Raw genomic sequence first — 115343 nt, 5'->3', positions numbered from 1 at the left:
AGGGCCCTGGGCCTGTCCCCCGCCGAGGCACTGGCGCTGGTGCACCGCGTCCTCGGCTGAGACAGGGCCCAGGGCCCCGGCAGGGTCTCAGCCCTTGCGCTTGGTGATCTCCTCCGTGGCGGCCGGCAGCACGGTGTGCAGGTCGCCGACCACGCCGAAGTCGACGAGCTCGAAGATCGGCGCCTCGTCGTCCTTGTTGACCGCGACGATCGTCTTGGAGGTCTGCATGCCGGCGCGGTGCTGGATCGCGCCGGAGATGCCGTTGGCGACGTAGAGCTGCGGGCTCACGACCTTGCCGGTCTGGCCGACCTGGAAGGCGTGGGGCTTCCAGCCGGAGTCGACCGCGGCGCGCGAGGCGCCCACAGCGGCACCCAGCGAGTCGGCGAAGCCCTCGACCTCGTCGAAGTTGCCGCCGGTGCCACGACCGCCGGAGACCACGATGGCGGCCTCGGTCAGCTCGGGGCGGCCCGAGGCCTTGCGGGCCTGGGAGGCGACGATCTTGGCCTTCTTGGCCGAGTCGGAGATGGCGGCGGCGAACTGCTCGACGGCGCCGGCGCCCGCGGACTCCTCGGGGGCGGCCGAGTTGGGCTTCACCGTGATGATCGGCGTGCCCGTGGTGACCTTGGCCTGCACGGTGTAGTTGCCCGCGAAGACCGACTGCGTGGTCACCGGACCACCGTCGCCGGCCTGCACGTCGACCGCGTCGGTGATCAGGCCCGACTTGATCTTGACCGCGAGGCGGGCGCCGATCTCCTTGCCCTCCGCGGAGGACGGGATCAGCACGGCGGCGGCACCGGTCTTCTCGACCAGCTGCTGCAGCACCTCGGCCTTGGGGGCCACGAGGTAGCCCTTGATCTCGGCGTCGTCGACGACGTAGACCTTCTCGGCGCCGAACTTCCTGACCGCCTCGGCGACCCCGTCGGCCGCACCGGCGTCGCCGATGAAGACCGCGGAGGGCTCACCGAGGCGTCGCGCGATGGTGAGCAGCTCGAGCGTGGGCTTGCGGACGTGGGCGTCGACGTGGTCGACGAGCACCAGAACTTCAGACATGTCGGTCTCTCCTGCCGTCTCGGGGCTCAGATGAACTTCTTGGAGGCGAGGAAGTCGACCAGCGCCCTGGCGCCGGTGCCGTCCTCGTCGGCGACGATCTCGCCGGCGGTGCGCGGCGGGCGCTCCTCGGTGCTCTCGACGAGCGTCCAGGAGGCCTCGATGCCGACCTCGCTGGCGTCGACGCCGATGTCGGAGAGCGACCAGCTCTCCAGCGGCTTCTTCTTCGCGGCCATGATCCCCTTGAACGAGGGGTAGCGCGCCTCGCCGGACTGGTCGGTGACCGACAGCACGAGCGGGGTGGTGGCGCCGATGACCTCGGTGGAGGTGTCGCCGTCGCGCTTGATGCGGACCTGGTCGCCCTGGCGCTCGATGACCGAGCCGAGCGTGACCTGCGGGAGGTCGAGGTGCTCGGCGATCATCGCGGGCACCACCGAGCCGGAGGCGTCGGTCGAGGCCATGCCGCACATGACGAGGTCGACCGTGGCCTCGGCGCCGAGCTTCTCCACGGCCTTGGCGAGCACGAGCGAGGTCGAGACGTAGTCGGAGCCGGCGATGGCGTCGTCGACGACGTGCACGCCCTTGTCGGCGCCCATCTGCAGGGCCTTCTTGATGGCGTCGGCGGCCTCGGGCGGGCCGACGGTCAGCGCGGTGATGGTGACCTCCTCGCCACCGTCACCTGCCGCGGCCTTCTCCTTGAGCTGCAGCGCCTGCTCGACGGCGTACTCGTCGAGCTCGGAGAGCAGACCGGGGACGCCCGTGCGGTCGACCGTGTGGTCGGACTCGAAGTGGCGGTCGGCGGTCGCGTCGGGGACGTACTTCACACAGACGACAATGTTCATGTTCGTATCGGCCCCGGAGGGCCCCTCCTCGGATGGACGTTAGGGCGATGTTACTGCCGGGTTCGGGGGCGTAACAGGGCTCGGGGGTGTGCGCAGTCACACACGCGACGGATGCGTCGCGCGGAGGCTCAGCGCTTGCCCCTGGGCCCCACGACGCCCGCGATCACCCGGCCCAGGACCAGGTAGACGATCGCGGCGATGCCCCAGTTGAGCAGGGCGTTCTTGGCGACGGCGTTCTTGCCGGAGAAGCTGAAGATGCCGTCGTCGCGGCTGAACGGACCCGAGACCGCGTCGGCGATGTCGGTGATCAGCTTCACGATGGAGTTCTGCTCGTTGACGCTGTCGCGCAGCACCACGAGCAGGGCGCCGATGGCGAGGATCGCGGCCAGGACGCCGAACACGATCCGGACGACGCGGGCCACCTGGCCGCGGATGGCGTCCTGGTCGACCCGGGGGCTGCGCTTGCTGGCGGACTCGTCGGTGCTGGTCTTGGGGGCCACGGGATCTCCTGCGGTGCGGGCGGATGGGGAGGTCAGGGTCGCGAGACGCGTCAGCGTCCCACGAACCGGGCCTTGCCCGGCCCGTTCTCAACGAACGACCCCATGCCGATGGCACGGTCCTCGGTGGCGAAGAGCGCGGCGAACTGCTGGCGCTCGATCTCCAGGCCGGTCTCGAGGTCGACCTCGAGACCCCGGTCGATGGCCTCCTTGGCCGCGCGGACGGCGTACGACGCGGCGTGGCTGAACTGCGACGCCCACGCCACCGCCTCGCGGTAGACCTCGTCCCGCGGGAAGAGCCGGTCGACCAGGCCGATGGCCAGCGCCTCGTCGGCCTTGACGAAGCGGCCGGTGAAGATGAGGTCCTTGGCCCGGCTGGGGCCCACCAGGCGGCTCAGGCGCTGGGTGCCGCCGGCGCCCGGGATGATGCCGAGCAGCACCTCGGGCTGGCCCAGCGTGGCGTCGTCGGCGGCGAACCGGACGTCGGCGCACAGCGCCAGCTCGCAGCCGCCGCCCAGGGCGTAGCCCGTGATCGCGGCGACCACCGGCTTGGGGATGCGGGCCACCGCGGACAGCGCCGAGATCAGGTCGCCGGAGCGCTTGACCATGTCGGTGTGCGACATGTCGGCCATCTCCTTGACGTCCGCGCCCGCGGCGAACAGCCGCTCCCCGCCGTAGAGCACCACGGCCCTGACGTCGTCGCGGTCGGTGGCCTCGCGGGCCGCGGCCCGGATCTCCTCCTGCACCTGCACGTCGAGGGCGTTCATCTTGGGGCGGTCCAGCCGCAGCGTGGCGACCCCGTCCTCGACCTCGAGCCGCACGAACTCCGACATCCTCGCTCCTCTGCTGTGGGGGTGGGACCTGTGGCGCCCGCCACGTCGGGCGGGGTACCCGCGGACTGTAGCCCGGCTCCCGGACGGCCCTCCTGGGCCATCGCGGCCCACCGGACCGCCGGAGCGGACATAATCGGCCGGTGACTCCAGGACAGTGGTCGGCGACCGGCGAGAGCGTGGCCGTGTGGCCCGGTCACAACTGGCCGCTGGGGGCCACCTGGAGCGAGGAGTCGACCAACTTCGCGGTGCACGCGCCGGAGGCGACCGCCGTGTGGCTGTGCCTGTTCGACGACGCTCACGAGGGGACCGCGGCCGCGACGGCGTCCGACCCGCCCGGTGACGGGCCCGGCGACGTCGAGACCCGGCACCGGCTCACCGAGGCGAGCCTGGGCATCTGGCACGGCGCCCTGCCCGGGATCCGCCCGGGCCAGCGCTACGGCTTCCGCGCCGAGGGCCCGTGGGCGCCCGAGCAGGGCCTGCGGTTCAACCCGGCCAAGCTGCTGCTCGACCCCTACGCCCGCGCCGTCAGCGGGGGCTACACCACCCACCCGGCCGTCTTCGGCCACGAGGTGCGCGACGACCTGCGGCCCGTGCCGGGCCCGCACCGGCCCGACGGCCGCGACTCCGCGGCGTACGTCGGGAAGAGCGTGGTGGTCCGCGACGACGACTTCGACTGGTCCGGCGACCGCCCGATCCGGGCCCGGTGGCGCGACACCGCGATCTACGAGCTGCACGTCAAGGGCTTCACCGCGCTGCACGACCGGATCCCCGAAGAGCTGCGCGGCACGTACGCCGGGCTCGGCCACCACGTCGTGACGGACTACCTCGGCGACCTCGGCGTCACCGCGGTGGAGCTGCTGCCCGTCCACCAGTTCGCCCACGAGCCGCACCTGCACCCGCTCGGGCTGACCAACTACTGGGGCTACAACTCGATCGGCTTCTTCGCCCCGCACGCGGCGTACTCCGCCTCGGGCGACCGCGGCCAGCAGGTCGCGGAGTTCAAGCAGATGGTGAAGAACTTCCACTCGCGCGGCATCGAGGTGATCCTCGACGTGGTCTACAACCACACCGCCGAGGCCGGCGCCGACGGGCCGACGCTGTGCTTCCGGGGGCTCGACGACCTCGGCGCCTACCGCCGGGTCTCGCCGCGGCCCGAGGACAACCGCGAGCCCGACACCTACTGGGACGTCACCGGCTGCGGCAACACGGTCAACACCGACAACCCCGCGATGCTGCGGCTGGTCCTGGACTCGCTGCGCTACTGGGTGACCGAGATGCACGTCGACGGGTTCCGCTTCGACCTGATGTCGGCGCTGACCCGCACGGGACACCAGGTCGACACCTCGTGCGCGCTGCTCACCTGCATCGCGCAGGACCCCGTGCTGCGCCACGTGAAGCTGATCGCCGAGCCGTGGGACGTCTCGATGGACGGCTACCGCGTCGGGGAGTTCCCGCCGCCCTTCACCGAGTGGAACGACCAGTACCGCGACACGATGCGCGACTTCTGGCGCTCGAGCACCGACGGCGTGCGCAGCGTGGCGACCCGGCTGGCCGGCTCCTCCGACCTCTACCTCGACGACGGCCGGTCGCCGTACGCCTCGATCAACTTCGTCACCGCGCACGACGGCTTCACGCTGCGCGACCTGGTCTCCTACGACCGCAAGCACAACGAGGCCAACGGCGAGCTCAACCGCGACGGCAGCGACGACAACCGGTCGTGGAACTGCGGGGTCGAGGGCGAGACCGACGACCCCGACGTGGTCGCGCTGCGGCACCGCCAGGCGGCCAACATCATGGCCACGCTGTGCCTGTCGGCCGGCGTCCCGATGATCACCGCCGGCGACGAGCGCGGGCGCACGCAGGGGGGCAGCAACAACCCCTACTGCCAGGACAACGAGACCTCGTGGGTCGACTGGCGGGCCGACGACGCGTGGCTCGACCTGTTCGACGTCACCCGCACGGCACTGCGGCTGCGGCGCGAGCACCCGGCGCTGCGCCAGCGGCACTGGTTCGAGGGCCGGCCCACGATCCGCGGCGGGCCCAAGGACCTGGCCTGGATCCACCCGCAGGGCCGCGAGATGACGGCCGACGACTGGCTGGACCCGCTGCTGCACTCCTTCGGGATGTTCGTCTCCGGCGACCCGCTGCGCTCCCCCGGCCCGCGCGGCGAGCAGCAGCGCGACACCAGCTTCATGATCTGGCTCAACGCCTCGCCGCAGGACTGCGAGGTGGTGCTCCCGGTGCAGGACTGGGTGAAGTCGGGGTGCGTCGTGATCTCGACCGACCCGCAGCACCCCGTCGGCACCCGGGTCGCCGCCGGGGAGACGATGCTGGTCGCCGCCCGCTCCCTGGTGCTGCTCCAGCAGGACGACCCCCGCCCGTAGGCTCGCCGGGTGATCGAGCTGCGCACCCCCACCGAGATCGAGCAGATGCGCCCCGCCGGGCGCTTCGTCGCCGACGTCCTGACCCGGCTGGTCGAGCGGGTCGACGTCGGGGTCAACCTGCTGGAGCTGGACGCCCTGGCCCACCAGATGATCCGCGAGCGGGGCGCCGAGTCGTGCTACGTCGACTACCACCCCTCCTTCGGGGCGATGCCGTTCGGCAAGGTGCTGTGCACCTCGGTCAACGACGCCGTGCTCCACGGCCTGCCGCACGACTACACGCTGGTCGACGGCGACCTGGTGAGCCTCGACTTCGCGGCGTCGGTCGACGGCTGGGTGGCCGACTCGGCGGTCAGCGTCGTGGTCGGCACGCCCGCCCCCGCCGACCTGGCGCTCATCGACACCACCCAGCGGGCGCTGGCGGCGGCCATCGAGCAGGCACGCCCCGGCCGTCGGATCGGCGACATCTCCGCCGCCATCGCCGAGGTCGCCCGCGCCGAGGGCCTCTCGATCAACACCCAGTTCGGCGGCCACGGGGTCGGCCGGACCATGCACGGCGACCCGCACATCCCCAACGACGGGCGGGCGGGCCGCGGCTTCAAGCTCCGCCCGGGCTTGGTGATCGCCATCGAGCCGTGGTTCCTCGCCACCACCGACCGGCTGCACACCGACGCCGACGGCTGGACGCTGCGCAGCGGCGACGGCTCGCGCGGCGCCCACTCCGAGCACACCGTGGCCATCACCGACGGCGACCCGCTGGTGCTGACCGCGCGGGGCTGAGACCAGCAGGGCCCTCCGGGCCCCGCCGGTCCCGCCGGGCCCCGCTAGGCGAGGGCGACCAGCCCGAGCTCGGCCGGCGAGGCCAGGTCGGCGTGGTGCGGCAGCACCCGGACGGTGTAGCCGAACGAGCCCGCCCGCGAGAGCGGCACGTGGCCGTCGAAGCGGTGCCGACCGCCCTCGTAGGACTCCCCCAGCACCAGCGGCGTCGTGGTGGCGTCGGTGAGCGAGTCGTCGGCACCCACGCGGCCGTGGACCACCTGGACCTGCACGTCGGCGGGGTCGAGCCCCCCGAGGGACACGAACGCGTGGACCTCGAGCGAGGCACCGATCTCCGGCACGTCGGGCAGGCCGCCGCTCTCGACGTGGTCGACGCGGACCTCGCCCCAGCCGTGGCGCACCCGCGACTTCCACCCGGCGAGCTCGCGGGCACCGTCGAAGGAGTCGTTGAGGGCGCGGGAGGCCACGGCCGACGGCGAGTAGAGCTTCTCGACGTACTCCTGCAGCATCCGCGTCGAGAGCACCTTGGGGCCGAGCGACTTCAGGGTGTGGCGAACCATCTCGATCCAGCGCAGGGGCACCCCGTCGGCGTCGACGTCGTAGAAGCGCGGGGCGACGTCCTTCTCGAGCAGGTCGTAGAGCGCGCCGGCCTCGAGGTCGTCACGCCGGCCGTTGTCCAGCTCGGCGCCCGCACCGCTGCCGTCGTCGGCCGAGGGGATCGCCCAGCCGTTGCTGCCGTCGTACCACTCGTCCCACCAGCCGTCGAGGATCGACAGGTTGAGGCCGCCGTTGAGGGCGGCCTTCATGCCGGAGGTGCCGCAGGCCTCGTAGGGACGCAGCGGGTTGTTGAGCCACACGTCGCAGCCGGGGTAGAGCGGCTGCGCCATCGCGATGTCGTAGTTGGGCAGGAACGCGATCCGGTGGCGCACCTCCGGGTCGTCGGCGAAGCGCACGATCTGCTGGATCAGCTGCTTGCCGCCGTCGTCGGCGGGGTGGCTCTTGCCGGCGATGACCAGCTGGACCGGGCGCTCGGGGTCGAGCAGCAGCCGCTTGAGGCGGGCGGGGTCGCGCAGCATCAGCGTGAGCCGCTTGTACGACGGCACCCGGCGCGCGAACCCGATGGTCAGGACGTCGGGGTCGAGCGCACCGTCGATCCAGCCCAGCTCGGCCGGCGCGGCACCCCGCTCCAGCCACGAGGCGCGGAGCCGGCGGCGGGCGTCGTCGATGAGCTGGTCGCGCAGCACGCGCTTGGTGGCCCACAGGTCCTTGCCGGAGACCTTGTCGACCGCGGCCCAGACGTCGTCGCCGTGCTGGTCGGCGAGCTCGAAGACCTCGCGCCCGACCCAGGTGGGGGCGTGGACGCCGTTGGTGATCGAGGTGATCGGCACCTCGGCCTCGTCGAAGGCGGGCCACAGGCCGTTGAACATGCCGCGGCTGACCTCGCCGTGCAGCTGCGAGACGCCGTTGGCGCGCTGCGCGAGCCGGAAGCCCATGACCGCCATGTTGAACACGCCGGGGTCGCCGCCCTGGTAGTCCTCGGCCCCCAGGGCCAGGATCCGGTCGACGGGCACGCCGGGGGCGGCGCCCTGGCCGCCGAAGTACTGCTCCACCAGCTGCCGCGGGAAGCGGTCGATGCCGGCCGGCACCGGGGTGTGGGTGGTGAACACGCTGCCCGCGCGGGTGACCTCGAGCGCGGTGTCGAGGTCGAGCCCCGGCCCGCCCTCGGCCACGGTGAGCTCGCGGATCCGCTCGACGCCGAGGAAGCCGGCGTGGCCCTCGTTGCAGTGGAAGACCTCGGGCGCGGGGTGGTCGGTGAGGCGGCAGTAGGCGCGGACCGCGCGGACGCCCCCGATGCCGAGCAGCAGCTCCTGCTGCAGCCGGTGCTCGGTGGTGCCGCCGTAGAGGCGGTCGGTGACCTCGCGCAGGTGCTGGGGGTTCTCCTCGGTGTCGGTGTCGAGCAGCAGCAGCGGCACCCGGCCGACGTGGGCGATCCAGACGCGGGCCACCATCGGGTGGTCGCCGGGGACCGCGATCTCGACCGTCGCCTGGGCGCCGTCGGCCTCGCGCAGCGGCACGATGGGCAGGCCGTCGGGGTCCAGGACGGGGTAGCTCTCCTGCTGCCATCCCTCGCGCGAGAGCGACTGGCGGAAGTAGCCCATCTGGTAGAGCAGGCCGACGCCGATCAGCGGGATGCCGAGGTCGCTGGCGGTCTTGAGGTGGTCGCCGGCCAGGATGCCGAGCCCGCCGGAGTACTGCGGGAGCACCGAGGTGATGCCGTACTCCGAGCTGAAGTAGGCGATGGCGCGGGGCAGGTCCTGGTCGCCGCCCTGGCGGCCGCGGCCCTTGACCTGCTTCTGGAACCAGCGGTCGGAGCCGAGGTAGTCCTCGAGGTCGGCGTGCGCGAGCTGCAGCCGCTTGACGAAGCGCTTGTCGCGGGCGAGCTCGTCGAGGCGGGCCGGGGACACCGCCCCCAGCGTCTTGACCGGGTCGTGGCCGCTGGCGCGCCAGACCTCGGGGTCCAGCGCCGCGAAGACGTCCTGCGTCTCGGGGCTCCACGACCAGCGCAGGTTGAGCGCGAGGTCGCTGAGCTGGCTCAGCTTCTCGGGCAGGACGGGACGCACGGTGAATCGACGGATGGCTCGCACGGGGAGCACCGTAACCGAATGCTTGGATCGATCCAACGATTCTCGCGAATCCCGTCCGCGCGACCGGGAATGGTTTGCGCGCGGCCCTCCGCTCCGCGAGGGTGGAGCCATGGTCGGACGAATCCCCGTGATGGACGTGACCCCCGTGGTCAACCTCGGACGCAACCCCGCCAAGGGCACCGTCGGCGAGTGGTTCGACGTCACCGCCCTGGTCTTCCGCGAGGGCCACGACCAGCTGGGCGCCGAGGTGGTGCTCACCGACCCCGAGGGCACCCGCCGCCCGCCGGTGCGCATGGTCGAGGTGCCCGACCAGGTCTCCCGGATGCGGGCGCCGGTGCGCCCCGACACCGAGGGCCCGTGGACCTTCGAGGTGCAGGCCTGGGGCGACCCGCTCGGCACCTGGCTGCACGACGGCCCCCTCAAGATCACCGCCGGCGTCGACGTCGAGGTGATGTTCGCCGAGCTGGTGCTGCTGCTGGACCGGGTCGCCGCCGAGCCGGGCGTCGACCGGGCCGAGGCCCGCGTCCTCGCGGACACCAGGACGGCGGTCCGGGACGAGTCCCGGCCGGTGCCCGCGCGGCTCGCCGCGGCGGAGTCGCCCGAGCTCGCCGAGGTCTTCGCCGCCCACCCGCTGCGCGAGCTGCTCAGCGTCGAGGGGCCCTACCCGTTCTTCGCCGACCGCGAGCGCGCGCTCTACTCCAGCTGGTACGAGTTCTTCCCGCGCTCCGAGGGCGCCCACGTCGACGAGGCCACCGGGAAGCTCGTCAGCGGCACCTTCCGCACCGCGACCAAGCGGCTGCGCTCGATCGCGGACATGGGCTTCCACGTGCTCTACCTGCCTCCGATCCACCCGATCGGCGAGGTCAACCGCAAGGGCGCCAACAACACCCTCACGCCCACGCCGGACGACGTCGGTTCCCCCTGGGCGATCGGCAGCAAGGACGGCGGCCACGACGCCGTCCACCCCGACCTCGGCACGCTGGAGGACTTCGACGCCTTCCTCGCCGAGGCCCGCAGCGTGGGCCTGGAGGTCGCGCTCGACTACGCGCTCCAGGCCGCTCCCGACCACCCGTGGGCGAAGGAGCACCCCGAGTGGTTCACCGTCCGCGTCGACGGCACCATCGCGTACGCCGAGAACCCGCCGAAGAAGTACCAGGACATCTACCCGATCAACTTCGACCGCGACCCCGAGGGCATCTACGCCGAGTGCGAGCGGGTGCTGCGGTTCTGGATGGACCGGGGCGTGCGGATCTTCCGCGTCGACAACCCCCACACCAAGCCGGTCGCCTTCTGGGAGTGGCTGCTCGGGCGGGTCCGGGCCACCGACCCCGACGTGCTGTTCCTCTCCGAGGCCTTCACCAAGCCGCCGATGATGCAGGCGCTGGCCACCGTGGGCTACCACCAGAGCTACACCTACTTCACCTGGCGCAACGCCCGGTTGGAGATCGCGGAGTACCTCCAGGAGGTCTCCCACGAGACCTCGGCGGTGCTGCGCCCCAACTTCTTCGTCAACACCCCCGACATCCTCCCGGCCTTCCTCCAGCACGGCGGCCCGCCGGCGTTCCGGATCCGCGCGGCGCTGGCGGCCACCAGCTCGCCCAGCTGGGGGGTGTACGCCGGGTACGAGCTCTACGAGCACGTCGCGCTGCGCCCCGGCACCGAGGACTACCTCGACTCGGAGAAGTTCCAGCTCAAGGTGCGCGACTGGGACGGCGCCGCCGAGCGCGGCGAGACCCTGGCGCCTTACCTCACCCGGCTCAACGAGGTCCGCGCCGCCCACCCGGCGCTGCAGCAGCTGCGCAACCTGACCGTGCACAGCTCCGACGACGACTCGGTGCTGGTGTTCTCCAAGTCGACCCCCACCGACGACGGCGGCACCGACACGGTCGTGGTGGTCCTCAACGTCGACCCGTGGTCCCCGCACACCACCACCGTCCACCTCGACATGCCGGAGCTCGGCCTGGAGTGGCACGACACCGTGGTGGTCCACGACGAGATCACCGGCCAGGACTGGACCTGGGGCGCGCACAACTACGTCCACCTCGACCCCCACGTCGAGCCCGCCCACGTCCTGGCGCTGCGCTACCCGCCCCAGGCGGAGGGGTGACCTCGGCCGACCCGCAGGTGGTCGGCGAGGAGCCCGACTGGTTCAAGACGGCCGTCTTCTACGAGGTGCTGGTCCGCTCCTTCAAGGACTCCGACGGGGACGGCGTCGGTGACTTCCGCGGCCTCACCGAGAAGCTCGACTACCTCGCGTGGCTCGGCGTCGACTGCCTGTGGGTGCCGCCGTTCTTCACCTCGCCGCTGCGCGACGGCGGGTACGACGTCGCCGACTACACCGGCCTGCAGCCCGAGGTCGGCACGGTCGAGGACTTCCAGCACTTCCTCGACGAGGCCCACCAGCGCGGCATCCGCGTGATCATCGACTTCGTCATGAACCACACCAGCGACCAGCACCCGTGGTTCCAGGCCAGCCGCAGCGACCCCGAGGGCCCCTACGGCGACTTCTACGTCTGGTCCGACGACGACGACCTGTACGCCGACGCACGCATCATCTTCGTCGACACCGAGCCCTCCAACTGGACCTGGGACCCGGTGCGCGAGCAGTACTTCTGGCACCGGTTCTTCCACCACCAGCCCGACCTCAACTTCGACCACCCGGCCGTGCTCGAGGCGATGCTCGAGGCGATGGCGTTCTGGCTCGACATGGGCCTCGACGGCTTCCGGCTCGACGCCGTGCCGTACCTGTTCGAGCGGCCCGGCACCAACGGCGAGAACCTGCCCGAGACCCACGCCGCGCTCAAGGCGGTGCGCCGCTTCGTGGACGAGCACTACCCGGGCCGGGTGCTGCTGTGCGAGGCCAACCAGTGGCCCACCGACGTCGTGGAGTACTTCGGTGACGCGTCCGTCGGCGGCGACGAGTGCCACATGGCCTTCCACTTCCCGGTGATGCCGCGCATCTTCATGGCCGTGCGCCGGGAGAACCGGTTCCCGATCTCGGAGATCCTCGAGGAGACGCCGGCCATCCCCGCCGGCTGCCAGTGGGGCATCTTCCTGCGCAACCACGACGAGCTGACGCTGGAGATGGTCACCGACGAGGACCGCGACTACATGTGGTCGGAGTACGCCGGCGACCCCCGGATGAAGGCCAACATCGGCATCCGCCGGCGCCTGGCCCCGCTGCTGGACAACGACGTCAACCGGATGGAGCTGTTCACCGCCCTGCTGCTCTCCCTCCCGGGCTCGCCGGTGCTCTACTACGGCGACGAGATCGGGATGGGCGACAACATCTGGCTGGGCGACCGCGACGGCGTCCGGACCCCGATGCAGTGGACCCCCGACCGCAACGCCGGATTCTCCTCGGCCAACCCCGGGCGGTTGCACCTGCCGACGGTCCAGGACCCGGTTTTCGGGTACCAACGCGTCAATGTCGAGACCGAGCTGGACGACCAGTCCTCCCTGCTGCACTGGACGCGGCGCATGATCGCGGCCCGCAAGCAGCACCCCTGCTTCGGCCTCGGCGGGTTCAGCGACCTCGGCGGCTCCAACCCCTCGGTGCTGTCGTACGTGCGCGAGCACCACGACCCGGCGACGGGCCTGACCGACACGGTGCTGTGCGTCAACAACCTCTCCCGGTTCCCCCAGCCGGTCGAGCTCGACCTGCGAAGGTGGGAGGGCCTGACCCCCGTCGAGATGCTCGGCGGGGTGCGCTTCCCCCGGGTGGGCGAGCTGCCCTACCTGCTCACCCTCGGCGGCTACGGCTTCTACTGGATGCGGCTGCCCGCCGTGGGGTCCGACGACACGACAGGAGTCCCGCGATGAGCCACCCGCAGATGACGGCCTACCTGGCGCAGGCGCGCTGGTTCGCCGGCAAGGGCCGCGACCACGAGGTCACCGACGTGGTCCGGGTCGCGACCCTGCCCGGCCCCCCGCTGGTCACCATCGACCTGCTGACCGTCACCTACCCCGACGGCACCACCGAGCGCTACCAGATGCCGCTGGTCCACCACCTCGAGGAGCAGCACCGCATCGGCCACGCGCTCGTCGGCACCGGGACCGACCCCCAGGCCCCCGAGCTGGGCCGGCGCTGGACCTACGACGCCGTGCACGACCGCGAGGCGATGGCGGTCTACCTGGCCACCTTCTGCTCCACCCCCGCCAGCGGCGAGCAGGCGTACGGCGGCACCACCTTCCACCGGATCGGCGAGCACGAGCTGGCCACCGACGTGCACTCGACGCTGTTCAGCGGCGAGCAGAGCAACTCCTCGGTCGCCTTCGGCGACGACAGCCTGCTCAAGGTCTTCCGCAAGGTGACCAGCGGCCGCAACCCCGACATCGAGATCCACCGGGTCCTCACCGAGGCCGCCAACCCCAACGTGGCCGCGCTCTACGGCTGGGTCCAGGCGGGCGAGGACGACCTGGCGATGCTGCAGCAGTTCCTGCGCACCGCGGTCGACGGCTGGGACCTGGCGCTGTCGAGCGTGCGCAACCTGTTCAGCGAGGCCGACCTGCACGCCGAGGAGGTCGGCGGCGACTTCGCCGGCGACGCCGAGCGCCTCGGCGCCGCGGTGGCCGACGTCCACCTCGTGCTGCAGGAGCACTTCGGGGTCGAGACCGTCGACGGCTCCGGCCTGGCCGACGCCATGCGGGTGCGCCTGGAGGCGCAGCTGGCCGGCGTCCCCGAGCTCGCGCCGCACGCCGAGGCGCTGCGCCGCGTCTTCGCCGACCTCGGGGACCTCGGGCGCCAGGAGGTGCAGCGGGTCCACGGCGACCTCCACCTCGGCCAGACCCTGCGCACCGCCCGTGGCTGGAAGCTGGTCGACTTCGAGGGCGAGCCCGCCAAGCCGCTGGAGGAGCGCCGCCTGCCCGACTCGCCCTGGCGCGACGTCGCCGGCATGCTGCGGTCCTTCGACTACGCCGCCCAGTCGGTCGTCAAGGACCTGCACCAGCTCGGGGACCCCGGGCCGCAGATCGTCTACCGTGCCCAGGAGTGGCGCCAGCGCAACCGCGAGGCCTTCCTGCACGGGTACGTCGAGCGCCGCGTCGCCGGTGGCGGCACCCCTCTCGGGGAGGTCGAGCAGGCGCTCGTCGACGCCTACGAGGCCGACAAGGCCGTCTACGAGGTGGGCTACGAAGCCCGCAACCGACCCGGCTGGGTCGACATCCCGCTCGCCGCCATCTCACGCATCGGAGCCCCCTCATGACCGACACCACCATCGGCGAGATCGACGTCCACCTGATCAACGAGGGCCGCCACGAGCGGCTCTGGGAGGCGCTCGGCGCCCACGTCGTCGACGGCGGCACCACCTTCCGCGTCTGGGCGCCCCGCGCCCACGAGGTGCAGGTGCGTGGCGGCTTCAACGACTGGGACGGCAGCCGCAGCCCGATGGCCGCGGTCGGCACCTCCGGCATCTGGGAGTGCTTCGTGCCCGGCGTCGGCTCCGGCGCGGCCTACAAGTTCCACGTCCGCGGCGCCGACGGCCAGTGGCGCGACAAGGCCGACCCGATGGCGTTCCACACCGAGGTCCCCCCGCTGACCGCCTCGGTCGTCTTCGACTCCACCCACACCTGGACCGACGACGAGTGGATGACCGCCCGCGCGGAGTCCACGCGCCACGACCAGCAGCCGATGTCGGTCTACGAGGTCCACCTGGGCTCCTGGCGCCAGCACCCCGGCGGCGGGCAGTACACCTACGACGAGCTGGCCGAGCACCTCGTGCCCTACGTGCAGGAGATGGGCTTCACCCACGTGGAGTTCCTGCCCGTCATGGAGCACCCCTTCGGCGGCTCGTGGGGCTACCAGGTCACCTCCTACTACGCCCCCACCGCGCGCTTCGGCGACCCCGACGGCTTCCGCCGCCTGGTGCAGGCGCTGCACCTCGCCGGCATCGGCGTCATCGTCGACTGGGTGCCCGCGCACTTCCCCAAGGACGAGTTCGCGCTGGCCCGGTTCGACGGCTCGCCGCTCTACGAGGACCCCAACCCCAGCCGTGGCGAGCACCCCGACTGGGGCACCTACGTCTTCGACTTCGGCCGCCGCGAGATCCGCAACTTCCTGGTCGCCAACGCGCTCTACTGGCTCCAGGAGTTCCACGTCGACGGCATCCGCGTCGACGCCGTGGCCTCGATGCTCTACCTCGACTACTCCCGCGAGGCCGGCCAGTGGGAGCCCAACGTGCACGGCGGGCGGGAGAACCTCGAGGCCGTGCAGTTCCTCCAGGAGCTCAACGCCACCGTCTACAAGAACGTGCCGGGTGCCGTGACCATCGCCGAGGAGTCCACCTCCTGGCCGGGCGTCACCAAGCCCACCGACGCCGGGGGCCTGGGCTTCGGGCTGAAGTGGAACATGGGCTGGATGCACGACTCGCTGGCCTACATCGCCCGCGACCCGATCCACCGCGGCTTCCACCACCACGAGGTCACCTTCTCGATGGTCTACGCCTACTCCGAGAACTTCGTGCTGCCGATCAGCCACGACGAGGTCGTGCACGGCAAGGGCTCGCTGCTGCGCAAGATGCCCGGCGACCGCTGGCAGAAGTTCGCGAACCTGCGGGCCTACCTGTCGTGGCAGTGGGCCCACCCGGGCAAGCAGCTGCTCTTCATGGGCACCGAGTTCGGCCAGGACCAGGAGTGGGCCGAGCAGCGCGAGCTCGACTGGTGGCTGCTCCAGGACCAGGACCACGAGGGCGTGCGACGCCTCGTGGCCGACCTCAACGGCATCTACCTCGACAGCCCCGCGCTGTGGTCGCAGGACTCCGACCCCGCCGGCTTCCAGTGGCTGGAGGCCGACGACGCCGGCGGCAACACCGTGGCCTTCGTGCGCTGGGGCGACGACGGCAGCGCCCTGGTCTCGGTCACCAACTTCTCGGGCGGTCCCCGCGAGAACTACCGGCTCGGGCTGCCCTTCGCCGGTGAGTGGAGCGAGGTCCTCAACAGCGACGCCGAGGTCTACGGCGGCTCCGGCGTCGGCAACCTCGGCACGGTCACGGCCCACGCGGAGCCCCACCAGGGCCAGCCCGCCTCGGCGAGCCTGCGGGTGCCCCCGCTGGGCACCGTCTGGCTGCACGCCCGCCGGTGAGCGGGGGGCTCGACGCGGTCGTCTCCTCCCTGGCCGGGGTCGCCGACCGCGTCTGGCCGGTACTGCTGTTCCTGGTGCTGATCCAGGTCGTGGCCGACCTGTGCGACGACGCAGGCCTGTTCGACGTGGGCGCGCACCTGGCGGCACGCTTCGGCCGGGGCAGCCGGTTGCTGCTGTTCGTGCTGTTCTGCTCCCTGGCGACCGCGTGCACCTGGGTGCTGAGCATCGACACCACGGCCGTGCTGCTGGCCCCCATCGGGCTGGCCCTGGCCTCCGAGCTGGGGCTGAGCCCGCTGCCCTTCGCCTTCGCCTCGATCTGGCTGGCCAACACCGCCTCGCTGCTGCTCCCGGTCTCCAACCTGACCAACCTGCTCGCCCAGGAGCGGCTGCGGCTGGACCCGGTCGCCTTCGTGCAGGCCACCTGGGTGCCGCAGCTGGCCGTGCTCGCCGCCGTGCTGCTGGTGCTGCTGGTGCGCCACCGAGCGGCGCTGCGCGGGCGCTACGACGTGCCCCGGGAGCTGCCCGAGGTCGACCGGGTGCTGGTGCGCCTCGCGGCGGTGGTGGTGCTGCTCATCGGCCCGGCCGTCGTGCTCGGCGTCCCCGCCTGGCTGACCTCGCTGGTCGCGGTGGTGGCCCTGGTCGCCGGCTTCGCCGTGCGCCGCCCGGCCGCGGTCGCGCCGCGGCGGCTGCTCTCCCTGGTGCCGTGGTCGGTGCTGGTGTTCGCCGTGGTGCTCTTCGTGGTGGTCGACCTGCTCGTCACCGAGGCCCGGCCGCTGCTGACCGCGACCTTCGGGTCGGGGGGCTCGCTGGCCGACCTGGGACAGCTGGCGGGGGTGACGGTCGTGCTGGCCAACGTGGTCAACAACCTTCCGGCGTACCTCGTCGTGGAGCCGTTCGCCGGCACCACCGAGCGCCTGGTGACCGCGCTCGTGGCCGTCAACGTCGGGCCGCTGCTGCTGGCCTGGGGGTCGCTGGCCAACCTGCTGTGGCTGCGCAGCTGCCGCCGCCGGGGCCTGGAGGTCTCGGCCCTCGGGTTCGGGCTGGAGGGCCTGCTCGTGGTGCCGCTGGCCGTCGCGGCGGGGGTGCTGGCCGTCCGGTTCGGCTAGCCGGGGCGTCGGGGCGCCTCACTAGGCTGGGCCCGTGCCCGCCCACCTGACCTCCGTCGCCCCCGGCGTCGTGCGCGTCTCCTGGACGCCCGACCTGCAGGAGCAGGGGGTCCGCGCCTCCGCCGCGGAGGTCCGGCGCGTGGTGGAGTCGGCCTTCAAGGGCGGGTCGACCCGGGTCGAGACCCACGTCGACCCCGACGACGAGCAGGCGCAGCGGGTGGCCACCTTCGCCGGGCTGATGCGCGAGGGCGTGGCCCGGGGCGTGGCCGGAGCGGTCTCCGGGGGCGTGGCGGGCGGGACCGACGCCGGCGATCGCGGCCGCGGCACGGACCGGGTCGTCTACGCCCGGCTCGTCGACGACACCCCGCTGGAGGACCCCGCGGGGTTCCGGACGCTGCTCAACTCGTTCCTGCCGCGCAAGCGCGCGATCAGCCAGCTGCTGGTGCGCGACCCCGACGGCCGCGTGCTGCTGTGCCGGCTGACCTACAAGCGCGACCACGACCTGCCCGGCGGGGTGGTCGAGGTCGGCGAGTCGCCCCAGGTCGCCGTGGCCCGCGAGGTGGAGGAGGAGCTGGCCCTCGACCTCGCCCCGGGCCGGCTGCTGCTGACCGACTGGCTGCCGCCGTGGGGCGGCTGGGACGACGCGCTGTGCCTGGTCTTCGACGGCGGCGTCCACGACCCCTCCCTGCTCGACGCCGTGGTGCGCCAGGAGCGCGAGATCCGCTCGGTGGCCTTCCACACCCCCGCGGAGGTGCGCGAGCTGTGCGCCGACTTCACGGCGCGGCGCATCGAGGCCGCGCTGGCGGCGCTGGACGAACCGGGCGGGGCGGCGTACACCGAGAGCGGGCGCTGAGCCCCGCTCGCCGGCTCACCAGACGTCGGGGTCGTCGTCCTCGACGCGCTGGCGCGGTCCGACCCGCAGGGCGTCCCAGCCGTGGCGTAGCAGCTTCTCGACCAGCCGGGCGTTGACCCACGCGGTCGCGGTCCACACCGCGACCCACACCAGGGCGACCGGCCACGAGAGCTGGTCGGTCGCGTGGCCCAGGACGAAGCCGACGGCCAGGGTGGCGTAGAAGCCGACCCACATCGCGACCAGGCTCAGCGGCAGCGCCAGCACGACGAGCAGCACCCACGCGACCGGGGTGTCGAGCAGCAGCGAGACACCGGCGGCGACCGCGACCGCCGCGACGTACGTCTGGCCGACCGGCGTCAGCCGGACCGGGCCCGCCGGGGCGTGTGCGGTGCTCACGGGGAGGTCAGCCGCGGCCGAGCAGCTGGGTGTCGAGGTCGTCCGGGTCGTCGGCGCCGGGGACCGGCACCACGACCACGGGGCAGTGGGCGTGGCGCATCACCTGGTCGGCGGTGGAGCCCATCCGCAGGCCCAGGAAGCCGCCCGCGCCCCGGGTGCCGACGACCAGCATCTCGGCGTGCTCCGAGGCCTCGACCAAGCGGCGCCCCGCGGGGCCGTGGAGGACGTGGAGCTGCAGGTCGGTGCCCTCGGGCAGCTCGAGCGAGTCCACGTCGGCGCGGAGCCGGTCGAGCACCGCCTGCTCGAAGTCGGTCAGCGGCGGGACGTAGCCCCCCGTGGCCGTGGCCGGCCGCGGCGCCGAGGAGATGGCCCAGCTGCGGACGACGTGGAGCGGGGCCCCCAGCCGGCCGGCGAGCCCCGCTGCCCAGCGGACGGCCTGGCGCGAGGCGGGCGACCCGTCGTCGCCGACCAGGATCCCGCCGTGGATGTCGATCGACGTGACGACCTCGACCGTGCTCATGGGCGTTCTCCCTCGCGGCCCACGGGCGGGGCCAGGCCCACCACCCTAGGGTCCCGGCTCAGAAGAGCGCGCTGGCGAGGTCGCGACGCGCCCGCTGGACCCGCGGGTCGTCGTTGCCGACGGCCCCGAACAGCGCGATCAGGTGGGTGCGGGCCCGGTCGCGCTCGGGGCCGGCGGTGCGCCTGACCAGCTCGACCAGGCGGGCGAAGGCGTCGTCGACGTGGCCGCCGAGGAGGTCGAGGTCGGCCACCAGGGTCTGGGCGTCGACGTCGTCGGGCGCGGCGGCGGCCGCGCTGCGCGCCTGCTGCAGGTCGACGCCGTCGGTGCGCTGCAGCACCTTCGCCATGGCCAGGCCGGCGGCGGCCTCGGCGTCGGCGGGGTTGGCGTCGACCAGCTTCTGGTACTCCGCCACGGCCGCGGCCACGTCACCGCGCTCCAGCGCGTCCTGGGCCGGGAGGTAGCGCGGGTCGAGCTGCTCCTCGCCGGTCTCCTCGTCGACCTCACCGGTGCCGCTGCGGGGCTGGTGGCGCCCGGTGATGCCGCTGGCGGTCAGCTGCTGCAGCACCTGGGTCAGGGCGGCGCGGAGGTCGTCGATCGGGGCGGCGTCCTGGAACAGCGGCATCGGGCGGCCCTGCGCCACGAGCACCACGAGCGGGACCGAGGGGATCTGCATCGCCTGGGCGATCTGCGGCACCCGGTCGATGTCGACGCGACCCAGCAGGAAGCGGCCCTCGAGCTCCGTGGAGAGGGTCTGCACGTCGTCGGCCAGGCGGGTGCTCTCGGGCGAGCGCTCGGGGCTCTCGAACGCCAGCAGCACCGGGGCGTTGCGCGAGCTCTCCAGGACGTCCTGGAAGTTCTGCTCGGTCACCGTCACGACGTACGCCGCGCTCGGCGCGCCGCCGGGGGCGCCCGCTCCAGCCGGTCCACCCGGTCCGCCAGGACCCGCGGGGGCCTGGAGGCCGGACAGGTCGATCGCACCGGGTCGTGAGAAGGGTTGCTGCGTCATGGGCCCATCGTCCCATCCGCGCGGGCGCGCGCGGCGAACCCCTCGCATGACTCCGGACCGGCGTGCCTGGCTGATGCAGGTGCTCGCCCCGCTGACCGTCCGCTACGGCCGGGAGCTGCTCCTGCCGGGCACGCGCGCGCCGGCCCCGCGGCGGGTGCGGGTGCCGACCCGGCACGGCGAGGTCGGCGGCCTGCTCTACCGCCCCGCGGGCAGCACCCGGCCGCCCCTGCACGTGCACCTGCACGGCGGTGCCTTCGTGATGCGCCACCCCCGGATGGACGCGTTCCTCGCCCACTTCCTCGTGGCCCGCGCAGGGATCGCGGTGCTGCTGCTCGACCACGACGCGGCCCCGCAGGTGCGCTACCCGGTCGCGCACGAGCAGGCCGCCGACGCCCTGGTGCACGTGGCCGCCCGGGGCGCGGCGCTGGGCGTGGACCCCCACCGGTGGTCGGTGGGCGGGTTCAGCTCGGGCGGCAACCTCGCCGCGTCGGCGTGCCTCCAGGTCCGCGACGCGGGCGGCCCGGCGCCGCGCTGCTGCGTGCTCGGCGTCCCGTCGCTGGACGTGGCCGAGGACCACGCCGCGAAGCGGCCGGTGGGCACGCCCATGCTGGGGCCGGAGGTCCTCGACCTGGTGCGGGCGACGTACTTCCGCGACGCGACGCGCCGGACCGAGCCCCGCGCCTCGCCGCTCCGCGCCCCCTCGCTGGCCGGGCTGCCGCCCACGCTGGTCGTCACGGCCGAGCGCGACCTGCTGCGGCGCGAGGGCGACGCCTACGCCCACCGGCTGGCCCAGGAGGGCACCGAGGTCGTCCACCACGTCGTGCGGGGCCGGGACCACTACTTCCTCGGGCCGGACAACGTCGAGGCCGAGCTCGGTCGCGTGGCCGCGTTCCTGTCGCACCACCTGGGGTGACGACGCCGGGAGTTCCCGGTTTCCCCTGCCCACGGGGCCCGCGAGCGGAGATACTCCTCCCATGGCGTCGGCGGTCTCCACGGGCAGCGGCATGCCCGCAGGCCTCACGGGGCGCGGGCAGGCGGTCCGGTGGGTGCTGCTCGTCGCCGCCACCTGGCTCGCGGCCGACCTGGGGTACGCCACCTTCCGCGAGGAGTTCGCCACCAGCCTGGTCTGGCCGCTGTCCGGCGTGGCGCTCGTCTGGGCCGCCACCGGCTCGCGGACCACCTGGCCGGTGGACGCCGTGCTGCTCGTGGCCGCCACCTCGCTGGCCCTCGAGGCCGCCGGCGCCACCACCGGCCGCGCCGCCATGGGCGCCCTGCAGGTCGTGGTGCAGGCCCTGGTCTACCAGCTGCTGATGCTCCGCTGGGCCCCCTCGGTCTGGGGCTCGGGCGGCACCCGGCGCCTGTCCCGGCTGCCCGACCTCGGTGCCTTCCTCGGGGCCGTGCTGCTGAGCTCGCTGGCCGCCTCGGCCGTCCGGGTGCTGGGGCTGGGGCTGATCCCGACCCCCGACCTGGCCGACGCCCTGCTGGTGACGGTGCGCAGCACCTGCTGGTCGGTGGCGATCGCCGCCGTCGTCCTCCAGGCGGGGCCGGGCGTCGCGGCCGCGCTCCGCGACCACGACGTCGCGACGACGGTGGCCTCCTGGGCCCCCCGCTCGGGCCGCCACCTGGTCGAGGTCGTGCTGCTCGTGGTCATCACGGTCGCGGTGTACGCCGTGGTGTTCAGCCGGCGCCAGCCGCTGCCGGTGACCTTCCTGCTCACGCTGCCGACCGTGTGGGCCGGCCTGCGGCTGCACCCGGTCACGGCCGTGGTGCACGCAGCCGCCTCGGGGGTCGGGGCGGTCACCTTCACGCTCCTCGGCTCCGGGGTCTTCGCCCGCCTGGACGACCCGCGCTTCGGCGCCGCCCTGTCCCAGGCCCTGCTGGTCGCGCTGGTGGTGACGGCGCTGAGCCTGTCCTGCGTGATGTCCGAGCGCACCGAGGCCCTGGAGCGGGCACAGCGCTCCGAGGCCTTCTCCGCCCAGCGCGCCACGCTGCTGGCCGCCATCCTCGAGCAGATCCGCGAGGGCATCGTGGTGGTCCAGGAGGACCGCACGGTGGTCATCCGCAACCCCGCCGGCATGCACCTGCTCGGTCTCGACGGGCCGCAGGAGGACGCCGCGGAGGACATCGGCGGGGTGCTCTACGACCTCCACGGCGAGGCGGTCCCCCGCGACCGGCGCCCGATCGCGCGTGCCCTGGCCGGGAGCGAGGTGGTCGGCGAGAACTACGTCGTCCGCGGCCCCACGCTGTCCGGCGCCCGGGTCATGGAGATCTCCGCCAGCCCGCTGCCCGGGGCCGAGGGCCAGCGCCAGGCCCTGGTCACCTTCCGCGACGTCACGCTGGTCCGCGAGCGCGAGGACAACCTCGCCTCCTTCGCGGGGGTGGTGGCCCACGACCTCAACAACCCGCTCACCGTCGTCAGCGGCTGGGCGGAGTCGCTGGCGGAGTCCTTCGGCGAGGGCCCGGTCGGCCCCGAGGACGGTCGCGCGATGACCTCGCGGATCCTCGGCGCCGCCGCGCACATGCGCCGCTTCATCGACGACCTGCTCAGCTACACCGTGGCGCGCGACCAGTCGCTGACACCGCAGGACCTCGACCTGTCCGAGGTGGCCGAGGAGGTCGCCCGGCTGCGGCGCGACGGCGCGGCGCGGCCCCGCATCGAGGTGCAGCCCGGCATCCGGGTCCGCGCCGACGTCGTGCTGGTGCGCCAGCTGGTCGACAACCTCATGGGCAACGCGGTCAAGTACGTCGCGCCGCAGACCCGGCCGCGGATCTCGCTGAGCGCCCGCACGGTCGGCGAGATGGTCGAGGTGTGCGTGGAGGACAACGGGATCGGCGTGCCGGTCAACCTCCGCGAGCGGATCTTCGAGACCTTCGTGCGGGCCCACGGCGACGCCTACGGCGGCACCGGCCTGGGCCTGGGCATCTGCCGCCGGGTCGTGCAGCGCCACGGCGGGGAGATCCACGTCGAGGAGGGCCCCGACGGCGTCGGCAGCCGCTTCGTGTTCACGCTCCCCCGGAGCGCGTCCCCCGGCGCGTCCCCCGGCGTGGCGCAGCCCACGTCCGCGCCCTGAGCGGTGGCCCTAGACTCCCGCGAGGACCCCCTGCCCCCTGCTCCGAGGAGAACCGTGCCCGACGTGAAGCCGCTGCAGAAGGTGCTCGTCGCCAACCGTGGCGAGATCGCCGTCCGCGTCATCCGGGCCTGCCGGGACGCCGGCATCGGCAGCGTGGCGGTCTACGCCGATCCCGACCGCGACGCGCTGTTCGTGCGCCTGGCCGACGAGGCCCACTCGCTCGAGGGCAGCACGCCGGCCGAGTCCTACCTCGACATCGCCAAGATCGTCGCCGTGGCGCAGCGCTCCGGCGCCGACTCCGTGCACCCCGGCTACGGCTTCCTCGCCGAGAACGCCGACTTCGCCCAGGCCGTGATCGACGCCGGCCTGGTCTGGATCGGCCCGACGCCGGCCGCCATCGACGCGCTGGGCGACAAGGCCAAGGCCAAGCACATCGCCGAGCGCGCCCACGCCCCGCTCGCGCCGGGCACCAAGGACCCGGTCGAGAGTGCCGAGGAGATCGTCGCCTTCGCCGAGGAGCACGGCCTGCCGGTGGCCATCAAGGCCGTCTACGGCGGCGGCGGCCGCGGCCTCAAGGTCGCCCGCACCCTCGAGGAGATCCCCGACGCCTTCGAGGCCGCGACCCGCGAGGCCGTCGGCGCCTTCGGCCGCGGCGAGTGCCTGGTCGAGAAGTTCCTCGACAAGCCGCGCCACGTCGAGACCCAGTGCCTGGCCGACCAGCACGGCAACGTCGTGGTGGTCTCGACCCGCGACTGCTCGCTGCAGCGGCGCAACCAGAAGCTCGTCGAGGAGGCGCCCGCGCCGTTCCTCACCGAGGCCCAGGTCACCGAGCTCTACGAGTCCTCCAAGGCGATCCTGCGCGAGGCGGAGTACGTCGGCGCCGGCACCTGCGAGTTCCTCGTCGCCGCCGACGGCACCATCTCCTTCCTCGAGGTCAACACCCGCCTCCAGGTCGAGCACTGCGTCTCCGAGGAGGTCACCGGCCTCGACCTGGTGCGCGAGATGTTCCGGATCGCGGCCGGCGAGGAGCTGGGGTACGACGACCCCGAGGTCCGCGGCCACTCCATCGAGTTCCGCATCAACGCCGAGGACGGCGGGGCCGGCTTCATGCCCGCGCCCGGCACGCTGACCCGCTGGTCGCCCCCGAGCGGCCCGGGCGTGCGCCTCGACGGCGGCTACGAGGAGGGCGAGACCATCCCCGGCGCCTTCGACTCCCTGGTCGCCAAGCTGATCGTCTCCGGGCGCGACCGCACCCAGGCGCTGGAGCGCTCGCGCCGCGCGCTGGCCGAGTTCCACGTCGACGGGATGCCGACCGTGATCCCCTTCCACGCCGCGGTCGTCTCCGACCCGGCGTACGTCGGCGACGGCGAGACCTTCAGCGTCTACACGCAGTGGATCGAGACCGACTTCGACAACCAGATCACGCCGTACGCCGGCCCGAGCGCCGGGGCGGACGAGCCCGATGAGCGCCACAAGGTGACCGTCGAGGTCGGCGGCCGCCGGCTCGAGGTCGTGCTCCCCGGCGGCCTCGCGGCCGTCGGCGGCGGTGCCGGCGGGGCGGGCGGCGCCCGCAAGCCCGCGCGCCGGACCGGCGCCAAGGCCGGTGCCGCGGTCTCCGGCGACGCCGTCGCCTCCCCCATGCAGGGCACCATCGTCAAGGTCTCGGTCGCCGAGGGCGACGAGGTGGCCGAGGGCGACGCCATCGTGGTCCTGGAGGCCATGAAGATGGAGCAGCCGCTCAAGGCCCACAAGGCGGGCGTGGTCACCGGCCTGAGCGCCGAGGTCGGCGCGACCGTCACCAACGGCGCGGTGATCTGCGAGATCAAGGACGCCTGAGCCGGTCCCCGCGTTTGGTAGTCTAACCAGAGTCGATTACTTGACTTTGATGACGGGGGTGAGCCATGCGCGGTGGCGAGGGTGACTGCACGGTCGTGGTCGTGGGGGCCGGCGCGGCCGGCACGCTGACGGCCTCCCACCTGGTGACGGGGCTGTCCCAGCGCTACCGGGTGGTGCTGGTCGACCCTGAGGAGACGACCGGCCGCGGCACGGCGTACCGCACGACCGACCCGCGCCACCTGCTCAACGTGCCCGCCAGCGGCATGAGCGCCTTCGTGCGCGACCCCGAGCACTTCTTCCGGTGGGTGCGCCGCCACCACGACGCCTCGACCCAGCCGCAGGACTTCGTGCCGCGCCACGTCTACGGCAGCTACGTGGAGTCCCTGCTCGAGACCGCCTCGGAGTACCCCGGCAACGCCCGCCTCGAGCGCCGCCACCAGGTGGTGGAGACCGTCGACCGGCGCGGGGACCGCTTCGTGGTGCGCCTGCGCGGCGGCGAGTCGGTCGTGGCCCGCGCCGTCGTGCTGGCCACGGGCTCGCGCCCGGGCACCGACTGGGCGCCCGAGGGCCTCGCCGGCACGACCGGCCTGGTGGCCGACCCCTGGCGCGAGCCGCTGCCCGAGGGCGACCTGCTGCTCGTCGGCACCGGCCTGACGATGGTCGACGTCGCGCTCTCGGCCGCCGGCTCGGGCCGCGAGGGCCGCACCCTGCACGCCGTGTCGCGCCACGGCGAGCTCCCCCGCACCCACCGGCTGCCCACGACCCCCGCCGTGCCACCGCCCCCCGGCATCACCCGGGTCACCACCCTCGACGAGCTCAGCCGGGTCGTGGCCGACCACGTGGGGGCCACCGTCGCCGAGACCGGCGACTGGCGGGCCGCGCTCGACGGCCTCCGACCGGTCACCGCCCAGCTGTGGCAGGGCCTGTGCGACGAGGGCAAGCGCGGCTTCCTGCGCCAGCACGCCCGCACCTGGGACGTGCACCGCCACCGGATGCCCCCGGTGACGGCCGCCCGGCTGGCCGAGCTCGACGGGTCCGGACGCCTGGTGCACCACACCGGCACCCTGGAGGCGGCACGCCGCACCGGCGGCGCCTGGGAGGTGACGCTCACCGGCGGCGAGGTGCTGCACGTCGACGCCGTGGTCAACTGCACCGGCCCCGTCGGCTCGATCGCCTCCGACCCGCTGCTCTCGCGCCTGGCCCGCACCGGCCTCGTCCGCCCCGGGCCGGCCGGCCTCGGCATCGACACCGCCGACGACGGTCGGGTCACCGGCGTGCTGCCGGGCTCGATGCCCTTCTTCGCGCTCGGCGCGCTGCGGCGCGGCAACCTGTGGGAGTCCACGGCGATGCCCGAGATCCGCGAGCAGACCTACGCCGTGGCCCAGGGCGTGGTGCGCGCGCTGCACGGCGAGACCCGCCGCCGCCCGACCGACACCTACGGGCTGACGCTCACCACGGGCCGGGCCGCCGCCCGGGCCTACGACGACGCGCTCGGCCGGCTGCTCCGGCTCCAGGACGGCGTCGAGGACGGCCTGCGGCACGCCGTCGAGCTCGACCCGGGGTTCGCCCAGGCCCACGCCGCGCTCGCGCTGCTCGGCCACGAGTGGGGCGCGGCCGGCTCCTGGCGGCGCTCGCTCGCCGCCGCCCACGAGGCCGCGGCCGACCACCACCTCGACGACCGCGAGGTCAGCTTCCTCGACGCCGTCACCACCCGGCTGCGCACCGACGAGCCGACCGGTGCGGCCGCGCTGCTGCGCCACATCCGGCTCTTCCCCCGCGACGCGCTGGCCGTCAGCGTCGCCGTGCCCACGGTCGCCTTCGGCGGGCTCACCTCGGGCCGCCAGACCGCCGACCTGGTCGAGGGCCTGGGCAAGACCTACGGCGACGACTGGTGGTACGCCGGACAGCTGGCCTTCGTCCGCCAGGACCAGGAGCGCTGGTCCGAGGCCGAGGCACTGTCCGCCTACGCCCTGTCGGTCGAGCCCGCCTCGGGCCACGCCGTCCACGCCCGCGCCCACGTCTTCTACGAGACCGGCCGCCACGCCGAGGGCCTGGCCTGGCTCGACGGGTGGATCCGCACCTGCGGCCGCCAGGCCCAGCACCGCTCCCACTTCTCGTGGCACGCGGCGCTCCACGAGCTGGTGCAGGGCGACCTCGACGCCGTGCACCGCCGCTACGAGCGCGAGCTCGCCCCGCCGGTGGTGACGGGGTCGCGGGCCCTGGTCGACAGCGGCTCGCTGCTGTGGCGCTGCCACGTGACCGGCACCTGGTCGGGGCCGCTCCCCGCCGAGGCGGTCACCGCGGCGGCCCCGGACGGCTGGCTGATCACCCCGCCCACGGCCTTCGCCGCGATGCACGCCGCGCTGGGCCTGGCCGCCCGTGGCGACGCCGTCGGCCTGGCCGCGCTGCGGACCACCTCCCTGGCCCACGCCGACGCGACCTTCCGCGACGTGGTCGCGCCGCTGGCCCGGGCGCTGCAGCTCGTGGTCGAGGGCGACCTGGCGACCGCGGCGGACCACCTCGAGGCGCTGCTCCCCCGCCTGACCGCGCTGGGCGGCAGCGCGGCCCAGCGCGAGGTCGTCGAGGACACCCTGGTCCACGCCCTGGCCGGCTCCGGGGCCACCGAGCGGGCCGCGGCCGTGCTCGACGGCCGGCTGGCGCGGCGTACCTCCCCGCTGGACGCACGCCGCCTCGCCGACCTCCGCACGGCCTCACCCCGCCCCTGAGCCGGGACTCCCGGGCGTGTGGGATGGCGCACACCCCGGCTCCGCGAAACGGGCCGCAAACCGACCTTCGGGGCGCTACTCCCGGGTGTACCGACGGGTACGCCGGAATCCGACGACAGCCTCGCAAAAAACGTGAGGAGAATTTCGGGTTCAGGCGCCGAACATGACACACTCCTCACATGACTCAGCTTCCTCCGAGCACGCTGACCCACGACCACGCCACCCCCGAGCGGGGCGACAGCCTGGCTGACCGGCTGCACGACGGCGAGGAGTTCGCCGTCACGTTCGGAGGCCAGGGGACCGACTGGTTCGGCACCCTGCGCGAGCTCTTCGGCGAGGACCCCGACCTGGCGCGCCTGACCGCGCTGGTCGAGGAGTCGGAGCGCCTGGTGGCCCCCGTGGCCGGTCGGCTCGCGCCGGCCCTGCCCCGCCCCTTCGAGCCGCAGCGCTGGCTGCAGGCCGAGGAGGTGCCGGCCGCCGACGCGACCGCGGCCCCCGGCCTCGGCCTGCCCGGCGTGCTGCTGACCCAGCTCGCCACGCTCGACCTGCTGGCCGCCGAGGGCCTCGACCTGACGCGCGTCGCGCCGGTCGCGTCCATCGGCCACTCGCAGGGCATCCTCGGCGTCGCTGCCTTCGCCGGCCGCCGCGAGGGCGACGCCCGCAGCGACGTCGAGCTGCTCGCCATCGCGCGCCTCATCGGTGCCGCCGCCGGCATCGTCGGCCGCCGCGCCGGCCTGGTCGCCCACGGCGAGGACTCCCCCATGCTCGCCGTCTCGGGCGCCGCCGTCAGCGAGATCGAGGCACTGCTCGCCGAGGTCTCCGACGAGCGCGACCCCGCCGTCGTCGCGGCCGTCAACGGCCCCCGCCGCCTGGTCGTCAGCGGTTCCAGCGCCGCCCTGCGGACCCTGCGCACCGCCATCGAGGCCCGCGCCGCCCGCGAGGCCTCCGAGATCGAGCAGAAGACCCGCGGCGGTCGCGCCTTCGCGCCGACGCTGGAGTCGGTCCCGGTCGCCCTCGGCTTCCACCACCCCGCGCTCGCCCCGGCCGTCGCGCTGGTCCGCGAGTGGGCCGAGCTGTGCGGCCTCGACGCCGCCCTGGCCGAGCACCTCGCGCAGGCGATCTGCGTCGAGACCGTCGACTGGCCCCGCGAGCTCGTCGACGCCATCGGCGCCCAGACCGACTGGGTCGTCGACCTCGGCCCGGCCGACCTGTCGGCCAACATGACCGGCCGCGCGCTGCGCGGTCGCGGCGTCACCGTCGTCGCGGCGGCCACCACGGCCGGTCGCGACCTGCTCTTCACGCCGGGCGCCCGCGTGCCCCGGGCGGCCGACTGGGCGGCGTACGCCCCCCGCCTGATCGACCGCGGCGACGGCCGTCCCGTCGTCGACACCGCCTTCACCCGCCTGACGGGCAAGTCCCCGATCCTGCTCGCCGGCATGACGCCGACCACCGTCGACCCCGCGATCGTCGCCGCGGCCGCCAACCGCGGCCACTGGGCCGAGCTCGCCGGTGGCGGCCAGGTCAGCGAGGCGATCTTCGCCAGCAACGTCGCGCGGCTGACCGACCTGCTCGACGAGGGCGCCACCGCGCAGTTCAACACCCTGTTCCTCGACCCGTACCTGTGGAAGATGCAGGTCGGTGGCCAGCGCCTGGTCCAGAAGGCCCGCCTCGCCGGCGCCCCCCTCGACGGCCTGGTCATCAGCGCCGGCGTCCCCGAGACCGAGGACGCCGTCGGCATCATCGAGGACCTGCACGCGGCCGGCATCGGCTACGTGGTGTTCAAGCCCGGCACGGTCAAGCAGATCCGCCAGGTCCTGGCCATCGCCCGCGCCGTGGACACCACCGTCATCGCCCACATCGAGGGCGGCGTCGCCGGCGGCCACCACTCGTGGGAGGACCTCGACGAGCTGCTGCTCGCGACGTACCCCGAGCTGCGCGCCACCCCCAACCTCGTCGTCTGCGTCGGCGGCGGCATCGGCACCCCGGACCGCGCGGTCGACTACCTTCGCGGCACCTGGTCCACCGCCCACGGCGAGGCCGCGATGCCGGTCGACGGCGTGCTCATCGGCACGGCCGCGATGGCCACCCTCGAGGCCACCACGTCCGACTCCGTCAAGGACCTCCTGGTCGCGACGCCGGGCCTCACCCCCGACCAGAACGGCGGCTGGGTCGGCGTCAACCAGGCCGCGGGAGACGTCACCTCCGGTCGCAGCCAGCTCGGCGCCGACATCCACGAGATCGACAACGCCGCCTCGCGCTGCGGTGCCCTGCTCGACCAGGTCGCCGGCGACGCCGAGGCCGCCACCGCCCGCAAGGACGAGCTGGTCGCCGCCATGGCCGCCACCTGCAAGCCCTACTTCGGCGACGTCGCCGCGATGACCTACGAGCAGGTGCTGCGCCGCTACCTCGAGCTCGCCGGCCCCCGCGTCGCCGAGTCCGTCGAGGGCGGCCCCAACACCGCCGGCGACTGGCTCGACGTCACGCTGCGCACCCGCTTCGAGGAGCTGCTCGACCGCACCCTGGCCCGGGTCAGCCCCGAGACCACCGGCGAGGTCGAGCGCCCCTACGACCTCGCCGCCCTGGCCACCGACCCCGCCGCCGCGGCCGCCGCCGTCGACACCCTGGTCGCCGCCCACCCGCAGGCGCTCGACTGCGTGCTGCACCCCGCCGACCTGCACTTCTTCGTCGAGGTGTGCCGCCGTCCCGGCAAGCCGGTCCCGTTCGTGCCCGTCATCGACGCCGACGTGCGTCGCTGGTGGCGCTCGGACTCGCTGTGGCAGGCCCACGACGAGGCGTACGACGCCGACGGCGTCATCGTCATCCCCGGCCCGGTCGCCGTCGCCGGCATCACCGTCAAGGACGAGCCGGTCGCCGACCTGCTCGACCGCTTCGAGGCGGCCGTCGTGGCCGACCTGACCGCCGCCGACGCCCCGGTCCTGCCCGCCGCGGGCCGCACCACCGTCGGTGACGACGTGACGCTGCTCGACGCCGCCCGCGACGCCCACGACGTCGTCTGGGCCGGCCGCGTGGTCACCAACCCGCTGCACCGCCTCACCGGCACCGACGCCACCCTCGAGCCCGTCGGCGACGTGGCCACCAGCCGCGCCGCGGTGCTGCGGGTGCCGCTGCTCAACGGCGAGCTCGCGCTCACCGTCGACCTCTCTGCGGTCCCGGCCGGCGGCCTGCCCGTCATCTCCGAGGACGCCGTCACCACCGCCATGGGCAACCTGCTCGCCGTCACCGCCGGCGGCTCGCTGCCCGTGGTGACCGACGGCGCGCAGGGCGCGACCGCGAGCCTGACCGCCTCCTGGACCGCCGACCTGGTCGCCGACCACGTGGGCGTCACCGACCCGACCCGCCGCCGCCGCGGCGACGCCGTGGCCGACCCCCAGCAGGGCGCCGTCCCCGACACCCTGGTGGGCCTGGCGTGGCCGGCCGTCTTCGCCTGCATCGGCCCGGTCGAGGGCCTGCTCGACCTGGTCCACCTCGACCACCGGATCGTGCTCGCGGAGACCCTCGGCTCGCTCGCGGAGGGCACCGAGCTCACCCTCACCGCCACCCGCACCGGCGTCGTCGACGCCACCGCCGGCCAGGTGATCTCGGTCGAGGTGGCCGTCACCGCCGGTGACCGACCCGTCGCCGACCTCACCGAGCGCTTCATGGTCCGCGGCCGCACGGGCGAGGCCGCCCTGGCCGCACCCGCGCCGGTCGTCACCGACGCCGAGGACAAGCCCCGCGCCCGGCTGGACCGCTTCACCGTCACCGCGCCCCACCACATGGGCGCCTTCGCGGCGGTCAGCGGCGACCACAACCCGCTGCACACCGACGTCCCCGCGGCCCGCCTGGCCGGGTTCGAGGGCCCGATCGTGCACGGCATGTGGACCTCCGCGGTCGCCCAGCGCGCCGCGGCCACCGTCGGCGCCACGCAGCACCCCCGCCAGATCCGCAGCTGGCTGACCCGCTGGGTCGCCCCGGTCGCGCCCGGCGCGAGCGTCGAGGTCACCGTCGAGCGCACCGGCGTCCAGGCCGGTGACCTCGTCCTCGAGGTCAGCGTCAAGGCCGACGGCGAGCTGGCCATGGTCGCGGAGGCCGTCGTGGCCGCCCCGCGCACGGCGTACGCCTTCCCGGGCCAGGGCATCCAGAGCCAGGGCATGGGCCTCGACGCCCGCTCGCGCTCGGCCGCCGCCCGCCAGGTCTGGGACCGCGCCGACGCCCACACCCGGGAGGCCCTCGGCTTCTCGATCCTGGCCGTCGTCCGCGACAACCCCACCACCGTGTGGGCCGACGGGGAGCGCCACGTGCACCCCGACGGCGTGCTGTTCCTGACGCAGTTCACCCAGGTCGCCATGGCCACGCTCGCGGTCGCCCAGGTGGCCGAGATGCGCGAGGCCGGCGTCTTCGTCGAGGGCGCGATCACCTGCGGCCACTCGGTGGGCGAGTACAACGCGCTCGCCGCCGTCACCGGCATCCTCCCGCTCGAGGCCCTGCTGGAGATCGTCTTCCGCCGCGGCATGGCCATGCACCACCTGGTCCCCCGCGACGGCCAGGGCCGCTCCAACTACCGCCTCGCCGCGATCCGCCCCTCGCAGATCCGGCTCGCCGACGACGACGTCGCCGACTTCGTGGCCGAGATCGCCCGCGAGTCCGGCGAGTTCATCCAGATCGTCAACTACAACCTGCGCGGCTCGCAGTACGCCATCGCCGGCACGGTCCGCGGCCTGGAGCAGCTCCAGGACGTCATCGAGGAGCGCCGGGCGCGCCTCGGCGGCAAGCCGGCCTTCATCCTGGTGCCCGGCATCGACGTGCCCTTCCACTCCTCGGAGCTGCACGCCGGCGTCGACGACTTCCGGGCCAAGCTCGACGAGCTGCTGCCCGCGACGATCGACCCGACGCTGCTGATCGGGCGCTACATCCCCAACCTGGTGCCGCGCCTGTTCAGCCTCGACCGGTCCTACGTCGAGGAGGTGGCGGCGTACGTCGACTCGCCGCTGCTCACCCCGGCCCTGGCCGACTGGGACACCTGGTCGGCCGACCCCTCGCGCCTTGGCCGGGCGCTGCTGATCGAGCTGCTGGCCTGGCAGTTCGCCAGCCCGGTGCGCTGGATCGAGACCCAGGACCTGCTGTTCGGCTCGCCCGAGCAGGAGTTCCCCCTCGGCCACGGGATCGGCATCGAGCAGTTCGTCGAGGTCGGCGTGGCCAACGCGCCCACCATCGCCAACCTCGCCACGCAGACCACCAAGCTGGCCTCCTACACCGGCACCGCCCCGCGGATCGTCAACTCCTCGCGCGACGCCGCCGTCGTGTTCGCCACCGACACCCCCGTGGTGGAGGACGACGAGTCCGAGGAGGCACCGAGCGAGCCCGCCGCCACGACGGCCACCGCCGACGCCCCCGCCGAGGCCAAGCCGCAGGCCGCTGCTGCCCCCGTGGCGGCCGCGGGTGCCGACCGCCCCGCCGACCTGACGTACGACGCCGCTGCCGCGACCACCACCCTGGCCGCGCTGCGCACCAAGGTCCGGCCCGACCAGATCGGCAGCGCCGACACCATCGAGGCGCTGTGCGACGGGGTCTCCTCGCGCCGCAACCAGCTCCTCGTCGACCTCGGCGCCGAGCTCGGCCTCGGGGCGATCGACGGCGCGGCCGAGGCCGACTGGAAGGCGCTCGGCGTCACGGTCACCAAGCTGGCCCGCGCCTACTCCGCCTTCGGCCCGGTCCTCACCGAGGCCGTCAGCGAGCAGCTGCGCAAGTTCGCCGGCTCCGTGGGCGCCAAGCCCGCCGCCATCACCGACCGCGTCAAGGACAGCTGGCAGCTCGGCCCCGGCTGGGTCAGCCACGTCCAGGCCACGCTGGCCCTCGGCCTGCGCGACGGCTCCTCGACCCGCGGTGGGTCGCTGGGCTTCGACGTCGACACCTCCGACCTCGCGTCGGCCGTCGACCACGCCATCGCCCAGGTCGCCTCCGCCCACGGCGTCACGGTGGGCCTGCCCGCCGGTGGCTCCGGCGGCGAGGGCGCCACCGTCGACGCCGCCGCGCTCGGCGAGATCACGGCCTCCATCACGGGTCCCGACGGGGTGCTCGCCTCCACGGCGCGCCACCTGCTCGGACAGCTCGGACTGGGCGAGCCCGGTCTCGAGGAGTCCGGCCCCGACCTGGACGCCGAGCTGGTGGCCCTGGTCGAGCGCGAGCTCGGCTCCGACTGGGCCCGCAAGGTCGCCCCGTCCTTCGACGCGAAGCGCGCCGTGCTGCTCGACGACCGCTGGGCCTCGGTCCGCGAGGACCTCGCCCGGATCTGGACCGGTGACGACGCCGTGCGCGGCCGCAGCTTCGCCGGCCTCGACGCCGCCGCCCTCGCCCAGGCGCAGTGGTGGCTCGACCGCGCCCGCCGCGAGCAGCGCACCGACCTCGTGGACTTCTACGAGCACGCGGTGTCCGGCGCCGAGCAGGGGGGCGAGTGGTCCGACGACGTCGCCGTCGTGACGGGTGCCGCCCCCGGCTCCATCGCGGCCGCCGTGGTCGCCGACCTGCTGCGCGGAGGAGCGACCGTCGTCGCCACCACCTCGCGGCTCGACCAGGGTCGCCAGGAGTTCTTCAAGGGCCTCTACCGCGACCACGCCTCCGACGGCGCCGCTCTGTGGGTGCTGCCGGCCAACCTGGCGTCGTACGCCGACGTCGACGCGCTCGTCGAGTGGATCTCCTCCCCCGTGGTGGAGGAGGCCGGCGGCCAGCGCACCGAGCTGCGCCCCGCGCTCTCGCCGACGCTGGTCTTCCCCTTCGCCGCCCCGTCGGTCCAGGGCACGGCGGCCGACGCCGGCCCGCGGGCCGAGGTCGAGTTCCGCGTCCTCGTGTGGGGCGTGGAGCGGCTGGTCACCGGCCTGGCCGCCCAGGGCGCCGACCACCAGGTCGGCCGCCGCGTCCACGTCGTGCTCCCGGGCTCGCCCAACCGTGGTCGCTTCGGCGGCGACGGGGCGTACGGCGAGGCCAAGGCCGCCTTCGACGCCTTCGTCCAGCGCTGGCACGCCGAGTCCGACTGGGCCGCCCGCGTCTCCTTCGCCCACGCCCACATCGGCTGGGTCCGCGGCACCGGCCTGATGGGCGGCAACGACCCGCTGGTCGGCGCCGTCGAGGCGGCCGGCGTCCGGACCTGGTCGCCGACCGAGATGGCCTCCGAGCTGCTCGCGCTGTGCACCTCCGCCTCCCGCGAGGCGGCCGCCACCGAGCCGGTGGTGGTCGACCTGACCGGAGGCCTCGGCGAGGCCGACCTCGACCTCGCCTCCCTGGGCCGCCAGGCCCGGGAGCAGGCGGCCGCAGCCGAGCGGCGCACGTCCGCCGACGGCGAGGCCAGCACGACCGTCCGGGCGCTGACCCACCCCGCCGGGTGGGGCACCGCGCAGGCCACGATGGACTGGGCCCCGATCGACGCGGACCCCGCGGACCTCGTGGTCATCGTCGGCGCCGGCGAGGTCGGCCCCGTGGGATCGGCCCGCACCCGCTTCGAGCTCGAGGTCGAGGACTCCCTGTCCCCGGCCGGCGTCCTCGAGCTGGCGTGGACGACCGGCAAGATCGTCTGGGAGACCTCCCCCGTCGCCGGCTGGCACGACGCGAAGAGCGGCGAGCACCTCACCGAGGCCGACGTCGTGGAGCGCTTCGGCGAGGAGATCGAGGCCGGGGTCGGGGTGCGCCGCTACCGCGACGACAACCAGATGATCGACAACACCGCCCCGCTGATGGTGTCGGTGTTCCTCGAGCAGGACACCTCCTTCGTGGTCCGCACCCGCGACGAGGCCGACGCGTTCGCGCAGGCCGACCCCGCCCGCACCCGGATCACCGCGACCGAGGACGGCGACTGGCTGGTCACCCGACTGGCCGGCAGCGAGATGCGCGTCCCGCGCCGCTTCAAGCTGAGCCGCTTCGTGGGCGCGCAGGTGCCCGACGGGTTCGACCCCGCCGTGTGGGGCCTGGGCTCGATGGTGGAGTCCGCCGACCGGCTGGCCGCGTGGAACCTCGTGGCCACCGTGGACGCGTTCGTCTCCAGCGGCTTCACGCCCGCCGAGCTGCTGCGCTGGGTCCACCCGACGCAGTTCGCCAACACCCAGGGCACCGGCATCGGCGGCATGCAGTCCACCCGCCGGATGTACGTCGACGCGCTGCTCGGCGAGCAGCCCCCGAACGACGTGCTGCAGGAGGCGCTGCCGAACGTCGTGGCCGCGCACACCGTGCAGTCCTACCTCGGTGGGTACGGCTCGATGGTCCACCCCGTCGCTGCCTGCGCCACCGCGGCCGTCTCGGTCGAGGAGGGCGTGGACAAGATCAAGCTGGGCAAGGCCAGCGTGGTCGTCGCCGGCGGCTTCGACGACCTCGGCATCGAGGGCATCCTCGGCTTCGGCAACATGAGCGCCACCGCCGACACCGCCTCGATGCTCGACAAGGGCATCGACGAGCGCTACGTCTCGCGGCCCAACGACCGCCGTCGCGGCGGCTTCGTCGAGGGCCAGGGCGGCGGCACCGCGGTGCTGGCGCGCGGCGACGTCGCGCTCGAGATGGGCCTCCCGGTCCTCGGGGTGGTGGCGTACGCCGGGTCCTTCGCCGACGGCATCCACACCTCGATCCCGGCTCCCGGCATCGGTGCGCTGGGCGCCGGCGTCGGCGGGACCAGCTCGCCGCTGGCCAAGGGCCTGGGCGCCCTGGGCCTCGGTGCGGACGACCTGGGCGTGGTCTACAAGCACGACACCTCGACCGCGGCCAACGACCCCAACGAGTCGCAGCTGCACGAGAAGCTGGCCGCCGCGCTGGGCCGCACCACCGGCTCGCCGCTGTTCGTCGTGAGCCAGAAGTCGCTCACCGGTCACGCCAAGGGCGGTGCCGCGGCCTTCCAGCTCAACGGCCTGTGCCAGACGCTGGCCGCCGGCACCATCGCGCCCAACCGCGCGCTGGACTGCGTCGACGAGGCGCTGTCGGAGAACGAGCACCTGGTCTGGCTCCGGCAGGCGCTGCACACCGGCCCGCTCAAGGCCGGCGTGCTGACCAGCCTGGGCTTCGGCCACGTGTCGGCCATGATCGTGGTGGCGCACCCCGGTGCGTTCGTCGCGGCGCTGCCGGCCGAGCGCCGCGAGGCCTGGCTGGCCCAGGCCAGCGCCCGGCTCGTCGCCGGCGAGGCCCGTCGCCTGGACGCCATGCACGGCGGCGACCCGCTGTTCGTCAAGGCCGAGCAGCGCCGGTTCGCCGACGCCGACCTCAAGGCGACCAAGGCCGACGAGAGCGCCATGCTCGTCGACCCGCAGGCGCGACTGGGCGAGGACGGGGTGTATGCCCGAGCCGGTCGCTGACCCGGACCCGGGCCGGTCGGGGGGCGGCCCGGACTCCACGCCCCTCGAGCGGGCGGCGGGGGTGGGCGTCGACGTCGTCGGCGTCTCCGCCTTCGCCGCCCAGCTCGCGGAGCCGGGCACCCGCTTCGCCCGGGTGTTCACGCCCGGCGAGCGGCGCGCCGCACGCCGCGGCGGCCGCTCGGCCTCCCAGGAGGCGCAGGGCCTGGCCGCCCGCTGGGCGGCCAAGGAGGCGGTGCTGAAGGCCTGGTCGAGCACCCGCTACGGGCACCCCGAGGACGTCGATCCCGCGGCGGTCGACCTCCGGGAGATCGAGGTCGTCAGCGACGCCTGGGGCCGGCCGGCGGTGCGGCTCCATGGCGCCGTCGCCGCCGCCCTGGTGGGCCGGCAGGTGCTGCTGTCGCTCTCCCACGACCCCGACGCCGACGTCGCGCTCGCGTTCGTGGTGCTGCAGGAGGCCTGAGCCCTGGTTCGGGTCCACACCGTCACCACCTCCCTGGACCCTGTCAGAGCCCAGGTCTAAGATCGAACACGTGTTCGATCCATGTGTCCTCGGTTCGCCGGCCCCCACCGCCGTCGACCTCGACCGCGCGCGCGAACGGCTCGCCGGTCTCGACGGTGCCGGGGGGACGGAGGTCGACCACGTGGCCCTGCTGACCGCCCTGGAGTGCCTCAAGGGTGCGATCGCCGCGGCCCAGGCCCGGGTGACCGACCAGCTGGCCCGCGACCGGACCACCCGGGAGGCCGCCCGTGGCGTCCCCGCCGCCCAGCGGTGCCGGGGACTGGCCGCGGAGGTCGCCCTCGCCCGACGCAGCAGCCCCCACCGTGGCGCCCGCGACCTCGGGCTCGCGAAGGCGCTGGTCCGCGAGATGCCCCGCACCCTCGACCTGCTCGCGCGCGGCGAGATCAGCGAGTGGCGCGCCACCGTGGTGGTGCGCGAGACCGCCGTGCTGTCGGCCGAGCACCGCGGCCAGGTCGACGCGGAGCTGGCCGACCGGCTCGGCGGCCTCGGCGACCGGGGGGCGGCTGCCCAGGCGCGGGCGATCGGCTACCGGCTCGACCCCGGGTCGGCGATCCGTCGCACGCGCGGAGCCCGGGCCGACCGCCACGTCAGCCTGCGTCCCGCCCCCGACACGATGAGCTACCTGACCGCGTTCCTGCCCGTCGAGCAGGGCGTCGCCTGCCTGGCCGCGCTGCGCCGTGCCGCCGACACCACCGCATGCGGCAGCGGCTCACCCGGGTCGGACGCGAGCGAGCCGCCCCGCACCCGCGGCCAGGTCATGGCCGACACCCTCGTCAAGCGCCTCACCGGGCAGGAGCACGCGTCCGACGTCGACGTCGAGGTGCAGCTCGTGATGACCGACGGCACCCTGCTGACCGACGACCACGCCCCCGCCCGGGTGGTGGGCTACGGCCCGATCCACGCCGCGCTGGCCCGCCAGGTCGTGCGCGACGCTCCCCGCGCCTGGCTGCGTCGCCTCTACACCCGCCCCGGCACCGGCGACCTCGTCGCCATGGACTCGCGGCGCCGCACCTTCACCGGCGAGCTGCGCAAGTTCCTCCTCGCCCGCGACCAGGTCTGCCGCACCCCCTGGTGCGACGCCCCCGTCCGCCACGCCGACCACGTCGTCCCGGCCGCCGACGACGGCGACACGAGCGCTGCCAACGGACAGGGCCTGTGCGAGGCCTGCAACTACGCCAAGCAGGCCCACGGCTGGCAGGCGATGCCCCTGCCCGGCGACCGCCACCAGGTGCTCACCACGACCCCCACCGGCCACACCCACGTCTCGACCGCCCCCGACCCACCCGGGTGGGTGGCACCCCCTGACGACCTGGGCGACGGCGGCGACCTGGTCCGGTTCTGGTCCTCGTGGCACACGCCCGAGGAGGAGCTGCTGCTGCTGGCATGACAGCGGCCCCGGCTCGGTCCGACGGTGCGGTGCCCGCGCGCCCCTCATGCGTCCTCGCCTGCGCCCGTGGCAGGTCCACCCCGGGGGTCGACCGGCTAGCGTCGAGCAGGTGGCACTGAATCACGTGGTCCGAGGCAGCGGTCGCCCGCTGCTGCTCGTGCACGGCCTGGGCGCCGGGTGGAGGTCGTGGGACCCGGTCCTCGACGAGCTGGCCGCGAGTCGCGAGGTCATCGCGATCGACCTGCCCGGGTTCGGCGACACACCCCCGCTGGACGGCGAGGTCTCGGTCGCCACCTTGACCGACTCCGTCGCGGACTTCGTCCACCAGCAGGGCCTGGACGGCGTCTCGACGGTCGGCCAGTCGATGGGAGGGCGGATCGTGCTGGAGCTCGCGCGCCGGGGCGTCGGCGGCGACACCGTGGCGCTGGACCCGGGCGGCTTCTGGAGCCCCCGCGAGCTCGCGGTCTTCGGGGCGACGCTGCGACCGTCCATCGCGCTGGTGCGGGTGCTGCGGGACAGGCTGCCAGCCCTGCTGGGCAGCCCCGTGGGCCGGACCCTGCTGCTGGCGCAGCTCTCGGCCCGGCCGTGGGCACTGTCCGGCGAGACCGTGCTGCCCGACGTGCGTGGGCTGGCCGACTCTCCGTCGACCGGGGCTGCCCTGGACGCCTTGACCAAGGGCCCGACGCAGCAGGGAGCCCCTGCTGGCACGGCGCCCGGCCGGGTCACGATCGGGTGGGGTCGTCGCGACCTGGTGACCGTCCCCCGACAGGCCGCCCGCGCGAAGGAGCTCTTCCCCGACGCCGAGCTGCACTGGTTCGAGCGCTGCGGCCACTTTCCGCAGTGGGACGCACCCGACGAAGCCGTCCGTCTGGTCCTCGACCGCACCAGCTGACGGCGACGCGACGTGGCGGCCGACCGCGGCCGCTACCCGACGCCCGGCGCCTCGACGTTGACCGTCGGCACCCCGCCGCCCACCCGGGCGATCACGGCGAGCGACGGCTCCCGGGACGGGTTCGACTCCCGGTGGACGGTCCAGGCCGGGACGTGGACGAAGTCACCGGGACCGGCGTCGAGGTAGCCCTCGTGTCCCTCGAACTCCAGGCGCAGCACGCCCCGGACGACGTAGAGGCTCGACTCGTTGCGCTCGTGGTGGTGCCAGCCGGAGACCGCGCCCGGCTCGGTCTCGACCTGGCCCGCCCACAGCAGCGGGAGCTCGAAGGCGCGGGCACGGTGCATGCCCGAGGTGGGGTCGGCGACGACCAGGTCGTCGGGTGTGACGACCCGCACCGGACGCGGCAGCTCGCGGCTCATGTCGCGAGCCTGCGCACCTCGCGCGTGACCGTGCCCCCCACCCGCTCGAGGAACACGATCTCGCCGAACTCCAGGGGCAGCCAGTCATCGGCCTCCTCGGTCAGCGGCTCGGAGGCGAAGATCACCGAGGTCGCCTCCTCCTCGCTGCAGTCGTCGAAGCCGTACGCCGCGTCGTCGTGCGTGAAGTCGCGTCCCATGAGCAGGTACATCGGCTCCAGCAGCATCGACAGCGCGTAGTCGTCCGTGCCGGGACCCGACTTGCGCAGCTCGCGCCAGTCCCCCTCCGGATCGGTCTCGCCATGGTGGCCCGTGCCGACATTGACGCCGATGATCCGGCCGGGCCGCACGAGCGCCATCTTCAGCTTGGCCAGCCCGCCGAGGTCGAGGGTCGCCATCGCGGCGACGACGAGCTCGACCAGCCTCTCGAAGCCGCGCTGGACGTCCTCGTTGCTGTCGCCCTCGAGCAGGGAGAGCAGCAGCACGTAGAGGAACTCGGTGTCGGTGGTGCCCGTCATCTGCTCCAAGAACTCGTCCCGGCAGTGCTGGAGCAGCTCGCGCTGCAGCAGCTTCCAGTGAGGCAGGTCGCCGTTCTGGGCCACGATCCAGGGCGTCCCGGTGTAGCAGAACGGATGGCAGTTCTCGTCCGCCAGCACCGCACCGGCGTCGTAGTCGGCAGCCCGCACGTGGGACAGCAGGGTGCTGACCTGGAGGTGCGGGACGATCCCCTCGACGTTGTCGTCGTAGAACGCCGCGACCGGCCGGCGGTAGATCAGCGGCACGTCCGGCTTGAGCAGGTGCTCGCTCCAGATCCCGAAGCCCCACCCGGCCAGCTGCAGCTGGGGGTGTCGCTCCGGGTCCAGCGTCTGGTTGACCAGGCTGTTGCGGGGCTTGAGGAGCAGGTCCTCGAGCGGGATCTCGGGCCCGAGGTAGGCGAGAACGCGGCACATGCGCTGCAGGCTACGCGCGCACCGCCTCAGCCGCGGGCGGCGTACCCCTCGATCGCCGCCACGATCTCGGGCCGCAGCCGCGCCGCGGGGATGACCGCGTCGACCGACCCGACCTCGACGGCCCGGTGGATGTCGTGGATGCCGTCGAACTCGGCCGCCACCTCGCTGATCTTCTCGGCCCGGACCGCGGTGCGGAGCTGGGCGCGCTCGACCTGCAGGCCGATGCGCTCGGCGCCGCGGGCCGAGGCGATCCGCTCGTCGAGCGACCGGATGGCCGGCGTGGCCGCGGTGCGCTTCTCGACCTCGCCGGTGAAGACGACGGCCGCGGCGGGAGCACCGCCGATGACCGAGGCGAACGACCCCTCGACGGCCAGCACCGTCATGTTCGGGTTCAGCGCCTTCGAGAAGACCACGAACGCCCCGCCGTGGTAGCGGGAGATGACGCAGAACACGATCGGGCCGCGGAAGTTGACGATCGCGCGGCCGATCTCGGCGCCGTACTCCAACTGCAGGTTGCGCATCGACTCCGGCGAGCCGTCGAAGCCCGACAGGTTCGCCAGCACCACGAGCGGCCGGTTGCCGCTGGCGGAGTTGATCGCCCGGGCCGCCTTCTTCGACGACTTCGGGAACAGCGTGCCGGCGGTGTAGGTGTTCGGGCCGTCGGTGGGAGGGAAGCCCGAGCGGCGCACCGACTGGCTCTCGATGCCCAGCAGGCACACCGGGTAGCCGCCGACGTGGGCGTCCTGGACGACGGCGGTGTCGGCGTCGGCCATGCCGGCCCAGCGCTCGAGGACGCCGTGGTCCTGGTCGGCCACCGCACGCATCACCGTGCGGATGTCGAAGGCCTTCTTGCGGTCCGGGTTGGCCGTGGCCGAGAAGATCTCGCCGACCGAGGTGAAGTCGCTGCCCTCCACCGCGTGCGGGAAGGAGGAGATGTCGCGGTCCACCGGGTCGACGGAGGGCGTACGCCGCGGGCCGGTCTCGCCGGGCGCGACGTAGGTGTGCTCGTAGTGGGCCATCAGCACGCCGAACGCGCCGGCGAGGTCGGGCGCCCAGTACTGCGCCTGGCCGTTGGGGCCCATCACGCGGTCGTAGCCGCCGATGCCGTAGTTGTCCTCGGCCGAGACGCCGCCGGAGAAGTCCAGCGACTGCTTGCCCGTCAGCACCATGGCGCTCTCGGGGGTCATGACGAGGATGCCCTTGGTGTGCATCAGCATCGTCGCCTCGGCGTTCCAGTAGGGCTGGGCGCCGACGTTGATGCCGGCGACCACGACGTTGATCTCGCCGCCGTCCTGGGTGAACTCCACGATCCGGCGCAGCGCCTTGGCCACCCAGTCCATGTTCTCGGTGCCGGAGTCCATCGAGATCCGGGCGCCGGCGGAGAGCGCGAACCACTCCACCGGGACCTGCATCTCCTCGGCCAGGTCGAGCGCGGCGATGACGCGCAGGCACTCCTGCTCGGCGACCGAGCCCAGCGACTTCGTCGGGTCGCCGCACAGCACCACTCGGGTGACGCCCTGCGGGTGCAGCGGGGTCGGGGTGGTGACGACGGCGGCGAGGATCCCGGACTTGTTGAGGCCGTAGGGCCGGTCGACGGGGACCAGCCGGCCGGTGTCGTCGAGGTCGTGCTCGACCAGGGAGCCGCCGGGGCCGGCGAGCACGCCGCTGAGCTCGTAGGGGTAGACCAGGCCGCGACGCCGCGACCGGACCACCTTGGAGGTGTAGTCGTCCAGCGGCTGCAGCAGCTCGGTCGGCGGGTCCTCGACGGTCGTGGTGACGCCGGAGCCGGGGCGGGCGCTGAAGCGCACGGCCATGGCGACCGGGTCGGCGCCCGGGACGGCCAGGCGGCCCTGGGCCACGACCTCCTCGACGCCGGCGCCGTCGGTCAGCGGGCTGATCTTCGAGCCGAGCGCGCCCAGCGCGTCGAGGTCGAGGTCGACGACCGGCCACACGTGCACCCAGACGTGGTTGAGGTCGAGCTTCGCGCCGTCGCGGCCGCGGGCCACGCGCTCGCGCCGGATCGACTCCAGGCAGCTCTCCACCGCGCGCTCGGCGTGCGGCAGGGCCGTGATGGTGCCGTCGTCGTCGCGCACGACCGACATCTGCCGGACCTGCGCCAGCGCCACGAGGCGGCGGTCGGAGGGGTTCTCCCGGGCCACGCACTCGTAGAGCAGCACGTCCTCGGGGGCGTCGATGCGGGTGACGTGGAAGCGGCGCAGCCGCCACAGGTCGAGGCGGCGACCGACCATCGGGTGCACCCCGCGGGTCAGGTCGTCCTCGACGATCGCCTGGCCGGAGGACGCGGCGCCCTCGTCGTCGGCGGGACGGAAGGTGAAGTAGCCGACGTGGCGGTCGCCGCCGCCGGCGCAGATGGCGACGCAGACGCGGCGCACGTCACGGGTCAGCGGCAGCGCGTCGAGCAGCGCGTGCAGCTGCGCGCTCGCCTCGTCCGGGGCCGAGGGCGCCTCGGGCCAGGACAGGTAGAGGTCGACGACGGCGTCCTCGCCGGTCGCGCGCTCGGCGACGTGGGAGGCGACGGCGGCGACCAGCTCGGAGCCGTCGACCAGCTCGGCGACGCTGCCGATCGAGGAGACCAGCCGCGTGGGCCGCTCGTCGAGGACGTAGTCGGCGACCACGACGGGCCGGGGCTCGTCGAGGGAGCGCACGTCGTGCAGGTCGTACTCGCGGTAGTGGCGCCGCGCGAGCACCTCGAGCATCGGCTCGCGCTCGGGCACGCCGCGGACCAGGCGGTCGCACAGGAACCCGACGGTCTGCTCGGGGATCGCGGCCAGCGCCTCGATCCGGCGGGCGCGGTCGGGGGCGTCGGCCGACGCCGCGAGCGCCTCCACCTCGTCGCGCATGCCGAGCAGCACGCCCGTGCGCTCGGCGTCGACGGCCGGCTGGTCGAACCACCGGAACCGCACGCTGCGGGCCAGGTCGCCCACCGCGGGGTAGCGCGACTGCGGCACGCGGCCCAGGCGCTCGAGCACCTCGCGGGCCCGGCCGGCGAGGTCGCCGACGGGCGGCGCCTCGCGGCTCCACGCCCCGAGCAGGGCGGCCACCAGCGCCACCTCGGGGGTGGTGCGCTGCTGGGCCAGGAAGATCCGGAAGACCGCCGCCTCGAGCTCGGGGGTGCGGTCGGGCGAGGTGAGCCCGTAGTGGCGCAGCACCCGCTGCAGCCGCTCGCGGAACTGCTCGGGCAGGCCGCCGCGGTCGGCGTCGAGGCTCTGCAGGTAGGTGTGGAAGTGCTCGCGCGAGCTGTGCACCCGCAGCTCGCTCTGGCGGTCCTCGTCGGCCGGGCGGTTGCGGCTCAGCTCGGCGAGGTCGACGAAGGTCTCCAGCAGGGTGACCTCGTCGGACAGCACGGAGCCGGCCCCGACCTGGTCGTCCTGGACGGTGTCGCGCACGGCGAGGTACTCCGAGAGCGCGGCGTCCTGGTCCTCCGGCGGCACGTCGTAGCCGAGGACGACGGCGCTGAGCGCGGCGCGGGCGCGCTCGCGCTGGGTCGCGGGGTCGACGCCCGCGTCGGCCGGCAGGTCGACGCCGGGGCCGGCGTCGGCGACCTCCTCGGTCCCCTCCCCCAGCTGCTCCAGCTTGATGAGCGCGGCACCGGTCTCGACCTGGCTGCCGGTGATGACGTGCAGCTCCTTGACCCGGGCCGGGAAGGGCGCGTGCAGCGCGGTCTCCATCTTCATCGACTCCAGCACGACCACGGTCGCGCCGGCCTCGACCTCGTCGCCGACGGTGACCGGGGTGGCCACGACCAGGGCCGGGGCGGGCGAGCGCAGCACGCCACCCTCGTCGCGGCTGACGCGGTGGGCGACGCCGTCGACCTCGACCAGCGTGGTGGGGCCGTGGGTGGCGGTGACGACGCTGTAGCGCCGGCCGCCGACGACCAGGCGGCGGCGCACGTCGTCGACGTGGGCCATGGCGACGTCGACGGTCTGGGAGCTGGACCCCGAGGAGACGCTGACCCGGAAGCGGCCGGGGCCGGTGTTGATCGTGGCGACCTGGTACGGCACGCCGCGCAGCTTGAGCTCGACCGGACGGCCCACCTCGTGGGAGGCCGAGGGTCGGCCGCCGTGGGCGGTCTCGATCAGCCGGGCGGTCTCGATCCGGACGCCCTCGAGGTAGGCCTCGATGCCGGCGGCGACCACCGCGACGCCCGCGTGGGCGTGGGAGGCGAGCCTGCCCTCGGCGCGGACGCGGTCGATCCAGCCGGTGTCGGCCCACGCGACTCCCCCGGCCGGGTCGCCGCTGACGACCTCGGGCTGGGCGAGCAGGTCGAGCACGAAGCTCTTGTTGCAGGCGCCACCCTCGATGACCACGGTGGTCGAGGTCATCGCGCGGCGCAGCCGGGCCAGCGCCTCGTCGCGGGTGCGGCCGTAGGCGATGATCTTGGCGATCATCGAGTCGAAGTCGGGCGGGATGGTGTCGCCCTCGGCGACGCCGGTGTCGACGCGGATGCCGGGGCCCGAGGGCAGCTCGAGGTGCTCGATGCGGCCCGGGGCGGGGGCGAAGTCGCGGTCGGGGTCCTCGGCGTTGAGCCGGGCCTCGACGGCGTGGCCGACCTCGGCCGGCTTCTCGCCCTCGAGCCGGCCGCCCTGCGCGACGTGGATCTGCGCGCGGACCAGGTCGATGCCGGTGGTGGCCTCGGTGATCGAGTGCTCGACCTGCAGGCGGGTGTTGACCTCGAGGAAGGCGAAGGTGCGCTCGCCGGGGTGGTAGAGGAACTCGACGGTGCCCGCACCGACGTAGCCCACGGCCAGCGCGAGCTGCTCGGCGGCGGTCTTGAGCTCCTCGACCTGCTCGGGGGCGAGCAGCGGCGAGGCCGACTCCTCGATCACCTTCTGGTTGCGGCGCTGGATGGAGCAGTCGCGCACGCCCAGCGCCCACGCGGTGCCGTGGCTGTCCGCGATCAGCTGGACCTCGACGTGGCGGGCGCCGGTGACCAGGCGCTCCAGGAAGACGGTGCCGTTGCCGAAGGCGCGCAGCGCCTCGTCGCTGGTGCGCTGGTAGGCGTCCTCGAGGTCGGCCGGCGAGGCCACCATGCGGATGCCGCGACCACCACCGCCGGCGGTGGCCTTGAGCATCAGCGGGTAGCCCACTTGCTCGGCGGCGGCGAGGGCCTCCTCCAGGGTGTCGACGGCGCCACGGCTCCACGGCGCGACCGGGACGCCGACCTCCTCGGCGATCAGCTTCGAGCCGATCTTGTCCCCCAGCCGGCGCATCGCCTCGGCGCTGGGGCCGATGAAGGTGACGCCGTGCTTGTCGCACAGGTCCACGAACGACGGGTCCTCGGCGACGAAGCCCCAGCCGGGCCACACCGCGTCGGCGCCGGTCTCCAGCAGGGCGCGCTCGAGGACGGCCAGGTCGACGTACGGCCGCGCGGACGCGGGCCCCAGGTCGTGGGCCAGGTCCGCCTGCCGCACGAACATCGCGTCCGCCTCGCCCGAGGTGTGCAGGGCGACGGTCTGCACGTGGTCCTCGACCGGGTTCGCGGCGTTCAGCTCGCTCACGGCGTGCAGCAGCCGCATGGCGGACTCGCCACGGTTGACGATCGCGATTCGACGGAAAGACACGATGGACCCCTCGGGTTGAACGCTGGAAACGCGAGGCTCGTCTCGCATTGGGTCCACCGTCCCACGACTTCGGGGTTACGGGCCAGTCACAAGGCCCGCGCGGGGCGTGTCTCAGGCGCCGGAGCGCTGCTGCGCGGCCTCGGTCTCGGCGGCGATGAGGTAGCCGGTGAGCAGCGTCTTGAGCTGGACCACGGCGTCGGGGTGGGACTGGCCGTCGCGGATGGAGAAGTTGAGCATCGAGTACGTCACATACACCAGCACCTCGGCCAGCGACTGCCGGTGGGTGATCTTGGAGCCGGGGGTCAGCGGAGCCAGCAGCCGGGTGACCTGCGCCGCGAGCTCGCGCTCGTGGGTCGCGGCCAGCGCCCGGGTGGGCGGCGTGGCCTGCATCGCCAGCCACACCGCCCGCCGCGACGGGTCGGTGCGCCACAGGGCGGCGAGGTGGTCGAGCAGCTTCTCGAGCAGGTCGCCCCAGGCGAGGGTGGGGATCTCGGCGGCGAACTCGGCGAGCGCGGTCTGCACGTTGGCGGTGTCGAGGCGGTCGAGCTCGCAGATGATGGCGTACTTGTTGCCGAAGAACTGGTAGAGCGAGCCGATCGGCACGCCCGCGCGCAGCGCCACCTGCTCGGAGGTGAACGACTCGAAGCCCACCTCGACGAGCAGCGCCCGGGCGGCGCGCAGGATGTCGTCGAAACGACGCCGGCTGCGCTCCTGGGAGGGCCGGCGGCGCGGGAGGAACTCCGCGGGGTCGGCGATCTGCGTCGTCATGGGGCCAGCGTACGTGAGGAAAGCCTCCGATCTGGGCCGATCGCCCCCGGCGCTCAGCTGCCGAACCTGATCCAGTCCGAGCGCAGCCCGAACCGCGAGCGGAACGTCGAGCCGCTGACGGTGACCTCGCCCTTGGAGCCGCGGAGCAGCACCGCGGTGGCGCGCCCGCCCCAGTCGCCGTTGCCGTCGCGGCGGGTGACGCGCAGCGACTGCAGCGTCCCGATCGAGGGGTACGCCGACTGCACGGTCGTGCGCTTGAGGGTGGTCGACCAGGTGTTCATCGGGTTGCTGGCGTTGGCGTCGTACGGGTCCGCCTTGGCCACCAGGTAGGGCATGCTGCCGGCGCGCGTCCAGCCGCCGCTGCTGGAGGAGAACTGCGTGAACGCGGGCTCGCCCTTCCAGCGCAGCACCTGGCCGGCGGTCGCCTTGACGGCGGCGTCGCCCAGCGGGTGCTCCGAGCCGACCCCGCCGTAGACCTGGCAGGAGGTGGTGTCGCAGGTGTGCCACGAGCGGCCCAGGTGGTCGGCGCGCTCCCACGCGGCGTAGGTCCGTGCCGCGACGGCCTGGGTGCGCACCGCGGCGCCCTCCCAGGAGACGGGCATCTCGCGGGGCACGACGCCGCGCACGTAGTCGTCGAGGCGCAGCACGTTGACGGTGGCGCCGGCGACGTAGCGCAGCGAGCCGCGGTAGGTCCGGTCGGAGCTCCCGACCCGCAGGGTGACCGTGCCGCCGGGGCGGTAGAAGGCCGCGGCGCCGGACAGCGTCACGTCCTTCGGCGCGTGCGCGCGCCAGCTGCTGCCGGCGAGGTACTCCAGGACGATCCGGCCCGAGACCGTGCGCAGCCGCCACGAGGTCGGGGTGGCGCTCCCCACCGAGGTCGGCAGCACGTACGACGACCCGCTGCCCACCTGGCGCACCCGCAGCCCGGTCGCCGGGAGCACCTGGAGGGTGCCGTCGGTGTCGGCCGTCAGGTGGACCCAGATGTTGCCCGAGGTCGTCCCCAGGGTCGTCCCGGGGTAGTAGAAGGCCAGGATCTGCTGGTGCGTCAGGCCCTTCTGGGCCGCCCCGCGGGCGCCGTACTGCGACATCCCGTGGCCGTGGCCGTAGCCGTGGCCGCGCAGCCTCACCACCCCGTCGGAGGGCACGGCCCAGCCGGCGTCGGCGGCCTGAACGTCGGGGGCGGCCGCACCGACGGGGGACCCCGCGGCGGTGGCCGCCGGTGGGCTCGCGAGCCCGGTCGCGAGCAGGAGTGCAGCGGCGCCGACGACGCCGAGACCGCGTCGGATGCGTGACATGGGGACCTCGGTGACCGGTGGGGTGGGAGACGGACCGGACTCGAGTATGTCTGCCCCTAATAGGACCCGGGACGAATTCCAGAATGCATTTCCATGACGCCCATAAATGACATCGTTGTATTTATCGGGTCGTGAAGTGGTGCATGCGACGGGCCGCCTCGGCGATGGAGCCGCTCATGGAGGGGTAGACCGTGAACACGTGGGCCAGCTGGTCGACGGTCAGCGACTCGGCCACCGCGATCGAGATCGGGTGGATCAGCTCGCTGGCCCGGGGCCCGACCACGACGCCGCCGATGACGATGCCGGTGCCGCGACGGGCGAAGAGCTTGACGAAGCCGTCGCGCACGCCCTGCATCTTGGCGCGTGGGTTGCCGGCCAGCTCGAGGCGCACGGTCTCGGCCGGCACCTCCCCCGCGTCGACGGCCCGCTGCGAGCAGCCGACGGTGGCGATCTCGGGCGCGGTGAAGACGTTGGAGGACACCTGGCCCAGGTCGAGCGGGGTCACGGCGTCGCCGAGGAAGTGCCACATCGCGATCCGGCCCTGCATGGCGGCCACGCTGGCCAGCATCAGCACGCCGGTGCAGTCGCCCGCGGCGTACACCCCGCGGGCGGAGGTGCGCGAGACCCGGTCGACCTTGACGAAACCGCCGCCGTCGAGCTCGACGCCCGCCTCCTCGAGCCCGATGCCGGCGGTCTTGGGGATGGAGCCGAGCGCCAGCAGGCAGTGCGAGCCGGTCACGGTGCGGCCGTCGGTGAGGCGCACGGTGACCTGGTCGCCCTCCCGGGTGACCGACTCCATCCGCGACTTCGACAGCACCTGCATGCCGCGCCGGGTCAGCACCTCCTCCAGCACCTCGGCGGCGTCGGCGTCCTCGCCGGGCAGCACCCGGTCGCGCGAGGAGACCAGCGTGACCTCGATGCCCAGCGCCATGTAGGCGCTGGCGAACTCCGCCCCGGTGACGCCGGAGCCGACCACGACCATGTGGGACGGCGTCTCGGTCAGGTCGTAGACCTGCTCCCAGGTGAGGATCCGCTCCCCGTCGGGCTCGGCGGTGGGCAACGTGCGGGGAGCCGCACCGGTGGCGAGCAGCACGGCGTCGGCCTCGAGCCGCTCCGAGCCGCCGTCGGCGAGGTCGACCACGACCACCCCGGCGCCCTCGAGCCGGCCGCGGCCGTGGCGGACCTCGACGCCCTCGTCCGCGAGGCGGCGACCGATGTCGTCGGACTGGTCGTGGGCCAGCCGCTTCACCCGGGCGTTGACGGTCGCCAGGTCGACGGTGAGCTGGTGGGCGGGGTCGCCCTCGTGGTCCTCGAACTGGACGCCGAGCTCGGGCGCCCCCGAGAACTCCGTCATCAGCTCCGCGGTGGCGATCAGGGTCTTGCTGGGCACGCAGTCGGTGACCACCGCCGAGCCGCCGAGCCCGTCGCTGTCCACGACCGTGACCCGGGCCCCGAGCTGCTGGGCGACCAGTGCCGCCTCGTAGCCCCCCGGCCCGCCGCCGATGATCACGACCCGCTGGCCCTGCCCGAAGTCTGGTGTCGTCACGCGCACATTGTGTCGCATGCGAGGAGCGTCCGATGCGCCCCTTAGGCTGGCGCGGTGACGCTGTACGCCGCCTACGGGACCAACCTCGATCCCGCCCGGATGGGCGAGCGCTGCCCCCACTCCCCGCTGCGCGGCACCGGCTGGCTCGAGGGCTGGCGCCTCACCTTCGGCGGCGAGGAGCACGGCTGGGACGGCGCGCTGGCCACGATCGTCCAGGACCCGTTCGAGCAGGTCTTCGTCGGCATCTACGACATCACCGACGAGGACGTCTCGGCCCTCGACGGCTGGGAGTCGGCCGACACCGGGCTGTTCCGCAAGGTCAAGGTGCGGGTCTCGCTGCTCGACTCCGAGGTCGTGGCGTGGGCCTACGTGCTCGACGCCTTCGAGGGCGGCCTGCCGTCGGCGACCTACCTCGGCACCCTGGCCGACGCCGCCGAGGCCGCCGACGCCCCGGCCGACTACGTCGAGGCGCTGCGCTCGCGGCCCTGCCGCTCCAACTTCGGCGGCTGAGCGACCGGCGTCGGTGGCCGACTAGAGTCCGGCCCGTGACCCCACCGACGACGTACGCCGCCGCTGCGACCGAGGCCGCCGCCGTGCTGGCCGAGAGGACCGGCGTCGAGCGCCACGACGTGGCCCTGGTCCTGGGGTCGGGCTGGCTGCCGGCCGTCGACGCCCTGGGCGAGGTGACCGCCGAGCTCAGCTCGACCGACCTGCCGGGCTTCGCGCCGCCGGCCGTCGAGGGCCACGCGGGCCGGATCCGCTCGGTGCGCGCCGGCGACCGGCAGCTGCTGGTCTTCCTCGGCCGTACCCACCTCTACGAGGGCCTCGGCGTGCGCCCGGTCGTGCACGGCGTGCGCACCGCTGCTGCCGCGGGCTGCCGCACGGTGGTGCTGACCAACGGCTGCGGCGGGCTCGACGAGTCGTGGTCCCCCGGCACCCCGGTGCTGATCAGCGACCACGTGAACCTGACCGCCACCTCCCCGATCGAGGGCGCGAGGTTCGTCGACCTCACCGATCTCTACAGCCCGCGGCTGCGCGCGCTGTGCCGCGAGGCCGACCCGAGCCTCGACGAGGGCGTCTACGTGCAGCTGCCCGGCCCGCACTACGAGACCCCCGCCGAGATCGGGATGATCCGCGCCATCGGCGGCACCCTGGTCGGGATGAGCACCACCCTCGAGGCGATCGCCGCCCGCGAGGCCGGCATGGAGGTGCTCGGCATCAGCCTGGTCACCAACCTCGCCGCCGGGATCACCGGCGAGCCGCTCAACCACGAGGAGGTCCTCGAGGCGGGCCGTGCGGCGGCCAGCCGGATGGGCGAGCTGCTCGGCGGGATCGTGCCCCGCATCTGAGCCGGCCGGACCGCGACCTGTCCGCCGCGGCGGACGGTGCGTTGACACGTGTGCACCGACACCGATAGCCAGGACCGCGTGAGCGACGACGAGCAGGACCAGCAGGACGGGACCATCCTCGACGACGGTGGCATCGACACCGACGAGCGCGCGGGCCGCAGCCAGGGCATCGACCCCGACGCCGAGCCCGACGAGGACACCAAGCACGAGATGGAGGAGGAGCGCGAGCGTCGCCTCGACCCGGACAACCGGCCCGACACCGCCGAGGTCGACAACACCCAGCGCGACTTCGACGTCGAGCGCGGCATGTTCACCGATGCCGAGGAGTACGACGAGAGCCAGCCCCCGCCGTACCCGAAGGACACCGACGACGCCGAGGGCTGACGCCGCTTGGCGCGAGGTGTTGGCTGGGGGCATGACGATCCAGACCCGCACCCTCGGCCGCGACGCCTCCCTCACCGTGTCCACCCTCGGGCTCGGCTGCATGGGGATGTCGGAGTTCTACGGCACCCCCGACGAGCAGGGCGGCCTCGAGACCATCCACCGCGCCCTCGACCTGGGCGTGACGTTCCTCGACACGGCCGACATGTACGGCCCCTTCACCAACGAGCGCCTCGTCGGCCGCGCCCTGCAGGGCCGCCGCGACGGGGTGCAGCTGGCCACCAAGTTCGGCAACAAGCGCGGCGAGGACGGTGCGCGGCTCGGCATCGACGGCTCCCCGGAGTACGTCCGTGCCGCCTGCGACGCCTCGCTGCAGCGCCTCAGCGTGGACCACATCGACCTCTACTACCAGCACCGCGTCGACCAGTCGGTCCCCATCGAGGAGACCGTCGGGGCCATGAAGGAGCTGGTCGAGGCCGGCAAGGTGACCCACCTCGGGCTCTCCGAGGCCGGGCCGGAGACGATCCGACGCGCCCACGCGGTGCACCCCATCACGGCCCTGCAGACCGAGTGGTCGCTGTTCACCCGCGACCTCGAGGACGAGATCCTGCCCGTGGTGCGCGAGCTCGGCATCGGCGTGGTGCCCTACTCCCCGCTCGGGCGCGGCCTGCTGACCGGCACGATGCTCTCGGAGCCGGCCGAGGGCGACAGCCGCGCCACGGCGTACTTCCCCCGCTTCCAGGGCGAGGCGCTGCAGGCCAACCTCGAGCTGGTGCGCCGCATCAAGGACCTCGCCGCCAGCAAGGGCGCGACGCCGGGCCAGCTGGCCCTGGCCTGGGTGCTCGCGCAGGGCGACGACGTGGTCCCGATCCCGGGCACCAAGCGGGTCAGCTACCTGGAGGAGAACGTCGCGGCCGCCGACGTCGAGCTGACCGCCGACGACCTCGAGGCGCTCGACCAGGCGGTGCCGCGCGACGCCGTCGTGGGTGACCGGTACGGCGACATGTCCAGCATCGACGCCTGACCTACCGACCGGTAACCTGCCGGTCATGGCCGCCTCCCCCGCTGCTCCGCCCACCGCTGCGCCCGTGGGCCCCCTGGTCGCGTGCACCGTCGCCGACGGGATCGCCCACGTGCGACTGGACCGGCCGGAGAAGCTCAACGCCCTCACGCTGCAGACGCTCCACGAGCTGGTCGCGGTCGCGCACCGGCTGCGGCGCGACCGCACGCTGCGGGCGGTGGTGCTCTCCGGGGAGGGCAGCTCGTTCTGCGCCGGCCTGGACTTCGGCGCCGTGCTGAGGAGGCCGGCGGGGATCGTCGCGGCGTTCGTGCCGCGACCGTGGCGCGGCACCAACGTCTTCCAGGAGGCGTGCTGGGCCTGGCGCCGGCTGCCCGTGCCGGTCGTGGCGGCGGTCGAGGGCTATTGCTACGGCGGCGGCCTCCAGCTGGCGCTGGCCGCCGACTTCCGGATCGCCTCGCCCGACTCGGAGTGGTCGGTGCTGGAGGGCCGCTGGGGGATCGTCCCCGACATGAGCGGCGTCGTCACCCTCAAGGAGCTGGTCGGCATCGACACCGCCAAGCTGCTGACGATGACCGCCCGCAAGGTCTCCGGCCAGCAGGCCCACGACCTGGGTCTGGTCACCGAGCTGTCCGCCGACCCCGTGGCGGCGGCCCACGACCTGGCCCGCGAGCTGGCCCACCGCTCCCCCGACGCACTGGCCGCGGGCAAGCGGCTCTTCGACCGGACGTGGACGGCGTCGCCGCGCCGCACCTTCGCGCGCGAGCGCGCCGAGCAGCTGGTGCTGCTGCTCGGCGCCAACGCGAGGGCGGCGCGCGCCGCGGCCTTCGCCCGGGACGGCGCCGAGCAGCGCCCGGTGTTCGCACCGCGGACGCGCCGCTGACCCACCGGGTCTAGATTGGCGGGCATGGCTACCACCGCACTCGGCCCCGACCCCGCCCAGACCTCCGGCGACCTGCCCGCCCCCGGCTCGAAGGCCCCCGACTTCACCCTGGTCGACACCGACCTGGCGGAGTTCTCGCTCTCCGACCTCCCGGGCCGCACGGTCATCAGCATCTTCCCCAGCATCGGCACCGGCGTCTGCCAGGCCAGCGTCCGGAAGTTCAACGAGCTGGCCTCCGGCCTCGAGGACACCACCGTCCTCAACGTCTCGGTCGACCTGCCCTTCGCCCTGACCGGCTTCTGCGCCGCGGAGGGCCTCGAGGACGTCAAGGTCGCCTCGGCCTTCCGGTCCGGCTTCGGCGACGACTACGGCGTGCGCCTGCTCGACACCAAGTTCGAGGGCCTGCTGGCCCGCGCGGTCGTGGTCGTCGACACCGACGGCACCGTCCTGCACTCCGAGCTGGTCCCGCAGATCGGCCAGGAGCCCGACTACGACGCCGCCGTCGCGGCGCTCGGCTGACGGGACCGGACGATGAAGCTCGCCGTCCACGCCGCTGACCTGACCTGGCCCGGTGGGGCCGGCGAGCTGGCCACCACCCTGGCCGGGGTCGCCCGTGCCGCCGACGAGGGCGGCGTCACGACCCTGACGATGATGGACCACTGGTTCCAGATGGAGCAGATGGGCGGCCCGGCCCAGCCGATGCTCGAGGGCTACACCTCCCTCGGCTTCCTCGCGGGCGTGACCACCCGCGTCGAGCTCGGCCTGCTCGTCACCGGCGTGACCTACCGCCACCCCGGGCTGCTGGCCAAGACCGTGGCCACCCTCGACGTGCTCTCGGGCGGTCGGGCGCTGTTCGGCATCGGTGCGGCGTGGTACGACCGCGAGCACCACGGCCTCGGCGTCCCCTTCCCCTCGATGAAGGAGCGCTTCGAGCGGCTCGAGGAGGCGATCCAGGTGTGCGAGCAGATGTGGGGCCCCGACGAGGGCGCCTACGACGGCACCCACTACCAGCTCGCCGAGACCGTGTGCCGGCCGATGCCGCTGCGCGAGGGCGGCCCGCGGGTCCTGGTGGGCGGCTCGGGCGAGCGCAAGACGCTGCGGATGGTCGCGCAGTACGCCGACGCCTGCAACCTGTTCGCCACCGACCGCGACGAGCTGGCCCACAAGCTCGAGGTGCTCGACCGCCACTGCGCCGACCTCGGCCGCGACCCGGCCGAGATCCAGCGCACCAACATCTACGGCGGTGACGTGCTCGGCGACGTCGACGGCTTCCTGCGCCAGGCCGAGACCTGGGCCTCGCTCGGGCTCGACATGGTGTGGGTCGGCCCCTCCTCCGACGACCCGGTCGGCAGCGTCGAGCGGCTGTGCACCGAGGTGCTGCCCCGGCTGGAGCAGCTGGGCTGAGCCTCGCCTAGGTTGGCCGTCATGAGCACCGCTCCCGACGCCGACCTGCTCGACCGCGCCCGCGCCTGGCTCGCCGAGGACCCCGACCCCCGCACCCGCGAGGAGCTCCAGGCGCTGGTCGACGCCGAGGACCTCGACGCCCTGGCCGACCGGTTCTCGGGGTTCCTCGAGTTCGGCACGGCCGGGCTGCGGGGCGCCCTGGGCGCCGGTCCGATGCGGATGAACCGCGTCGTGGTGCTGCGCGCGGCGGCCGGCCTCGCGGCGTACCTCCTCGACCAGGGGGCGCGCCCCGGCGACCCCGTCGTCATCGGGTACGACGCCCGCCACCTCTCCGACGTGTTCGCCCGCGACACCGCGGAGGTGATGGCCGGGGCCGGGCTGGCGCCGCGCGTGCTGCCGCGACCGCTGCCGACCCCCGTGCTGGCCCACGCCATCCGCGACCAGGGCGCCGTCGCCGGCGTGATGGTGACCGCGAGCCACAACCCGCCCCAGGACAACGGCTACAAGGTCTACCTGGGCGACGGCAGCCAGATCGTGCCGCCGGCCGACGCCGGGATCGCCGCCCGCATCGAGGCCGTCGGCCCGCTGGCGTCGGTCCCGCGGGGGGATGCGATCGAGGTGCTGGGCGAGGAGCTGCTCGACCGCTACCTCGCGGGCGTGGTGCGCCTGGCCGAGGGCAGCCCCCGCGACCTGCGCCTCGTCTACACCCCGCTGCACGGGGTCGGCGGCGCCACCGTGCTGGCCGCCCTGCAGCGGGCCGGGTTCCCCGAGCCCCACGTGGTCGAGGCGCAGGCCGAGCCCGACCCCGACTTCCCGACCGTCGCCTTCCCCAACCCCGAGGAGCCCGGCGCGATGGACCTCGCGCTGGCCCGCGCCGAGGAGGTGGGGGCCGACCTGGTCGTGGCCAACGACCCCGACGCCGACCGCTGCGCCGTCGCGCTGCCCGGCCCCCACGGCTGGCAGGCGCTGCGCGGCGACGAGCTCGGCGTGCTGCTGGGCGCCCACCTGCTCGACCGCGGCGTGCAGGGCACCTACGCGACCTCGATCGTGTCGTCCTCGATGCTGGGCCGGCTCGCCGCCGCGGCGGGCCAGCCGTACGCCGAGACGCTCACCGGCTTCAAGTGGATCGGCCGGGTCCCCGACCTGGCGTTCGGCTACGAGGAGGCGCTGGGCTACTGCGTCGACCCGCAGCAGGTCCGCGACAAGGACGGCGTCTCGGCGCTGCTGCTCGTGTGCGACCTGGCCGCCCGCCTCAAGGCCGAGGGCCGCACCCTGCGCGACCGGCTCGACGAGCTCGCGACCACCCACGGCCTGCACGCCACCGACCAGCTCTCGGTGCGGATGGACGACCTCGCCGCCATCCCCGCCGTCGTCGACCGGCTGCTCTCGGCCCCGCCCACCTCGCTGGGCGGCCTGGCCGTCGAGCGGGTCGACGACCTCAACCAGGGCGCCGGGCCCGGGCTGCCGCCCACCAACGGGCTGCGGCTCGTGCTGGCCGACGACGGCCGGGTCGTGGTGCGCCCGTCGGGCACCGAGCCGAAGCTCAAGTGCTACCTCGAGGTGGTCGTGCCCGTCGGCGAGGGCGGCGTCGACGCCGCCCGGATCGCCGCGGTCGGGCGTCTCGACGCGATCCGCTCGGACCTGGTGGCCGCCGCGGGGCTGTGAGGCCCGGGGGGTCGTGGAGCCGCACCCTCAGCGGTCGGCGGTGGGCAGCCGCTTGCTGCGCAGGCCGGCCTTCTTCTGGACCCGCTGGATGGTGAGGTTGCGCTCGTCGATGCGCGGCACGAAGCGGATCTCGCGCAGCCCCTGCTCCTGGGCGGCCGACTCGAAGGTGAAGTGGCCGAAGCCGAGGACCCGGCCGTGCAGCGGCTTCTCGACCGAGATGTCGAGGATGCGACCCAGCGGCATCGAGGCCTCCTTGCGGTTGAGCAGGCCGTGCACGCGGAACACCTTGTCGCTGGTCACCACGAAGCGGTCGATGTTGCGCTGCATCGCCATCACCGCGCCCCACCCCATGACGGCCAGGCCGGCGAGGAAGGGGAACCACGCGCCGTCGGGGCGGCTGAAGAGGAACAGCACCCACACCGCGAGCCCGAGCAGCCCGACCAGGGCCGGCACGACGTAGACCACCCAGTGCTTGGTGACCTCGTCGGCGATGACCTCGTCGTCGACGCCGTCCTTGAGCAGGCGGTCGCCGATGTCGGGGTCGGTCAGCCAGTGCCAGAGCCTGCCCACGGCGGGCCTAGCTGGTGACGGTGGACAGGAAGCGGCTCAACGCGTCGAAGAGCTGCATCAGGAGGTCCCAGATGGCCGTCCCGATCTCGCGGACCATCGAACCGGCGCCGTTGGGGTCGGTGAACAGGAACCACAGCAGGAAGAGCACGACCACCAGGCCGACGCCCTTCTTCAGCACGCCTGTCATCAGCTGCTCCTCACACCCCCGCGGAAACGCCCGCGCGAGCACGCGGGACGACTCTTTCTACCAACCCCGGGCGCCCCTGCCCGGCAGGCGCGCACGGCCGGGCATGATCGGGGCATGACCTCCTCCCCCGTCGCCGCTCCCACGCCGGTCCCCGTCGAGGTCGAGGGCGGGACCCTGGCGACCTTCCGCTACGGCGCCCCCGAGGCGCCGCCCGAGCGGACGGTGCTCGCCGTCCACGGCATCACCGCCTCCTCGCGCGCCTGGCCGGCCGTGGCCCGGGCGCTGCCCGACGACTGGTCGCTCGTGGCCGTCGACCTGCGCGGCCGCGGCGCCTCGCGCGACCTGCCCGGCCCCACCGGCCTGGCCCGCCACGCCGACGACCTGTCCCACGTCGCGGCCCACCTCGACCCCGAGGAGACCGGCGGGCTGGTGCTGCTCGGCCACTCCATGGGCGCCTACGCCGCGCTGCTGCTGGTGGACGACGACGCCACGCCGTACCGCCGGCTGGTGCTCGTGGACGGCGGCGTCCCGCTGCCCGTGCCCGACGGCGTCGACCACGACGAGCTGCTCCAGGCCACCCTGGGCCCGGCGCTGGCCCGGCTGAGCCAGACCTACGAGGACGCCGAGGCCTACGTCGACTTCTTCCGCGCCCACCCCGCGCTGGGGCCGCACTGGAGCGCCGACGTCGAGACCTACGTGCGCTACGACGCCCTGGAGACGGCCGACGGGGTCCGCTCGCGCGCCGTCGAGGAGGCGGTGCGCGCCGACGGGCGCGACCTGCTGGTCCTGGGCGAGGAGCTCGACGAGGCCATGGGCCGGCTCTCGGTGCCGACCACGCTGCTGGTGGCGCCGCTGGGCATGTTCGGCGAGGCGCCCGGGCTGCTGCCCCCGGCCGCCGTCGAGCTGTACGACGAGGCGCTGGACGTGCTCACCGTCGAGACGGTCGAGGACGCCAACCACTACACGATCCTGTTCGACCCGGCCGCCGTCGCGCGGGTCGCGGCCGCGGTGAGCGCCGACTAGCGGGGGGCCTCCAGGCTGGCCAGCAGCCGGTCGGCCGCGGCGTACGGGTCGCTGCGGCCGTGGACGACCTCGTCGGCGAGGTCGTCGAGGGCGGCGTGCTCGTGGACGCCGCGCCACTGCTGGCGCAGGGTGGTGAGGGCGAGGTTCTCGATCTCGTCGCGGGCCCGCCGCCGGCGGCGGCGCTCCAGCTCCCCCGAGGCGACCAGGTGCTCGTGGTGGGACCCGATCGCGGCCGCCACCTCCTCGACGCCCTCGCCGCGGTCGGCCGAGGTCATCACGATCGGCGGCGTCCACGCCCCGGCGGCGCGCTCGGACAGGGCGACCACCGAGCGCAGCTCGCGCCGGACCTGGGCCGCGCCGTCGCGGTCGGACTTGTTGACGACGAAGACGTCGCCCACCTCGAGGATGCCGGCCTTGGCCGCCTGGATGCCGTCGCCCATGCCGGGCGCGAGCAGCACCAGGGTCGTGTCGGCCATCGCGGCCACCTCGACCTCGCTCTGCCCGACCCCGACCGTCTCGACGAGGACGACGTCGCAGCCCGCGGCGTCGAGCACGCGCAGCGCCTGGGGCGTGGCCCACGAGAGCCCGCCGAGGTGGCCGCGCGAGGCCATCGAGCGGATGTAGACGCCCGGGTCCAGCGCGTGCTCCTGCATCCGCACCCGGTCGCCGAGCAGCGCCCCGCCCGAGAAGGGCGAGGAGGGGTCGACGGCCAGCACCCCGACGCGCCGGCCCTGCCGGCGCAGCACCCCCACCAGGGCCGAGGTCGAGGTCGACTTGCCCACGCCCGGCGGGCCGGTGATGCCGACGACCTGGGCGTGCCCGGCGTGGGCGACGAGCCCGGCCATCACCTCGCGCAGCAGCGGGGAGGCGTCCTCGACCAGCGAGATCAGGCGGGCGACCGACCGGGGGTCGCCCTGCCGCGCGCGCTCGACCAGCGCGGGGACGTCCCCCGTCGACCGTCTCCCCATCAGGACGAGGCGGGCACCTTGATGACCAGCGCGTCGCCCTGGCCACCGCCGCCGCACAGCGCGGCCACGCCGGTGCCGCCGCCGCGCCGCTTCAGCTCGTGGGCGAGGTGGAGCACGATCCGGGCACCGGACATGCCGACCGGGTGGCCGAGCGCGATCGCACCGCCGTTGACGTTGACCTTCTCGTCGGGGATGCCGAGCTCGCGGGCCGAGGCGATCCCGACGGCGGCGAAGGCCTCGTTGAACTCCACCAGGTCGACGTCGGCGGCCGTGAGGCCCTCCTTGGCCAGCGCCTTGGCGGTGGCGTTGGCGGGCTGCAGCTGCAGGGTGGAGTCGGGGCCGGCGACCTCGCCGTGGGCGCCGATCTCGGCGATCCAGCTCAGGCCCAGCTCCTCGGCCTTGGCCTTGCTCATCACCACGACCGCGCAGGCGCCGTCGGAGATCTGCGAGGCCGAGCCGGCGGTGATGGTGCCGTCCTTGCGGAAGGCGGGGCGCAGCTTGCCGAGCGACTCCGCGGTGGTGTCGCCGCGCACGCCCTCGTCCTGGCTGACCACGACCGGGTCGCCCTTGCGCTGCGGGATCTCGACGGGCACGACCTCGTCGTCGAAGAGGCCGTTCTTCCACGCCGCGGCGGCCTTCTGGTGGCTCTGCGCGGCGAACTCGTCCTGCTCCTCGCGGGTCAGGTTGGCGTCGGCGCCGTTGCACTCCTCGGTCAGCAGGCCCATCGCCTGCTGCGTGGTCTGGTCGAACAGCGCGTCGTAGGCCATCGAGTCGACGAGCGCGACGTCGCCGTACTTGAAGCCCTCACGGGACTTGGGCAGCAGGTGGGGGGCGTTGGTCATCGACTCCATGCCGCCGGCCACGACGATCTCGTGCTGGCCCGCGGCGATGAGGGCGTCCGCCATCGCGATGGCGTTGACGCCCGAGAGGCACACCTTGTTGATGGTGATCGAGGGCAGCGACATCGGCAGCCCGGCCGCGACACCGGCGGTGCGGGCGGCGTTCTGGCCGGCACCGGCCTGGATGACCTGGCCCATGATGAGGTAGTCGACCTGGTCGCCCGAGACGCCGGCCTTCTCCAGGGCGCCCTTGATGGCGACGCCGCCGAGCTCCGCGGCGGTGAGGCTCTTCAGCCCGCCGAGCAGACGTCCGATCGGGGTGCGGGCACCGGCGACGATGACGGATCCGGACATGGGGACCTCCTGGCGGTACGGGGACGAGGAACGCGGGCGGCACGGCCGTGCCGGGGGCGTCATCGCACAGTAACCGCGATCGGCGCGCCGCAGCAGGGGTGGTTCACCCCGGTCGGTGTCGGACACGTCACACCCGGTTGAGCCTCCCCGACCCCCGCCCCAGACTGACCCGCATGAGCGCCAGCGACCTGCCGACCCACCTGTTCACCGCCATCGACCACGTGGGGATCGCGGTGCCCGACCTCGACGTCGCCATCGCGGAGTACCGCGACAAGTTCGGCATGCAGGTGCTCCACGAGGAGACCAACGAGGAGCAGGGCGTGCGCGAGGCGATGGTCGGGGTCGGTGACTCCGGCTCCTGCATCCAGCTGCTCGCCCCGCTGAGCGCCGAGTCGACGATCGCCAAGTTCCTCGACCGCAGCGGCCCCGGCCTGCAGCAGCTCGCCTACCGCGTCGAGGACGTCGAGCAGGTCAGCGCGGTGCTGCGCGAGCGCGGCCTGCGGCTGCTGTACGACGCCCCGCGCCGCGGCACGGCCGGCTCGCGGATCAACTTCGTCCACCCCAAGGACGCCGGCGGCGTGCTCGTCGAGCTGGTGGAGCCGGCCGCCTCCCACTGATCCCTTCACCGGGCTCCGCGCTCACCGCGGGCGAGCCATGATGACTGCGTGAGCGACGAGCCCCGCAGCACCGCGACCGACTCCGCCCTCCTCGAGCGAGCCCTGTTCGAGGTCAAGCGGGTGATGGTCGGCCAGGACGCGCTCGTCGAGCGGCTGCTGGTCGGCCTGCTGGCCCGCGGCCACCTGCTGCTCGAGGGCGTGCCCGGCGTGGCCAAGACCCTCGCGGTCCGCACGCTCGCCGACGTCATCGGCGGCGACTTCCACCGGCTGCAGTTCACGCCCGACCTGATGCCCGGCGACATCGTCGGCACCCGGGTGTGGCGACCGTCCTCGGAGAGCTTCGACGTCGAGCTCGGCCCGGTGTTCGCCCACCTCGTGCTGGCCGACGAGATCAACCGGGCGCCCGCCAAGGTGCAGTCCGCCCTGCTGGAGGCGATGGCCGAGGGCCAGGTGAGCATCGGCGCGACGTCGTACGCCCTGCCGCGGCCGTTCCTCGTGCTGGCCACCCAGAACCCCATCGAGTCCGAGGGCGTCTACCAGCTGCCCGAGGCGCAGCGCGACCGGTTCCTCATGAAGGTCGTCGTCGACTACCCCGACGAGGCCGAGGAGCTCACCATCCTGCAGCGGATGAGCGTCGACCCGCCGCGCTCGCGCGAGGTGCTCACCGTCGAGGACGTGCTCGCGCTCCAGGACGCCGCCGACCGGGTCTTCGTGCACCACGCCGTCGCGCAGTACGTCGTGCGCCTGGTCGTCGCGACCCGCGAGCCCGAGCGCCACGGCCTGGGCATGATCAAGCCCCACGTCGAGTTCGGGGTCAGCCCGCGCGCCACCCTCGGGCTGGTGGCCGCGGCCCGTGCCCTGGCCCTGATGCGCGGGCGCGACTACGTGCTGCCCCACGACGTCACCGACCTCGCCGCCGACGTCCTGGCCCACCGCCTGGTGCTCAGCTTCGAGGCCGTCGCCGAGGGCGTCGACCCGCGCCACGTCGTGGAGCAGGTGCTGCGGGTGGTGCCCGCGCCGCAGGTCGCCCCCCACGACACCCACGGCGACGTCCACGGGACCGCGCAGGGGACCGCGACCCCGGGGGCCGGTGTGGCATGAGCGACCACGCCCGCACCGCGCGCGCCTTCGCGGCGCTGGACCTGCGGGTCCGCAAGCGCGTGGCGGGCCTGCTGCACGGCGAGGAGACCGGCCTGCGCCTGGGCCCGGGCAGCCAGCCGGAGGAGGTGGTGCGCTACCGCCCCGGCGAGGACGACGTGCGCCGCATCGACTGGAACGTCACCGCCCGCAGCACCGAGCCCCACGTCTGGCGCACGCTGGCCGAGCACGAGCGCGAGACCTGGGTGCTGGTCGACGAGACGGCCAGCATGGACTTCGGCACCGTCGACCTCGAGAAGGGCGACCTCGCCGCCTGGGTCACCGGCGCGGTCGGGATCCTCAGCGAGGGCCCCGGCAACCGGATGGGCGTGGCCCACCTGCGCCCCGAGGGCCTCACCTGGACCGCCCCGCTGCCGCCGCGCGCCGCCGCGATGCGGGCGCTCTCGCGGCTCCCGGCCTCCCCCGCGGAGGCCGGATCGGCCAACGGCTCGCGCCCCACCGCGGTGGCCCACCCCGCCACCCTCGACCTCGCGGGCGCGATCGAGGCGCTCGGTGCCCGCCACCGCCGGGCCGGGGTCCGGGTGGTGGTGAGCGACTTCGTCGAGCCCGACGGTCGCGCCGAGCGGCCCTTCGCCTGGGAGCGGTCGCTGCGCCGGCTGGCGCTGCGCCACGAGGTGCTGGTCGTCGAGGTGGTCGACCCGCGCGAGCTGGAGCTGCCCGACGTCGGCCCGGTCGTGCTCGTCGACCCCGAGACCGGCCACCGCTGCGAGGTGTGGACCTCGTCGGTCCGCCTGCGCCAGCAGTACGCCGAGCTGGCCGCCGCCCACCGCGCCGCCGTCGCCGCGGCGGTGCGCCACGCCGGGGCCTCCCACCTGGTGCTGCGCACCGACGGCGACTGGGTCGCCGACCTGGCCCGCCACGTCGGCCGCCGCAGGGTGGTCCGCCGATGAGCTTCCTGTCCCCCTGGTGGCTGCTGCTGCTCCTGCCGGTCGCGGCGCTGGCCGTGCTCTACGTCGTCCAGCAGCGCCGCCGCAGCGCGTACGCCGTCCGCTTCGCCTCGCTGCCGATGCTGGAGCGGCTCGTGCCCCGGCGGCCGCGCTGGCGCCGCCACCTGCCGGCCTCGCTGCTGCTGCTGTCCTTCGTGCTGCTGGCCCTGGCCGCCGGCCGGCCCGAGGCCGAGGTGCGGGTGCCCCGCGAGCGCGCGACCGTCGTGGTCGCGGTCGACGTCTCCCTGTCGATGGAGGCCACCGACGTCGAGCCCAACCGGCTCGACGCCGCCTCGCGGGCCGCGGTCCGCTTCGTGGAGGGCCTGCCCGAGGGCTTCGACGTCGGCGTGGTGACCTTCGCCGGCCAGACCACGGTGGCCGCCCCGCCGTCGCAGGAGCGGCAGCCGGCGATCGACGCGCTGGAGAACCTCACGCTGGCCACCCGCACCGCGATCGGCGAGGGCGTGTTCACCTCCCTCGACCAGGTCGCGGCGACCGCCCGGCGCGAGGGCGGCGAGCCGGTCCCGGCCCACGTGGTGCTGCTCTCCGACGGCACCAACACCGTCGGGCGCACCCCCGACCAGGCGGCACGGGCGGCGGTCGAGGCCGGCGTGCCCGTCTCGACCATCGCCTACGGCACGCCCGAGGGCACGGTCGTCAGCCAGGGCCAGGTCGTCGGGGTGCCCGTCGACGAGGCCACGCTGGCCGCGCTGGCCGACACCAGCGGCGGGACGGCGTACACCGCCCGGAGCAGCGACGAGCTCGACGAGGTCTACGACGACATCCGCTCCTCGATCGGGCTGCGCACCGAGGAGCGCGAGATCACGCCGTACCTCAGCGCGCTGGCGCTGCTGCTGGGCCTCGGCGCGGCGGTCCTCTCCCTGCGATGGTCGGCGCGCCTGCCCTAGCAGCGGGGCTGGTCCCGTGCGTCCGCACGGGACCACTGAGACAAGGACCACACGTCGCAGACAGGGAAGTTACCGGTCGTTAATGTCGGGCCACCCAGCCCGCCGTACCCCTCCTAGGAGCGACGACCGTGCAGCAGATCCTCGACGCCATCCAGGCCGACGACACCTCCTCGGCGGACTTCGCCGCCCTCGAGCTCCCCGAGTCCTACCGGGCCGCCCTGGTCCGCAAGGACGAGGTCGACATGTTCGAGGGCCTCACCACCAAGGAGAAGGACCCGCGCAAGTCGCTGCACGTCGAGCACGTCGCGCTGCCGGAGCTCGGCCCCGGCGAGGCGCTGGTGGCCGTGATGGCCAGCGCCATCAACTACAACACCGTGTGGACCTCGATCTTCGAGCCGGTCTCGACCTTCGGCTTCCTCGAGCGCTACGGCCGGCTCTCCGAGCTGACCAAGCGCCACGACCTGCCCTACCACGTGGTCGGCTCCGACCTGGCCGGCGTCGTGCTCAAGACCGGCCCCGGCGTCACCCGCTGGAAGCCCGGCACCCGGGTGGTCGCCCACTGCCTCTCGGTCGAGCTCGAGGACCCCGACGGCCACTCCGACACCATGCTCGACCCGCAGCAGCGGATCTGGGGCTTCGAGACCAACTTCGGCGGCCTGGCCGACGTCGCCCTGGTCAAGGCCAACCAGCTGATGCCCAAGCCCGAGCACCTCACCTGGGAGGAGGCCGCCTCCCCCGGCCTGGTCAACTGCACGGCGTACCGCCAGCTGGTGAGCCGGAACGGCGGCGACATGAAGCAGGGCGACAACGTCCTGGTCTGGGGCGCCTCCGGCGGCCTGGGCGGCTTCGCGACGCAGTACGCCCTCAACGGCGGCGCCACCCCCGTGTGCGTGGTCTCCAACGAGGAGAAGGCCGCCATCGCCCGCAAGATGGGCGCGGAGCTGATCATCAACCGCTCCGAGGAGGGCTACCAGTTCTGGAAGGACGAGCACACCCAGGACCCGAAGGAGTGGAAGCGCTTCGGCGCCAAGATCCGTGAGCTGACCGGCGGCGAGGACATCGACATCGTCTTCGAGCACCCGGGCCGCGAGACCTTCGGCGCCAGCGTCTACGTCACCCGCAAGGGCGGCACCATCACCACCTGCGCGTCCACCAGCGGCTACATGCACGAGTACGACAACCGCTACCTGTGGATGAACCTCAAGCGCATCATCTCCTCCCACTTCGCCAACTACCGCGAGTCGTGGGAGGCCAACCGCCTCGTCGCCAAGGGCAGGATCCACCCGACCCTGTCGCGGACCTACCAGCTCGAGGAGGTCGGCCAGGCATCGCTCGACGTGCACCAGAACAAGCACCAGGGCAAGGTCGGGGTGCTGTGCCTGGCGCCCGAGGAGGGCCTCGGCGTGCGCGACGAGGAGCTGCGGGCGACGCACCTGGACAAGATCAACGCCTTCCGCGGCGTCTGATCCCGGTTCCTCCACCCGGGGCCCCGGTCTCCCCGCGTGGGGAGCCGGGGCCCGGACCTTTTGCCCCGGCGCGTCGCGCGAGCCGGGACGGGCATCGGTCGCACGCGTGGGCGACACTGGACGGCGTACGGCGGGACGGGCGCAGCCCGGGTGCCGGCGGCCACACCACACGGGGAACCAGAGGAACTTCTATGAGCAACCAGGGACTGTCCATCTTCGACCACGACGGCGACTCGTCCGGCGACTCGAGTGACTCGTCGGAGGACACCACGCAGGTGATCCCCGCCGTCGACCGCGGCGCCAAGGCCGCCCCGGCCGAGCAGCCGCAGGCCACGCAGACCAAGTCGCGCCCCCAGGCCCCCACGCAGCGCTCGACCGAGCCCGCCGCGCGCCCGGCCCCGCAGTCGAACCAGCAGGCGGCGCCGTCGCGCCCCGCTGCCCCGGCGCCGCAGCGCGCCTCGGCCGAGCAGCGCCCGGGCTCCACCTCCTCGGCCCCGCAGCTGCCCACCGTGCGCCGCGGCGGCTACGACACCGCCGCCGTGGACGCCTTCGTGCGGTCCGCGGCCTCGGAGAAGGCCGGCCTCTCGGCCAGCCTCGGTGAGTCCCAGCGCCGCCTGCAGGCCCTCGAGTCCGAGGTCGACGACCTGCGGACCAAGGTCGAGGAGCACGAGAACCCGACGTACGCCGGTCTCGGGGCCCGCGCCAACGAGATGCTGCGCCTCGCCGAGGAGCAGGCCGCCGAGGTCGTCGACGAGGCCAACGCCCAGGCCCAGCAGGTCCGCCAGCAGGCCCAGCGCGACGCCGCCGCCACCAAGTCGCAGGCCGAGGCCGACGCCGAGGACATGCGGATCGTGCAGACCCGCGAGCTCGACGAGACCCGCAGCCGCACCATGGCCGACATCGAGGCGCACCGCTCGCGCGCCTTCGCCGAGGCCGACGACCGGCTCGCCAACGCCAGGCGCGAGGCCGAGCAGCACCGCCTCGCCGCCGAGCAGGAGACCAACGCCCTGCGCACCGGCGCCGCCCGCGAGGCCGAGGCCGCCCGGGCCGCCGCCGAGCGCGAGGTCGCCGAGGCCCGCCGCGAGCTCGCGGTCGAGCAGGAGCGGCTGACCCGCGAGGCGGCCGCCAACCACGACGCGGCCACCGCCGAGACCCAGCGCCTGGTCGCCGAGGCCCAGGCCCGTGCCGACGCGGCCGAGAAGCGCGCGACCGAGGCCATCGACGCCGCCAACGCCGCGCGCGAGCAGGCCGAGCAGGAGTCCGAGCAGCTGGTCAGCCGGGCTCGCCGCGAGGCCGAGCAGATCGTCAGCGCCGCCAAGAAGCAGGCCGACGCGCTGCGCAACAGCGGCCACGCCGACTCCGAGCGGGAGCTGCAGGCGCTGCGCGCCGAGGTCGACCGCCTCGGGCGCCGTCGCGACTCGATCACCTCGCAGCTCTCGCAGCTGCGCGACGTGGTCGCGGGCTTCGGCTCCGACGACGACTGAGCCACCCGCTCGACCCGGGACCTGCGCCCCGGTGCGTCAGCCCTTCGGCTGGGGCACCGGGGTGTCCTGGTAGGCGCCGAGGTTGTGCGCGTTGTAGGCGCTGGTGTCGGCGACCTCCATGGGGCCGTCCCACTCCCGCGGCAGCGGCACCGCGACGGCTGGGTTGACGCGTCGCACGACCTCGTCGAGCACGGTCTCGGCGTCCCCGACCCACAGGTGCTTGGCGCCGGCGACCGGCACCACCTCGGCCTGGGCGAGCGGCGCGAAGCGCTCGCGGGCCGCGTCGGGCTGCAGGTAGTCGTCGTGCTCGGGCACGAGCGCGGTCACCGGCTTGCCCGACCCCGCCCAGCGCTCGAGGTCGGCGGGCGTGGAGAAGCGCAGCGGCGGTGAGAGCAGGATCGCGCCCGTGACCGCCGGGTCGAGGCCGTGCATCAGGGCGAGGTCGGTCCCGAAGGACCAGCCCAGCAGCCAGATGTCGGGCAGGTCGTGGAACTCCGCGTGCTCGATGGCCGCGGCGACGTCGAAGCGCTCGCCGTCGGCGTGGTCGAAGCTGCCCTCGCTGGTGCCCTGCTCGCTCCAGGTGCCGCGGGTGTTGAACCGCAGCACGGCCAGGTCGGCGAGCGCCGGGAGCCGGTTGGCGGCCTTGCGCAGGACGTGGCTGTCCATCATGCCGCCGTGGGTCGGCAGCGGGTGCAGGCAGATCAGCGTGGCGACGGGGTCGCGGTCCAGCGGCAGGGCCAGCTCGGCGACCAGGTGCAGGCCGTCCGCGGTCTGCAGGTCGACGGGCTCGCGGCGGGCGGGCAGGACCGAGTTGGCGCGGATGGTGGGCACAGGCGTCATGGTGCCACCGCGGGCACTCACCCCCGGGACCAGCCCGGACCAGCCGGGGACACGCCGGGGATCAGCCGGGGATCAGGCCGACCAGCGCACCGACTCCTCCACCACGTCGGCGAAGGCGTGCACGCCCCGCAGGTCGTCCCGGGTGGACAGCAGCGAGCTGACGCCCTGGAGGTGGCGGACGGCGAGGTCGCGGGTGGCACCCTCCCGCCGGCGGGAGGCGGAGGTGGTGGCGGCGAGCGTCGGGTCGGCGACGGGGGAAGCCTGGGTCATGGTCATGGATCAAGACTGACCCGCCGAGGTCACCGGCAGATTGACGGTTCGTTACGGGAAAATCACCTTTTGGAACGTGCCAATGTCTGGTTCGTGCCCCTGGGCGTCACCGAGGGGCCGTCCGGAGCTAGAAGTCAAACCCGTCGAACATGTCGCCGACGCCGTCGAACATGCCGCCGATCCCGTCCCCGATCGACCCGATCCCCTCGCCGATGCCCTCCCCGATGGCACCGATGCCCTCGCCGAGGCCGTCGAAGCCGCCGCCGAAGAGCAGCCCCATGAACATCCAGTCCATCGGCCCGAAGGCGCCGAAGTAGCCCGCGGCGTACGGCTGGTAGGCGCGGCCGCCCTGCCAGTAGGGCACCCGCTGGGAGCCGACCATCACCTTGCGGATGTCGGGCTCGGCGCCGACCTTGACGCGCTCGGCGTCCAGCGCGCAGGCCGGGACGTCGCGGATGGCGCCGCCGGGCGGGGCGTAGGCCACGTCCTCCACCGAGAGGCCGTGGCGCGGGTCGAAGAAGCAGGGCGGGCGCCGCACCGGCAGCGGCTCCCCCGCCGCCCGGGCCCGGACGCACGCCATGGCGTAGCGGCCGTCCTCGAGGATCTCGGTGACGTGCTTGACCTGGTCCGGCGAGGTGATCGCGTCGCCGGCCTTCTTGGCGGCCTCGTAGGCGTCCAGCGCGCGCTGGTAGTCGGAGTTCTCCCCGGGCGTCAGCTGGCGACCAGCGAGGTCGAGGTCGAGGTCCTGGAGCTCCACGCCGAGCGCGGTGACGTCCTCGAAGACCAGCTGCCGCACCGGGGCCAGCTCGGCCTCCTTGCGCGCCAGCTCCCGGGCCTTGCTGCGCTGGAGCACCCACCACAGCAGGCCGGAGCCGAGTGCCAGCACCAGGAGGAACCAGAGGGCCGTCATGCCTCCAGCGTACGTCGGGAGCGCTGGCACACTTCCCCCATGAGCACCCCGCCGTCCGACCGCACCCGCATCGAGGTCAGCCGCCCCGTCGACGCCACCCCCACCGAGGTGTTCGCGGTGCTGCGCGACCCCCAGGGGCACGTGGCCATCGACGCCTCCGGCATGCTCCAGGACGCCGAGGGCGACCTCGTGGGGGCCGTCGGCGACACCTTCACCGTCCACATGGACCGCGAGTCGCTGGGCGACCTGCCGATGGGCCGCTACGACGTCGAGGTCCACGTCACGGCGTACGCCGAGGACCGCGAGCTCGCCTGGACCATCGTCGGCACCGTCAAGCCGCCGATCCGCCACGTCTACGGCTACCGGCTCGAGCCGCTCGACGGGGGCAGCCGCACCCGGGTGACGTCGTACTACGACTGGAGCGACGCCCGGCCCGACCTCGTGGAGAAGGGCCTGTTCCCGGTCATCTCCGAGACCGCCCTCAAGGGCACGCTCGGGATCCTCGACCGCACCGTGCGGCGCGGCTACCCGCGGGGCTGAACCGCGCGCAGCATCCGGCCCGCGCTCGCCCGGAAGGCCTCCCGCAGCTCCTCGGGCTCCAGCACGTCGAGCTCGTGGCCCAGCGACAGCAGGAAGCCGGTGATGCCGCCGAGGTCGTCGCCACCGGCGGTCAGCACGCAGTGGTCCTCGCCGTCGGCCTCCAGCCGGCCGGTCTGAGCCGACACCTGGTCCGCGACCACGGCCAGCGGGGCGTGCAGGCGGACCACCGCGACGAAGCGGTACGGCGCGGCCGTCACCGAGCGCTGCACCAGCTCGACCGGGTCGGGGTGCTGGCGCAGCACGAAGCGCCAGGTCGTCGCCTCCACCTCGCTCATCCGGTCGAGCCGGAAGGTGCGCCAGTCGTCGCGGTCGAGGTCCCACGCGGCGAGGTACCACCGCCGGCTGGTGGCCACCAGCCGCAGCGGCTCGACGCGGCGCTCGCTGGTGGTGCCGTCGCCGGCCCGGTAGCCGAAGCGCAGCCGCACCTGGTCGCGGCAGGCGCGCGCGGTGCGCAGCAGCAGCTCGCCGTCGACCTGGTCGGTCGTGGCGACCAGGGTGGCCGTGGCGTCGGTGATGGCGCGCACCTCGCTGCGCAGGCGGGGCGGCATCACCTGGTCGAGCTTGGCCAGGGTGCGCACCGCCGCCTCGCTGGCCCCGGCGACGGTGCCGCCCGCCGCCAGCCGCAGCGAGACCGCCACCGCGACCGCCTCCTCGTCGGCCAGCAGCAGCGGCGGGAGCGCCCGTCCCGCCCCGAGCCGGTAGCCGCCCCCGGAGCCGTGGGTCGCCTCGACCGGGTAGCCCAGCGAGCGCAGCCGCCCGGCGTCGCGCCGAATGCTGCGGGTGGTGACGCCGAGCCGCTCGGCCAGCTCGGCGCCGGACCACACGGGTCGCGACTGGAGCAGGGAGAGCAGCTGGAGCACGCGCTCGGTGGTGCCGGTCATGGACCCCATCCTGCCCGGCACTGCGGACAGTTCCTGTCCTCGTGCTGCGCGAGGGTGGGTCCATGACGACCGGACGGACGACCAGCCCCGCTCCCCTGACCTGGAACCCACTGCTGCTCGACCAGCTCCGGTGGCACTGGACCCACCAGCTGCGACCGCGCCTGGAGGGGCTCACCGACGAGGAGTACCACTGGGAGCCGGTCCCCGGCTGCTGGGGCGTGCACCCGCGCGGCACCTCCGACGCGCCCGTGCAGGCCGGGACGGGCGCGCACACGATCGACTTCGCGTTCCCCGAGCCCGACCCCGCGCCCGTCACCACCATCGCCTGGCGCCTGGGCCACGTGGTGGTCGGCGTGCTCGCCGAGCGCAACGCCGGCCACTTCGGGGCACCGCCGACGAGCTACCGCGACTGGGAGTACGCCGGCACCGCCGCCGAGGCGCTGCAGCAGCTCGACGACGGCTGCGCGACCTGGACGGCCGGGGTGGCCGCGCTCGGCGAGGCCGGCCTGGCCGAGCCGTGCGGCCCCTCCGAGGGACCGTTCGCCGAGGAGCCGATGGCGGCGCTGGTGCTCCACGTCCACCGCGAGCTGCTGCACCACGGAGCCGAGGTCTGCCTGCTGCGCGACCTCTTCCGCGCGGGCGGCCCTCAGCGGTTGCTGTAGTCCCGGAAGCCGCGCTTGGTCTTGCGGCCGAGGTAGCCCGCGGTCACCAGGTGCTCCAGGAGCGGCGCCGGCGCGAAGCCCGGCTCGCGGAACTCCAGGTAGAGCTCGCGCTGGATGGCCAGGGAGACGTCGTTGCCGACCACGTCGAGGAGCTCGAAGGGACCCATCGGCAGCGCGCAGCCCTGCTTCATCGCGGTGTCGATGTCGTCGGCGGTGGCGTAGTGCGCCTCGAGCATCTTGATCGCGTCGTTGAGGTAGGGGAACAGCAGCGCGTTGACGATGAAGCCGGCGCGGTCGCCGCAGGAGACCGCCACCTTGCCGATCTGCGCGCACAGGGCGCGCACCGTCTCGGTCACCTCGTCGCTGGTCGCGACCGTCGAGACGACCTCGACCAGCTTCATGATGGGCGCGGGGTTGAAGAAGTGCATGCCGACGACGTCGCGCGGCCGGTCGGTGGCGGCGGCGCACTCGATGATCGGCAGCGACGAGGTCGTCGTGGCCAGGATCGCGCCGGGCTTGCAGATCTCGTCGAGGTTCTCGAACAGCGTGGTCTTGACCTTGAGGTCCTCCGCGATGGCCTCGAGCACGACGTCGGCCTGGGCCAGGTCGTCGAGGGAGGTGCTGCCGGTGAGGCGCCCGAGCACGTCGGCCTTGGCGGACTCCTCGAGCTTGCCGCGCTGGATCGCCTTGTCGAGGGAGCGCTCGATCGTCGCCCTGACACCGGCGACCTTGTCGGCGCTGCGACCGACGTAGGTCACCTCGAAGCCGGCCTTGGCGAAGACCTCGACGATCCCGGTGGCCATGGTGCCGGTGCCGACGACGCCGACCTGGCGCACGTCGTGGCGCAGCTGCGGGGCGTCCGAGGCGTCCGGGGTGCGGTCGTCGGGGACGACCACGGGCGAGTCGGCCGACTCGTAGGAGTAGAAGCCGCGGCCCGACTTGCGGCCGAGCAGGCCCGCGGTGACCATCTGCTTGAGGATCGGGGTCGGGGCGTGCAGCCGGTCGCGGCCCTGGCGGTACATCGTCTCGAGGATCTCGTACGCCGTGTCGAGGCCGATCAGGTCGAGCAGCGCCAGCGGGCCCATGGGGTAGCCGCAGCCGTGGCGCATGGCGGCGTCGATGTCCTCGCGGGAGGCGTAGCGGCCCTCGAACATGGACGCGGCGTGGTTGAGGTAGCCGAACAGCAGCGTGTTGGCGATGAAGCCCGCCTTGTCGCCGCAGACCACGGGGTTCTTGCCCAGGCTGCGGACCAGCCCGGAGACGTCCTCGAGCACGGTCGGGTCGGTGACCACCGTGCGGACGATCTCGACGAAGCCCTGCACCGGCGCGGGGTTGAAGAAGTGCACGCCCACCACGCGGCCGGGCTGGGAGTTGGCGGTGGAGATCTCGGTGACCGACAGGGAGGAGGTGTTGGTGGCCAGGACGGCGTCGGGGCGCACCACGTCCTCGAGCTCCTTGAAGATCGCCTTCTTGATCGCCAGCGACTCCACGACCGCCTCCACCACGAGGTCGGCCTCCTTCAGGTCCGACATGGAGGTCGCGAAGCGGACCCGGCCCAGCAGCTCGGCCTGCTCGGCCTCGCTCAGCTTGCCGCGCTTGACCGCCCGCGCGGTGGAGTGCTCGAGGTGCTGGCGGCCGCGGGCGGCGCCGTCCTCGTCGACCTCGACGCCGACCACGTCGTAGCCGTGCCGGGCGAAGACCTCCGCGATCCCGGCCCCCATGGTGCCGAGGCCGACGACGCCGATGGTCCTGAACTCACGTGTCCCGGTGCTCATGCCGGGCATCCTGCCACGGGTGACCGGCCAGTAGCGGTGTGGCTCCGGTCACGTCGACCTCACCCCAGCAGGCCCTCGACCAGGCCCACGACCTCGGCCGCGCAGCCCCAGCCGAGCGTGACGCCGGCGCCGCCGTGGCCGTAGTTGTGCACCACCCGGCCCTCGGCCTCGAGCCGCACCTGCGCCCGCGCCGGACGCAGCCCCACCTTGTGCAGCACGACGGTGCCGCGGGCCAGCTCCGGCACCAGCCGGGTGGCCCGCTGCAGGATCGCGGTGGCCGTCTCGGGCGACGGGGTGCGGCTCCACTCCCCCTCCTCGGCGGTGCCACCGACCACGACGACCTCGCCGCGCGGCACGACGTACGTCGGACCGTCGGCGTCGAGCCACCAGCGCTCCAGCTCCACCCCGGCCAGGTGCACCACCTGGCCGCGCACGGGGTGGACGCCCGTGTCCGCGGCGAGCAGCCGGGCGCCCATCCCCGCGCAGTCGACGACGACCTCGTCGTCGCGGACCGGTGGCAGCCCGCCCAGGCTCATCCGGGTCAGGGTGCCGCCCAGCTCCTCGAGCCGCGCGGCCAGCCACGACAGGTGCACCGGCATGTCGACGACCGGTGCCACGAACGACCAGGCGTCGGCGTACGACCCCGGGGCGGCGACGCGCTCCAGCCGCGGCACCGCCGGGGCCCACCACGGGTCGGGCGTGGCCCGGGAGAGCACCTCGGTGCCGGGCAGCATCCGCACGCCGGTGCGGGGGTCCTCGGCGAGCCCGGCGAACACGTCGTACGCCGTCGCGCCCCACGCGGTGACCCGGTCCTGCGGGAGCGCGCGGTAGGGGTACCAGAGCGCGGCCGCCACCACCGAGGTCGTCTCGCGCGGCAGGTCGCGCGCGACCACGTCGACGCGCCGGCCCGCCTCGGCCAGCCGCACGGCGCAGGTGAGCCCGACGACCCCGGCACCGACGACGACCACCCGCTGCTGCTCCACGTCGCCAGCATGGCAGGTAGATTCCACGCCCGTGAGGATCGTCGTCGCACGCTGCCAGGTCGACTACGCGGGACGGCTGACGGCCCACCTGCCGATGGCCACCCGGGTGCTGATGCTCAAGTCGGACGGCTCGGTGCTGGTCCACTCCGACGGCGGCTCCTACAAGCCGCTCAACTGGATGAGCCCGCCGTGCACCGTCAAGGAGGGCCTCTCCGAGGACGGCCAGACCGAGTGGCTGGTCGAGGCCAAGAGCGGCGACTCGCTGCGCATCCTCATCGAGGAGGTCGTCGCGGACTCCCGCCACGACCTCGGCGTCGATCCCGGGCTGCAGAAGGACGGCGTCGAGAAGCACCTCCAGGAGCTGCTCGCCGAGCACCCCGCGACGCTGTCGGAGGGCCTCGTGCTGGTGCGCCGGGAGTTCCCCACGGCGATCGGCCCGGTCGACCTGATGTGCCGCGACGCCGGCGGCCGCTCGGTCGCGGTCGAGATCAAGCGCCGCGGCGAGATCGACGGCGTCGAGCAGCTGACCCGCTACCTCGAGCTGCTCAACCGCGACCCCGCCCTGACGCGCAGGGGTGCCGTCACCGGCATCTTCGCCGCCCAGGAGATCAAGCCCCAGGCGCGGGTGCTCGCGACCGACCGCGGCATCGCGTGCGCGGTCGTGGACTACGACGCCCTCCGCGGCATGGACGACCCGAGCCAGCGGCTGTTCTGAGCGGGCCGGCCGGCCGCGCCCCGCAGGGCGCTCAGTCCTCGCTGCGCCGCAGCGGGAACGTCATCCGGAAGGTCGTGCCCTCGCCCGCGCCGCGGACGACCTCGATGGTGCCGGCGTGCGCCTCGACGATCGCCAGCGCGATGGTGAGGCCGAGGCCGGCGCCGGGGGTCTGCTGGGCGACGGCCGTGGGGGCGCGGAACAGCCGCTCGAAGAGCTGGTCGGGGTCCTCGTCACCGATCCCCACGCCGGTGTCGACGACGTCGATGACGGCCTGGCTGCCCTCGGGGCGCAGCACCACGCGGACCCGTCCGCCGGCGGGGGTGAACTTGATGGCGTTGGAGAGCAGGTTGTCCATGGCCTGCCCGAGGCGGTCGCGGTCGCCGTACATCGCCACGGCCGCGCCGGGCGTCTCGCACGAGAGCGTCAGCTGCGACTCCTCGGCCCGCGGCCGACCCGCCTCCACGGCCTCGCGCACCACCCGCTCGAGGTCGATCTCGGCCGACCGGATGGCCAGGCCCGACTCCTCGATCGCCACCAGGGTGAGCAGGTCGTCGACCAGGCGCAGCTCGCGCTCGGCGCTGCGCATGATGACCGAGAGGAAGCGCCGGCCCTGCGGGCTGAGCTCCTCGAGGTCGGTCATCAGCTCGCCGTAGCCGATCATCGAGGTCAGCGGCGTGCGCAGCTCGTGGGAGACGGTGGCGAAGAACTCGTCCTTGACGCGGTCGTTCTCCTCCTGGAGGCGGCGGCGCTCGGAGATGTCGCGCACGGCCGCCGAGACCAGCAGCCCCTCCTCGGTCTCCAGCGGCGAGAGCGTCACCTCGACGGGGAACTCCGAGCCGTCCTTGCGACGCGCGTGCAGGTCGCCGGCCAGCCCCATGGGGCGGCTGCGGGGCTCGCTGACGTAGCCGTTGCGGAAGGCCATGTGCATGCCGGTGTAGCGGTCCGGCACGAGGATCTCGACGGGCTCGCCGACCAGCTCGGCCCGCTGGTAGCCGAACATCTGCTCCACCTGGGCGTTGACCAGGGTGATGATGCCGTCGCGGTCGACGATGACCATGCCGTCGGGCGCGGCCTCGAGCAGGCCGCGGAAGAGCCGGGTCTGCTGGTACTTCTCCGAGGAGTCGCGCACGCTGATCGTGACCAGCCGGCCCTGCTCGGTCATCGTCGGGGTCATGGTGAGGTCGACGTGGTGCACGGCACCCGCGAGGTCGCGCACCTCGGCACCGCGGACGGTCACCTCGACACCGGTGTCGGCCACGGCCTGGGCGGCGGCGCGCTGGAAGACGTGCATCGCGGTGCGACCGAAGCGGTCCACCGACAGGCCGGTCAACGACTCGGCGGGCAGCCCGAGCAGCGCACCGGCCGCCGGGTTGGCCAGCACGACCGTGCCGTCCGCGTCGGTGACCACCAGCGCGTCGTCGGACTTCTCCACGCTCGTGGTGAGCACGTCGAAGTCCCACGGCTCGTCGCTGTGCAGCTGCAGCATCCTCGTCTGTCCTTGCTCACCTGCCCGAGACAGCCGGCAGCACCGGCCGCTTGATCCATCCGCACAGTACGGCGCGGAGGTGTCAGCCGAGGGCGATACGACAGGGCGTGTCCGGAATGCCCTGAACAGGTGCCATCGAGGACCGCAGACGTGCTAGACCAGTTGGTGCGCCTCCCGGATCGCCGCCACGATCCCTGCCATCGACTGGGTCAGCGAGAAGTCCTTGGGCGTGAAGACCGCGGCCACGCCGAGCTCCTTGAGTGCCCGGGCGTCGCGGTCCGGGATGATGCCGCCGACGATCACCGGGACGTCGTCGATGCCGGCCGCGCGCATCTGCTCCAGCACGTCCGGCACCAGCTCCATGTGGGAGCCGGAGAGGATCGACAGGCCGACGCAGTGGACGTCCTCGGCCACCGCCGCCGCCACGATCTGCTGCGGGGTCAGCCGGATGCCCTGGTAGACGACCTCGAACCCGGCGTCGCGGGCCCGCACGGCCACCTGCTCGGCGCCGTTGGAGTGGCCGTCGAGACCGGGCTTGCCGACCAGCAGCCGCAGCCGCCCGCCGAGCTCCTCGCCGGTGGCGCGGACCTGCTCGCGCACCGCGGTCAGCTCCTCCCCCGCCTCGGCGACCCCGACGGCGCCCGAGACCCCGGTCGGGGCGCGGAACTCGCCGAACACCTCGCGCAGCGTGCCCGACCACTCGCCGGTGGTGGCGCCGGCGCGGGCCGCGGCGAGCGTGGGCCCCATCAGGTTGGCGTCGGTCTTGGCCGCGGCCGCCAGGTCGGCCAGGGCACGGTCGACCGCCTCCTGGTCGCGCTCGGCCCGCCAGCGCTCCAGGCCCGCCACGGCCGAGCGCTCGGCCTCCGGGTCGGCGGCCTGGATGGCCCCGTCGAGGTCGGCGGTGAGCGGCGAGGTGGCCGTGGTCTCGAAGCGGTTCACCCCGACCACCACCTCGTCGCCGTTCTCGATGCGGGCCCGGCGGGCGGCGTGCGAGCTGACCAGCGCCTGCTTCATGTAGCCCGACTCCACGGCCGCGATGGCACCGCCGAGCGCCTGCACGCGATCCATCTCGGCGCGGGCGTCGGCCACCATCTGCGCGACCTTGGCCTCGACGACCACCGACCCGGTGAACAGGTCCTCGTGCTCCAGCAGGTCGGACTCGAAGGCCAGCACCTGCTGCAGGCGCAGCGACCACTGCTGGTCCCACGGCCGCGGCAGGCCCAGCGCCTCGTTCCAGGCGGGCAGCTGCACGGCCCGGGCCCGGGCGTCCTTGGACAGCGTGACGCCGAGCATCTCGAGCACGATGCGCTGCACGTTGTTCTCCGGCTGCGCCTCGGTCAGGCCCAGGGAGTTGACCTGCACGCCGTAGCGGAAGCGACGCATCTTCGGGTCGGTCACGCCGTAGCGGGTGCGGGTGATCTCGTCCCACAGCTCGACGAAGGCGCGCATCTTGCACATCTCCTCGACGAAGCGCACGCCCGCGTTGACGAAGAAGCTGATCCGCCCCACGACCTTCTCGAAGTCCTCCGGCGAGACCTGGCCGGAGTCGCGCACGGCGTCGAGCACGGCGATCGCGGTGCACAGCGCGTAGGCCAGCTCCTGCGTCGGCGTCGCACCGGCCTCCTGCAGGTGGTAGCTGCAGATGTTGATGGGGTTCCACTTCGGGATCTCGTGGACCGTGTAGGCGATCACGTCGGAGATCAGCCGCAGCGAGTGCTCCGGCGGGAAGACGTAGGTCCCGCGGGAGAGGTACTCCTTGATGATGTCGTTCTGGGTCGTGCCCGCCAGCTGCGCGGCGACCTCGGCGGGCGCGAGCTCGGGGTTCTGCTCCTCCGCGACCACCTGGTAGAGCGCCAGCAGCCACATCGCGGTGGCGTTGATCGTCATCGAGGTGTTCATCGTGGTGAGCGGGATGTCCTCGAAGAGCCGGCGCATCTCCCCCAGGTGCGGGATCGGCACGCCCACCTTGCCGACCTCGCCGCGCGCCAGGGGCGAGTCGGGGTCGTAGCCGGTCTGGGTGGGCAGGTCGAAGGCCACCGAGAGCCCGGTCTGGCCCTTGGAGAGGTTGTTGCGGTAGAGCTTGTTGGACTCCGCCGCCGAGGAGTGGCCGGCGTAGGTCCGCATCACCCACGGACGGTCCTTCTCGGGCCTGCGTGCTGGCGTCTCGCTCATGGCCCGAGGTTAGGGCTGATGGCTACCGGCCGGTCACCTGATGTGCGCTGCGTCACACGTGGACGATGTCACACGGGCAGGCGCGGCGTCGGCTCGAGCGCCACCAGGCCGCGCAGGTGCGAGAGGTGCAGCAGCCGTCGTACGCCGCTGCTCGCGCCGCGGAGCACCAGCCGGCGACCCTGCCGCTGCGCGGTGCGGCTGGCGGCGGCCAGCAGCTTGAGGGTGGTCACGTCGACGGACTCGACGTCGGTCAGGTCGAGGACCACGAGGTCGTGCTCGGCCAGCGCCCGCCTCAGCCGGTCGCGGAGCTCCGCGGTGCAGCGGCCGTCGAGCGTGCCCGACACCGCGATCGTGTTGTCCTTCGTCGTGTGCTCCACGAGCACCACCCCTCGAGTTGCCCTCACCCAGTGTCGACGCAGCAAGCGCCGGGTTGGTTCCAGGACGCGCGGGGACGCTCGGGAGATACCTGGTCGGGGGCCCCGTCCTGGTCCGGGTCAGTCGTCGAGGCGGGTGACGTCGGCGCCCACGGAGGCCAGCGCCTCGGCGAAGGCCGGGTAGCCCCGGTCGACGTGGTGGCCCTCGGCCACCACCGTGGTGCCCTGCGCGGCCAGGCCGGCCAGGATCAGCGCGGCGCCGGCGCGGATGTCGTGGGCCACGACGGGGGCGCCCGAGAGCACGGGCACCCCGCGCACCACCGCGTGGTGGCCGTCGGTGCGCAGGTCGGCCCCCAGCCGGGCCAGCTCCTGGGCGAACATGAAGCGCGCCTCGAAGACGTTCTCGGTGATCATCGCGGTGCCCTCGGAGACCGCCGCCGTCGCCATCGCGAAGGGCTGCAGGTCGGTGGGGAACCCCGGGTAGGGCAGCGTCGCGACGTCGAAGGAGCGCAGCCGCCGCTCGCAGCGCACCCGGAACCCGTCGTCCTCGAGGTCCAGCTCGAGGCCCGCGCCGACCAGCTTGTCGAGCACGATGTGGAGGTGGGCCGCCGTGCCGCCGGCCACGAACAGCTCGCCGCCCGCCATGGCCGTGGCGAAGACCCAGGTGCCGGTGACGATGCGGTCGGTGACGGTGCGGTGCTCGACGGGGTGCAGCCGACCGACGCCCTCGACCTCGAGGGCCGAGCTGCCGATGCCCTCGATCCGGGCGCCCATCGCCACCAGCATCTGGCACAGGTCGATGATCTCGGGCTCGCGCGCGACGTTGTCGATCGTGGTGGAGCCCTGGGCCAGCACCGCGGCCATGAGCAGGTTCTCGGTCGCCCCGACCGAGGGGAAGTCCAGGGACAGCTCGGCGCCGACCAACCGGTCGGCCACCTCGGTGACGACCTGGCCGTGCTCGACCCACACCCGGGCACCGAGGTCCTCGAGCCCGCGGATGTGCATGTCCAGGCCGCGGGAGCCGATCGCGTCGCCCCCGGGCAGCGCGACGCTGGCGCGGCCGCAGCGCGCGGTCAGCGGCCCCAGGACGGCGATGGAGGCGCGCAGCCGTCGCACCAGCTCGTAGGGCGCCTCGTGCGCGAGGGTCTCGGGCACGTCGATGACCGCGCGTCCCGACGTCGAGGCCGTCGAGGGGTCGACCTGCGGCGGGTAGGTGATCTCGACGGTGCAGCCCAGCTGCTCGAGCAGCTCCCCCATCACGGCGACGTCGAGGATGTGGGGCACGTTGTGGACCACCGAGCGGCCCGGCGCCAGCAGCGTGGCCGCCATCAGCTTGAGGGCGGAGTTCTTCGCGCCGCCGACGTGCACCGTGCCCGAGAGCGGCCGGGTGAACGGACCGTCCGAGACCACCCTGAAGCTCCCCATGGGCGTGAGGCTAACCGAGTCGCTCCCGCTGCCGTGCGAGCCACCTCGCGGTCTCCCGCGGCGAGCTCAGCCGCACGACGGGCGGACCCAGCGGATCGGCGGCCATCTCGCGGATCCGCGCCCGCTTGCGGTCGAAGGAGCGCACGTGCCAGCGCAGGATCGAGTCCTGGCCGACCGTGCGGCCCAGCGACTCGAGGTTGCCGTGGCACGCGCGGCGGCGCAGCACCACGCGTCCCGTCGTGCGCCGCACCAGGCGGGCCAGCGAGACCCACCGGGGGTAGTCGAGCGCCACCACCAGGTCGGCCCGGGCCAGGGGCACGTCGCGCCAGGTGCCGTACGCCGTGTCGAGCAGCCAGGCGGGCCGTGCACACACGTCCTCGAAGAACCGGCGCTGCTCCGGCGCGGGCACCTGCACCCAGCCGGGCCGCCAGCACTCGTGGTCCACGTCGGTCCAGCCGATCCCGGTCAGGTCGGACAGCTGCCGGGCCAGGGTCGACTTGCCGGACCCGGTGACGCCGTAGACGAGGATCCGGCGGGCACCACCCAGGACCGGGCCGGGGGCGGCAGGAGGGGCGTCGGGCACCGCCCGAGGCTAGTCCGACCCGGGCAGCCGGGAGTGGGCACAGGAGCAGGTCTCCCGCACCATGGACCAGCCGGTCCGCACCACGGCCTCGTGGGAGCAGCGCAGGCCGTGCCACTCGTGGGGGCAGTGCTCGCAGCGGGTGGTGGTCACGCCCCCACCCAAACGGACGGGCAGGCACCTGGCCAGAGGTCGAGGTGGAGGACTGCGTCACACCGGGCCGCCGCGCGGGCGGGTCGGCTCTCTAGGCTGGCGCCATGGTGAACCTCACGCGCATCTACACGCGCACCGGCGACGACGGCACGACGCGACTGGGCGACATGAGCGAGACCTCGAAGACCGACAGCCGGCTGCGCGCCTACGCCGACGTCGACGAGGCCAACGCGCACCTCGGGGTGGCGCTGACCAGCGGCGGCCTGGACGCCGACGTCGTCGAGGTCCTCACCCACGTGCAGAACGACCTGTTCGACGTCGGGGCCGACTTCTGCACCCCGGTCGTCGAGGACCCCGAGTTCCCCCCGCTGCGCATCGAGCCCGACTACGTCGACCGGCTCGAGGCGTGGTGCGACCACTACAACGAGCAACTGCCCAAGCTGCGCTCGTTCATCCTCAACGGCGGCACCCCGGCCGCGGCCCACCTCCACGTCGCCCGCACCGTGTGCCGCCGCGCGGAGCGGTCGGCCTGGACGGCCTGGGAGGAGCACGCCGAGACCATGAACGTCGCGGCGATCCGCTACCTCAACCGGCTCTCGGACCTGCTGTTCATCCTGGCCCGCCACGCCAACCGCGAGAACGGCGACGTCTTGTGGGTGCCGGGCGGCGAGCGCGGCCAGCAGCGCTGAGCGCCCGGCGCGGCTAGCGCGAGGGCCGGGAGCCGGGCGGACCGGCCTCGAGCCACGACTGCAGGCCGGTGAGCGAGCTCGGGCTCAGCGCCAGCTCGGTCGGACCGTGCGGGGTCGAGCACACGACGACCACGTGGCCGGCGTACAGCGCGTAGACCTCCTGGTCGTCGGCCTCGCGCTGGGTCACCAGGGCGAGGTCGTTGCGGCGCCAGGTCTGGCGCGGCCGCGGGAGCGGCGAGAAGATCCGGAACCACTCGAGCGAGTCGTCGCGGTAGCGGCCCAGGCCCAGGGCCCAGCCCTTGCCCTCGGGGTTCGAGGGGTCGCGCACGCTCAGCTCGAAGGTGCCGCCGTTGCGCGCCAGGAACCGGCGGCGCACGACGAGCACCACCCCGAAGACGAGGAGGAGCAGCAGCAGCACGCCGAACGAGTCGAGCAGCCACAGCCACCACGCCATTCGTTCCCTCGTTCCGCCGATGGGTGTGCGTGCACAGACTAGGAGACGCCCCGGGACGACCGAGGGCCGCCCCGGTCACCCGGGACGGCCCTGCTGGTCGGTGCGGTGTCCTGCGGCGTCAGGACGCCGTCTCGGCGGCCCGCACGCGGGCCTCGAGGCGGCTGACCTCGGCACGGATCTCGTCGTCGTTCTCCCCGCTGTCCTTCGCGCGCTGGAGCTCGTGACGGGCCTGCTCGAGGTCGATCTCGTGCGACATCTCCGCGCGCTCGGAGAGCACCGAGACGCGGTTGTTGGCGACCGAGAGGAAGCCGGCGTCCACGGCCGCGACCCACGTCTCGCCGTCGGTGGTCTGGATGTCCACGACCCCGTCGACGAGCAGCGAGAGCATCGGCGCGTGGTGGGGCAGGATGCCGACGTCGCCCTCGGTGGTGCGGGCGATGATGCGCGTGGCGTCGCCCGACCACACGAGGCGGTCGGCGGCGACCAGCTCGACGCGGATGCTGTCGTCGCTCACGACTACTCCCCGGTCTGCTTCTGGATCTCGGCCCACTTCTTCTCGACGTCGTCGAGGCCACCGCACATGAAGAACGCCTGCTCGGCCACGTGGTCGTACTCGCCGTCGGCGATCTTGTTGAACGCCTCGATGGTGTCGGCCACGGGGACGGTCGAGCCCTCGATGCCGGTGAACTGCTTGGCGACGTAGGTGTTCTGCGACAGGAACCGCTGGATGCGGCGGGCCCGCGAGACGATGACCTTGTCCTCCTCGGACAGCTCGTCGACGCCGAGGATCGCGATGATGTCCTGGAGCTCCTTGTTGCGCTGCAGGATCTGCTTGATCCGGATGGCGCAGTCGTAGTGCTCCTGGCCGATGTACTGCGCGTCGAGGATCCGCGAGGTCGAGGTCAGCGGGTCCACGGCCGGGTAGATGCCCAGCGACGCGATCTCGCGGGACAGCTCGGTCGTGGCGTCCAGGTGCGCGAACGTCGTGGCCGGGGCCGGGTCGGTGTAGTCGTCGGCGGGCACGTAGATCGCCTGCATCGAGGTGATCGAGTGACCACGCGTCGAGGTGATCCGCTCCTGGAGCTGGCCCATCTCGTCGGCCAGGTTGGGCTGGTAGCCCACCGCGGAGGGCATCCGACCCAGCAGGGTCGACACCTCCGAGCCGGCCTGGGTGAACCGGAAGATGTTGTCGATGAAGAGCAGCACGTCCTGGTTCTGCACGTCGCGGAAGTACTCCGCCATCGTCAGGGCCGACAGCGCGACGCGCAGGCGGGTGCCCGGCGGCTCGTCCATCTGGCCGAACACCAGCGCCGTCTGGCCGATGACGCCGGCCTCCTCCATCTCGACGATGAGGTCGTTGCCCTCGCGGGTGCGCTCGCCGACACCGGCGAACACCGAGACGCCACCGTGGTCCTTGGCGACGCGGGCGATCATCTCCTGGATCAGCACGGTCTTGCCGACGCCGGCACCACCGAACAGGCCGATCTTGCCGCCCTGGACGTACGGCGTGAGCAGGTCGATGACCTTGATGCCGGTCTCGAACATCTGCGTCTTGGACTCGAGCTGGTCGAACGCGGGCGCCTGGCGGTGGATGCCCCAGCGCTCCTGGACGTCCAGCGTCTCGCCCTCCTCGAGGTTGAGGCACTCGCCGAGGGCGTTGAACACCCGGCCCTTGGTCACGTCGCCCACGGGCACCGAGATCGGGTTGCCGGTGTCGCGCACCTGCGCGCCGCGCACCAGGCCGTCGGTGGGCTGGAGCGAGACGGCGCGGACCATGCCGTCGCCGATGTGCAGCGCGACCTCCATGGAGAGGATCCGCTTCTCGCCGCTCAGCTCCAGCTCGACCTCGAGCTTGTTGTACATCTCGGGCATCGCGTCGCTGGCGAACTCCACGTCCACGACGGGGCCGGTGACGCGGGCGATGCGGCCCACCCCGCCCTGGTCCTTCTGGGTCTTGTGCTCATCCACAGTGGCAGTCATGTCTCTCACTCACTCCCGGCGTTGGCGTCGGCCAGCGCGTTGACGCCACCGACGATCTCGCTGATTTCCTGGGTAATGCCGGCCTGGCGGGCTTGGTTGGCGATTCGGGTGTACTTCTTGATCAGCTCGTCGGCGTTGTCCGTGGCGGACTTCATCGCACGCTGGCGGGCGGCGAGCTCGGAGGCCGCCGCCTGCAGGAGCGCGAAGAAGATCCGGCTCTGGACGTAGCGCGGCAGCAGTCCGTCGAGCACCTCCGAGGGGGAGGGCTCGAACTCGTAGAGCGGCAGCAGCTCCTCGTCGGAGGGCTTCTCCTCGCCCTCGACGACCTCGAGCGGCAGCAGCCGCACGGCGGTGGGCTCCTGGACGAGCATCGACTTGAAGCGCGTGTAGACCACGTGCACCTCGTCGACGCCCTCGGAGCCCTCCAGCGCGCTGCTGTCGTCGGGGTGCTCGGGGTCGTGCAGGAACGCGCCGATCAGCGCCTCCCCGATCTCGCGGGCGACCTCGTAGGTGGGCTGGTCGGAGTGACCGGTCCACGTCTTGACGACCGGGCGGTTGCGGAACCGAAGGTAGCCCTCGCCCTTGCGTCCGGAGACGTAGAGCTCGACCTCCTTGCCCTCCTCGCGCAGCTTCTGCGCGAGGCGCTCGGACTCCTTGAGCACGCTCGAGGAGTAGGCGCCGGCCAGCCCGCGGTCGCTGGTCACGATGAGCACGGCGGCCCGCTTGGGGTCCTCCGGCTCCGTGGTCAGCGGGTGCTCCACGTTGGAGAAGGTCGCGACGGCCGAGACCGCACGCGTCAGCTCCCGGGCGTACGGCGCTGCCGCCTGGGCCCGCTGCTGCGCCTTGATGATCCGGGACGCAGCGATGAGCTCCATGGCGCGCGTGATCTTCTTCATCGACTCGGTCGACTTGATCCGCGCGCGGTACTCACGCAGCGAAAGGGCCATGAGGGGTCAGCTCCGCTTCTGCTTGACGATCTGCTCCTGCTCGACGTCGTCGTCCTCGAGGGCCTCGGCCTCGGCCTCGCGGCCGGGCTTGATCGAGTTGCCCTCGGAGGTCTCGAACTGGTCGAGGAACGAGTCGTAGGCCTGCTTGAGGCCGTCCTCGTCCTCGAACTTCCGGCTCTCCCGGATGCCCGAGAGGATGCCGTCGTGCGAGCGGTGCAGGTAGTCGAGGAACTCCTGCTCGAAGCGCAGGACGTCCTCGGTGGGGACGCGGTCCAGGCTGCCCGAGGTGCCGAGCCACAGGGAGACGGTCATGTTCTCCAGGGGGTACGGCGAGTAGGCGGGCTGCTTGAGCAGCGCCATCAGGCGCTGGCCGCGGTCGAGCTGCTGGCGCGACGCGGCGTCGAGGTCGGAGGCGAACATCGCGAACGCCTCCATGGCGCGGAACTGCGCCAGCTCGACCTTGAGCGAACCGGTGACCGACTTCATCGCCTTGGTCATGGCCGCACCACCCACGCGCGAGACCGAGACGCCGACGTCGATGGCCGGGCGCTGGTTGGACGCGAACAGGTCGGACTGCAGGAAGATCTGGCCGTCGGTGATCGAGATGACGTTGGTCGGAATGTACGCCGACACGTCGTTGGCCTTGGTCTCCACGATCGGCAGCCCGGTCATCGAGCCGTGGCCCAGGTCGTCGGACAGCTTCGCGCAGCGCTCGAGCAGGCGGCTGTGCAGGTAGAACACGTCACCGGGGTAGGCCTCGCGACCCGGCGGGCGACGCAGCAGCAGCGACACCGCACGGTAGGCCTCGGCCTGCTTGGTGAGGTCGTCGAAGATGATCAGGACGTGCTTGCCGTCGTACATCCAGTGCTGGCCGATGGCCGAGCCGGTGTAGGGCGCGAGGTACTTGAAGCCCGCGGAGTCGGAGGCGGGAGCGGCCACGATGGTGGTGTACTCCAGCGCGCCGGCCTCCTCGAGGGCGCCACGCACCGAGGCGATGGTCGAGCCCTTCTGGCCGATGGCGACGTAGATGCAGCGCACCTGCTTGTCCGGGTCACCGGACTCCCAGTTCTGCTTCTGGTTGATGATCGTGTCGATCGCGATCGTCGTCTTGCCGGTCGAGCGGTCGCCGATGATGAGCTGGCGCTGGCCGCGGCCGATCGGGGTCAGGGCGTCGATCGCCTTGATGCCGGTGGCGAGCGGCTCGTGGACCGACTTGCGCGCCATCACGCCGGGAGCCTGCAGCTCCAGCGCACGGCGGGTCTCGGCCGCGATCTCGCCCAGGCCGTCGATCGGGGTGCCGAGCGGGTCGACGACGCGACCCAGGAAGGCGTCACCCACGGGGACCGAGAGGATCTCGCCGGTGCGGCGGACCTTCTGGCCCTCCTCGATGCCGTCGAACTCACCGAGGATGACGACACCGATCTCGCGGGTGTCGAGGTTCAGGGCGAGACCCAGGGTGCCGTCCTCGAACTCGAGCAGCTCGTTGGCCATGGCCGAGGGCAGGCCCGAGACGCGCGCGATGCCGTCACCGGCCTCCGCGACGGTGCCGACCTCTTCCTTGCTGGCAGCCTCCGGGTGGTAGTCCGACACGAAGCGCTGCAGCGCGTCCCGGATCTCCTCCGGACGGATAGAAAGCTCCGTCATTTCTCATCCCTACTCTCTGGTGCGTGAAGCGAAGTTGAAGGTGGTGGACCCGGAGGTCAGCCGGCGAGCCGGCGGCGAGCGTCGTCGAGGCGGCTGGAGACGGTGCCGTCGATGACGTCGTCACCGATCTCCACGCGCATCCCGCCGATGAGGCCGGGCTCGAGGATCACGTTGAGGTGCACGGGGCGGTCGTACTGGCGGCTCAGGGCCGCCGCGAGGCGCTCCTCGTCGCTGGCGGAGAGCTCCTTGGCCACCCGGACGGTGGCCACGCGGGCCCCGTGGGCGTCGGCCGCGATCTTCTGGTACTCCTCGATCGCGATCGAGACGGTGCGCTCGGTGCCCGACAGCGCCTGCTCGGCGAGCCGGACGGTGGCCGGGAGGGTCCGGCCCTCCAGGATCGTGCGCAGCAGCGCCGCCTTGTCGGAGGCCGACCGGGCCGGGTCCGACAGGGCCGAGCGCAGCTCCGGCTCGTCCTCGAGGAGGCGACCCACCGCGAAGAGCTCGTCGGACAGGCGCGAGGCCTCCCCGCCGGCCGAGTCGACCACGGCGACCACGCCGACGTGCTCGAGCGCGTCGGCCAGGTCGCGCGACCGGGTCCAGCGGCGCTCGACGGCGTGGGCGACCAGGTCGAGCGCCGCGGCGCCGATCTTGTCGCCGAGCAGCTGTCGGACCAGGCCGGACTTGGCCGCCGACTCGGTGGCGACGTCGGTGACCATGCGGCGCACCGACGCCTCCTGCCGCAGCACCCGGGCGACGGCGAACAGGTCGTCACCCACCCGGGACAGGTCGGAGCCGTCCGAGCCCTCGGACGCGCCGCGACCGGCGACCTGGCCGAGCTCGTCGACCAGGTCGGCCAGCGCGTCGGCCGAGGGGCCTCGCAGGTCGGAGCCGGCCATCAGCTCGGGCCGGGGTTGCCGGTGGCCGTGCCGCCCGTGGAGCCTGCCGCCCGGGAGCCCTTGTGGAGCTCCAGGTCGGCGAGGAACCGGTCGACGACCCGCGAGGAGCGGGCGTCGTCGTCCAGGCTCTCGCCCACGATGCGTCCCGCCAGCGAGGTCGCGAGCGAGCCGACCTCGACCCGCAGGGAGGCGAGGGCCTGCTGGCGCTCGGCCTCGATCTGGGCCTTGCCGTGCTCGACGATGCGCGAGGACTCGGTCTGAGCCTGGTCACGCATCTCGGCGACGATCCGGGCGCCCTGCTCGCGGGCCTCCTCGCGGATGCGCGCCGCCTCGTGGCGGGCGTCCGCGAGCTGCTGCTCCAGCTCGGCGAGCTTGGCGTCGGCCTCGGCCTGCTTGGTCTCGGCCGCCTTGAGCCCGCCCTCGATCGCCGAGGTGCGGGCGGCGAAGGTGGCCTCGAAGTTGGGCACGACGAACTTCTTCGCCAGCCAGTACAGGATGCCGAAGACGACGATCGAGAGAACGATCTCGACCGGGTGCGGGATGAGGGGGTTGAGGCCTTCCCCTCCGGCGAGCGGGATCACATTCATGTGCGCGGTCCTTCGTCAGGGTGGAGCGTCAGAGCACGAACGCGAGGGCGATACCGATGATCGCCAGCGCCTCGGCGAGGGCGAAGCCGAGGAAGGCGATGGTCTGGAGGCGACCCTGCGCCTCGGGCTGACGCGCGACGCCCTGGATGTAGGCGGCGAAGATGAGGCCGACGCCGATACCGGGGCCGATCGCTGCGAGGCCGTAGCCGACCATGTTGGCGGAGCCGTCGATAGCCATAGGAAGCACGGCTGGGTCCTTTCGGTTGGTTCTGCTTGTCGAGGTGTTCAGTTGTCGGGTCGTGCACTCCCCGGTCGCCCGGGGAAGGTCAGTGCTCCTCGGCGATGGCCTGGGAGATGTAGAGCGCGTTGAGCAGGACGAAGACGTAGGCCTGCAGGAACTGCACGAGCACCTCGAGGAAGGCGATCAGCACGAACATCAGCCAGGCGACCACGCCCACGGGCTTGACGAGACCGGCCCCGTGGACGAGGAGGTACTCACCGCCCAGCGCGAACAGGATGAGCAGCAGGTGCCCCGCGAACAGGTTGGCGAACAGTCGCAGCGCGAGCGTCAGCGGGCGGACCAGGATGTTGGAGAAGAACTCCAGCGGGATCAGCAGCGCCAGCATCGGACCGGTGACCCCGGGGGGCACGGTCGTGTGCTTGAGGTAGGCCAGCAGGCCGCCCTGGGCCTTGATGCCCGCGATGTTGTAGACGAGCCAGCTGATGAGGACCAGGCCGTAGACCATCCCGGAGCGGGAGAAGGTCGGGAACTGGAAGAAGGGCAGCGAGCCGAAGGCGTTGTTGATCAGCACGAAGAAGAACAGCGCGAAGAGGTACGGGACGTACCTCATGAAGTCCTTGCTGCCGATGATGTCGCGGCCCAGGGAGTTGCGGACGAAGCCGTAGCCCGCCTCGCCGACGTACTGCAGGCGACCGGGGACCATCGAGCGCTTGGCCGAGGCCACGCGGAAGAACACGAAGACGAGCGCCGCACCGAGGACCAGCTGCAGCATCGGCTTGGTGACGCCGGCGTACATCTCCTGGCCGAGGAAGTCGAACGTGCTCCCGCCACCGATGGGCGGCAGGTTGAAGTCGCCCGGGCCGGGCGGGACAAATCCCTCCTCGGACGCGCGTGCGACGAGCATCGGGGTGAGGCTCACTGCTTCTCCTGATTCGATGTGTCGGTCGGCGGGGGTGCGTCGGTCGGGTCCGTCGTGGTGAAGCGCGACCAGGTGGCGTAGACACCCAGCACGGCGCCCAGCACGATGCCCACGGCCACCAGGAACGACGTCCCGAGCCAGCGGTCCGCCAGCCAGCCGAGGACCCCGTAGAAGGCGACGCCGGAGACCAGGTAGCCGAAGGCGTGCCAGGGGTCGCCGCTCGACGGGGTCGTCTGCGCCGGTTCCTGGTTGGCCATCGCGTCGGGAGCGTAGCAGTCGGTGGAGGTCACGAGGCACCCACCTGTCGCGGGGTCCCGAGGTCGTAGAGGGGGATGCGGGCGCGGGCCGTGAAGACCATCTGGGCCACCGTCCACACCACGGTGGCGGCGATGACGCCGGCCGCGAGCCAGCCCGCGGCGAGGGTGTCCCCCACCAGGCCGGCGGAGGTGAGCGCGGCGAAGACGGCGAGCACCGCGACCACCTGGAGCAGGTAGGTCGACATGGCCACGACGAGCGCGACCTGCGGGGCGAGCCGGGTGGCCGCGGAGACGGTCGCGGAGCCGAAGAGGAAGAACGCGGCGGCCATGCCACCGCCCACGAGACCGCCCGCGGCGGCGGAGCGCCCGTCGAGCAGGGCACCGGCGCCGGCCGTCAGCAGGACGGTCACGACCACGCACGAGACAGCCGCCGCGAGGACCCGGGGGGCCGCGGAACCGACCCCGGGGCGCCCGGGGGGTGCGAGCCCCTCGTCGGGGCGGACGGTCGTCGTCATTGGCGGCCTCATCGTCGTCGTCGGATGACTCTTTCACGTGCGCGACGTGGCTGTCATCTGGCGGGTGGCGGTGCTTGTGAAAACTAGCACAAGGTCGCGGGACGCCGCCAACCACGCGGGCCGCCCGTGGACCCCTCGAGGGCGTCGTCAGCCCGGCGTCGTCACCCCGGGAGGGCCGCGGGACGCTGGAGCCGCGGCAGCAGGAAGGTGAGGGCGACGTTGAGGACGAAGCCGCCCGCCAGCAGCGCGTAGACCACCGGCCCGGAGTAGAGCCCGACGAGCACCCCGCCGAAGGCCAGCAGGCCGGCCCAGAGCCAGATGATGAGGACCGCGCGGCGCTGGCTGTGGCCGACCTCGAGCAGGCGGTGGTGCAGGTGCTCCTTGTCGGGCTGGTAGAACGCCTGGCCGCGGCGGGTGCGGCGGACCACGGCCAGCACCAGGTCGGCCATCGGGACGATGAGGATCACGACCGGCAGCAGCACCGGGATCAGCATCACGAAGGTCGACTGCCCCAGCCCCCCGTCGCGCTGCACCGAGACGGTCGCGAACTGCCCGGTCAGCGTCAGCGCCGACCCGGACAGCACCATGCCGAGCAGCATCGAGCCGGAGTCCCCCATGAAGATCCGCGCCGGGAAGAAGTTGTGCGGCAGGAACCCCGCGCAGGCACCGCCCATCGCGGCGCAGAGCAGGGCCGCGGTGATCGCGAGGGTCTCGCCGTTGAGGGTGGCCAGCTGGTAGGAGAACAGGAAGAAGGCACCGGCCCCGATGAGGACCACTCCCCCGGCGAGGCCGTCGAGCCCGTCGACGAAGTTGACGGCGTTCATCACGCTCACCACCAGCAGCACGGTGAGCAGCGCCCCCTGGGTGGGGTCGAGCGAGAGCTGGCCGACGCCGGGCAGCCGCACGGAGTAGAGCTTGACGCCGTTGAGCACCAGCACGCCGGCCGCCACGACCTGCCCGCCCAGCTTGGTGAGGGCGTCGAGCTCGATCAGGTCGTCGAGCACGCCCACGGCGCAGATCATCGCCCCCGCGACCAGCACCCACAGCGAGTCGTGCAGCACCGCCGGCTGGGCGGTCGAGAGGAACGGCAGGTGGAAGGCGAGCAGCAGCCCCGCCGCGAGCCCGCCGAGCATCGCCACGCCCCCGAAGTAGGGGATGGGCGTGGCGTGGACGTCGCGGTCGCGCACCCGGGCCACGGCGCCGGACCTGATGGCCGCCTCGCGGGCGAAGACGCAGAGCAGGTAGCTCACGACCCCGGCCACGAGGAAGACCACGAGGTACTCACGCACCCGGCGCGTCCTCCAGCGTCGCGCCGAGGCCCGCGAGGACCTCGCGCAGCTCCTCGCGGGAGATGGCGCCCTCGCGCAGCACGCGGGGCGCCTCGGCCGTGCAGTCGACGATGGTCGAGGAGACCCCGCCCCGGCTGGGCCCGCCGTCGAGGACCACCTCGACGTGCTCGCCCAGCATCTGCTCGGCCTCCTCGGCGGTGGTCGCCGCGGGCTGCCCGGACAGGTTGGCCGAGGAGACGGCCAGCGGGCCGGTGCGGCCCAGCAGGTCGAGGGCGTCCTGGTCGTCGGGCATCCGCACCGCGACGGTGCCGCGGGTCTCGCCGAGGTCCCAGCGCAGCGACGGCTGCTGGCGGCACACCAGCGTCAGCGGGCCGGGCCAGTAGCGCTCGGTCAGCCCCGCCACCCAGCCGGGTCGCTCGCCCGCGAGCGCGTCCAGGGTCGTGGCGGTCGAGATCAGCACGGGCGGCGGCATGTCGCGGCCCCGGCCCTTGGCGTCGAGCAGCCGCTGCACCCCGTCGGCGTCGAAGGCGTCCACGCCGATGCCGTAGACGGTGTCGGTGGGCAGCACGACCAGCTGGCCGCGGCGCACGGCACCGACCGCGGCCGACAGCGCGGCCTCGCGTCCCTCGTCGTCGCTGAGGTCGTAGCGGGTCGCGGTGGTCACGGACGTCATCGTGCCAGCCGCGCCGTGACGAAGCGCGGACGACCTGCCAGGTCGCGGTGGTCGCGCACCTCGGTCCAGCGCCCGGTGGCGGCGAAGACCGCGACGGCCGAGTCGCCCTGGACGTCGGCGTGCTCGGCGCCCATCCAGCCGCCGGGCGCCAGCAGCCGGGCCGCGGTGCGCTCGAGCACGCGCATCGCGTCGAGCCCGTCGTCGCCGGACCACAGCGCCAGGGCGGGGTCGTGGTCGCGCGCCTCGGCGGCCACGCCCTCGAACTCCGTGAGCGGGATGTACGGCGGGTTGCAGACCACCACGTCGACCCGGCCGTCGAGGTCGGGGAAGGAGCCGTCCATGTCGCCCAGCCGCAGGTCGACCCCGGTGCCGGCGAGGTTGCGGGTGGCCCACGCGTGGGCGTCCTCGCCGAGCTCGACGGCGTGGACCTCTGCGTCGACGCCGCGACCCGGCAGCTCGTCGGCCAGGCTGAGCGCGATCGCCCCCGAGCCCGTGCACAGGTCCACCACGACCGGGCGCCGGATCTGCGCCACCGCGTCCGGCGGGCGGGAGGACCGCTCCACCACCCGGTCCACCGCCCAGCCGGCGAGCAGCTCGGTCTCGGGCCGGGGGACGAACACGCCGGGGCCGACCGCGAGCCCGACGTGGCGGAAGAACGCGGTGCCGGTCAGGTGCTGCAGCGGCTCGCGACCCGCGCGGCGGCGCACCAGCGCGTCGTACCGGACGGCCTGCTCCGGCTCGACGGCGTCGAGCAGCGGCAGCCGCGCGCGCGGCACGCCGGTCACGTGGGCCAGCAGCTCGGCAGCGTCGTGCTCGGGGCTGGCCACCCCGGCCGCCTCCAGCACCAGCGCGGCCTCCCGCACCAGGGCGCGGGGACGGCTCACGTGCCGAGCGCCTCGAGCCGGGTCGCCATGTCGGCGGCGACCGAGGAGCCGATGACGGCCTCGAGGTCCCCGTCGAGCACCCGGTCGAGGTCGTAGGACTTGTAGCCGGTGCGGTGGTCGGAGATGCGGTTCTCCGAGTAGTTGTAGGTCCGGATCCGCTCGGAGCGGTCGACGGTGCGCACCTGCGAGCGGCGGGCGTCGCTGGCCTCGGCGTCGGCGGCCTCCTGGGCGGCGGCGAGGAGCCGGGCGCGCAGGATCCGCATCGCGGACTCCTTGTTCTGCAGCTGCGACTTCTCGTTCTGGCAGCTGGCGACGATGCCGGTCGGCACGTGGGTGATCCGCACGGCCGAGTCGGTGGTGTTGACGCTCTGGCCGCCGGGGCCGCTGGAGCGGTAGACGTCGATGCGCAGGTCGTTGTCGTGGACCTCGACGTCGACCTGCTCGGCCTCCGGCATCACCAGGACGCCGGCAGCGCTGGTGTGCACCCGGCCCTGGCTCTCGGTGACGGGCACGCGCTGCACGCGGTGCACGCCGCCCTCGAACTTGAGCAGGGCGTACGGCGCCTCGCCGGGCTCCGGGGTGCCCTTGGCCTTGACCGCGACCGTCACCGACTTGTAGCCGCCGAGGTCGGACTCGGTGGCGTCGATGACCTGGGTCGACCAGCCGTGGCGCTCGGCGTAGCGGGAGTACATCCGCAGCAGGTCGGCCGCGAACAGGGCCGACTCCTCGCCGCCCTCGCCGGACTTCACCTCGAGGATGACGTCCTTGCCGTCGGCGGCGTCGCGCGGCACCAGCAGCTGGCGCAGCCGCTCGGCCACCTGGACGCGGCGGGCGGCCAGCTGCTCGGCCTCCGCGGCGAAGGCGGCGCCGTCGTCGGGGTCGCCGGCCAGCTCGCGGGCGGCCTCGGCGTCGTCACCGAGCTGCTCCCACTCGGCGTGGGTGCGCAGGACGGCGCTGAGCTCGGCGTAGCGCTGCCCCAGCCGCCGGGCCAGCGCCGGGTCGCTGTGCACCGAGGGGTCCGCGAGCCGGGCCTCCAGCTCCGCGTGCTCCTGCGCCAGCGTGGCGACGGCGTCGAACAAGTGCGCTCCTGAGGTGGTCGCGGTTTCCCAAGGGCCCTTGGGAAACAGCCACTCCCCGGGCGTTGCGCAGCCCGGGGAGTGGCGGGTCAGCCAGGGGACCGGGGACACCGGTCGCCCGGTGAGCCCGGGTCCAGGAGGTGCTACTTGCCCTGCTTCTTGGCGTAGCGGGCCTCGAAGCGGGCCACGCGGCCGCCGGTGTCGAGGATCTTCTGCTTGCCCGTGTAGAAGGGGTGGCAGTTGGAGCAGACCTCGGAGCGGATCTCGCCGCTGGCCTTGGTGCTGCGCGTGGTGAACGTGTTGCCACAGGTGCAGCGCACCTCGGTGGTCACGTAGTTCGGGTGGATGTCCTTCTGCATGGGTGTTCCTCTCGCGTCCTCGGCGCCGGGTCGCCCCTCGAGCGAGGGACGTGAACCGGACCAGCGGGTGATTCTGCCACCCCGGCCCCGGTGGGGCCAATCGGGCGACACCGGCTCAACAGCGCCCCGCGCCCCCGTGTTCCCGGGGGCGCTCCCCCACCTGACGGAGCACGGCCCGTCAGGTGCGGCGGTCGAAGCCCTGTCGCTTCATGTCGCCCCACACGTGGGCCGAGCCGCGCCACGCGTCGATCGCCCCGCGCATCCGCCACCAGGCGGTGAGCTGGCGGTAGCCGATGTTCTCCTCGACCGCCGACCAGACCGCGACCAGCAGGCCGGGGATGCCGCGGTAGCGGCGGTAGGACATCTCCTCCACCAGCAGCGCGACCAGGCTCATCACGATGGCGAAGGCGATGGAGGTCGACAGCAGGACGACCACGACCGGCAGGCTGACCCAGTCGGCCGGGACCAGGCCGGTCTCCCCCAGGCCCAGGAGCACCAGGACGACCGCGAAGTAGACGAGCCCGAAGACCTCGATGAAGGGGGCGAGCAGCTCGAAGAGCAGGAACCACGGCATCGTGATCATCCCGATGAACCCGTAGCGCGGCCGGAGCAGCATCCCGCGGTGGCGCGCGAAGATCTCGGCCAGGCCGCGGTGCCAGCGCCGGCGCTGCTTGCGCAGCACGTCGACGGTCTCGGGGGCCTCGGTCCACGCCACCGGCTCGGAGACGAACACGATCCGGCCGTCGACGTCGTTGTCGCCCATCCAGCGGTAGAGGCGCACGACGAGCTCGGCGTCCTCGCCGATGCAGTCGGTGGCCACGCCCCCGACCTCGAAGAGGATGTCGCGCCGGAACATGCCGAACGCGCCCGAGATGATGAGCAGCCCGCCGGCGGCCGACCAGCCGGCGCGGCCGATGAGGAAGGCGCGGAGGTACTCCACGACCTGGACCCGCGGCAGCCAGCGCGTGGGCATCCGGATGTCGGTGACGCGGCCCTGGGCGATGGTCGAGCCGTTGGCCACGCGGACCACGCCGCCCGAGGCGATCACCCGCTCGGGGTCGTCGGCGAAGGGGCGCGAGACGTGGAGCAGGGCGTCGGGGTCGAGCAGCGAGTCGGCGTCGACCATGCAGACCAGCTCCTTGCGGGCCACGTTGATGCCCGTGTTGAGCGCGTCGGCCTTGCCGCCGTTGGCCTTGCAGACCAGGAGCAGGTCCATCGCGCCGCGGGTGCTGACGTAGCAGCGCAGCACCTCGCCCTTGGTGGCCACCATCGGCGCCTGGGCCAGGGGCAGCTCGACCATGTCGAACGCCTCGACCATGGTCGCGACGGTCGAGTCGCGGGAGCCGTCGTCGATGACGATGACCTCGAAGTCCGGGTAGCGCAGCGAGGTCATGGCCTGCACCGAGGCCACGATCGTCAGCTCCTCGTCGTACGCCGGCATCAGCACGGAGACGCCGCGGGCCAGGGGCTCGGCGAAGCTCTCGTCGTACGCCGCGAACCGGACCTTGCGCCGGTACGCCGCGAAGTCGCCCATCGCGAGCAGCGAGAGCACGATGAAGCTGGCGTTGATGGCCACGGAGTAGGCGATGAAGAACCAGCCCAGCAGCCACAGCAGGGTGGTCATCCGCGTGCCCCCCGGATCGCGTCGAGCGCGAGCGCCTCCACGGCGTACGGCGAGGAGCTGGCCTCCAGCATCGCCCGGCCACCGGGGCCGAGCTCGAGCAGGGCCCGCGCCGCCTGCCGGGACACCTGCGGCTCCTGCTCGTCGACCACGTCGGCCAGGCTGTCGACCGCCACCGAGGAGCCGATCGAGCCCAGGGCGTGGGCCGCCCCGGCGCGGACGTTGGGGCGGGGGTCGAGCAGCGCCTCGACCAGGGCGGGGATGCTCTCCGGGGCGCCGATGCGGCCCAGCGCCTCGGCGCAGGCTCCAGCGAACGACGGGTTGGCCGAGACGAGGCCCTCGGTGAGCACCTCGACGGCCTCGCGGTCGCCGATCAGGCCGAGCACGGCGGCCGCCGGGTCGAGGTGGAGGTGCTCGCCGGAGCGCAGCTCCTGGGCGAGCACGGCGCGCAGCTCGGGTGCCGCCTCGGGACCGAGCCGGTCCAGCGCGTAGGTGAGGTCGCGGGTCAGGCGGGTGTCGCGCTCGCCGAGCACCAGCAGGGGGCGCACCGCCCGGGGGTCGCCCATGTTGCCGAGCGCCCGGACCGCGACCCGCCGCACCAGGAAGCTGGGGTCGTCGAGCAGGGCCACCACCCGGTCGAGGTGGACCCGGAGCCCGAGCATGCCGAGGGCGAAGGCGCCGCGGCAGCGGCGCACGGCCGACCGCGAGGCGACCTGGGCCAGGGCGTGGGCCTCGGCCCCCTGCGCCAGCAGCAGCTGCACCAGCTGGTCGCGCGAGTCGCCCTTGAGCTTGGGCAGCATCTCGAAGATCTGGCGCTCGACGCGGTCCTGCTCGCGCCCGCGCAGGGCGCCCAGCTGCTGCGCCGCGGCGCCGGACTCCTCGGCCTCGCCCATGACGAGGTCGAAGATCTGCAGTCGCGTCAGGTCGGCCGCGCGGGTGCGACGGTCGGCGACGACGTCGCGGACGGCGCGGATCACCACGAGCAGCACGAACACCACGACCGCGAGCACCACGAAGACGACGAGCAGCCACCAGCTGAGGCGGAGGAAGCCGCCCGTGTCCGGGACGCTGCCCGGCATCACCCCTCGGCTCCGAGGGACGTCATGCGATCAGCGGCTGCGGGCGAGGACGGCCGAGACGCGGGAGGCGAGCTCCCGCGGGCTGAAGGGCTTGACGATGTAGTCGTCCGCCCCCGCCTCGAACCCCTGCTCGATGTCGGACTCCTGGGCCCGGGCCGTCAGCATGATGATCGGCAGGCCGTCCATCGAGGCGTCCTGGCGCAGGGCGCGCGCGGCGTCGAGGCCGCTCATGCCCGGCATCATCACGTCGAGGATGACCAGGTCGGGCTTCTCCGCGCTGCACGCCTCGACCGCAGCGGCGCCGTCACCGACCGGCACGACGTCGTGCCCCCCGTGGCGCAGCTTGAAGACGACGAGCTCGCGGATGTCCGCGTCGTCGTCGGCGATCACGATGCGAGCCATTGGTTCCCCTCGAAGTCACAGGACACGTCTCGGAGAGCATATCCACATCAGCCGGTTCCCGCGGGCAAATCGGACGCGGCGCCGGGGGTCAGTCTCCCTGGGCGAGGGACTCCGGGGTCGACTTCTGGACCGACACGAGGAACTCGAGGTTGTTCTGGGAGGACCGCAGCCGCCCCAGGAGCAGCTCCTGCGCCCGCTGGGGGTCCAGGCCCGAGAGCACGCGGCGCAGCTTCCACACGATGGCCAGCTCCTCCTGGCTCATCAGGAGCTCCTCGCGGCGGGTCCCCGAGCGGACGGCGTCGATGGCGGGGAAGCTGCGCTGGTCCGCGAAGTCGCTGCGCAGCCGGACCTCCATGTTGCCGGTGCCCTTGAGCTCCTCGAAGATCACCTCGTCGACCTTGGAGCCGCTCTCGACGAGCGCGGTCGCGATGATGGTGAGCGAGCCGCCGTTCTCGATGTTGCGGGCGGCGCCGAAGAAGCGCTTGGGCGGGTGCAGCGCCGCCGAGTCCACGCCGCCGGAGAGGATCCGGCCGCTGGCCGGCGAGGCCAGGTTGTACGCCCGGCCCAGCCGGGTCAGGCCGTCGAGCAGCACGACGACGTCGTGGCCGAGCTCGACCAGCCGCTTGGCCCGCTCGATGGCGAGCTCGGCGACGATGGTGTGGTCGACGGCCGGCCGGTCGAAGGTCGAGCTGATGACCTCGCCCTTGACCGAGCGCTCGAAGTCGGTGACCTCCTCGGGGCGCTCGTCGACGAGGACCACCATGAGGTGGCACTCGGGGTTGTTGGTCGTGATCGACTCCGCCAGGGACTGCAGCACCGTCGTCTTGCCGGCCTTGGCCGGCGACACGACCAGGCCGCGCTGGCCCTTGCCGATCGGTGCCGCGAGGTCGATGACGCGACCGATGAGGTTGCTCGACGTGGTCTCCAGGCGCAGCCGCTCGGAGGGGTAGAGCGGGGTCAGCTTGGCGAACTCCGTGCGCGAGCGCGCCGTCTCCGGGTCGGCCCCGTTGACGCTGTCGAGGCGCACCAGCGGGTTGAACTTCTCCTTGCGCTCCCCCTCCCGCGGCTGCCGGACCTGGCCGGTGACGGCGTCGCCGCGGCGCAGGCCGTAGCGGCGGACCATGGACATCGAGACGTAGACGTCGTCGGTGCCGGGCAAGTAGCCGCTCGTGCGCACGAAGGCGTAGTTGTCCATCAGGTCGAGGATGCCCGCGCACGGCGTGAGCACGTCGTCCTCGAGGATCTGCAGGTCGGGCTCGTTGCGGCTGCTGCTGCGCGCGGTGGTGGGCGCCGGCCCGGTGGTCTGGCGGTCGCGGCCCCGACGGCGGCGGTTGCGGCGGCTGCCGCCGTCCTCGTCGTCGTCCCGGTCGTTGGAGCGGTCGTTGGCCCGGTCGTTGGAGCGGTCGTTGCGGTCGTTGCCGCCCTGGTTGCCGCGGTCGTTGCCCTGGTTGCCGCGGTCGTTGCCCTGGTTGCCGCGGTCGTTGCCCTGGTTGCCCTGGTTGCCGCGGTCGCTGTTCCGGGTGCGGCGGTCGTCGTCCTGCGAGCCGTTGTCACGGTTGTCCTGGGTGTTCTGGCCGCGGCGGTCGCCGTCCTGCTGGCCGTTGTTCCGCTGGCCGTTGTCCTGCTGGCCGTTGTTCCGCTGGCCGTTGTCCTGCTGGGCGTTCTGGCGGTCGCGGCGACGCTGGCCGGCGCCCTCCTGGCGCGACGGGTCGCCCTCGCGGGGCTCCTCGCCCGGCTGGCCGCCCTGACCGCTGCCCTGACCGCCCTGGCGGCGACGGCGGGAACCCTGCTCGGGACCCTGCTCGGGGGCCTGGTCACGGCCGGCAGCCGACGCCTCGGCGGCCGGCGGCGAGGACGCGGCCGGCTGCTCGGCGGGCCTCTCGGCCGGCTGCTCGGTCGGGCGCTCGGTCGGGCGCTGGGTCGGCTGCTCCGAGGGGCGGTCCTGGGACCGTCGGCCGCGGCGCTCGCCGGCGCCCTGCTCGGGGCGGTCGGCCCGCTCCTGCGCCTGGCCGGGGCGCTGGTTGGGGCGCTGCTCGGGGCGCTCGCTCCGCTGGGGCGCCTGATGCGCCTTGATCGCGTCGACGATCGCACCCTTGCGCAGGCCGGACACCTTGATGCCGAGCCCGCCGGCGAGCTGCTTGAGCTCGGGCAGCAGCATGGCGTCGAGGCCGCTCTTGCGCCGCCCGGAGGCGGGCTGGTCCGACGAGGCGTCGGGAGCGGTGTCGGTGGTCTCGGTCATGTGGGGTCCTCCCCCTGCTCGGCTGCGGCGGCAGTGCGCCGCGGCGTGCGTGGTCGTTGCTACCGGCCACACAGGAGGGACCTGGCGCACGTGAGGTGCGCGAGGGCCGCCCGAGAGCGTGGAAGAAGCCGGTGTGACGTCGCGATGCGTCGGTTCCCTGGTGCCTGTCGGCCCGGTCGCCGGTCGTGACGCGCGGTCAATGTAGCACGCGGGCACCGGCGCCACCGGGCCGCTGGAACAGCGCCCGCCAGCCGTCCGGAGCCTGGGCGAGCAGGTCGTCCACAGCGCTCTGACCAGGCACGGAGTCGACCACGAAGGCCAGCACCGTCGGACCGGCACCGGAGATCACGGCGGGCGTCCCGGCGGCGCGCAGCCGCTCCACCAGGGCCCACGACTCGGGCATCGCGGGCTCCCGCTGGCGCTGGTGGAGGAAGTCCTCGGTGCCGCGGAGCAGCAGCGACGGCTCCCCCGCCAGCGCCGCGACGAGCAGCGCGGCGCGCCCGGTGTTGGCGGCGGCCTCGGCGTGCGGCACCTGGGCGGGCAGCAGTCCCCGCGCCACGTCGGTGCGCACGCCGTGCGGCGGCACCAGCACCACGGCCGCGACGCGGGGGTCCAGCGGCACCCGCTGCGCCCAGACGTCGTCGTCGGCCTGGCCCGAGACCACGAGGCCGCCGAGCAGGGCCGGGGCCACGTTGTCCGGGTGGCCCTCGAGCTCGTTGGCGAGGTGGAGCAGCTCGGTGTCGTCGACCCGCTGGTCACCGTCCACGACCAGGCCGCGGGCCAGCACCAGGCCGCCCACGATCGCCGCCGACGACGACCCGAGGCCGCGGCTGTGCGGCAGCCGGTTGCGGCAGGTCAGCCGCAGGCCAGGCGGCTGCTCACCGAGGGTGGCCCACAGCGCCCGCATCGCGCGCACGACGAGGTGGCGGTCGTCGAGCGGGACCTCGTCGGCCCCCTCGCCCTCGACCAGCACCTCGAGGCCGGACGGCAGCACCTCGCCGACGAGGGTGTCGCAGAGCTCGAGCGCGAGGCCGAGGCAGTCGAAGCCGGGACCGAGGTTGGCGCTGGTCGCGGGCACCTCGACCCTCACCGGGTCCCCGGCCCACCTCAGCGGGCCGCCCGGGACGTCGGCCGGCTGCTCCCCGGCCACCTCAGGCGAGCCCGGCGGCGGCCGCGGCCGCGTCGACGTCCGCGTCGCAGACCGTGTCCACCAGGTCGGTGAAGGTCGACAGCGCCGTGTCGATGTCCTTGAGGCCGTGACCGGTGACCGTGACCACGACGCGCTGCCCGTCGTAGCGCACGCCCTCGGCGGCCTCGAGCAGCAGCCCGGCCACGCCCGCGGCGGAGGCCGGCTCGACGAAGACCCCGTCGCTCGAGGCGAGCTCGCGCTGCGCGTGCAGGATCTGCTCGTCGGAGACCGCGCGGAAGCGACCGCCGGAAGCACGGGCCGCCTCGACCGCGAGGTCCCAGGAGGCGGGGTTGCCGATCCGGATCGCCGAGGCGACGGTCTCGGGGTCGGTGACCGGCGCGCCCTGGACCAGCGGCGCGGAGCCCGCGGCCTGCCAGCCGCGCATCACGGGCAGCTTGCGGGACTCGCCGCTGCTCAGCGACTCGCGGTAGCCCAGCCAGTACGCCGAGATGTTGCCCGCGTTGCCGGTCGGCAGCACGTGGACGTCCGGGGCGTCGCCGAGGACGTCGACGATCTCGAACGACGCGGTCTTCTGGCCCTGGAGCCGCATCGGGTTGACCGAGTTGACCAGCGCCACCGGGTAGTCGTCGGCCAGGCCGCGCGAGAGCCGCAGGCAGTCGTCGAAGTTGCCGCGGACCATGATGACCTGGGCGCCGTGCAGGATCGCCTGGGCGAGCTTGCCGGCGGCGATCTTGCCCTGGGGCACCAGCACGAGAGGCTTGACCCGGGCCTTCGCGGCGTACGCCGCCATGGCCGCCGAGGTGTTGCCGGTGGAGGCGCACACCACGGCCTCGGCGCCCTCGCCGACGGCGACCGAGAGGGCCACGGTCATGCCGCGGTCCTTGAAGGAGCCGGTCGGGTTGTTGCCCTCGACCTTGAGCCACACGCTGCCGCCGGTGACCTCGGAGAGCCACGCCGACTCGACCAGGGGGGTGCCGCCCTCGCCGAGGGAGATGACCGGGGTGCCGGCGGGGATGTCGAGGCGGTCGCCGTACTCCTCGATCACGCCGCGCCACTGGCGCGTGGCGCGCGCCGGGGCGGCCGAGGTGGGGTGCGGGCTGGTCTGGGTGCTCACTCGGACTCTCCTTCGACGCGCATCACCGACGAGACGTCGCGGACGTTGGCCATCCCCCGCAGGGTGTCGACGGTGGCGGCGAGGTCGGCGTCGCTGGCGCGGTGGGAGACCACGACCAGCTGGGCGTCGTCGCCCCGGCCCTCCTGGCGCACGGTCTGGATCGAGACGCCGTGCTCGGCGAAGGCCAGCGCGACCGCGGCGAGCACGCCCGCCTTGTCGTCGACGTCGATCTGCACGTGGTAGCGGGTCTGGGTGCTGCCCATGTCGAGCACCGGGAGGTCGGCGTACGACGACTCGCCGGCGCCGCGCACGTCGGCCAGCCGGTTGCGAGCCACCGTGACGAGGTCGCCCATGACCGCGCTGGCCGTCGGGGAGCCACCGGCGCCGGGGCCGTAGAACATCAGCTGGCCGGCGGCCTGGCTCTCCACGAACACCGCGTTGTAGGCCTCGCGGACGCTGGCGAGCGGGTGGCTGCGCGGGATCATCGCGGGGTGCACGCGCGCCGAGACGGCGGGGCCGTCGGGCCCCTCCTGGACCGCGCAGATCGCGAGCAGCTTGACCACGCAGCCCATCTCGGCGGCCGAGGCCACGTCGCTGGCGGTGACCTCCGCGATGCCCTCGCGGTGCACGTCGGCGGCGGTCACCCGGGTGTGGAAGGCCAGGCTGGCCAGGATGGCCGCCTTGGCGGCGGCGTCGAAGCCCTCGACGTCGGCGGTCGGGTCGGCCTCGGCGTACCCCAGGTCCTGGGCCTCCTGGAGCGCCTCGTCGAAGCCCGCGCCGGAGCTGTCCATCCGGTCGAGGATGAAGTTGGTGGTGCCGTTGACGATGCCGAGCACGCGGGTGACCTGGTCGCCGGCGAGCGACTCGCGCAGCGGGCGCAGGATCGGGATGGCCCCGGCGACCGCCGCCTCGTAGTAGAGGTCGCGGCCGGCCTTCTCGGCGGCGGCGAACAGCGTGCTGCCGTCCTCGGCGAGCAGCGCCTTGTTGGCCGAGACCACGCTCGCGCCGTGCTCCAGCGCCGCGAGGATGAGCGACCGGGCCGGCTCGATGCCGCCGATGACCTCGACGACCACGTCGACGTCGTCGCGGGTCACCAGGGCGTGGGCGTCGAGGGTGAACAGCTCCTCGGGCAGGTCGACGTCGCGCGCCAGGCCGAGGCGGCGCACGGCGATGCCGACGAGCTCGACGGGGGCGCCGACCCGGGCCGCGAGGTCACCGGCCTGCTCCTGGAGCAGCCGGGCGACCTGGGAGCCGACGACGCCGCACCCGAGCAGCGCCACCCGGACCGGTCGCCCCTGCGGGGTGGCCGGCGTGGCGGGGAGGACGGAGGAGGGCGAGTGCTGGTTCATCGCCGCACATCCTCCCACCGTCCCGGTCCGCGGTCCGCATCCATCCGTCTGGTGGTGCAGCCCGGGACCTCGCGCCCGGCCGGGGCAGACCCCGGAGGAGGGCCGGAGGAAGGCTCAGCCGAGGTCGGTCGCGAGCAGGTCCTCGAGGGTCTCGCGGCGCACCAGCACCCGGGAGCGGCCCTCGCGCACGGCCACGACCGGCGGCCGCAGGGCGTGGTTGTAGTTGCTGGCCATCGAGCGGCAGTAGGCCCCCGTCGCGGGCACGGCGATCAGGTCGCCCGCCGCCACGTCGCCGGGCAGGAACTCGTCCTTGACCACGATGTCGCCGGCCTCGCAGTGCTTGCCCACCACCCGGCTCAGCAGGACCGGGGCGTCGGAGCGCCGGCTGGCCAGGGTGCAGGAGTAGTCCGCGTCGTACAGCGCGGTGCGGATGTTGTCGCTCATGCCGCCGTCGACCGAGACGTAGGTCCGCACGGCGCCGCCGTCGAGCTCGACCGCCTTGACCGTGCCGACCTCGTAGACCGTGCACATCGAGGGGCCGACGATGGCGCGCCCGGGCTCGATCGAGAGCCGCGGCACCTCCAGGCCGCGGGCGGCGCACTCGTCGCGGACGATCGCGGTCATCTCGGTGGCCAGGCGCGCGGGCTCGGCCGGGTCGTCCTGGGTGGTGTAGGCGATCCCGAAGCCGCCGCCGAGGTCGAGCTCGGGCAGCTGCACGCCGGTCTCCTCGGCGACCTGCTGGTGCAGCGCGAGCACCCGCCGGGCCGCCACCTCGAAGCCGGCGGTGTCGAAGATCTGGGAGCCGATGTGGGAGTGCAGCCCGCGCAGCTCCAGGCCCGGCGTCTCGCGGATCTGGCGCACGGCGGCCAGGGCGTCGCCGGAGCTGATCGAGAAGCCGAACTTCTGGTCCTCGTGCGCGGTCGCGATGTACTCGTGGGTGTGCGCCTCGACGCCCGCCGTCACGCGCACCATCACGCGGGCGGTGCGCCCGGTCTCGGCCACGAGCTCGCCGAGCCGGGTGATCTCGTGGAAGGAGTCGACCACGATCCGCCCGACGCCCAGCTCGAGCGCCCGCCGCAGCTCGGCGGGCGTCTTGTTGTTGCCGTGGAGCTCCACGCGCTCCATCGGGAAGCGCGCCCGCTCGGCCACGGCGAGCTCGCCGGCCGTGCAGACGTCGAGGTGCAGGCCCTCCTGCTCGACCCAGCGGGCCACCTCGGTGCACAGGAACGCCTTGCCGGCGTAGTAGACGTCGATGCCCGCGAAGCCGTCGCGGAACGCGCGGGCGCGGCTGCGGAAGTCCACCTCGTCCAGCACGTACGCCGCGGAGCCGTGCTCGGCGACCAGGTCCGGCAGCCGCACGCCCCCCACCTCCAGCACGCCGTCGACCTTGGTCGCCGTGCGGGACCACAGCTGCGGGACCAGCTCGTTGACGTCCTGGGGGTCGCGCAGCCATGCGGGTCCCCGGACGGAGACGGCCGCATGCGCCCAGCCGGCCTCGTGCGCCCTCACGGCCGCCTCACATCCGCTCGGGCGCGGAGACGCCGAGCAGGCCGAGGCCGTTGGCCAGGACCACGCGGGTGGCGTCGACGAGCAGCAGCCGGGCGGCGTGCAGCTCGCCCGCCTCCTCGTCGCCCATCGGGAGCACCCGGCAGCTGTCGTAGAACCGGTGGTAGGTGCCGGCCAGCTCCTCCAGGTAGCGCGCGACGCGGTGCGGCGCGCGCAGCTCGGCGGCGCTGGTGACCACGCGCGGGAACTCCGCGAGCGCCCGCAGCAGCACGCCCTCCTTCTCGTGGGTCAGCAGCTCGGGGTGCGAGGCCGCCTCGACCCCCAGGTCGGCGGCGTTGCGCAGCAGGCTGGAGACCCGGGCGTGGGCGTACTGCACGGTGAAGACCGGGTTGTCGTTGGACTGGGTCGCCCACACGTCGAGGTCCAGGTCGATGTTGGAGTCGCTGGAGTAGCGCGCGAGGGCGTAGCGGGCGGCGTCCACCCCGATCGCCCCGACCAGGTCGTCGATCGTCACCACGGTGCCGGCGCGCTTGGACATCCGCAGCGGCTGGCCGTCGCGGACCAGGTTGACCATCTGGCCGATGAGGATCTCGAGGTTGACCCCCGGCTGGTCGCCGAAGGCGGCGCACATCGCCATCATCCGGCCGACGTAGCCGTGGTGGTCGGCGCCCAGCATGATGAAGCAGCGGTCGAAGCCGCGGCTGCGCTTGTCGAGGTAGTAGGCCAGGTCGCCGGACAGGTAGGACCCGTTGCCGTCGGACTTGACGATCACCCGGTCCTTGTCGTCGCCGAACTGCTCGGTGCGCAGCCACAGCGCGCCGTCCTGCTCGTAGGTGTTGCCGAGCTCGGTCAGCCGGGCGACGGCCTTGTCGACCGCGCCCGAGCGGTGCAGCTCGTCCTCGTGGAAGTAGACGTCGAAGTCGACCCCGAAGTCGTGCAGGCTCTGCTTGATCTCGGTGAACATCAGGTCGACGCCGACCTCGCGGAAGACCTCCTGGGCCTCGTCGTCCGGCAGGTCCAGGACGTCGGGGCGCCGGGCGACCACGGCAGCGGCGATGTCGTCGATGTAGAGCCCGCCGTAGCCGTCCTCGGGCACCGGCCGGCCCTGCGCGCTGGCGAGCAGCGACCCGGTGAAGCGGTCGATCTGGCCCCCGTGGTCGTTGAAGTAGTACTCCCGGGTGACCTGGGCCCCGGTCATGGTGAAGATGCGTCCCAGGGCGTCGCCCACGGCGGCCCAGCGCACGCCGCCGATGTGGATCGGGCCGGTCGGGTTGGCCGAGACGAACTCGAGGTTGATCTGCTCGCCCGCGAACGCCTCGGTGCTGCCGTACGCCGCTCCGGCGGCCACCACGTCGGCCGCCACCTGGCCCTGCGCGTCGGCGGCCACGGTCACGTTGAGGAAGCCCGGTCCGGCGACGTCGACGGCGCTGATGCCCTTGGCGGCGCGCAGCCGCTCGGCGAGCTGCTCGGCCAGGGCGCGGGGGTTGGTGCCGGCCTTCCGGGCCAGCTGCAGCGCCACGTTGGTGGCGTAGTCGCCGTGGCTGCGCTGCCGCGGTCGCTCCACGGTCACCTCGGCCGGGACACCGTCCGGCAGGGCGAGGGAGCCGGCGTCCACCAGGGCGGTGAGGGCGTCGACGACGGTCGAGGAGAGCTGGGCGGGATTCACCCTCCCAGGGTATCGGCGGGCACCGGTTTCCCCCTCACGAGCATCGCCCGGTACTGTTCGGGATCGCGCCGCGAGGCGCTTGCCTCCGTAGCTCAGGGGATAGAGCACTGGTTTCCGGTACCAGGTGTCGCAGGTTCGAATCCTGCCGGAGGCACCACCTGATCGAGCACGTGCGAAGGCCCGCAGCCACCGGCTGCGGGCCTTCGTCGTGCGCGGGTCGTGCGGGTCCTGCCGGGAGCGGCTCAGCCGCCGAAGACCTGGCCCACGTAGGTGCGGCCGGTGTCGGTCGAGCGCCACGCGTCGGTGCCCAGGTAGCGGTAGCGCGGGTTGAGGATGTTGCGCCGGTGACCGGGGCTGGCCATCCACATCTTGACGACCTGCTGGGCCGAGAGGCTGCCACCGCTCCAGGCGAGGTTCTCCCCCGCCGTGCGCAGGTCGCAGCGCCGCAGGATCGGGCCCAGCGACTGGTGGACCATCGTGTCGGCGGCCGCGAGGTGGCGCGTCCAGCTGGTCGCGTAGCGGTCGGGGCAGGTGGCCGGCTTGAGCGGCTTGAGGCCGTGCTTGGTGCGCACGGCGTTGGTGGCGTCGAGCACCTGGGCGTCGTACGACGCGCCCACGGAGGCCACGCCGCCGTCGGCCGCCAGGGCGGGCGCCGGCACGAGCGTCGCGCCGCCCACGAGCGCGAGACCGCCCAGGACGGAGGCGGCGAGCCGGCGGCGGATGCGAGCGAGCGGTGCGTGAGCCAGGTGTCCCCGGATCGGGTCGTGGTGACGCATGTGCGTTCCCCTTCGAGTCGGCCCCCGTCAAGAATTGCCACTACCGTGCCACATACCGGCCAAAACGGTCAGCAGAGTGGGGGAACTGATCATGAAATCTCGGTTTCGTCCGCTTCCACCTCTCCCGACGACCGGTGTGACCTCCGTGACAGCACCCCCCAAAGGCCCGGCTGGCCTGCACCGGGCACGGCCTGGGGTCTAGCCTTGACGGGGAACTCACACCCACGCGCGTTGGAAGAGGCGAAACTGGCCGTGCCCGAGTCGACCGAAGAGAGCTCACCCTCCGGGTTCGGAGCCAACGAATGGCTCGTGGACGAGATGTACGAGCGGTTCCAGCGCGACCCCCACAGCGTCGACCAGGTGTGGTGGGACTTCTTCGGCAAGGACGCCCGCAACGGCTCCTCGGGCAGCACGGCGGCCGGCACCTCCCAGGCCGGCGACCGGGCCGCCGACCAGGCCCCCGACCGGGCCCCCGCGGCCGACGCTCCCGCGTCGCCGGGCGCCTCCAACGGCCACGCCCACATCGTGGAGTCCACCGGCGCGCCCAAGCGCCGTCCGCAGGCCTCGCGGCCCGCGCCCTCCACCCCCACCCGACCGTCCACGACGTCACCGACCCACGACCCGAAGCAGGCGGAGCAGTTGTCCGAGCAGAAGTTCTCGTCCACGTCCACCCCGGCGAAGGAGGGGAGCGGCCAGGGCACGACGTCCAAGGCGGCCACGACGTCCAGCGGCTCGCGCAGCACCGGCCGCGCGGAGGCCGACCGCTCCCCCGAGGAGGCCGTCTCCGACGAGCCCCGCTACACCGTGCTGCGCGGGGCACCGGCCCGCACCGTGGCCAACATGGACGCCAGCCTCAGCGTCCCGACCGCGACCAGCGTGCGCACGGTGCCGGTCAAGCTGCTGTGGGACAACCGCATCGTCATCAACAACCACCTCGCCCGTGCCCGCGGCGGCAAGGTCTCCTTCACCCACCTGATCGGCTACGCGCTGGTCAAGGCGCTGCGCTCGATGCCGGAGATGAACGTCGGCTTCGACGTGGTCGACGGCAAGCCCAACCTCATCACCCCGGCCCACATCAACCTCGGCCTCGCGATCGACCTGCCCAAGCCCGACGGCACCCGCCAGCTGCTCGTGCCGAGCATCAAGGCCGCCGAGACGATGGACTTCGCGCAGTTCTGGACGGCGTACGAGGAGCTGGTGCGCAAGGCGCGCAACGGCAAGCTCGCCGTCACCGACTTCCAGGGCACCTCGATCAGCCTGACCAACCCCGGCACCATCGGCACCAACCACTCGGTGCCGCGGCTGATGAAGGGTCAGGGCGCCATCCTCGGCGTCGGCTCGATGGAGTACCCCGCGGCGTTCCAGGGCGCCTCGGAGGAGACCCTGACGCGCAACGCGATCAGCAAGATCATGACGCTGACCTCGACCTACGACCACCGCGTCATCCAGGGCGCGCAGTCGGGCGAGTTCCTGCGCCGGATCCACCAGCTGCTGCTGGGCGAGGAGGGCTTCTACGACGAGATCTTCCGGGCGCTGCGGATCCCCTACGAGCCGATCCGCTGGTCCAACGACATCTCGGCCAACCACGACGACGAGATCAGCAAGCAGGCCCGGATCCTCGAGCTGATCCACGCCTATCGGGTGCGCGGCCACATGATGGCCGACACCGACCCGCTGGAGTACAAGCAGCGCAGCCACCCCGACCTCGAGGTCGAGAGCCACGGCCTGACCCTGTGGGACCTCGACCGCGAGTTCGCCACCGGGTCCTTCGGCGGCGAGCGCCGCTTCATGAAGATGCGCTCCATCCTCGGCATCCTGCGCGACTCCTACTGCCGCACCGTCGGCATCGAGTACATGCACATCCAGGACCCCGAGCAGCGTCGCTGGATCCAGGAGCGGGTCGAGCAGCCGCACCGCAAGCCCCCGCGCGAGGAGCAGCTGCGGATCCTGCTCAAGCTCAACCAGGCCGAGGCGTTCGAGACCTTCCTGCAGACCAAGTTCGTCGGGCAGAAGCGCTTCAGCCTCGAGGGCGGCGAGACCACCGTCCCGCTGATCGACGAGATCTGCGAGGCCTCCGCCGAGGCCGGCCTCGACGAGGTCACCATCGGCATGGCCCACCGCGGCCGCCTCAACGTGCTGGCCAACATCGTCGGCAAGAGCTACAGCCAGATCTTCCGCGAGTTCGAGGGCAACATCGACCCGCGCACCGTCCAGGGCTCCGGCGACGTGAAGTACCACCTCGGCGCCGAGGGCGAGTTCGTCAGCGACAACGGCGACAAGGTCAAGGTGTCGGTCGCGGCCAACCCCTCCCACCTCGAGGCGGTCGACCCGGTGCTCGAGGGCATCGCGCGCGCCAAGCAAGACGTGCTCAACCAGGGCGAGGCCTTCCCCGTGCTGCCGCTGCTGGTGCACGGCGACGCCGCCTTCGCCGGCCAGGGCGTGGTGGCCGAGACGCTCAACCTCTCCCAGCTGCGCGGCTACCGCACCGGCGGCACCGTGCACGTCGTGGTCAACAACCAGGTCGGCTTCACCACCTCGCCCGCCGCGTCGCGCTCCTCGCTCTACTGCACCGACGTGGCCCGGATGGTCCAGGCGCCGATCTTCCACGTCAACGGCGACGACCCCGAGGCCTGCATCCGCGTGGCCCGGCTGGCCTTCGAGTACCGCCAGGCGTTCAACAAGGACGTCGTCATCGACCTGGTCTGCTACCGCCGTCGCGGCCACAACGAGGGCGACGACCCGTCGTACACGCAGCCGCTGATGTACGACCTGATCGAGCAGAAGCGCTCCGTGCGCAAGCTCTACACCGAGTCGCTCATCGGTCGTGGCGACATCACGCTGGAGGAGGCCGAGCAGGTCCTCAAGGACTACCAGCAGCAGCTCGAGCGCGTCTTCACCGAGGTCCGCGAGGCGACCTCGACCCCGGACAGCTGGACCACGGTCCCGGACTACCCGGAGAAGAGCCACGAGGAGTACACGACGGCGATCTCGCCCGAGGCGCTCAAGCGGATCTCCGACTCCTACGTCAGCGCCCCCGAGGGCTTCACGGTGCACCCCAAGGTGCTCCCACAGCTGCAGAAGCGCTCCGCCGCGATGACCGACGGCCCCATCGACTGGGGTGCCGGCGAGATCCTCGCCTTCGGCTCGCTGCTCATGGACGGCCGCCCGGTCCGGCTCTCGGGCCAGGACTCGCGACGCGGCACCTTCGCGAGCCGGTTCGCCACGATCATCGACCGCAAGAACGCCCACGAGTGGACGCCGCTGTCCAACCTCACCGAGGACCAGGCGAGCTTCTTCGTCTACGACTCGCTGCTCTCGGAGTACGCCGCCCTCGGGTTCGAGTACGGCTACTCCGTCGCGCGGCCCGACGCCCTGGTGGCGTGGGAGGCGCAGTTCGGCGACTTCGTCAACGGCGCCCAGACCGTCATCGACGAGTTCATCACCTCGGGCGAGACCAAGTGGGGCCAGCAGTCCGGCGTGGTGCTGCTGCTGCCGCACGGCTACGAGGGCCAGGGCCCCGACCACTCCTCGGCCCGCATCGAGCGGTTCCTCACCATGGGGGCCGACGACGCGTTCGTCGTCGCGCAGCCCTCCACCCCCGCGAGCTACTTCCACCTGCTGCGGCGCCACGCCCTCGGCGACCGGCACCGGCCGATGGTCGTGTTCACGCCCAAGTCGATGCTGCGCCGCAAGGAGGCCGCATCCCGGCCCGAGGACTTCACCAGCGGCACCTTCCAGCCGCTGGTGCCCGACACCCAGGTCGACCCCGAGAAGGTCCACACCCTGGTGCTGTGCAGCGGCCGGATCACGTGGGACCTGATGGTCCACCGCGAGAAGACGCAGGGCGACGCCAAGACGACGGCCATCGCGCGCCTCGAGCAGCTCTACCCCCGCCCCGAGCAGGAGCTGCTCGCCGAGGTCGCGAAGTACCCGAACCTGCGCGCCGTCCGGTGGGTGCAGGACGAGCCCGCCAACATGGGCCCGGCGCCGCACCTGCGCCTCAACCTGTTCCCGCTGCTCGACCTGCCCGTCGAGGTCGTCTCGCGCGCGGCGTCCAGCTCCCCCGCCGTGGGCCAGGCCAAGCGCCACACCGAGGAGAACAAGACGCTGATGTCGGCGGCCTTCGAGGAGCCCCGCGGCCTCGCCGAGGAGAAGTACTAGGAGTCGCTGCGTGTACTTCACCGACCGTGGGATCGAGGAGCTGCAGAAGCGTCGCGGTGACGAGGAGGTCACCCTCGACTGGGTGGCCGAGCGGCTGCAGGAGTTCGTGGACCTGCACCCCGACTTCGAGACGCCCGTCGAGCGCCTGGCCACCTGGCTGGCGCGGCTCGACGACCCCGACGACGACACCCTCGACTGAGCCGGGCCGGTAGGCGTGGTCGAGCGGACCCTGCTGGGTCGCGGGGCCGACCACCGGCCGGTGCTGCGGTTCGAGCCCAACGGCCACGCCGACGGCACCTGGCCCGCGGGCCTGCCGGCGGTCGACCAGGTGCTGCGGGACGGTTTCGAGGTCACGCCCGGCGTGACGCTGCTCCTCGGGGAGAACGGCGCCGGCAAGTCCACCCTGGTGGAGGCCTTCGCGCTGGGCTTCGGCCTCTCGGCCGAGGGCGGCAGCACCCACGCCCGACACTCCACCCGGGCGACCGAGTCGTCGCTGCACCGGTGGCTGCAGCTGCGCCGCGGGATCGGCGGCAGCCGCTGGGGCTTCTTCCTGCGCGCCGAGTCCATGCACGGCTTCTACAGCTACCTCGAGGACAACCCGGGCCGCGCCGACCCCCGCTTCCACGAGATGAGCCACGGCGAGTCCTTCCTGGCCGTCCTCCGCACCCGCTTCGACTCCCCCGGCTTCTACTGCCTCGACGAGCCCGAGGCCGCGCTGTCCTTCAGCGGCCAGCTCGCGCTCCTCGGCGCCATGCACGACCTCGCCCGCGCCGGCGCCCAGCTGGTGTGCGCGACCCACTCGCCCCTGCTCGCGGCCCTCCCCGGCGCCCGGCTGCTCGAGGTCGGCCCCTGGGGGATCCGGCCCACGACGTACGACGACCTCGAGCTCGTCGACCACTGGCGCCGCTACCTCGAGGACCCCCGGCGCTACCTGCGCCACGTGCTCGACGACTGAGCCGCCGGCCGGTCGCACGACACGGGGTGGGACACGGGCCCCGAACGGCCCCCACGGCGACCCGTTCGTGGTCTGATCCGTGCGACGACCGGCGGCACGGGCCGCCGGCCCACCTCCTGGAGCGACGATGCGCACACCGCTGCTGGCCTGTCTCGGGCTCGCCCTCACCTCGGCCCTCACCGTCACGGCCGCCGGCCCCGTGCAGGCGAGGAGCACGACCAGCACCGACCCGACGGGCGACGTCCGCACCTTCGTCCTGGACGAGACCGCGGAGGACGGCCCGATCGCCGACTCGCCGTCCGACACCAGCGAGGGCGACGTGGTCTCCTCGACGCTGAGCCACACCAGGCGCAGCGTCCGCGTCCGGATCTCCTACGCCGAGCTGACCTCGACGCCGGACTCGCACGGGTGGTACTTCGAGTTCCGCGGCAGCAACGGCCAGAAGCGGGTCGTCGAGGTCGCCACCCAGGGCGGTCAGACCAAGGGCTACGCGAGGATGTACCGCAAGGGCAACGGCCGCCAGGTCTGCAAGCGCGCCATCGGCCGCACGGTCAGCTACCGCGACGACGACGTGCTGGTGACCTTCCCGCGGCGCTGCATGGAGACGCCCGCGCAGGTGCGCATGTCCAACGTCGGCTACTGGATCGAGGACTCCGGCAGCGACACCGTGACCTTCTACTACGACGACCCGCTGCGCGAGGGCGGCTCGGCGGACGACTCCGCCACGACGTTCACCCCCTGGGTCAAGCGCGGCTGAGCCCCCGTGACGGGTGACCACGCGGCGTACCCCGCGAGTCCGTGGCTGCTGCACGGACAGCTGTGGCTCTCGCTGTTCGGCGTGCGACGCGGCGAGGACCCGGCGCGCCCGGACCGGCCCGCGGGGCTGTACGGCGTCGCGCTGGTCTCCTACGAGACGCCCAGCCCGCTGGTGTACGGCGAGCTGCTGGTCGCCCGCGCGGCGGCCGGTCGGGCCCAGGTCACCGAGATCTGGGTCGACTCGCCGGCCTCGCGGGCGGGCGGGCGCGACCTGTGGGCGATCCCCAAGGAGCTCGCCGAGCTCGAGCAGGAGCACCCGCCCGGGGCGACCTCGTGGTCGGTCCGCACCGAGGCGTCGCCGGTGGCGTCGGCGCGGTTCACCGCGCCCCGCGTCGCCGGGCCCCGGGTGCCGTTCGGCTTCCGCACCCAGCAGCTGCGCGAGGACGGCACGCTGGTGGTGACGCCCGTCCGGGGCACCGCGCGGGTGGCACCGGTGCGCGCCACCTGGGGGCCGCCCGCCGGCGAGGTCGCGCACGACCCCGCGCCCAGCTGGGGAGACGACCGGGGACCGCTGGCCTGGCTGGCAGGCAAGCGGCCCCTGGTGTCGCTGCGGGCGACGGACTTCGTGATGCGGTTCGGGCGCTAGTCGCCCCGGCCGTCCGCGTCCTCGAGCGCCCGGCGCGCGGAGTCGCGGATCTCGAAGATCTCGGTCGCGAAGCCACCCAGCGCGCGGGCGACGTCACCGACGGCGCCGGTGAGGATCGTGGTCACGTGGCCGACAGCCTGGGCGGCCGCGGTCACGCCGTCCTGCAGCGCGTCCTTGCGGATCTCCGCCTTGCTCAGCTCGTCAGCCACGTGGACCACTCCTCACCGGTCGTCGTGCAGGCCCCGTCCAGGGTCCCACGGCTCGGACCTCAGGCCGCCAGCCGGGCGTCGACCACGGCGTCGGGCTCGGGCTGCTGCTTCGCGCGCCGCGGCGGCAGCGCCATCCGGCAGATCTTCCTGGCCACGCTGCCCAGCTGGCGGTGCAGCGGCCCGGTGTTGTAGTCCAGGCCGTAGCGCTCGCAGATCTCGCGGATCTCCTCGGCGATCTGCGGGTAGCGCCGGGCCGGGATGTCCGGGAACAGGTGGTGCTCGATCTGGTGCGAGAGGTTGCCGCTCATCAGGTGCATCAGCTTGGAGCCGCTGATGTTGGCCGAGCCGAGGAGCTGGCGGTAGTACCAGTGCCCGCGCGACTCGCCCTCGCACTCCTCCTCGGTGAAGGTGGCCACGCCGGCCGGGAAGTGGCCGCAGAAGATGATGTTGAAGGCCCAGACGTTGCGGACCAGGTTGGCCGTCGCGTTGCCCGCCAGCGTCAGCGGGAACAGCGGGCCGGTCAGGGCCGGGAACAGCAGGTAGTCCTTGAGCGCCTGCTTCTTGACCTTCTTCATGATCCCGGCGTGCAGCGCCTTGTTCTCGGAGATCTTGCGCTTGCCGGCGACGATGTTCTCCACCTCGAGGTCGTGCATCGCCACGCCCCACTCGAAGAACGTCATCAGCAGGAACGCGTAGAGCGGGTTGCCGAGGTAGTACGGGTGCCACTTCTGGTCCTCGTCCATGCGCAGGATCCCGTAGCCGATGTCGCGGTCCTTGCCGAGGATGTTGGTGAAGGTGTGGTGGATGTAGTTGTGGCTGTACTTCCACTGCTCGCTGGGGCACACGTTGTCCCACTCGTACATCCGCGAGGACAGGCCGGGGTCGCCCATCCAGTCGTACTGGCCGTGCATCACGTTGTGGCCGATCTCCATGTTGTCGAGGATCTTGGAGATCGAGAGCGAGGCCACGGCGAGCGGCCAGGCCG

Annotated in this window: 99 protein-coding genes and 1 tRNA gene (2 of these 100 running past the window's edge); 42 read left to right on the top strand and 58 right to left on the bottom strand. The window is 73.3% G+C overall.

Annotated features, from left to right (window positions below; translation table 11 throughout):
- Window positions 1-60, top strand: partial view of a GntR family transcriptional regulator gene (locus BLU55_RS18520; RefSeq protein WP_091732849.1) — the final stretch only. It extends 309 nt beyond the left edge of the window; the window shows 60 of its 369 coding nt (coding positions 310-369); its start codon lies off the left edge, out of view; the stop codon is at window positions 58-60.
- Window positions 61-87: 27 nt separating this feature from the next.
- Here BLU55_RS18520 and BLU55_RS18515 read toward each other — a convergent pair whose 3' ends face one another.
- The 4 genes from BLU55_RS18515 to BLU55_RS18500 all read right to left on the bottom strand — a co-directional run bounded on the left by BLU55_RS18515 (window position 88) and on the right by BLU55_RS18500 (window position 3219).
- A complete protein-coding gene (locus BLU55_RS18515; RefSeq protein WP_091732846.1) occupies window positions 88-1050 on the bottom strand; it encodes an electron transfer flavoprotein subunit alpha/FixB family protein in 963 nt (320 codons plus the stop codon).
- A gap of 26 nt (window positions 1051-1076) precedes the next feature.
- Entirely contained in the window at window positions 1077-1871 is a 795-nt protein-coding gene (locus BLU55_RS18510; RefSeq protein ID WP_231916955.1) for an electron transfer flavoprotein subunit beta/FixA family protein, read from the bottom strand.
- Between the two features lie 146 nt (window positions 1872-2017).
- The gene (locus BLU55_RS18505) at window positions 2018-2389 is read right to left on the bottom strand and encodes a hypothetical protein (protein WP_091732839.1); all 372 of its coding nucleotides are present in this window, start codon (window positions 2387-2389) and stop codon (window positions 2018-2020) included.
- A gap of 50 nt (window positions 2390-2439) precedes the next feature.
- The gene (locus BLU55_RS18500; RefSeq protein WP_091732837.1) at window positions 2440-3219 is read right to left on the bottom strand and encodes an enoyl-CoA hydratase/isomerase family protein; all 780 of its coding nucleotides are present in this window, start codon (window positions 3217-3219) and stop codon (window positions 2440-2442) included.
- Between the two features lie 140 nt (window positions 3220-3359).
- On the opposite strand from BLU55_RS18500, the gene glgX reads away from it, so the two are divergent.
- Complete coding sequence (glgX, locus tag BLU55_RS18495) at window positions 3360-5603, top strand: glycogen debranching protein GlgX (RefSeq protein ID WP_091732834.1); 2244 nt, start codon at window positions 3360-3362, stop codon at window positions 5601-5603.
- Between the two features lie 9 nt (window positions 5604-5612).
- Complete coding sequence (gene map / locus BLU55_RS18490) at window positions 5613-6380, top strand: type I methionyl aminopeptidase (protein ID WP_091732831.1); 768 nt, start codon at window positions 5613-5615, stop codon at window positions 6378-6380.
- Window positions 6381-6424: 44 nt separating this feature from the next.
- Here map and glgP read toward each other — a convergent pair whose 3' ends face one another.
- Window positions 6425-9022 (bottom strand): alpha-glucan family phosphorylase, encoded by a 2598-nt coding sequence (gene glgP / locus BLU55_RS18485; protein ID WP_091732829.1) that lies wholly within the window; start codon window positions 9020-9022, stop codon window positions 6425-6427.
- Between the two features lie 109 nt (window positions 9023-9131).
- On the opposite strand from glgP, the gene BLU55_RS18480 reads away from it, so the two are divergent.
- The 6 genes from BLU55_RS18480 to BLU55_RS18455 are packed head-to-tail and all read left to right on the top strand — an operon-like array spanning window position 9132 to window position 18059.
- The gene (locus BLU55_RS18480; RefSeq protein WP_091732825.1) at window positions 9132-11129 is read left to right on the top strand and encodes an alpha-1,4-glucan--maltose-1-phosphate maltosyltransferase; all 1998 of its coding nucleotides are present in this window, start codon (window positions 9132-9134) and stop codon (window positions 11127-11129) included.
- Window positions 11126-12844 carry a maltose alpha-D-glucosyltransferase gene (gene treS / locus BLU55_RS18475; RefSeq protein ID WP_231916954.1) on the top strand — a complete coding sequence of 573 codons (1719 nt, stop codon included), beginning with the start codon at window positions 11126-11128 and terminating at the stop codon, window positions 12842-12844. Before BLU55_RS18480 ends, treS begins: the two co-directional genes overlap by 4 nt.
- Complete coding sequence (locus tag BLU55_RS18470; RefSeq protein WP_091732822.1) at window positions 12841-14226, top strand: maltokinase N-terminal cap-like domain-containing protein; 1386 nt, start codon at window positions 12841-12843, stop codon at window positions 14224-14226. Before treS ends, BLU55_RS18470 begins: the two co-directional genes overlap by 4 nt.
- Window positions 14223-16100: a 1,4-alpha-glucan branching protein GlgB gene (glgB, locus tag BLU55_RS18465; protein ID WP_091732817.1), complete on the top strand. Its 1878-nt coding sequence runs from the start codon at window positions 14223-14225 to the stop codon at window positions 16098-16100. The genes BLU55_RS18470 and glgB overlap by 4 nt, the downstream gene beginning before the upstream one ends.
- Window positions 16097-17206, top strand: coding sequence for an SLC13 family permease (locus tag BLU55_RS18460; RefSeq protein ID WP_157682943.1), 1110 nt, complete (start codon window positions 16097-16099; stop codon window positions 17204-17206). Before glgB ends, BLU55_RS18460 begins: the two co-directional genes overlap by 4 nt.
- Window positions 17207-17240: 34 nt before the next feature.
- Window positions 17241-18059 (top strand): NUDIX domain-containing protein, encoded by an 819-nt coding sequence (locus BLU55_RS18455; RefSeq protein ID WP_231916953.1) that lies wholly within the window; start codon window positions 17241-17243, stop codon window positions 18057-18059.
- Window positions 18060-18074: 15 nt separating this feature from the next.
- Here the strand turns inward: BLU55_RS18455 and BLU55_RS18450 are convergent, their stop codons facing one another.
- The 3 genes from BLU55_RS18450 to BLU55_RS18440 are packed head-to-tail and all read right to left on the bottom strand — an operon-like array spanning window position 18075 to window position 19981.
- Window positions 18075-18455 (bottom strand): hypothetical protein, encoded by a 381-nt coding sequence (locus BLU55_RS18450; protein WP_091732812.1) that lies wholly within the window; start codon window positions 18453-18455, stop codon window positions 18075-18077.
- Between the two features lie 7 nt (window positions 18456-18462).
- Window positions 18463-18975 carry a universal stress protein gene (locus tag BLU55_RS18445; RefSeq protein ID WP_091732809.1) on the bottom strand — a complete coding sequence of 171 codons (513 nt, stop codon included), beginning with the start codon at window positions 18973-18975 and terminating at the stop codon, window positions 18463-18465.
- A 58-nt stretch (window positions 18976-19033) separates the two neighbouring features.
- Complete coding sequence (locus BLU55_RS18440; RefSeq protein WP_091732807.1) at window positions 19034-19981, bottom strand: co-chaperone YbbN; 948 nt, start codon at window positions 19979-19981, stop codon at window positions 19034-19036.
- Between the two features lie 46 nt (window positions 19982-20027).
- Here BLU55_RS18440 and BLU55_RS18435 point away from each other — a divergent pair, with 46 nt between their 5' ends.
- From BLU55_RS18435 to BLU55_RS18400, 8 genes are all read left to right on the top strand, one after another.
- Window positions 20028-20894, top strand: coding sequence for an alpha/beta hydrolase (locus BLU55_RS18435; RefSeq protein WP_157682942.1), 867 nt, complete (start codon window positions 20028-20030; stop codon window positions 20892-20894).
- A gap of 61 nt (window positions 20895-20955) precedes the next feature.
- Window positions 20956-23052 carry an ATP-binding protein gene (locus tag BLU55_RS18430; RefSeq protein ID WP_091732801.1) on the top strand — a complete coding sequence of 699 codons (2097 nt, stop codon included), beginning with the start codon at window positions 20956-20958 and terminating at the stop codon, window positions 23050-23052.
- A gap of 54 nt (window positions 23053-23106) precedes the next feature.
- On the top strand, window positions 23107-24888 hold the full coding sequence (locus tag BLU55_RS18425) for an acetyl/propionyl/methylcrotonyl-CoA carboxylase subunit alpha (RefSeq protein ID WP_091732799.1): 1782 nt from the start codon (window positions 23107-23109) through the stop codon (window positions 24886-24888).
- Window positions 24889-24953: 65 nt separating this feature from the next.
- Window positions 24954-27614 (top strand): FAD/NAD(P)-binding protein, encoded by a 2661-nt coding sequence (locus BLU55_RS18420; protein ID WP_091732795.1) that lies wholly within the window; start codon window positions 24954-24956, stop codon window positions 27612-27614.
- A gap of 179 nt (window positions 27615-27793) precedes the next feature.
- Window positions 27794-36937, top strand: coding sequence for a type I polyketide synthase (locus tag BLU55_RS20075; RefSeq protein ID WP_172833935.1), 9144 nt, complete (start codon window positions 27794-27796; stop codon window positions 36935-36937).
- Complete coding sequence (acpS, locus tag BLU55_RS18410) at window positions 36918-37397, top strand: holo-ACP synthase AcpS (RefSeq protein WP_091732792.1); 480 nt, start codon at window positions 36918-36920, stop codon at window positions 37395-37397. Before BLU55_RS20075 ends, acpS begins: the two co-directional genes overlap by 20 nt.
- A 70-nt stretch (window positions 37398-37467) precedes the next feature.
- Window positions 37468-38844, top strand: a complete 1377-nt coding sequence (locus BLU55_RS18405) for an HNH endonuclease (RefSeq protein WP_197681042.1) — start codon at window positions 37468-37470, stop codon at window positions 38842-38844.
- A 109-nt stretch (window positions 38845-38953) separates the two neighbouring features.
- Window positions 38954-39736 carry an alpha/beta fold hydrolase gene (locus BLU55_RS18400; RefSeq protein ID WP_091732787.1) on the top strand — a complete coding sequence of 261 codons (783 nt, stop codon included), beginning with the start codon at window positions 38954-38956 and terminating at the stop codon, window positions 39734-39736.
- A 32-nt stretch (window positions 39737-39768) separates the two neighbouring features.
- On the opposite strand, the gene BLU55_RS18395 is transcribed toward BLU55_RS18400, so the two are convergent.
- From BLU55_RS18395 to BLU55_RS18370, 6 genes are all read right to left on the bottom strand, one after another.
- The gene (locus BLU55_RS18395) at window positions 39769-40155 is read right to left on the bottom strand and encodes a cupin domain-containing protein (RefSeq protein ID WP_091732785.1); all 387 of its coding nucleotides are present in this window, start codon (window positions 40153-40155) and stop codon (window positions 39769-39771) included.
- Entirely contained in the window at window positions 40152-41102 is a 951-nt protein-coding gene (locus tag BLU55_RS18390) for a class II glutamine amidotransferase (protein WP_091732782.1), read from the bottom strand. The genes BLU55_RS18395 and BLU55_RS18390 overlap by 4 nt, the downstream gene beginning before the upstream one ends.
- A gap of 26 nt (window positions 41103-41128) precedes the next feature.
- Window positions 41129-46684 carry an ATP-binding protein gene (locus BLU55_RS18385; RefSeq protein WP_231916952.1) on the bottom strand — a complete coding sequence of 1852 codons (5556 nt, stop codon included), beginning with the start codon at window positions 46682-46684 and terminating at the stop codon, window positions 41129-41131.
- A 111-nt stretch (window positions 46685-46795) separates the two neighbouring features.
- Window positions 46796-47452, bottom strand: a complete 657-nt coding sequence (locus BLU55_RS18380; protein WP_091732775.1) for a TetR/AcrR family transcriptional regulator — start codon at window positions 47450-47452, stop codon at window positions 46796-46798.
- Between the two features lie 53 nt (window positions 47453-47505).
- Window positions 47506-48747, bottom strand: a complete 1242-nt coding sequence (locus BLU55_RS18375; protein ID WP_091732773.1) for a SpoIID/LytB domain-containing protein — start codon at window positions 48745-48747, stop codon at window positions 47506-47508.
- A 121-nt stretch (window positions 48748-48868) separates the two neighbouring features.
- On the bottom strand, window positions 48869-50293 hold the full coding sequence (locus BLU55_RS18370; protein WP_231916951.1) for an NAD(P)H-quinone dehydrogenase: 1425 nt from the start codon (window positions 50291-50293) through the stop codon (window positions 48869-48871).
- A 54-nt stretch (window positions 50294-50347) separates the two neighbouring features.
- Here BLU55_RS18370 and BLU55_RS18365 point away from each other — a divergent pair, with 54 nt between their 5' ends.
- The 8 genes from BLU55_RS18365 (at window position 50348) to BLU55_RS18330 (ending at window position 56993) form a co-directional block, all read left to right on the top strand.
- Window positions 50348-50803: a gamma-glutamylcyclotransferase family protein gene (locus tag BLU55_RS18365; RefSeq protein WP_091732767.1), complete on the top strand. Its 456-nt coding sequence runs from the start codon at window positions 50348-50350 to the stop codon at window positions 50801-50803.
- A 35-nt stretch (window positions 50804-50838) separates the two neighbouring features.
- Window positions 50839-51642, top strand: coding sequence for a purine-nucleoside phosphorylase (locus tag BLU55_RS18360; RefSeq protein WP_091732763.1), 804 nt, complete (start codon window positions 50839-50841; stop codon window positions 51640-51642).
- 78 nt (window positions 51643-51720) lie between these two features.
- Entirely contained in the window at window positions 51721-52026 is a 306-nt protein-coding gene (locus BLU55_RS18355; RefSeq protein WP_091732760.1) for a hypothetical protein, read from the top strand.
- Window positions 52027-52057: 31 nt separating this feature from the next.
- Window positions 52058-53047 (top strand): aldo/keto reductase, encoded by a 990-nt coding sequence (locus BLU55_RS18350; protein WP_091732757.1) that lies wholly within the window; start codon window positions 52058-52060, stop codon window positions 53045-53047.
- 25 nt (window positions 53048-53072) lie between these two features.
- Complete coding sequence (locus BLU55_RS18345; RefSeq protein WP_091732755.1) at window positions 53073-53924, top strand: crotonase/enoyl-CoA hydratase family protein; 852 nt, start codon at window positions 53073-53075, stop codon at window positions 53922-53924.
- 24 nt (window positions 53925-53948) lie between these two features.
- Window positions 53949-54443 (top strand): thiol peroxidase, encoded by a 495-nt coding sequence (gene tpx, locus BLU55_RS18340; protein WP_091732752.1) that lies wholly within the window; start codon window positions 53949-53951, stop codon window positions 54441-54443.
- A 12-nt stretch (window positions 54444-54455) separates the two neighbouring features.
- Window positions 54456-55328, top strand: a complete 873-nt coding sequence (locus BLU55_RS18335; protein WP_091732750.1) for an LLM class F420-dependent oxidoreductase — start codon at window positions 54456-54458, stop codon at window positions 55326-55328.
- A gap of 21 nt (window positions 55329-55349) precedes the next feature.
- Complete coding sequence (locus BLU55_RS18330) at window positions 55350-56993, top strand: phospho-sugar mutase (protein WP_091732747.1); 1644 nt, start codon at window positions 55350-55352, stop codon at window positions 56991-56993.
- Window positions 56994-57020: 27 nt separating this feature from the next.
- Here the strand turns inward: BLU55_RS18330 and BLU55_RS18325 are convergent, their stop codons facing one another.
- Both BLU55_RS18325 and BLU55_RS18320 read right to left on the bottom strand, forming a co-directional pair.
- Window positions 57021-57563, bottom strand: coding sequence for a PH domain-containing protein (locus tag BLU55_RS18325; RefSeq protein WP_091732744.1), 543 nt, complete (start codon window positions 57561-57563; stop codon window positions 57021-57023).
- A gap of 7 nt (window positions 57564-57570) precedes the next feature.
- A complete protein-coding gene (locus BLU55_RS18320; RefSeq protein WP_091732741.1) occupies window positions 57571-57750 on the bottom strand; it encodes a hypothetical protein in 180 nt (59 codons plus the stop codon).
- 114 nt (window positions 57751-57864) lie between these two features.
- On the opposite strand from BLU55_RS18320, the gene BLU55_RS18315 reads away from it, so the two are divergent.
- Window positions 57865-58773 (top strand): alpha/beta fold hydrolase, encoded by a 909-nt coding sequence (locus tag BLU55_RS18315; protein ID WP_091732738.1) that lies wholly within the window; start codon window positions 57865-57867, stop codon window positions 58771-58773.
- Here BLU55_RS18315 and meaB read toward each other — a convergent pair.
- Window positions 58770-59741 (bottom strand): methylmalonyl Co-A mutase-associated GTPase MeaB, encoded by a 972-nt coding sequence (gene meaB / locus BLU55_RS18310; protein WP_091732736.1) that lies wholly within the window; start codon window positions 59739-59741, stop codon window positions 58770-58772. The two genes, BLU55_RS18315 and meaB, sit on opposite strands and share 4 nt — an antisense overlap.
- Window positions 59741-60934: an acetyl-CoA C-acetyltransferase gene (locus BLU55_RS18305; RefSeq protein WP_091732733.1), complete on the bottom strand. Its 1194-nt coding sequence runs from the start codon at window positions 60932-60934 to the stop codon at window positions 59741-59743. Before BLU55_RS18305 ends, meaB begins: the two co-directional genes overlap by 1 nt.
- 173 nt (window positions 60935-61107) lie before the next feature.
- On the opposite strand from BLU55_RS18305, the gene mce reads away from it, so the two are divergent.
- The 6 genes from mce to BLU55_RS18275 all read left to right on the top strand — a co-directional run bounded on the left by mce (window position 61108) and on the right by BLU55_RS18275 (window position 67493).
- Complete coding sequence (gene mce / locus BLU55_RS18300; protein ID WP_091732730.1) at window positions 61108-61551, top strand: methylmalonyl-CoA epimerase; 444 nt, start codon at window positions 61108-61110, stop codon at window positions 61549-61551.
- A gap of 123 nt (window positions 61552-61674) precedes the next feature.
- Window positions 61675-62652 (top strand): AAA family ATPase, encoded by a 978-nt coding sequence (locus BLU55_RS18295; protein ID WP_091734237.1) that lies wholly within the window; start codon window positions 61675-61677, stop codon window positions 62650-62652.
- Window positions 62649-63599: a DUF58 domain-containing protein gene (locus BLU55_RS18290; RefSeq protein ID WP_091732727.1), complete on the top strand. Its 951-nt coding sequence runs from the start codon at window positions 62649-62651 to the stop codon at window positions 63597-63599. The genes BLU55_RS18295 and BLU55_RS18290 overlap by 4 nt, the downstream gene beginning before the upstream one ends.
- Window positions 63596-64543 (top strand): VWA domain-containing protein, encoded by a 948-nt coding sequence (locus BLU55_RS18285; RefSeq protein ID WP_091732724.1) that lies wholly within the window; start codon window positions 63596-63598, stop codon window positions 64541-64543. Before BLU55_RS18290 ends, BLU55_RS18285 begins: the two co-directional genes overlap by 4 nt.
- A 128-nt stretch (window positions 64544-64671) precedes the next feature.
- Window positions 64672-66009 carry a crotonyl-CoA carboxylase/reductase gene (gene ccrA, locus BLU55_RS18280; RefSeq protein ID WP_091732721.1) on the top strand — a complete coding sequence of 446 codons (1338 nt, stop codon included), beginning with the start codon at window positions 64672-64674 and terminating at the stop codon, window positions 66007-66009.
- 191 nt (window positions 66010-66200) lie between these two features.
- Window positions 66201-67493 (top strand): coiled-coil domain-containing protein, encoded by a 1293-nt coding sequence (locus BLU55_RS18275; protein ID WP_091732719.1) that lies wholly within the window; start codon window positions 66201-66203, stop codon window positions 67491-67493.
- Between the two features lie 36 nt (window positions 67494-67529).
- Here BLU55_RS18275 and BLU55_RS18270 read toward each other — a convergent pair whose 3' ends face one another.
- The 3 genes from BLU55_RS18270 to BLU55_RS18260 all read right to left on the bottom strand — a co-directional run bounded on the left by BLU55_RS18270 (window position 67530) and on the right by BLU55_RS18260 (window position 69513).
- Window positions 67530-68324: an alpha/beta hydrolase gene (locus tag BLU55_RS18270; RefSeq protein ID WP_231916950.1), complete on the bottom strand. Its 795-nt coding sequence runs from the start codon at window positions 68322-68324 to the stop codon at window positions 67530-67532.
- Between the two features lie 81 nt (window positions 68325-68405).
- On the bottom strand, window positions 68406-68609 hold the full coding sequence (locus BLU55_RS18265; RefSeq protein WP_091732713.1) for a hypothetical protein: 204 nt from the start codon (window positions 68607-68609) through the stop codon (window positions 68406-68408).
- Window positions 68610-68730: 121 nt separating this feature from the next.
- Complete coding sequence (locus tag BLU55_RS18260) at window positions 68731-69513, bottom strand: hypothetical protein (RefSeq protein WP_091732709.1); 783 nt, start codon at window positions 69511-69513, stop codon at window positions 68731-68733.
- Window positions 69514-69552: 39 nt separating this feature from the next.
- On the opposite strand from BLU55_RS18260, the gene BLU55_RS18255 reads away from it, so the two are divergent.
- Window positions 69553-70053 carry an SRPBCC family protein gene (locus tag BLU55_RS18255; protein WP_091732706.1) on the top strand — a complete coding sequence of 167 codons (501 nt, stop codon included), beginning with the start codon at window positions 69553-69555 and terminating at the stop codon, window positions 70051-70053.
- On the opposite strand, the gene BLU55_RS18250 is transcribed toward BLU55_RS18255, so the two are convergent.
- Window positions 70038-70994, bottom strand: coding sequence for a helix-turn-helix transcriptional regulator (locus tag BLU55_RS18250; protein ID WP_091732703.1), 957 nt, complete (start codon window positions 70992-70994; stop codon window positions 70038-70040). The genes BLU55_RS18255 and BLU55_RS18250 overlap by 16 nt on opposite strands.
- Before the next feature lie 62 nt (window positions 70995-71056).
- On the opposite strand from BLU55_RS18250, the gene BLU55_RS18245 reads away from it, so the two are divergent.
- Entirely contained in the window at window positions 71057-71656 is a 600-nt protein-coding gene (locus BLU55_RS18245) for a DinB family protein (RefSeq protein ID WP_091732700.1), read from the top strand.
- On the opposite strand, the gene BLU55_RS18240 is transcribed toward BLU55_RS18245, so the two are convergent.
- Window positions 71641-73431, bottom strand: coding sequence for a 3-hydroxyacyl-CoA dehydrogenase family protein (locus BLU55_RS18240; protein ID WP_091732698.1), 1791 nt, complete (start codon window positions 73429-73431; stop codon window positions 71641-71643). The genes BLU55_RS18245 and BLU55_RS18240 overlap by 16 nt on opposite strands.
- 59 nt (window positions 73432-73490) lie before the next feature.
- Complete coding sequence (locus tag BLU55_RS18235) at window positions 73491-74414, bottom strand: FAD-dependent oxidoreductase (protein WP_091732695.1); 924 nt, start codon at window positions 74412-74414, stop codon at window positions 73491-73493.
- A 31-nt stretch (window positions 74415-74445) separates the two neighbouring features.
- On the opposite strand from BLU55_RS18235, the gene nucS reads away from it, so the two are divergent.
- Entirely contained in the window at window positions 74446-75129 is a 684-nt protein-coding gene (nucS, locus tag BLU55_RS18230; RefSeq protein WP_091732692.1) for an endonuclease NucS, read from the top strand.
- Window positions 75130-75160: 31 nt separating this feature from the next.
- Here the strand turns inward: nucS and BLU55_RS18225 are convergent, their stop codons facing one another.
- From BLU55_RS18225 to BLU55_RS19570, 6 genes are all read right to left on the bottom strand, one after another.
- Window positions 75161-76615, bottom strand: a complete 1455-nt coding sequence (locus tag BLU55_RS18225; RefSeq protein WP_091732690.1) for a PAS domain S-box protein — start codon at window positions 76613-76615, stop codon at window positions 75161-75163.
- Between the two features lie 153 nt (window positions 76616-76768).
- A complete protein-coding gene (locus tag BLU55_RS18220; protein ID WP_091732687.1) occupies window positions 76769-78787 on the bottom strand; it encodes a protein meaA in 2019 nt (672 codons plus the stop codon).
- 68 nt (window positions 78788-78855) lie between these two features.
- Window positions 78856-79164: an STAS domain-containing protein gene (locus tag BLU55_RS18215; protein WP_157682941.1), complete on the bottom strand. Its 309-nt coding sequence runs from the start codon at window positions 79162-79164 to the stop codon at window positions 78856-78858.
- Between the two features lie 117 nt (window positions 79165-79281).
- Window positions 79282-80586 carry a UDP-N-acetylglucosamine 1-carboxyvinyltransferase gene (gene murA / locus BLU55_RS18210; protein WP_091732682.1) on the bottom strand — a complete coding sequence of 435 codons (1305 nt, stop codon included), beginning with the start codon at window positions 80584-80586 and terminating at the stop codon, window positions 79282-79284.
- A 10-nt stretch (window positions 80587-80596) separates the two neighbouring features.
- Complete coding sequence (locus tag BLU55_RS18205) at window positions 80597-81169, bottom strand: P-loop NTPase family protein (protein ID WP_197681041.1); 573 nt, start codon at window positions 81167-81169, stop codon at window positions 80597-80599.
- Window positions 81170-81178: 9 nt separating this feature from the next.
- Window positions 81179-81319, bottom strand: coding sequence for a hypothetical protein (locus BLU55_RS19570; protein ID WP_157682940.1), 141 nt, complete (start codon window positions 81317-81319; stop codon window positions 81179-81181).
- A 104-nt stretch (window positions 81320-81423) separates the two neighbouring features.
- Here BLU55_RS19570 and BLU55_RS18200 point away from each other — a divergent pair, with 104 nt between their 5' ends.
- A complete protein-coding gene (locus BLU55_RS18200) occupies window positions 81424-82008 on the top strand; it encodes a cob(I)yrinic acid a,c-diamide adenosyltransferase (protein ID WP_091732679.1) in 585 nt (194 codons plus the stop codon).
- Window positions 82009-82021: 13 nt separating this feature from the next.
- Here the strand turns inward: BLU55_RS18200 and BLU55_RS18195 are convergent, their stop codons facing one another.
- From BLU55_RS18195 to argS, 25 genes are all read right to left on the bottom strand, one after another.
- Window positions 82022-82462 (bottom strand): DUF2550 domain-containing protein, encoded by a 441-nt coding sequence (locus BLU55_RS18195; protein ID WP_091732675.1) that lies wholly within the window; start codon window positions 82460-82462, stop codon window positions 82022-82024.
- Between the two features lie 118 nt (window positions 82463-82580).
- The gene (locus tag BLU55_RS18190; RefSeq protein WP_091732673.1) at window positions 82581-82976 is read right to left on the bottom strand and encodes a F0F1 ATP synthase subunit epsilon; all 396 of its coding nucleotides are present in this window, start codon (window positions 82974-82976) and stop codon (window positions 82581-82583) included.
- A 2-nt stretch (window positions 82977-82978) separates the two neighbouring features.
- Complete coding sequence (gene atpD, locus BLU55_RS18185; protein WP_091732670.1) at window positions 82979-84442, bottom strand: F0F1 ATP synthase subunit beta; 1464 nt, start codon at window positions 84440-84442, stop codon at window positions 82979-82981.
- Window positions 84443-84447: 5 nt separating this feature from the next.
- On the bottom strand, window positions 84448-85389 hold the full coding sequence (locus BLU55_RS18180) for a F0F1 ATP synthase subunit gamma (RefSeq protein ID WP_091732666.1): 942 nt from the start codon (window positions 85387-85389) through the stop codon (window positions 84448-84450).
- Between the two features lie 6 nt (window positions 85390-85395).
- Window positions 85396-87033, bottom strand: coding sequence for a F0F1 ATP synthase subunit alpha (gene atpA / locus BLU55_RS18175; RefSeq protein WP_091732663.1), 1638 nt, complete (start codon window positions 87031-87033; stop codon window positions 85396-85398).
- 56 nt (window positions 87034-87089) lie between these two features.
- Window positions 87090-87929, bottom strand: a complete 840-nt coding sequence (locus BLU55_RS18170; protein ID WP_091732659.1) for a F0F1 ATP synthase subunit delta — start codon at window positions 87927-87929, stop codon at window positions 87090-87092.
- Window positions 87929-88516, bottom strand: a complete 588-nt coding sequence (locus BLU55_RS18165) for a F0F1 ATP synthase subunit B (protein ID WP_091732656.1) — start codon at window positions 88514-88516, stop codon at window positions 87929-87931. The genes BLU55_RS18170 and BLU55_RS18165 overlap by 1 nt, the downstream gene beginning before the upstream one ends.
- Before the next feature lie 28 nt (window positions 88517-88544).
- Complete coding sequence (gene atpE, locus BLU55_RS18160) at window positions 88545-88754, bottom strand: ATP synthase F0 subunit C (protein WP_091734233.1); 210 nt, start codon at window positions 88752-88754, stop codon at window positions 88545-88547.
- An 88-nt stretch (window positions 88755-88842) separates the two neighbouring features.
- Window positions 88843-89676: a F0F1 ATP synthase subunit A gene (gene atpB / locus BLU55_RS18155; RefSeq protein ID WP_331713579.1), complete on the bottom strand. Its 834-nt coding sequence runs from the start codon at window positions 89674-89676 to the stop codon at window positions 88843-88845.
- Window positions 89673-89966 carry an AtpZ/AtpI family protein gene (locus tag BLU55_RS18150; RefSeq protein WP_091732653.1) on the bottom strand — a complete coding sequence of 98 codons (294 nt, stop codon included), beginning with the start codon at window positions 89964-89966 and terminating at the stop codon, window positions 89673-89675. Before BLU55_RS18150 ends, atpB begins: the two co-directional genes overlap by 4 nt.
- On the bottom strand, window positions 89963-90343 hold the full coding sequence (locus tag BLU55_RS18145; protein ID WP_157682939.1) for a hypothetical protein: 381 nt from the start codon (window positions 90341-90343) through the stop codon (window positions 89963-89965). Before BLU55_RS18145 ends, BLU55_RS18150 begins: the two co-directional genes overlap by 4 nt.
- 266 nt (window positions 90344-90609) lie before the next feature.
- Window positions 90610-91737, bottom strand: a complete 1128-nt coding sequence (locus BLU55_RS18140; RefSeq protein ID WP_091732648.1) for a glycosyltransferase family 4 protein — start codon at window positions 91735-91737, stop codon at window positions 90610-90612.
- Window positions 91730-92401: an L-threonylcarbamoyladenylate synthase gene (locus BLU55_RS18135; protein WP_231916949.1), complete on the bottom strand. Its 672-nt coding sequence runs from the start codon at window positions 92399-92401 to the stop codon at window positions 91730-91732. The genes BLU55_RS18140 and BLU55_RS18135 overlap by 8 nt, the downstream gene beginning before the upstream one ends.
- 5 nt (window positions 92402-92406) lie before the next feature.
- Window positions 92407-93294 (bottom strand): peptide chain release factor N(5)-glutamine methyltransferase, encoded by an 888-nt coding sequence (gene prmC, locus BLU55_RS18130; protein ID WP_091732642.1) that lies wholly within the window; start codon window positions 93292-93294, stop codon window positions 92407-92409.
- On the bottom strand, window positions 93291-94373 hold the full coding sequence (prfA, locus tag BLU55_RS18125) for a peptide chain release factor 1 (RefSeq protein ID WP_091732639.1): 1083 nt from the start codon (window positions 94371-94373) through the stop codon (window positions 93291-93293). The genes prmC and prfA overlap by 4 nt, the downstream gene beginning before the upstream one ends.
- Before the next feature lie 140 nt (window positions 94374-94513).
- On the bottom strand, window positions 94514-94729 hold the full coding sequence (gene rpmE / locus BLU55_RS18120) for a 50S ribosomal protein L31 (RefSeq protein ID WP_091732636.1): 216 nt from the start codon (window positions 94727-94729) through the stop codon (window positions 94514-94516).
- Between the two features lie 178 nt (window positions 94730-94907).
- Window positions 94908-96353 carry a glycosyltransferase family 2 protein gene (locus BLU55_RS18115; RefSeq protein ID WP_091732633.1) on the bottom strand — a complete coding sequence of 482 codons (1446 nt, stop codon included), beginning with the start codon at window positions 96351-96353 and terminating at the stop codon, window positions 94908-94910.
- Window positions 96350-97429: a HEAT repeat domain-containing protein gene (locus BLU55_RS18110; RefSeq protein ID WP_157682938.1), complete on the bottom strand. Its 1080-nt coding sequence runs from the start codon at window positions 97427-97429 to the stop codon at window positions 96350-96352. The genes BLU55_RS18115 and BLU55_RS18110 overlap by 4 nt, the downstream gene beginning before the upstream one ends.
- Before the next feature lie 30 nt (window positions 97430-97459).
- On the bottom strand, window positions 97460-97831 hold the full coding sequence (locus tag BLU55_RS18105) for a response regulator transcription factor (RefSeq protein WP_056536822.1): 372 nt from the start codon (window positions 97829-97831) through the stop codon (window positions 97460-97462).
- An 88-nt stretch (window positions 97832-97919) separates the two neighbouring features.
- A complete protein-coding gene (rho, locus tag BLU55_RS18100) occupies window positions 97920-100070 on the bottom strand; it encodes a transcription termination factor Rho (RefSeq protein ID WP_091732627.1) in 2151 nt (716 codons plus the stop codon).
- A 196-nt stretch (window positions 100071-100266) separates the two neighbouring features.
- Window positions 100267-101148 carry a homoserine kinase gene (thrB, locus tag BLU55_RS18095; RefSeq protein WP_231916948.1) on the bottom strand — a complete coding sequence of 294 codons (882 nt, stop codon included), beginning with the start codon at window positions 101146-101148 and terminating at the stop codon, window positions 100267-100269.
- Window positions 101149-101221: 73 nt separating this feature from the next.
- Window positions 101222-102334, bottom strand: coding sequence for a threonine synthase (thrC, locus tag BLU55_RS18090; protein ID WP_091732625.1), 1113 nt, complete (start codon window positions 102332-102334; stop codon window positions 101222-101224).
- Window positions 102331-103683 (bottom strand): homoserine dehydrogenase, encoded by a 1353-nt coding sequence (locus BLU55_RS18085; RefSeq protein WP_091732622.1) that lies wholly within the window; start codon window positions 103681-103683, stop codon window positions 102331-102333. Before BLU55_RS18085 ends, thrC begins: the two co-directional genes overlap by 4 nt.
- Window positions 103684-103797: 114 nt before the next feature.
- Complete coding sequence (lysA, locus tag BLU55_RS18080; protein ID WP_091732619.1) at window positions 103798-105192, bottom strand: diaminopimelate decarboxylase; 1395 nt, start codon at window positions 105190-105192, stop codon at window positions 103798-103800.
- Between the two features lie 7 nt (window positions 105193-105199).
- Window positions 105200-106855: an arginine--tRNA ligase gene (argS, locus tag BLU55_RS18075; protein ID WP_157682937.1), complete on the bottom strand. Its 1656-nt coding sequence runs from the start codon at window positions 106853-106855 to the stop codon at window positions 105200-105202.
- A gap of 81 nt (window positions 106856-106936) precedes the next feature.
- Between argS and BLU55_RS18070 the strand changes: the two genes are divergently transcribed.
- Window positions 106937-107012, top strand: a tRNA-Arg gene (locus BLU55_RS18070).
- A gap of 85 nt (window positions 107013-107097) precedes the next feature.
- Here BLU55_RS18070 and BLU55_RS18065 read toward each other — a convergent pair.
- Window positions 107098-107631, bottom strand: coding sequence for a CAP domain-containing protein (locus tag BLU55_RS18065; protein ID WP_091732613.1), 534 nt, complete (start codon window positions 107629-107631; stop codon window positions 107098-107100).
- 246 nt (window positions 107632-107877) lie between these two features.
- Between BLU55_RS18065 and BLU55_RS18060 the strand changes: the two genes are divergently transcribed.
- From BLU55_RS18060 to BLU55_RS18040, 5 genes are all read left to right on the top strand, one after another.
- Window positions 107878-111792, top strand: a complete 3915-nt coding sequence (locus BLU55_RS18060) for a multifunctional oxoglutarate decarboxylase/oxoglutarate dehydrogenase thiamine pyrophosphate-binding subunit/dihydrolipoyllysine-residue succinyltransferase subunit (protein WP_456237712.1) — start codon at window positions 107878-107880, stop codon at window positions 111790-111792.
- 10 nt (window positions 111793-111802) lie between these two features.
- Window positions 111803-111991 (top strand): DUF6104 family protein, encoded by a 189-nt coding sequence (locus BLU55_RS18055; protein ID WP_091732609.1) that lies wholly within the window; start codon window positions 111803-111805, stop codon window positions 111989-111991.
- Window positions 111992-112006: 15 nt separating this feature from the next.
- Window positions 112007-112747, top strand: coding sequence for an AAA family ATPase (locus tag BLU55_RS18050; protein WP_231916947.1), 741 nt, complete (start codon window positions 112007-112009; stop codon window positions 112745-112747).
- Window positions 112748-112874: 127 nt separating this feature from the next.
- On the top strand, window positions 112875-113504 hold the full coding sequence (locus BLU55_RS18045; protein ID WP_091732607.1) for a hypothetical protein: 630 nt from the start codon (window positions 112875-112877) through the stop codon (window positions 113502-113504).
- A 6-nt stretch (window positions 113505-113510) separates the two neighbouring features.
- Window positions 113511-114149 (top strand): acetoacetate decarboxylase family protein, encoded by a 639-nt coding sequence (locus BLU55_RS18040; RefSeq protein ID WP_091732605.1) that lies wholly within the window; start codon window positions 113511-113513, stop codon window positions 114147-114149.
- Here BLU55_RS18040 and BLU55_RS18035 read toward each other — a convergent pair.
- Together BLU55_RS18035 and BLU55_RS18030 are read right to left on the bottom strand one after the other, a co-directional pair.
- Window positions 114146-114358 carry a hypothetical protein gene (locus BLU55_RS18035; RefSeq protein WP_091734225.1) on the bottom strand — a complete coding sequence of 71 codons (213 nt, stop codon included), beginning with the start codon at window positions 114356-114358 and terminating at the stop codon, window positions 114146-114148. The two genes, BLU55_RS18040 and BLU55_RS18035, sit on opposite strands and share 4 nt — an antisense overlap.
- Window positions 114359-114417: 59 nt before the next feature.
- Window positions 114418-115343, bottom strand: partial view of a fatty acid desaturase family protein gene (locus BLU55_RS18030; protein WP_091732602.1) — the 3' portion only. Its footprint extends 193 nt past the window's final position; 926 of the gene's 1119 nt are visible here — the last part of the coding sequence; the start codon falls outside the window, past its right edge; it ends in the stop codon at window positions 114418-114420.

This window comes from Nocardioides scoriae, assembly GCF_900104965.1.
Lineage (GTDB): Bacteria > Actinomycetota > Actinomycetes > Propionibacteriales > Nocardioidaceae > Marmoricola > Marmoricola scoriae.
This window is presented reverse-complemented; position numbering and strand designations above follow the sequence as displayed.

What these genes read in the sequence shown, in the direction of transcription:
- BLU55_RS18515 (WP_091732846.1), bottom strand. Translation starts at nt 1,050, where the DNA reads ATGTCTGAAGTTCTGGTGCTCGTCGACCACGTCGACGCCCACGTCCGC.
- BLU55_RS18500 (WP_091732837.1), bottom strand. Translation starts at nt 3,219, where the DNA reads ATGTCGGAGTTCGTGCGGCTCGAGGTCGAGGACGGGGTCGCCACGCTG.
- BLU55_RS18480 (WP_091732825.1), top strand. Translation starts at nt 9,132, where the DNA reads ATGGTCGGACGAATCCCCGTGATGGACGTGACCCCCGTGGTCAACCTC.
- BLU55_RS18470 (WP_091732822.1), top strand. Translation starts at nt 12,841, where the DNA reads ATGAGCCACCCGCAGATGACGGCCTACCTGGCGCAGGCGCGCTGGTTC.
- glgB (WP_091732817.1), top strand. Translation starts at nt 14,223, where the DNA reads ATGACCGACACCACCATCGGCGAGATCGACGTCCACCTGATCAACGAG.
- BLU55_RS18445 (WP_091732809.1), bottom strand. Translation starts at nt 18,975, where the DNA reads ATGAGCACGGTCGAGGTCGTCACGTCGATCGACATCCACGGCGGGATC.
- BLU55_RS18440 (WP_091732807.1), bottom strand. Translation starts at nt 19,981, where the DNA reads ATGACGCAGCAACCCTTCTCACGACCCGGTGCGATCGACCTGTCCGGC.
- BLU55_RS18435 (WP_157682942.1), top strand. Translation starts at nt 20,028, where the DNA reads ATGACTCCGGACCGGCGTGCCTGGCTGATGCAGGTGCTCGCCCCGCTG.
- BLU55_RS18430 (WP_091732801.1), top strand. Translation starts at nt 20,956, where the DNA reads ATGGCGTCGGCGGTCTCCACGGGCAGCGGCATGCCCGCAGGCCTCACG.
- BLU55_RS18420 (WP_091732795.1), top strand. Translation starts at nt 24,954, where the DNA reads ATGCGCGGTGGCGAGGGTGACTGCACGGTCGTGGTCGTGGGGGCCGGC.
- BLU55_RS20075 (WP_172833935.1), top strand. Translation starts at nt 27,794, where the DNA reads ATGACTCAGCTTCCTCCGAGCACGCTGACCCACGACCACGCCACCCCC.
- acpS (WP_091732792.1), top strand. Translation starts at nt 36,918, where the DNA reads ATGCCCGAGCCGGTCGCTGACCCGGACCCGGGCCGGTCGGGGGGCGGC.
- BLU55_RS18395 (WP_091732785.1), bottom strand. Translation starts at nt 40,155, where the DNA reads ATGAGCCGCGAGCTGCCGCGTCCGGTGCGGGTCGTCACACCCGACGAC.
- BLU55_RS18390 (WP_091732782.1), bottom strand. Translation starts at nt 41,102, where the DNA reads ATGTGCCGCGTTCTCGCCTACCTCGGGCCCGAGATCCCGCTCGAGGAC.
- BLU55_RS18380 (WP_091732775.1), bottom strand. Translation starts at nt 47,452, where the DNA reads ATGACGACGCAGATCGCCGACCCCGCGGAGTTCCTCCCGCGCCGCCGG.
- BLU55_RS18375 (WP_091732773.1), bottom strand. Translation starts at nt 48,747, where the DNA reads ATGTCACGCATCCGACGCGGTCTCGGCGTCGTCGGCGCCGCTGCACTC.
- BLU55_RS18350 (WP_091732757.1), top strand. Translation starts at nt 52,058, where the DNA reads ATGACGATCCAGACCCGCACCCTCGGCCGCGACGCCTCCCTCACCGTG.
- BLU55_RS18345 (WP_091732755.1), top strand. Translation starts at nt 53,073, where the DNA reads ATGGCCGCCTCCCCCGCTGCTCCGCCCACCGCTGCGCCCGTGGGCCCC.
- tpx (WP_091732752.1), top strand. Translation starts at nt 53,949, where the DNA reads ATGGCTACCACCGCACTCGGCCCCGACCCCGCCCAGACCTCCGGCGAC.
- BLU55_RS18335 (WP_091732750.1), top strand. Translation starts at nt 54,456, where the DNA reads ATGAAGCTCGCCGTCCACGCCGCTGACCTGACCTGGCCCGGTGGGGCC.
- BLU55_RS18330 (WP_091732747.1), top strand. Translation starts at nt 55,350, where the DNA reads ATGAGCACCGCTCCCGACGCCGACCTGCTCGACCGCGCCCGCGCCTGG.
- BLU55_RS18320 (WP_091732741.1), bottom strand. Translation starts at nt 57,750, where the DNA reads ATGACAGGCGTGCTGAAGAAGGGCGTCGGCCTGGTGGTCGTGCTCTTC.
- BLU55_RS18315 (WP_091732738.1), top strand. Translation starts at nt 57,865, where the DNA reads ATGACCTCCTCCCCCGTCGCCGCTCCCACGCCGGTCCCCGTCGAGGTC.
- meaB (WP_091732736.1), bottom strand. Translation starts at nt 59,741, where the DNA reads ATGGGGAGACGGTCGACGGGGGACGTCCCCGCGCTGGTCGAGCGCGCG.
- BLU55_RS18305 (WP_091732733.1), bottom strand. Translation starts at nt 60,934, where the DNA reads ATGTCCGGATCCGTCATCGTCGCCGGTGCCCGCACCCCGATCGGACGT.
- mce (WP_091732730.1), top strand. Translation starts at nt 61,108, where the DNA reads ATGAGCGCCAGCGACCTGCCGACCCACCTGTTCACCGCCATCGACCAC.
- BLU55_RS18295 (WP_091734237.1), top strand. Translation starts at nt 61,675, where the DNA reads ATGGTCGGCCAGGACGCGCTCGTCGAGCGGCTGCTGGTCGGCCTGCTG.
- BLU55_RS18290 (WP_091732727.1), top strand. Translation starts at nt 62,649, where the DNA reads ATGAGCGACCACGCCCGCACCGCGCGCGCCTTCGCGGCGCTGGACCTG.
- BLU55_RS18285 (WP_091732724.1), top strand. Translation starts at nt 63,596, where the DNA reads ATGAGCTTCCTGTCCCCCTGGTGGCTGCTGCTGCTCCTGCCGGTCGCG.
- BLU55_RS18275 (WP_091732719.1), top strand. Translation starts at nt 66,201, where the DNA reads ATGAGCAACCAGGGACTGTCCATCTTCGACCACGACGGCGACTCGTCC.
- BLU55_RS18265 (WP_091732713.1), bottom strand. Translation starts at nt 68,609, where the DNA reads ATGACCATGACCCAGGCTTCCCCCGTCGCCGACCCGACGCTCGCCGCC.
- BLU55_RS18260 (WP_091732709.1), bottom strand. Translation starts at nt 69,513, where the DNA reads ATGACGGCCCTCTGGTTCCTCCTGGTGCTGGCACTCGGCTCCGGCCTG.
- BLU55_RS18255 (WP_091732706.1), top strand. Translation starts at nt 69,553, where the DNA reads ATGAGCACCCCGCCGTCCGACCGCACCCGCATCGAGGTCAGCCGCCCC.
- BLU55_RS18250 (WP_091732703.1), bottom strand. Translation starts at nt 70,994, where the DNA reads ATGACCGGCACCACCGAGCGCGTGCTCCAGCTGCTCTCCCTGCTCCAG.
- BLU55_RS18245 (WP_091732700.1), top strand. Translation starts at nt 71,057, where the DNA reads ATGACGACCGGACGGACGACCAGCCCCGCTCCCCTGACCTGGAACCCA.
- BLU55_RS18240 (WP_091732698.1), bottom strand. Translation starts at nt 73,431, where the DNA reads ATGAGCACCGGGACACGTGAGTTCAGGACCATCGGCGTCGTCGGCCTC.
- BLU55_RS18225 (WP_091732690.1), bottom strand. Translation starts at nt 76,615, where the DNA reads ATGCTGCAGCTGCACAGCGACGAGCCGTGGGACTTCGACGTGCTCACC.
- BLU55_RS18220 (WP_091732687.1), bottom strand. Translation starts at nt 78,787, where the DNA reads ATGAGCGAGACGCCAGCACGCAGGCCCGAGAAGGACCGTCCGTGGGTG.
- murA (WP_091732682.1), bottom strand. Translation starts at nt 80,586, where the DNA reads ATGGGGAGCTTCAGGGTGGTCTCGGACGGTCCGTTCACCCGGCCGCTC.
- BLU55_RS18200 (WP_091732679.1), top strand. Translation starts at nt 81,424, where the DNA reads ATGGTGAACCTCACGCGCATCTACACGCGCACCGGCGACGACGGCACG.
- BLU55_RS18195 (WP_091732675.1), bottom strand. Translation starts at nt 82,462, where the DNA reads ATGGCGTGGTGGCTGTGGCTGCTCGACTCGTTCGGCGTGCTGCTGCTG.
- atpD (WP_091732670.1), bottom strand. Translation starts at nt 84,442, where the DNA reads ATGACTGCCACTGTGGATGAGCACAAGACCCAGAAGGACCAGGGCGGG.
- BLU55_RS18180 (WP_091732666.1), bottom strand. Translation starts at nt 85,389, where the DNA reads ATGGCCCTTTCGCTGCGTGAGTACCGCGCGCGGATCAAGTCGACCGAG.
- atpA (WP_091732663.1), bottom strand. Translation starts at nt 87,033, where the DNA reads ATGACGGAGCTTTCTATCCGTCCGGAGGAGATCCGGGACGCGCTGCAG.
- BLU55_RS18170 (WP_091732659.1), bottom strand. Translation starts at nt 87,929, where the DNA reads ATGGCCGGCTCCGACCTGCGAGGCCCCTCGGCCGACGCGCTGGCCGAC.
- BLU55_RS18165 (WP_091732656.1), bottom strand. Translation starts at nt 88,516, where the DNA reads ATGAATGTGATCCCGCTCGCCGGAGGGGAAGGCCTCAACCCCCTCATC.
- atpE (WP_091734233.1), bottom strand. Translation starts at nt 88,754, where the DNA reads ATGGCTATCGACGGCTCCGCCAACATGGTCGGCTACGGCCTCGCAGCG.
- rpmE (WP_091732636.1), bottom strand. Translation starts at nt 94,729, where the DNA reads ATGCAGAAGGACATCCACCCGAACTACGTGACCACCGAGGTGCGCTGC.
- BLU55_RS18115 (WP_091732633.1), bottom strand. Translation starts at nt 96,353, where the DNA reads ATGACCACCCTGCTGTGGCTGCTGGGCTGGTTCTTCATCGCCTACTCC.
- BLU55_RS18110 (WP_157682938.1), bottom strand. Translation starts at nt 97,429, where the DNA reads ATGCCGGGCAGCGTCCCGGACACGGGCGGCTTCCTCCGCCTCAGCTGG.
- BLU55_RS18105 (WP_056536822.1), bottom strand. Translation starts at nt 97,831, where the DNA reads ATGGCTCGCATCGTGATCGCCGACGACGACGCGGACATCCGCGAGCTC.
- rho (WP_091732627.1), bottom strand. Translation starts at nt 100,070, where the DNA reads ATGACCGAGACCACCGACACCGCTCCCGACGCCTCGTCGGACCAGCCC.
- BLU55_RS18085 (WP_091732622.1), bottom strand. Translation starts at nt 103,683, where the DNA reads ATGAACCAGCACTCGCCCTCCTCCGTCCTCCCCGCCACGCCGGCCACC.
- BLU55_RS18065 (WP_091732613.1), bottom strand. Translation starts at nt 107,631, where the DNA reads ATGCGTCACCACGACCCGATCCGGGGACACCTGGCTCACGCACCGCTC.
- BLU55_RS18045 (WP_091732607.1), top strand. Translation starts at nt 112,875, where the DNA reads ATGCGCACACCGCTGCTGGCCTGTCTCGGGCTCGCCCTCACCTCGGCC.